Raw genomic sequence first — 90,114 nt, forward strand, 5'->3', positions numbered from 1 at the left:
TTTCCAACTGTTATCCCCCTCGACTGGGCAGATCCCTAGGCATTACTCACCCGTCCGCCGCTCGCCGCCTCAGGAGTAAACTCCCTTGCGCTGCCGCTCGACTTGCATGTGTTAGGCCTGCCGCCAGCGTTCAATCTGAGCCATGATCAAACTCTTCAATTAAAGTTTTGTTGCTTCCGTCTTGCGACTTCAGCGGCTCAATGAATTCTGATTTTTTGTTTCTAACTAAAGAAACAAACTGTACATATTRCTATGAACACTCATTGTTACATTGATTTAAATTTTTGACTGCCAACCCGAAGGTTAAGCAGTTTCGATTAACTCAACACCTGTGAGTGTCCACACAGATTTCTTGTTTTATCTTGTTAAAGAGCAACTCAATATTCGTAAGAGAACTTGAGTACCACACTGAGCGYCGAACGCTTCCAGTTGGCTAGGGCTGCGTATTCTACGCATTTCCCGTTTCGCGTCAAGGAGTATTTTACAACTTCTTGCTGCGCTTGAATTAAGTGCTTAAAAGCGACTCAATTCAACTTAACTCGTCAGCTGGCTTTCGCTGTCTGCCGTGTCAGTGGATGCGCATTATAGGGAGCAGGAGATTTTGTGCAAGGGCTTTTTGTAGGAAAATAACGATTAATGGTTTAGACGTTTACTTATCAAACGATACGTATAAAAAAGGGGCTAAAAAGCCCCTTTATCTCGATTAAGTCTGGCAATCTATATGAGTCACGCTCAGCTAGATCATCATAAATACTGTTATCTATGGACTAAAGAAACGAGATTCTTGCTCAACTTCGACTTCTTCACCGTCGATATGAGTTTTCACTTTTATCTCGATATTAGTAACTGAACGAGACAGCTCAACCGGATCGATACCCACACTAATAGGGAGAGTTAACACTTCACCACCCGCAATAGTGACCGAAGTTGGACCGTACCATTTATAGTTGTCTAATCCTTCGACACTCATAGTGTATTCGTGGGATTGCTCTGTCTTATTAAGAATCTTCAAGGTGAAGGTGTTTTCAATCAAACCTTGATTGTTCTCTCTATAGAGCTGGTTGCGGTCACGAATGATGTCCATACGCACAGGCGCTATGGTCGCACTGGAGTATATAAAGACTAATATCATCGCTACCAGTACCACGCCATAACCGACAAGTTTAGGTCGCAGCACTTTTTGCTTAATTCCTTCTAACTTGTTCTCGGTGGTATAACTGATAAGCCCTTTCTCATAACCCATACGATCCATGGTTTGATCGCAGGCATCGATACAAGCGCCGCAGTTAATACACTCATATTGCAGACCATTACGAATGTCGATTCCCGTAGGACATACCTGCACACACAAGTCACAGTCGATACAGTCACCAAGCCCTAGCTCTTTAGGGTCATCTTTGCGTGAGCGCGGACCACGGGTCTCACCACGTTTAGTATCGTAACCCACGATAAAAGTATTCTTATCGAACATGGCCGCTTGGAAACGAGCATAAGGGCACATGTGGATACACATGATTTCACGCATCCAACCCGCATTGCCGTATGTTGCAAGTGTAAAGAACACGACCCAGAAGTAGATACCGCCAGAAGCATTAAGCGTAAATACGTCGACATAGACTTCACGACTTGGCACAAAATAGGACACAAAGGTCATAGCCGTCATCAGTGAGAGCAATAGCCAGGCCGTATGTTTTGCCGTTTTACGCCAGAGTTTGTCAAAGCTCCATGGCATTTGATCTAACTTAATGCGTTTATTGCGTGCGCCTTCAAGTTTTTCCTCGAACCAGATGAACATAAAGGTCCATACTGTTTGGGGGCAAGTGTATCCACACCAAACACGGCCAAGATAGGTGGTCACAAAAAACAGAGCGAAGGCAGCGATCATAAACAACGCTGCAAGCAAGGTGAGATCCTGCGGCCAAATCGTTAAACCGAAGACGTGAAACTTTTGTTCGCCCAAGTTAAACCATACGGCTTGACGGTCGCCCCAAGGGATCCAAGGTAAAAGCAGGAAAAATAACATGGCGATCCAGCCCATGCGGCGACGTACGCTACTCCACAAACCGTCTATGGCTCGGACATAAATCCGATTACGAGGATTAAAGCGATCGGCTTTACTCGCATCTGGCTGGTGAATCTTAATTCGATTGGTTTTCGAATAGTCCTTGTTATTAGATTCTGAGTTCATCGTTACAGCCTTTTACTGCTTTAATATTGGACGAAAACTAGCTTATTATACCCATATTCTTAATGGTTATTCACTTATGTTGGACTAAAAGATGAAAGGTTGGATCATATTGGTGCTACTCGCGGGTGCTTTATATTACTTATACACAGAAACAGATAAATTAGATGTTCCTATTGCAAAGACTGAGGCTATGATCAAAGAAATAGAGAATAAAGTTGACTCTATGACAGGAACAAAAATTATTAAAATCGACCATAAACTGACTAAGGTAAGAACCGACATCATAGAACGTTTATCCACATTAGAACTCGAAGCCTTCAATCAAATTCCAATGACTCCCGAGTCTATTGCCGACTTTAAGGCTAACTATTGCGGTACTATGGCACCTCAACATCCAGTGTTTAGCAAAGATAATCAGCTTTATCTATGTGATCACCTTTAATCATTACAGACTCATAGGCAAACGGGATTTTGCTATATAGCGCTAAGGTTTAGATTTAGGTGATTGACCTTATATATGATTCCGCCTAGCCTTTGAGGCATTACAGCATAAAGGCCTATGAATCATGACCCAACAAGTATCAGATATTTTTGATCCCACCTTATGGGATGAAGTCAGTGGATTTCATTTCGACGATATTACTTACCACAGAGCCAAAGCGCACGGCACAGTACGCATTGCCATTAATCGCCCAGAGTGCCGCAACGCCTTCCGACCTAAAACCGTTGATGAGTTATTTATCGCACTCGACCATGCACGCCAATGGTCTGATGTAGGTTGCGTACTGCTTACGGGTAACGGTCCTTCGGCAAAAGATGGTGGCTGGGCGTTCTGTTCGGGTGGCGATCAACGTATTCGCGGCAAAGATGGCTATAAATATGAAGGCGCTGAAGAAGGCAAAGCCGATCAAGCCAGAATGGGCCGCTTACATATATTAGAAGTACAACGCCTTATCCGCTTTATGCCTAAAGTGGTCATCGCCGTTGTGCCGGGCTGGGCGGTGGGTGGCGGCCATAGTTTACACGTAGTGTGCGACTTAACCTTAGCCTCGAAAGAACACGCAATATTTAAACAAACCGATCCCGATGTTGCGAGCTTCGACTCAGGTTATGGCAGTGCTTATCTCGCCAAGATGATAGGTCAAAAACGTGCCCGCGAAATCTTCTTCTGCGGATTTAACTACAGCGCTGATGAAGCCTTCAACATGGGTATGGTTAATAAATCCGTTCCCCATGCAGAGCTAGAAACCGAAGCATTAATGTGGGCGAAAGAGATTAACTCTAAATCACCTACGGCTATGCGTATGCTTAAATACGGCTTCAACATGACTGATGATGGTATGGTCGGTCAGCAATTATTTGCCGGTGAAGCGACACGTTTAGCCTATGCGAGCGCCGAAGCACAGGAAGGACGCGATGCCTTCCTCGAAAAACGCGATCAAGATTTTTCAGCCTTCCCTTGGCACTACTAATTTTAGAATCGTATTAATTTACGTTTAAATGCTCAAAGCCCTCCATCGTGAGGGCTTTATGTTTTTTACAACGGATAAATAGATAAAACCGTTTAAACTAATCTGAAAACACAGCTTTTAATTTTAATGAGAATTGTTATCATCTAAGTATTCCCGCTGGGAGCCCATTTAGAGGACAAGATCATGACTAAGACACTTACTTTTGCCGTACTGCATTTTAGCGTCGCTTTTACCGTAACCTATTTATTAACCGGCAGTGTGATCGTCGGTGGCGCAGTGGCCTTAGTTGAACCTGCGATTAACACTGTGGTGTTTTACTTCCATGACAAAGTGTGGAAACGCATTGAGGCAAAAAAGCAGCACGAGCTAGATGCCATTCCAGCATAGAAAGCTAAGCCACCAGCATTTGCTATTGCTGTAAGTTAATTGTCATTTTGTCGTGAATCTAAATGAAAAAACCGCCAATAAAGGCGGTTTTCATTTAAATATCTCTATTTATTCTACTGTTACAGATTTTGCCAAGTTACGTGGTTGATCCACATCAGTACCTTTGATTAATGCAACATGGTACGACAATAGCTGTAAAGGAATAGTGTAGATCAGTGGCGCCATAAAGATGTCACAGTGTGGCACAGGGATCACTTTCATCGTGTCATCCGACTCAAACTCGGCATCCACATCGGCAAACACATACATTAAGCCGCCACGGGCACGCACTTCTTCAACATTCGATTTCAGTTTTTCGAGCAATTCATTGTTTGGCGCAACGACAATCACTGGCATATCGGCATCGATAAGCGCCAGTGGGCCGTGTTTTAATTCGCCAGAGGCATAAGCTTCAGCATGAATATAAGAAATCTCTTTCAGCTTTAACGCGCCTTCCATCGCAATCGGGTATTGATCGCCACGGCCAAGGAATAACGCATGGTGTTTATCGGCAAAATCTTCAGCCAGTTCAGCAATCGCAGCATCTAAACCTAAAGCTTGTTCCACTTTTGCTGGCATAGATTGTAGGCTTTGAGTAATTTGAGCCTGCATTTGATCAGACATACCATTGTGGCGACCGATCACCGCAGTCAACATTAACAAGCCAGCAAGTTGTACTGTGAAAGCTTTAGTCGATGCCACACCAATCTCGGCGCCCGCTTTCATCATGTAAGCCATGTCAGATTCGCGAACCAGTGATGAACCTGGCGCATTACAAATCGTCAACGTGGCTTTGTAACCCATTTCTTTCGCTAAACGCATGGCCGCTAAAGTATCGGCAGTTTCACCCGATTGTGAAATCGTCACCAACAGGCTATTTGGGAATAAGTGCGACTTGCGATAACGGAATTCAGAGGCAATTTCGACGTTACAAGACACGCCAGCCCAATCTTCTAACCAGTAACGTGCCGCCATGCCCGCATGGTAACTAGTACCACAGGCGATGATTTGCACATGTTTGATATCTTTTAAAAACTCAGCAGCGTTATCACCAAAAGCCGTGTCTAGCACTTGCTTATTAGCAATACGACCTTCAATTGTGCGCGTCAGTGCCAATGGCTGCTCGTAAATTTCTTTAAGCATATAGTGGCGATATTCGCCTTTGTCACCGGCATCGTGGGTAATTTCAGATTCTTTGACTTCACGCTCAACGGCATTACCGTTTAAGTCGAAAATACTCACGCTGCGACGGGTCACTTCGGCCACATCACCTTCTTCTAGGAAAGCAAATGAGCGAGTGACGGGTAATAAGGCGAGTTGATCTGAAGCGACAAAGTTTTCACCTAGACCAAAACCAATCACCAATGGACTACCAGAGCGAGCAACAACCATACGTTCACTATCACGACGGTCAATAACGACTGTGCCATAGGCGCCTTCGAGTTGTTTAACTGTGGCTTGTACAGCACCAAGTAGAGTGTTATGGGTTTTCAGCTCATGGTGCACTAAGTGACAAATCACTTCGGTATCGGTATCTGAACTAAAGTTGTAACCTAAACCTTTAAGCATTTCGCGCAGTTTATTGTGGTTTTCGATAATACCGTTGTGCACCACGGCAATATCACCTTCCGATAAATGCGGATGAGCATTACGCTCACTCGGCTCACCGTGAGTCGCCCAACGAGTGTGCGCGATACCGGTTCCGCCTGCTAATGGGTCAGTTTCAAGCGCAGCCGACAACTCTTGTACTTTGCCAACGCGGCGCGTACGGTTGAGTTCACCATTGTGAATAACGGCAACGCCTGCAGAGTCATATCCGCGATATTCTAAACGGCGTAAGCCTTCTACCAGAATTTCAGCCACATCCCTTTGCGCCACGGCGCCTACGATTCCACACATAGTCTTTACCTATAAATTAAAATGAAGTTGTTAAGCAATTTTGTCTATTGAGCATAGGGCGCTAGCATGACTCGCACGCCCTGATCTGAAATTTGTTTGAGCGCACTCTCGTCGATACGTGAGTCGGTGACCAACACACTGACCTTGGCCCACGGTAACTCTAAGTTAGGGATCCGCTTGCCAATTTTGTCTGAATCGACCATAACGATCACTTCGCGGGAAACTTCGGCCATCACTTTGCTTAGACCTGTTAACTCGTTAAAGGTGGTGGTCCCGCGTTCAAGATCGATACCATCGGCACCGATAAACAGTTGGTCGAAATTATATGAACGCAACACTTGCTCGGCGACTTGACCTTGAAAGGATTCAGAATGCGGGTCCCAAGTGCCACCGGTCATCAATAAGGTGGGCTCGTTTTCGAGTTCATGGATGGCATTAGCAAGGTGCAGGGCATTCGTCATGACTACCAGCCCACGTTTATCGTTCAGCTGTTCAATCAAGCCTGACGTCGTAGTGCCACTATCGATAATAATGCGATTGTGATCTTTAATCAGCTGCGCGGCGGTTTTCGCAATAGAAAGTTTATTAGGCGCTATCTTGGCAGAGAACAGTTGAGTGACTTCGTCTGGAATCGCCACGGCGCCACCGTAACGGCGCAATAATAAACCCGTTTTCTCAAGCGCGGCGAGATCCTTACGAATCGTCACTTCTGAGGTTTCAAAACGTAACGACAGTTCATCAACGCTCACTTCACCCTGTTCGTTCAATATGGTGATTATGCTGTGGCGACGCTGCTGTGTGTTTCGTTTATTCATAAAACCTTTCAGTTAAGTTTCGATTCGAAAGGTGCATTATAGTGAAACGAAACTTTTTTGCTAGTCATACGAAGCACTCTTTCGCATGATCGCGAATCATTTTAATTAATTTAAAATTGTGAACTTAAAAACCAACCAATAAAAAAGCAGTTTATCCTTTAGGGATGAACTGCTTTTAATGGATTTAAAACGTTATGAATTTTAGAACTTAGCTTCAACAGCAACACTGAAGTTACGATCTTGACCTATAGTCACCATCTTATCGCTGCCACCGTCTAAATATTCAGTATCGAAGAGGTTTCTGACGTTGGCACGTATGCTGACATCTTTACCCATGATATCCATAGTGTAAGCCGCACCTACATCAAAACGTACGTAACCATCTTTGGTGATGGTGTTATCAGCATCAGCAAAACGTTCACCCACATAAATAGCACCAAAGTTCATCGCAAAGTTGTCTGTCACTTCGTAACGGGTCCAGATATTGGCCGACCATTCAGGTGCATCAATAGGAGTTTTACCATCTAAGTTCTTGCCACCGATTTTGCCTGCACCGGTATTATATTCAGCATCTAAATACATCATAGAAGAAGTCATAAACCAGCTATCACCTAACTGGCCTTGGGCGCCAACTTCAAAGCCGCGATGATGCTGCTCACCACCTTGGGTAGTGATCGTTTTATCTCCTTCATTCGTTAATGGGATGTCTTGTACTGTGGTGACATTAGAAACCGTAATATCAAAAAGGGCTGCTGTTAGCAGTAGGCTATCATTAAATAACTCCCATTTAGTCCCTAGTTCATATTGAGTACCGTACTCAGGTTTCAGGTTATCTCCATGATTGACATCTTCAGAACTGGTTACCGAGCCTTGTGGTGTAAAGCTTTTTGAATAATTAACGTAAATGCTACCATTAGCCATTGGCGAGTAAATTACCCCAAACTTAGGCGACACGGCATAGCTGTTTTCACCTTCTCCGTCTTTCTTCTGTTCGTCGTAACGCACACCAGCAAGCAATTTCCATTGCTCATTAAGCGTCATCAAATCCTGTAAATAGAAACCGTAATACTTGTATTCGCTTGGGTTGCTTAGCTTACCTTGGTGATAATCAAGATCTTGCTGAATAATTGGTTGTCCAGGAATTACGGGCTGACTTTTGCCTTTCTGAATTTGCTGCTGATAGAAATAGTCTAAATAGTTAGCTCCAATAAGGAATTGATGCTCCATTCCTGCCAAAGAAAATTCACCCGTGAAATCGACATAGGCCGTTTTATGCTGCCAATCGTCATAACGATCAAACGGGTTTATGGTGTAACCATCTTTGTATGGATCTTCAGAGCCTTTATTTAAGCTTGGCGCAGAGTCTAAACGTTGGCGATTAAACTGCTGATCGTTATAACCAACTTTGACTTTCCAATCATCACTCATCTGCCAAGTTAGATCGGCACCTAAGTTAGAGACTGTGTTATCGGTAAAGGCCCAAGGTGCATCCCATACGGTTTTACGTTCGCCGATAACATTACCTTGTTTATCTAACCACCCACCCGCATCAATGCCCGCTTTATCTTGGGTATGATCGTACTTAACCGATAACAGAACATCATCACTGACATCAAATTCTAAGTTTAAGTAGCCCAACCAACGGTCACGCTCTTGGTTCTCATCGTTAGCGGAATACTCACGCCAGTATTTTGTGTCTTGCTTCACTAACACGCCGCGGTAACGAAGACTCTGAGCATCATTTAAGCTGCCGCCCGCATCTAGCTGAGCACGGGTCGAACCAAAACCATCAGTATCAAAACCTAAATCGAGCATTGAATCATAGGTCGGTTTCTTAGTGACCATATTCACTAAACCACCAGGGCCAGATTGGCCGTACAACATGCTCGAAGGACCTTTCAATACTTCGACTTGCTGTAAAGTTTCAATTGGTTGTACGTAGTGAGACCATTGTTGATGGCCATTGATAAGATAACCATTACCCGAATCGAGCTCGAAGCCGCGGATACTGAAGACTTGACGGTTCCAGCGTGTGGTTCCCGCTGTCACACTCGAATCATTAACTAATACTTCCGCTAGATTGGTTGCCAACTGTTCATCAGTCACAAAATCAGGGATAACATTAACTGACTGTGGAGTATCCATTAAGTCGATATCGCCACGCATGGCACCCGATGCACTACCGACTTTATAGTCGTTAAAAGTACGGCCAGTCACATTGATGCGCTCAATATTTTTATCGCTCGCCACTTCTGCAATAACCGGCATAGCCATTAATGCCGAGCCTACAGCTAAACCTATAACTGAATATTTAAATACCATTGCCAACACCTCAAATAGACCTTTCGTCTTAGAATTGCAGGCAATATAAATGAGAAGTGTTTTTATTTTCTCTTCTTTACTAAAATTTACAATTGAGTGTGATAGTGATCAAATTAACTTAAAAACCAACAATTTGCCCATACCACAAAAACATGAAGAAAATCTTAATTATTAAGCATTACTTAATAAAATGGCTTTTTAGTGCAACACATTGAACACAATAAAGATAAAAGCGGCACATGGCCGCTTTTTTGACATTAAGTTGAGTTTTAAAACTTACTTTTTAATTTTCACTGGACGTTGCCAACCAGTGAGGTGTTTTTGTTTAACACGAGTGATCACTAACTCATTCTCACCTACATCACGGGTAATCGTTGAACCGGCCCCTAAAGTTGCCCCTTTACCTATGGTCACTGGAGCCACCAACTGAGTGTCAGAGCCGACAAAGACGTTATCTTCGATAACAGTAAGATGCTTATTCGCGCCATCATAGTTGCAGGTAATAGTACCAGCACCAATGTTGACGCCATCACCAATGATGGCATCGCCTAAATAGGCTAAGTGCCCTGCTTTTGATCCCACGCCAATCACCGCTTTTTTCACTTCAACAAAGTTGCCTATATGTGCATCTTGCTTAAGCTCTGCGCCGGGACGTAAACGGGCAAATGGGCCGGCACTGGCAGCAACGCCAAGCGTAGCACCTTCTATAATAGAGTAAGGCTTGATCTCAGCATCATCGGCAATCTCGCAATCAATTAAAATCGCGCCTGCGCCAATAGTGACATTATTACCCAAGGTCACTTTGCCTTCGAATATCACATTAATATCGATCATCACATCCATACCAACAGTGACTTCACCACGGATATCGATACGGCTTGGGTCGCGAAGGTTCGCCCCCGCCAACATGAGCTTTTCGGCTTCACGAGCTTGGTAAGCACGTTCAAGTTGCGCTAATTGCATGCGATTATTGGCGCCTTCCACTTCAATGGCCGATTGTGGCTGAGCAGTATCAATAGCAACGCCATCAGCGTGCGCCATAGCAATAATATCCGTTAGATAATATTCACCTTGAGCATTATTGTTCGATAAACGGCTCAACCAAGTTTTAAGTTGTTTACCCGGAACCGCCATGATGCCGGTGTTAATTTCGTTGATCAGCAACTGTTCTGCAGTCGCATCTTTTTGCTCAATAATTCCAATGACTTTTCCTTGCTCACGGACAATACGGCCATAACCCATAGGATTCGCTAAATTCACTGTTAAAATAGCAACGCCATTTTCAGGACGGGCGGCGAGTAAGGCTTCGAGAGTTGATGTCTGGATCAACGGCACATCGCCATAAAGAATAAGTACTGTATCGCTGTCGGCGATATGTGGGCTAGCCTGTGCAACCGCATGACCTGTGCCTAATTGCTCGGCTTGCAATACCCAGTTAAGTTGTTGCTCACCCAAACAGGCTTGTAGCTTGTCAGCGCCATAACCATAGACTAACTGAATAGAGTCACTGCCAACTTTATTAGCGGTATCGATGACATGTTGCACCATGCTCTTATGGGCGATGGGATGTAATACCTTAGGAAGATCAGAGCGCATCCGTGTTCCCTTGCCAGCCGCTAAGATCACTACATTTAATGCCATTACCATATCCTTGAACAAATACCCAAGAGGGTGAAAAATTACGGTCGTATACCAATCACATTAAATATCTAATCAGTTCAGAGCCTCACAGGCATCTCAATCCAAGGCGCATTGACGCAGAAATGGTTATTCCCTTTTAAGTCAATGCAACACGGGAGTGGGATGCCTGTGAGGCTCCCAAAGGGCGGGTTTCAACGCGCTTCATACTGCGTTCAAGGCTTTCGACAGAGCACCACTATGCCTTCAAGCCTTCGCCTTGTCTAAAGCGCGTTGAACTCCCGCTGAATGAACAGATATTTAATACGATTGGTATTAGTGGCGCAATTTTAACGGAAAGCACATCGAAAAGCGAAGTAGATAGCGATGCTAATCAATCAAAGACATGCAAGAATGCCAATCTATCCCATTTTTAGACACAAAAAAGGCGACCCTATGGTCGCCTTTTTTCACAAACAATAACCTTATCTGGCAATGTTTTTCTTGATGGTTTCAACAACACGTAATTGAGCCATAGCCTTAGCTAACTCAACCATAGCCGCGTCATAATTGAAGTCAGCGCCAGCAGTTGCCATATGGGCTTCTGCACGACGCTTAGCTTCTAATGCCGCTTGCTCATCAATATCTTTGGCACGCATAACCACATCAGCCAATACGGAGACAGAAGAAGGCTGCACTTCCAGAATACCACCTGAAAGGTAAAACACTTCTTCACTGCCGTCTTGCTTGACGATGCGCGCCATGCCAGGTTTGATATAACTAAGCAAAGGAGCGTGGCCATGCATTATGCCCAACTCACCTTCAGAACCAGTCACTTGCAGCGAAGCTACGCGACCAGAGAAGATTTTGCTCTCTGCGCTTACAATATCAAGATGTACTGTCATGGCTGCCATCCCGTTCTCCTTAAAAAACTAAGTATTACTACCTAGTTATTTCTTTTTGTTCGCTTTCTCGATAACTTCATCGATTGAGCCAACCATGTAGAACGCTTGTTCTGGCAGGTGATCAAACTCACCGTTCAAAATACCCTTAAAGCCACGGATAGTGTCTTTCAGAGAAACGTACTTACCAGGAGATCCAGTAAAGACTTCTGCTACGAAGAAAGGCTGAGATAAGAAACGCTCAATCTTACGAGCACGGAATACGACAGTCTTGTCTTCATCAGACAATTCATCCATACCCAGAATCGCAATAATGTCTTTCAGCTCTTTGTAACGTTGCAGTACAGTTTGCACGCCGTTAGCAACGTCATAATGCTCTTGGCCAACAACCAATGGATCTAATTGACGTGAAGTCGAATCCAATGGGTCAACCGCAGGGTAAATACCCAGAGAAGCAATTTGACGTGACAGTACAACAGTCGCATCTAAGTGAGCGAAGGTTGTTGCTGGTGACGGATCGGTCAAGTCATCCGCAGGTACGTATACCGCTTGTACAGAGGTAATAGAACCCGTCTTAGTTGAAGTGATACGCTCTTGCAGAACGCCCATCTCTTCAGCCAATGTTGGTTGATAACCTACCGCAGAAGGCATACGACCTAACAGTGCAGATACTTCAGTACCGGCTAAGGTATAACGATAGATGTTGTCAACGAACAACAGTACGTCACGACCTTCGTCACGGAACTTCTCTGCCATAGTCAGACCAGACAGTGCAACACGCAAACGGTTACCTGGAGGCTCGTTCATCTGACCATAAACCATGGCCACTTTGTCGAGAACGCCAGAATCTTTCATCTCGTAGTAGAAGTCGTTACCTTCACGAGTACGTTCACCTACACCGGCGAATACAGAAAGACCCGAGTGGGCTTTAGCGATGTTGTTAATCAGTTCCATCATGTTAACTGTTTTACCAACACCCGCACCACCGAACAAACCGACTTTACCGCCCTTAGCGAATGGACAAACAAGGTCGATAACCTTGATGCCAGTCTCTAACAGTTCAGTAGAGCTTGATTGATCTTCGTATGAAGGAGCTGTACGGTGAATAACATAACGCTCTTCTTCACCGATTGGACCCGCTTCATCAATAGGCTCGCCTAATACGTTCATGATACGGCCAAGAGTGGCGGTACCAACTGGAACAGTAATAGGTGAACCTGAGTTTACTACTTCAAGACCACGACGCAGACCGTCAGAAGAACCCATAGCGATGGTACGAACTACACCACCACCTAGCTGTTGCTGAACTTCCAGCACCAAACCATTACACGGGCCTTCACCTACGATTTTCAGAGCGTCATATACTTGAGGTACGGCATCTTGTGGGAACTCTACGTCCACAACCGCGCCAATCACTTGGACAACAGTACCTGTGCTCATGATTAATCCTCTAAAACTTGTATTCGTTACCTAACCTAAACCGCAGAGGCACCAGAAACAATTTCCGACAGTTCCTGCGTAATAGCAGCCTGACGGGCCTTGTTATAGACCAGTTGCAAGTCGTTGATAAGCTCACCCGCGTTGTCTGTTGCCGACTTCATTGCCACCATACGGGCAGCTTGTTCAGAGGCAATGTTTTCAACAACACCTTGGTAAACCTGAGATTCTACATAACGGACCAATAAAGTATCCAAAAGTGCTTTTGGATCTGGCTCGTAGATATAATCCCAACGATGAGCAGTTTCATCATCTTCTGATTTAGGCAAAGGTAGCAGCTGCTCGATCACAGGAGTCTGCGTCATAGTATTCACAAATTTGTTAAATACCACGTACAGACGATCCAGCTTGCCTTCGTTGTAAGCTTCTAGCATGACACCGACTGTCCCGATCAAGTCAGCGAGCTTTGGAGCATCGCCTAAACCTGAAGCGTGAGCAGACACTTGTCCACCGAAGTTTTTGAAAAACTGCACACTACGTGCACCGATAGGGCAAAATTCAAATTCTGCACCTTGGGCTTTCCAGCTTTTCACGTCTGCAATAACCTTTTTGAAAAGGTTAACGTTCAGACCACCACAAAGGCCACGGTCGGTTGCTACAACAATGTAACCAACCCGCTTAGCCTCTCTCACCTCCAAATAGGGGTGTTTATACTCGAGAGAACCTTGCGCGACGTGACCGATCACCTTACGCATGCTTTCCGCATATGGACGGCTCGCAGCCATGCGTTCCTGCGCTCTGCGCATTTTGCTGGCTGCCACCATTTCCATGGCGGACGTGATCTTCTGAGTGTTTTTCACACTCGCGATCTTGGTTTTAATCTCTTTAGCGCCGGCCATCTCTACTCTCCAATCTGGACCTGAGGTGTCTTAAGACACCTCTATCATTGTTACCAGGTTTGGGTTGCTACGAACTTGTCGAGGCCAGCTTTTAATTCAGCTTCGATATCAGCGCTATAATCGCCAGTTTCGTTGATAAGCTTCATTAAAGGAGCATGCTCGCTGTTCATGAACGAGAGCAGAGCGGCTTCGAAATTACCGACCTTATTCAGCTCAACACTCTTCAGGTAACCTTTTTCAGCTGAGAAAATAGACACAGCTTGAGCGGCTACGCTCATAGGAGCATATTGCTTTTGCTTCATCAGTTCGGTAACACGCACACCATGCTCAAGCTGAGCACGTGTTGCATCGTCAAGATCAGATGCAAATTGCGAGAACGCAGCAAGCTCACGATACTGTGCTAGTGCGGTACGAATACCACCAGACAGTTTCTTGATGATCTTAGTCTGAGCCGCACCACCAACACGAGAAACAGAAATACCTGGGTTAACCGCTGGACGTAGGCCAGAGTTAAACAGATCGGTCTCAAGGAAGATCTGACCATCGGTAATAGAAATTACGTTGGTCGGTACGAATGCAGAAACGTCACCCGCTTGCGTTTCAATAATCGGCAGCGCGGTTAAAGAACCAGTTTTGCCAGTTACTGCACCTTTAGTGAACTTCTCTACATAAATCGCGTTAACGCGTGATGCACGCTCTAATAAACGTGAGTGTAGATAGAATACGTCACCTGGGTAAGCTTCACGGCCTGGTGGACGCTTGAGCAGTAACGAAATTTGACGATAAGCAACTGCTTGCTTAGACAAATCATCGTATACGATCAAAGAATCTTCACCGCGGTCACGGAAGTATTCACCCATAGAACAACCAGAATATGGCGCTAAGTATTGTAGAGCAGCGGCTTCAGAAGCAGTTGCAACAACAACGATAGTGTTAGCTAACGCACCGTGTTCTTCTAGCTTGCGCACTACGTTAGCGATAGTAGAAGCCTTTTGGCCAATCGCGACGTACACACATTTAATGCCAGAATTTTTCTGGTTGATAATTGCGTCGATCGCCATTGCTGTTTTACCAGTTTGACGGTCGCCAATGATCAATTCACGTTGACCACGACCGATAGGGATCATGGCATCAACGGCTTTGTAACCAGTTTGAACTGGTTGATCAACAGACTGACGTTCAATAACACCTGGTGCGATAACTTCAATTGGCGAGAAACCATCGTTATCGATAGGTCCTTTACCGTCAATTGGCTCACCTAGAGTGTTAACAACGCGGCCAAGAAGACCGCGGCCAACTGGAACTTCCAGAATACGGCCAGTCGTTTTCACTTTTACGCCTTCTGCTAAATCAGCATAAGGACCCATTACTACGGCACCGACAGAATCACGTTCAAGGTTCAACGCGATTGCAAAACGGTTACCAGGCAGTTCGATCATCTCACCTTGCATCACGTCGGCTAGGCCGTGGATGCGGATGATGCCGTCACTTACCGCAACGATAGTACCTTCGTTACGAGATTCGCTAACGACTTCGAACTGCTCGATCCGCTGCTTAATCAGATCGCTGATTTCAGTGGAATTCAGTTGCATGCTCAAACTCCCAATTACGACTGCAGCTTATCAGACAGACGCGATAACTTACCGCGGACCGAGCCATCGATGACTAGGTCTCCTGTCTTAATGATTACACCGGCGATGAGCGCGGCGTCAGTGCTACAATTCAGCTTAACTTTGCGTGCGAGACGTTTCTCTAAAGAAATACTAATCTGCTGTTGTTGTTCAGAGCTCAGCTCAGTTGCAGAAACCACATCGGCTTCTACTTCTTTTGCCCACTCATTACGGTATTCAGTAAATAACTGAGATACAGCAGGTAGCACCTTTAAGCGACCGTTTTCAGCCATTACCTTTATCAGGTTCTGACCTTGCACATTGACTTGCTCACCACACACACTAATAAAGAGTGCTGCGAGCTTAGTGCTGGCTAAAGAGCCAGCTAACAGTGGTTGCATGGTTTCGTTTTCACTCACCAATGCGGCAAACGTGAGCATTTCAGCCCAAGAATCCACTGTATCTTGTTCAATAGCAAAGTCAAAAGCTGCCTTTGCGTAAGGGCGAGCGATGGTGGTTAATTCAGCCATAACTCAACTCCCTTATCAAATTTCAGCGACTAGTTTATTAACTATGTCACTGTGGGCGGCTGGATCAATAGAACGCTCAAGGATCTTCTCAGCACCCATGATGGCAAGAGTAGCAACCTGCTTACGCAGATCCTCTTTGACGCGATTACGTTCAGCTTCAATTTCTGCTTTACCCTGAGCGATGATTTTAGCACGCTCAGCGTCTGCTTCGGTTTTGGCTTCTTCAACTATTTGAGCTTTACGCTTGTTAGCTTGCTCAATAATTTCATTAGCCGTTACCTTGGCTTCTTTTAGTTGGTCAGTCGCTTTCGCTTGTGCCAACTCCAGGTCTTTTACCGCACGATCAGCATCAGCTAGACCGTCAGCAATCCTTTTTTGGCGCTCTTCGATGGCATTCATCAAAGGGGGCCATACAAACTTCATGCAAAACCACACGAAGATGATAAAGGCGACCGTCTGACCGATTAGGGTAGCGTTGAAATTCACAACAGCCTCCTATTTAGAGTTAAGACAGAAGCGTTTTTTACAGCATTGCACCCAGTGGGTTGGTAAATAGCATAAATAATGCGATACCAACACCGATCATAGTTACGGCGTCAAGAAGACCCGCTACGATGAACATTTTAACTTGTAGCATAGGAGCCATTTCTGGTTGACGCGCTGCGCCTTCCAAGAACTTACCGCCTAATAAGCCGAAACCGATTGCAGTACCAAGAGCACCCATACCAATCAGCAGAGCAACAGCGATAGCTGTCATGCCTAAAATCGTTTCCATCTGTATCTCCAGTATCTAAATCTATATTAGTTGATGATTTAGTTTAAAATTTCTTCAGCAATCCTTAATGATCTTCATGCGCCATGCTTAAATAAACAATGGTCAACATCATGAAGATAAACGCCTGCAGCGTGATAACCAAAATGTGGAATATTAACCAGCCCAGTTGCAGAGTCACACCTAGGGTAGATAATAACAAGTTGGTACCATACATCAGCGCAATAAGGATGAAGATCAACTCACCTGCGTACAAGTTACCAAAGAGTCGCAATGCCAATGAAATTGGCTTAGCAATCAAAGTAACAGTCTCTAATAGGAGGTTGACGGGTATCATTGCCTTATGGTTAAAGGGCTGTAGTGTCAGTTCTTTAACAAACCCAGACACACCTTTGACCTTAATGCTGTAGAAAATAATCAGCACGAACACACCGATAGCTAAGCTAAAGGTAATGTTAACGTCAGTCGTCGGAACCGCTTTAAGATATGGAATACCCATTAAACTTGCTGCGTGAGGCAGCCAATCTACAGGGATCATATCCATGAAGTTCATCATGAATACCCATACAAAAATGGTCAGAGCTAAAGGTGCGATCAGAGCATTGCGACCATGAAAACTTTCTTTCACGCTGTTATTTACGAACTCAACGATCATCTCAACAAAACATTGCAGTTTGCCAGGAACACCGGAAGTCGCTTTTTTACCAACGCTGCGGAAAATCCACAGGAACAGAACACCAAGACCAACCGAAAAGAACAACGAATCAATGTGCCATGTCCAAAAGCCTTCACCAACACTTAAGTTGGTAAGGTGATGTTGGATATAGCCCTGCGGTGTTAACGCTTCACCAGTTGCAGCCATGATTCATCCCACTTAACTTTGCTTGAAGTATAAAGGAGCTGTCCAATGCACGATTAGCGTCAGCACATAACAAACAAAAAGCGGCATAAAAGCGACCTTAAGATTGATAAACACAAACGAAAACATTGCGATGGTTAACAGCAACTTTACCGCTTCCCCCCAGTAAAAAGTCTTTATGACTTTTGCAGCTGAACTTGCTCCCGTGTGGGAGAAAGCGAGGGTTGCGAATACAAAATTAGGGAGCACAGCGATTGAACCACCTGCTAATGCAGAATAGCCAAACTGAACTCCCCACACGGCGAAAAAGAGAATTGAAGCACCCCCAGCGACCGCCGCCTGCATCATCACCAATTTATAGGCTGACCACCGGCCACGACGCGCTAAAACCTTACTCAATTCATCCTCTCCGCATTCATACTTTTTGTTTCGATGACCGGATGACAAATACCCGTATTTATGTCGATGCACAAAAAGCTTGCGAAAGTATACCTTTTCACGCCTTCATTGCAACTTTGAGATAAGGAAAAACAACACTTTTAACGTGATCTCGCGCCAAACGAGTTAAAATGTAAGATTAGCATCTGTCACAAATTTACATTAAAAACTGTTAATCTACAGACATTAATGAATTTTACTAAGAATTCCGTCTAATTCAGCCAGATTCTGATAGTTAATTACAATTTTACCCGTGCCCTTACTGCTATGAGCGATCGAAACCTTGGCACCTAATCTTTCAATTAACTGCTGCTCTAAACGACAAACATCTTGATCTTTAGTCGTAGTTTCGGCTTGTTTAGGCGGATTTAAGGTTTGATTAATTAATCGTTCAGTTTCGCGAACGGTTAATTCCTTAGCGGCCACTAATCTCGCAAGATTTGTTTGTTCTTCTCCCTCAATTGCCAACAAAGCGCGAGCATGACCCATATCAATGTCGCCATACTCGAGTAGACGCTTAACAGGCTCATTTAGGCCGTTTAAACGTAACAAGTTAGATACACTCGCTCTGGATTTTCCCACAACATCGGCAACCTGTTGGTGAGTCAGTTCAAACTCTTGCATTAAACGTTGCAATGCAATGGCTTCTTCCATGGCATTTAAGTCTTCACGCTGGATGTTTTCAATCAAAGCAATAGCAACAGCGGCTTCATCAGGTACTTGCTTTACTATGCAGGGGATTTTATTCAAGCCAGCAAGTTGCGCAGCACGCCAACGACGTTCACCCGCAATGATCTCATACATGTTATTCGTCACTTGTCTCACAACGATAGGCTGAATAATGCCTTGATTGCGGATAGAGTGTGCCAGTTCTTCCAACGCTTCGGGGGACATGTCTTTACGAGGTTGATACTTACCTGGCTGTAATAAGTCTAAATCGAGATGGATAAGCTCTTCTTTTTTATCGACAACATCAGCTTCGTCAGTGTGCTTTTTACTGGCGGCATGGCTGTTACTCAGTAGGGCATCTAACCCTTTGCCTAATCCTCTTTTCTTTAACGTCATGGTGATCCTTTACGCTTGCTTAGCCTGAGTTTGTTGTTCTGAACGACGGATCATTTCACCCGCAAGCGCTAGATACGCCTTAGCGCCAGCACTCGATTTATCGTAATACATAGCAGGCGCTCCAAAACTTGGTGCTTCTGCCAGCCTCACATTACGTGGGATAACAGTACGGTAGACTTTGTCACCAAAATGCTGTTTTAGCTGATCGGACACATCATTAGATAAACGATTACGCGGATCATACATAGTACGTAAAATGCCTTCGATGCCAAGTCCAGGATTAACCATAGCAGCAAGCTTAGTGATGGTATCAATCAGTGCAGTTAAGCCTTCGAGGGCATAATATTCACACTGCATAGGCACGAGTACAGAGTCGGCCGCAGACATAGCGTTTACGGTCAACATGTTCAATGAAGGAGGGCAGTCGATAAAGATATAATCATATTGATCTTTGATCGGTGCGAGTGCGTTACGCAAACGGATCTCACGGGCAAAAAACTCCATCAATTTGATTTCTGCCGCAGTGACATCGCCATTACTGGCGATCAGATCATACTTACCCGCAGTGTTTTTAATGACGATCTCGTCGAAGGATTTTTCTTCAACCAATAATTCATAGGCTGTATTAGCTACGTCATACTTATCGACACCGCTCCCCATGGTGGCATTACCTTGAGGATCGAGATCGATCAATAATACTTTACGTTTTGTTGCTGCTAACGAAGCGGCGAGGTTAACGCAAGTAGTTGTTTTTCCTACGCCACCTTTCTGGTTAGCCACGGCAATCACTTTACCCACAATATCACCCTGTATGTAAATGCTGGTTTATTGCCCTTGCTTATAAATGATTTATTTATCACTTTTAAGCCTGTTATTCTTTGATTATCTTCAATAAATGTCTTTTTTCATCGAGTTTAGGCACCTTAAGCTCGATAACTTCTTTCACCACAAATCCACTTGGAATATGTTGCATCTCTTCATCATTCAACTGGCCTTTAAGTGCATAAAACTGTCCATGTTCGGCGGGGAGATGATGGCACCAAGTCAGCATATCTTGGATTGAGGCAAATGCACGACTTAATACGCCGTCGAATTTATCCTCCGGTTGATAAGCTTCTACGCGGCTTTCAACTGAGCTGATGTTATATATGCCTAATTCAAAAGACACTTGTTTTTGAAAACGAATACGTTTACCTAAGCTATCCAATAACACAAATTGTTTATCAGGATTCATAATCGCTAATGGGATCCCAGGTAAACCCGGTCCAGTGCCTACATCGATAAAACGTTCACCTTGCAGATGTTTTGAAACCACTAAACTGTCCATGATATGACGGATCAGCATAGCTTCGGGATCTCTCACCGATGTCAGGTTATAGGCTTTATTCCATTTGTTGAGCATACCAACAAAATCAATTAGTTGTTTTTTCTGCTCGACGGTTGCGGGCAAATTAATTTCGGCTAAATAAGCCTCTAACTGGGCAGATAACACTGAGCAACCTCAACAAAGATACGATTATGAACGCGAAGGCTATTATGAAGCCCGAAAACGATGAAGGGAAGCCTGAATGCTTCCCTTCTATGACCTAAGCTGCGATTAAGCTAGCTTTTACGCACTCTTACGTAATAAGCCACGCTTTTTGAGGTGAACTAACAAAATTGAAATAGCCGCAGGCGTAATACCAGAGATCCGTGAGGCTTGGCCTATGGTTTCTGGTTTGTGGTTATTTAACTTAGCAATCACTTCGTTCGACAAGCCCGGTACCTCTTTGTAATCGAGCGTCAAAGGTAAACCTGTGTTCTCATTACGCACAGCTTTGTTGATCTCTTCCTGCTGACGTTGAATATAACCAGAATACTTAACTTGGATCTGAACTTGCTCAGCCGCCTGTGGATCTTCAAGCCCTGGACCAAAACCTTCGATCTGCATCAACTTACTGTAATCCATTTCTGGACGACGCAGTAATTCTTCAAATGATGCTTCGCGAGAGATCGGCGTATTCAAGTGTGGGTTTAACGCATGGATCAAAGGTGAATTTGGATGTACCCATTGAGCGCGCAAACGTTGTAACTCAAGTTCGATCGATTCTAACTTCTCACTAAATGCCGCCCAGCGAGTGTCGTCAACTAAACCTAATTCGCGACCTTTTGCCGTTAAGCGAATATCAGCGTTATCTTCACGGAGTAACAAACGGTATTCGGCACGGCTAGTAAACATGCGATATGGTTCTTTGGTACCCAGAGTCGATAAATCATCAACTAGTACTCCAAGATAAGCTTCGTCACGGCGTGGACACCAGGCTTCTTTGCCTTGCACTTGCAGTGAGGCATTCATGCCCGCTAACAAGCCTTGAGCACCTGCTTCTTCATAACCTGTAGTGCCGTTTATTTGGCCAGCGAAGAATAAACCGTTGATCGCTTTGGTTTCTAATGAGTTTTTCAGATCTCTTGGATCGAAATAATCGTATTCGATCGCATAACCTGGACGCATGATTTCTGCGTTTTCCATGCCTTTGATCGAACGTACTAAATTCAACTGTACATCGAAAGGTAAGCTAGTAGAGATCCCGTTAGGATAGATCTCATTGGTATTTAAACCTTCTGGTTCGATGAAGATCTGATGCGAAGATTTATCCGCAAAACGGTGGATCTTGTCTTCAATCGATGGGCAATAACGTGGACCAATACCTTCGATGACGCCTGAATACATAGGGCTTCTGTCTAAACCACCACGAATAATTTCATGGGTTTTTTCATTGGTGTGAGTGATCCAGCAAGAAATTTGCTTTGGATGGTGACTGACATCGCCCATAAACGACATCACAGGCAATGGAGAATCGCCTTTCTGTTCAGCCATTTGAGAAAAATCAATCGTGTTTGCATCGATACGTGGTGGGGTACCTGTTTTTAAACGGCCGACTCGGATCGGTAATTCACGTAATCGATTTGCTAAAGCAATCGCTGGTGGATCGCCTGCACGGCCACCGCTGTAGTTTTCTAAGCCTATATGAATTTTGCCGCTTAAGAATGTACCTGTTGTTAATACAACAGCTGGAGATTCAAAGGCTAAACCCATTTGGGTAACTACACCAACTACTTGATGATTTTCAACAATTAAGTCATCTACGGCTTGTTGGAAAATACGTAAGTTAGGTTGGTTTTGTAATATATTTTGGATTTTTTGACGATACAGTGCACGGTCAGCTTGTGCACGTGTTGCTCGTACTGCTGGGCCTTTACTTGAATTTAAGGTTCTAAATTGGATCCCTGCATAATCGGTTGCGATTGCCATTGCACCACCTAAGGCGTCAATTTCTTTCACTAAATGGCCTTTGCCTATGCCACCGATCGCTGGATTACATGACATTTGTCCTAACGTATCGATATTGTGCGTTAGTAATAATGTTTTTGATCCCATTCTTGCTGCTGCCAACGCGGCTTCAGTTCCGGCATGACCACCACCAACAACAATAACATCAAACCGTTCATGAAAATGCATGCCACTACCTTCAATTGCTAAGAGACTCAGTACGAGCCGAGCATTTTAGCATTTGCTTCGTCTTAGGTGAATGATCATTTTACGCTGTTCGATCGAGATGATCCGGACTAATAGATCTTAAGATCTTTATATAGATCTTCTTATTATGTTTACTATTAGGATCGCGTTTTTCTGTGCATAACCCAAATTCATTATATAAATCATTAATTAGCGCGATCTTGATCCTGTGATCTGATCGCGATCTAATGTCATTAAACATGGGGATAGATCGCCTACTTATCCACAAGGCGGATCATTAAGCAGATCGGACTGTGAATAGTACAGAGGTTGATCAGATCTAAATAATAGCTTATCCACATGTTTATACTTTAAATAAGTAAATTGTGGATAAATAGGATCTAAACTGTACATAGATCGGGACCTTATCCAATAAGCGATCTTAAATGTCCTGTTGCCATTGTGCTAACCATGCAAGGGCTGGGTCTTCCGGCACAGGATCAAGCTGTACATCGATCTGGATCTTATCCACAAAGACTTTTGCATCGCAGTCTTGAATGGCCGAAATTAATTTTTCTGGGCCTTGGCAAAAGGTATCGTAACTTGAGTCACCAATTGCACATAAGGCAAAGTTTACTTGGCTGAGATCCGGTTTTTGCTCGGTAATTTCGTTGAAAAAAGGCTGAATATTATCTGGAAGATCACCAGCTCCATGAGTTGATGACACGATAATCCACAGTGCATGGGTGTCTATTTCGCACAATGTTGGGGTTAAATGAACTTGAACTTGGTGTCCTTGCTCCGTTAATTGGGCCATCATTTCGTCGGCAACATACTCTGCACTGCCCAATGTTGTACCAACGATTACTTCAATCTTTGCCATTATGATTTCTCAGTGTGTTGTTGTTTTTAAAACTAATTTCAATTAAATAGATAGCTGAATGGCTATTATTATGTTCATCATAAAGGAAATGTGGATAGGACCACAGAAGCAATATGTGATTTTTGCAGTTTTTGCATCCTTTATATAAGGTTGGTTTCGCTTACATGTTACCTTTAGCTTCTTGATACATAATTAATATATTTAAAAAGTTAATTTCATTTAAAATCAAATAATTATAATAGGATAATCCATGACAACACCCGTAAATGCGCCCCAGTGGCCACGGCAAATTCCTTACATCATAGCCAGTGAAGCTTGTGAACGTTTTAGCTTTTACGGTATGCGGAATATTCTTACCCCATTCTTGATGACAGCACTTTTGTTGTCTATTCCAGAAGAACTGCGCGGAACTATGGCTAAGGATGTGTTCCATTCCTTTGTCATTGGAGTGTACTTTTTCCCGTTACTCGGTGGTTGGATTGCCGATCGTTTTTTCGGTAAATACAATACTATCTTATGGTTAAGTTTAATTTACTGTGTTGGCCATGCGTTTCTCGCTATTTTTGAACACAGTATTCAAGGGTTTTATACGGGATTATTTTTAATTGCGCTCGGATCGGGTGGGATTAAGCCCTTGGTTTCTTCCTTTATGGGGGATCAATTTGATCAAACCAATAAAACATTGGCGCAGAAAGCGTTTGATCTGTTTTATTTTACGATTAACTTTGGCTCCTTCTTCGCCTCGTTATCGATGCCATTACTATTGAAATATTATGGTGCTGCGGTCGCATTTGGGATCCCTGGTATCTTAATGTTTATTGCAACTGTGTTCTTCTGGTTAGGCCGCAAACGTTATGTACATATGCCACCTGAACCGAAAAATCCCCATGGTTTTTTACCCGTTATTCGTACCGCATTGCTCACTAAAATCGCTGGTCAAGCCAACATAGGTTTAGTGTTAGCTTTAGCTGGGATAATTTCTGCAGCGTATGCTTTAGTGAATATTCCAACCTTAGGTATCGTTGCTGGTTTGTGTTGTGCGTTAGTGCTAGTAATGGGATTTGTTGGCGCAGGGGCTTCATTGCAACTCGAACGCGCTAGGGGGATCCATCCGGATATCGCCGTTGATGGGGTGCGTTCGGTGCTACGGATCTTAATCTTATTTGCGTTAGTGACTCCCTTTTGGTCTTTGTTCGATCAGAAAGCGTCCACTTGGATACTGCAAGCCAATGACATGTCTAAACCGGAATGGTTTGAACCCGCCATGATGCAAGCTTTAAACCCATTATTAGTTATGTTACTGATCCCATTTAATAACTTTGTGTTATATCCGGCGATTGAGCGTATGGGTATAAAGTTAACTGCCTTGCGTAAAATGGGGGCTGGGATTGCCATCACGGGCGTGAGTTGGATAGTCGTTGGTAGCATTCAATTGGTGATGGATGGCGGCTCGGCATTATCAATATTTTGGCAGATTGTGCCTTATGCTTTGCTCACCTTTGGTGAAGTATTAGTCTCTGCCACTGGGCTAGAGTTTGCTTATAGCCAAGCGCCTAAAGCCATGAAAGGCACTATCATGAGTTTTTGGACCTTATCGGTGACCGTCGGTAACTTATGGGTGTTACTGGCGAACGTCAGTGTGAAAAGTCCGGCTGTGACTGAGCAAATTGCCCAGACGGGGATCAGTATTACCGCATTTCAGATGTTTTTCTTTGCTGGTTTTGCCATCTTGGCGGCATTGATGTTTGCGCTTTATGCAAGATCCTATCAAATGCAAGATCATTACCGCCACGTCGAATCATGAGTTAGTCGATGAGTGGAAATATTCGGTTGTAGATAAAAAATTAGCCCATATTGTATGGGCTGATTTATCTGGAAATAATATTAAGGTTAGTTATTTTCCGATACAGAAACTAAAAATGTAAAAACACTCAAAGTGTTAGAAAGCTATTGGCGCACATGTGGAGTGCAACTCATTTGTCGGGTTTTGTCATGGAAGTATCTATTCTAGGGGATTCTCAATATTTTTAAAGTGGGATATCTGGGAAAGTGGGAAAAGAATATAAACTGCTATTGTTACCCATTTTGAAGTTTGCACTATCAGTACAAACTATTGATTTTTAATAATTATTTATCAAAATAGCTTGCGTTTTTCTGCCTCCATGCGAATCTTTATAAAGCAGGAGGTAATCATGAAAAAATACCCATCTTTATCATTAATCGCTTTATGTGTGTCCTTGTCTGGTTGCGTAACCGGACCCCGTCATTATGCTCAAGATGAATCTCGGGCTTTAAATCTAGCGCTAGCCGGGGGCATCTACGATTTGGATTTGAGAGATTCCCATGATGGTACCCACTCTTATAGTAAGGGGATGTTGGTTCCATTGCTTGATCTCGCCAGGCTAACGACTTCATTTGATGATCCTCTTAGGCGTCTTTCTGGTACGCAGACGTTCGCGTTTAACGCTACCGATATAATGATGACACCAGACAATCCCTCGGCTAGACCAAGTCTAATGGGATGGATGCCCGCATCTGCTGCTACTTCAGAATCTCAGGCTTATGAGAAATACGTGCATCTTGTCGACCAGGCTATCCAGCATGTGGCCGATGATATGGCGTTGAATGTCACTAAACTGAGTAATGTAGAAACGCCGGAAATTGATGGTCATCCCATGATTCTTTGGTCTGTTGAAAGTGCTGAGCATGGATGCGGTATTGGTCAATGTGTGGTTGCTTACAACATTACGACTCCTTATCTCTGGAAGAGCCCGCTCTACATTAAAGATGGTGAATCAGAAAGCTATAACATCGCTGCTAATCACCTGAAGAACTATTCTCGCTTTGTTTTCCGCCAGTCAGGCGCAAAAGACTTTCCAGTTGATGAGTTTTATAGAGCCGTCAGTGCTGCATTGCCATCGTGGATGGTGATCTATTACCCACCAAACCATGTGGTTAAGAATGGCCAATCTCTCCCATATCCAGTGTTGTATGAGCAAGGGGAACAACTGCTGTTTAAGGAGCCTGCATTATGAAAAGTGAATATCAGGAGCTAGACAATATTGTTTTGGCGATGGATGAAGTCCAAACGGACCCAGTAATTCTTACCTACCTGATTAGCCATATATTGACGAGAAATTCGGTGTTTCATCAGCCTAGAGTGGGATGTGTCAAATGCAAGATCACGGGAGAACTAGTCTATCCCCATAGCTGGATAGAGCTTCCTGGCGGTTGGATTGTTGATCTCAGACTAAATCAGGCTTTCAACACGTTAGACCGCTATCCGCAGGGCATTTTCGAGCCATCATCCTACCGGAACCTTCAGTATTTCGGTATGCCCCTTACCGTGCCTGAATATGAACCATCTGAACTCGATGAAATGACTGATTTTATGTTTTCCAAGTTATTCAGTGTGCAAGGACTGGATATTCGAGTGAGCGGAGGTTGTGATGACTGCATTTGAGTGGGGAATGCTTGGGCTATTCCTATTTTTTAGTTTGGTCACCTTCTGGTGTCTTTACAGCTATAGAGCCAACCAGAAATTGTCATGTCAAGGCAAAACTCAAGCCGAAGAGTGGAAGGGGAAACATGATTCAAAATCTCAAAAATGATTTAGTAAATATAATGTTGCTTGGTGTTCTGCTACTCGGATTGATGCTGGCTCAAGACTCTGGATGGGGATTATTGCTTGCAGGTTTGCCATTAGCTATTTGGTGTTTTAAAGCTTTCGCATTTATCCAACGCAGATGGTGGCTAGCCGTTCCTTTTTGGTGTGCACTGACTTATCTCTGTTGGCAAATGTCTTTGGCGCTTTGGATTGGATATATAGTGGTTGCATTTTTTAAATATCCAATTGATTTAAATAGTAATTATCCAATAAAGAATCGTAGAAAGGTGAAAAGTCGTAAGTACGATTCAGAGTTCTATGGTGATTACACCTCAATAGATATAGATAAACGTGGGCATTTAGGTACTGGTATTGGCATTCCTGATAGCTTTGATTACGACTACCGAAACCATATTGGGTTTAATGACTGATTTTTGGCCCTTAGCTGGTTCCTTTTGAGTACACATCAACGGAACTAGCCATCAGACTGGTTTTACAACTAACAGAACCACCTAAAGCAGACCAGAGATAAAGCACCACTTATAACAGACTGTGGAGATCAAGATGTTCATTCGAGCTTACCTTCGCGCATCAACCAAAGAACAAAATGCTGAACGGGCGCGAGAATCCCTTATCCAGTTTGCTGCTCAGCATGGCCAGCGAATCGCCGCTTTTTATATTGAGAATGTTTCTGGTGCAACGTTGCACCGACCTGAGTTGATGCGTTTGATTGCCGAGTCAGGCGAGGGTGACATTGTGCTAGTTGAACAGATCGACCGCCTGGCGCGGCTCAAGCAAAGTGATTGGGATACGTTGAAACAAAAGCTGGCCAGCAAACGCCTAGCTATTGTTTCACCGGAACTTCCCACCAGTTGGCTTGCTTTACAACAACATAGCGAAACTGACTTTACCGGCGCTATTTTACAGGCGGTTAATGCCATGATGTTGGATATGCTCGCCGCCGTTGCCCGCAAAGATTATGATGACCGGCGACGTCGTCAATCACAGGGGATTGCAAAAGCTAAATCCGATGGAAAATACAATGGACGTCAGCCAGACCTGAAACGGCATCAGCACATAGCTAGCCTATTGAATACTGGGCATAGCTATAGTGACATTCAGGATATGTTGGGGTGCTCTCGTCACTTGATTGCTACTATATCAAAGAATATCAGTAGTATAGAGCTGTAATTGAAAGACTTCCTGCCGTATCGTTTTGTCTTGATTACGGCAATTCAAAATCCTCACACTGATAATCTGTTCTCATTACCCTAAAAAATTACATTTCAACTCAAATAAGTTGAGAAAAATCATAATCGTGATAGGGTAAGCTGTAGTGACTACCCTAAGTTTTAATGGTTAAAAATCATACTTCAATCAATATGTTGTGATTGAACTTTTCAATGTAATAAAACGCAAATATGTGAATACTCTCGTGGAGAAAGCATGATCCGCTGTCACCTTGCCCGTTTAATGGGCGAACATAAAATGCGTATTAGCGATGTGATGCGAGAAACAGGCCTAAGCCGCACCACCATCACACTACTTTATAAGGAAACCGCGCTAAAAGTGGACCTAGACGCACTAGATAAGCTGTGTGATTTATTTAACTGCAACATACAAGAACTGCTAGAAAAATCGCCTGCGGAATCCGTAGGAAATGAGTAAACAATGACCCTAATTAACATCAAAGACCTCGAAGCACACCTTTGGCACGCAGCCCATATCATTACCGGGCCTATCGATGCTTCAGACTACAAAACCTATATTTTTCCGATCCTCTTTTTCAAACGTATCTGCGATGTGTACGACGAAGAATATCTCGAAGCAATGGAGCAAGTGGGTGACGCTGAGCTCGCCAAAGGCGATATGTTCCATCGCATCCAAATTCCTGAATATTGTCATTGGAGAGATGTATTTTCTGAGACCAAAGACATCGGCCAGACATTAAAAGATGCTTTTCGTGGTATCGAAATGGCTAATCCCAAACTACATGGAATCTTCGGTGATGCCAGTTGGACCAACAAAGAACGTTTATCTGATGAACTGCTTGCTACCTTGCTCAACCATTTCAACAAGGTAAATCTTGGTGTTGCGTCCGTTCGCAACGACGACATGGGCCGGGCATACGAATATCTGATTAAACGCTTTGCTGACAAGGCCAACAAAAAGGCGGGGGAGTTTTACACTCCTCGCACTATTGTTCGCTTGATGGTTAATATTCTTGATCCGCAAGCCGGTGAAGGCGTTTATGACCCTGCGTGTGGTACTGGTGGCATGCTGCTGGAAACCATCCACCACGTTAAAGAGAACGGCGGTGATCCACGCCTGCTAAAAATCAAAGGCCAGGAAAAGAATCTGACCACAGAAGCTATTGCTCGTATGAACCTCTTTCTGCACGGCCAGGAAGATTTTGACATTGTCCGTGGCGATACGCTGCGAGAACCTAAATTCCTCAAGCATGACCGTCTAGAAACCTTTGATTGTGTTATTGCCAACCCGCCATTTAGTTTGAAAGAGTGGGGATATGACAACTGGAGTGCTGACCCTTATGGCAGGGCTAAATATGGTTTAGCCCCAAAAACCAACGGCGATTTTGCTTGGGTGCAACATATGTTTGCATCTTTGAACGAGAGTGGTCGCATGGCGGTGGTATTGCCACACGGGGTGCTATTCCGTGGTGGTGCTGAAGGTAAAATTCGCGAGAATTTACTCAAAGAAAACCGAATTGTCGCTGTCATCGGCGTTGCTTCTAACCTGTTTTATGGCACCGGTATTCCGGCTTGTATTTTAGTGCTGCGCAAACAAAGGCCTTTAGCTCACCAAGATCACGTGCTGATCATCAATGCTGAAGAGATTTTTACCAAAGGCCGGGCACAAAATACCTTGTCAGAAACCCAAGCGGACGACATTTATGAGATTTATCGGCAGATGCGCACCAAAGGCCCTGAAGCTGATGACATCGAAGGTGTTGCGCGTTGGGTTCCCCATAGTGAAATTGAAGAAAACGACTTCAATTTAAATATTGCACGTTATGTACAAAAACCGCTTGAAGAAGAAACCATCACAGTGGAAGAGGCGCTAAAAGACTTCCAGCAAAAGCTGGTCGCATTAGAGCAAGCAGAGAATGAACTAGAGGCCCTGCTTATCCAAGAAGGGTTTGAGATATGAGCGCATTAAATAAGAAAAAATTAGAGGATTTACTCTGGGGCGCGGCCGAGCTATTACGCGGCCAAATCGACGCCTCAGACTACAAGCAGTACATCTTTCCGCTGCTATTTTATAAGCGCCTATCGGATGTGTATTTGGAAGAATACACCGAAGCATTGGAGATCCATGAAGGCGATTCTGAATACGCAGCTATGCCGATGTTCCACCGTTTTGATATTCCTAAAGAAGCCAGTTGGGAAAAGGTGCGCCACACCAGCAAGAACATTGGAGAGGCCATTCAAAACGCACTGCGTTTAATTGAAGCCAACAACCCGCGTTTACATGGCGTGTTTGGTGATGCCCAGTGGACCAATAAAGAGCGTCTACCTGATTATCTGCTATCTGATCTTATTGAGCATTTCAGTAAAATCCCGCTGGGGATTAAATCGGTTGCTCAGGATGATCTGGGTGAGGCCTACGAATACCTAATCAAAAAATTCGCCGACGATTCTGGCCACACCGCCGCCGAGTTTTATACCAACCGTACCGTCGTGCATTTAATGACACGCATTATGGGTTTAAAACCCGGTGAATCGGCTTACGACCCAACCTGCGGCACCGGCGGTATGCTGCTTAATGCGGTAATGGATCTCCGTTCTCAAGGTAAAGAGTGGCGTTCTGTACATTTACACGGTCAAGAGGTTAACCTGCTTACCTCCGCTATAGCCCGTATGAACATGTTCCTGCACGACATTGAAGAGTTCGATGTGCTGCGCGGCGATACCCTGGCTGAGCCTAAGTTTATTGAAAACGATCAGCTTAAGCAGTTTGATGTGATATTCGCTAACCCTCCATATTCGATTAAAAAGTGGAACCGCGATAAGTTTGCCGCCGACCCATACGGCCGCAACCTCTATGGCGTACCGCCGCAAGGCTGCGCCGACTATGCGTTTTACACCCACATCATCAAAAGTCTGAAACCTGACACTGGCCGCGCCGCTATGCTCTGGCCACATGGCGTGTTGTTTCGCGATTCTGAGCAAAGCATTCGTAAACAAGTGATTGAGTCGGACATTATCGAAGCGGTGATTGGCCTTGGGCCAAACCTGTTTTACAACTCGCCGATGGAATCCTGCGTGGTGGTGCTTAATTGCAATAAACCGTCTGAGCGCAAAAACAAGGTGTTGTTTATCAATGGCGTGGAACACGTTACCCGCGAGCGTGCCCACAGTCGCTTGTCTGATGAGGATTTGGCCGTACTGTGCGAGGCGTACTTTGAACCCAATAAGCAAAGCGATATTACCGCGTTGGTCGATATTGATACCCTTAAAGAGAACCTCTACAACCTATCGATACCTCTCTATGTGCAGGCACAAAATGATGGCGAAGTGCACAATATTGAACATGCCATCGAGGCATGGAAAGTTAGCCGTGTGCAATTGAAAAAACAGACCAATAAGTTATTCAAAAGCCTAAAAGAGCTTGGTTTTGAAGTTAACGGTGGAGAAGTGCAGCAATGAGTGATAAGCAAACCGTTAAATTTGGTGATATTTGCCGCGAAGTAAAACTCACCACCAAAGACCCAATAGCCGATGGCTATGAGCGTTACATTGGTTTAGAGCACTTGGATTTTGGCTCACTCAAAATAAAACGCTGGGGAATGATTGCCGAAGACAACCCAAGCTTTACCCGTGTGTTTAAAAAAGGGCATATCCTGTTTGGCAAACGCCGTCCTTACTTGAAAAAGGCTGCTATTGCTGAGTTTGATGGGATTTGTTCGGGTGACATTATAGTGTTAGAGGGCAAGGCTAGTAGTACCACTGAAAGGCTCCTTCCATTCTTGGTTCAATCAAACGATTTTTGGAATCATGCAATATCCACATCAAGTGGATCGTTATCCCCAAGAACAAAGTTTAAAGAATTACAAAAATTTGATGTTTTAGCTTTGGATAAAAAGGAAGCTCTTGTTGATATTTTTGAGAATTCAGAGTTTGCCTTGGGGTTAGCTATCGATGCTTTGGAAACTGCTGAGCGACTAATATATCGAATGCGTTCAGAGTTTTTTAGTGTAGAAGGAAGAAAAATAAGGCTATCTGATATTGCAGATGTGATTATGGGGCAGTCTCCAAAAGGAGCTAACTGCTTCGCAAATCCAAGTGATTCAATGTTGCCATTACTAAACGGGCCTACAGAGTTTGGAGAAGTGAGCCCTACTCCTGTTCAATACACGAATCAAATAACTCGTGAAGCTCCTATTGGGAGCGTGTTGTTTTGCGTTCGTGGAAGTACGACAGGGAGAATGAATATAGCGGATCAAAAATATTGTATTGGCCGTGGTCTAGCCGCTATTTCCTCGCGAAAGCCCTATATAAACCAGAGGTATATTTATCATATTTTAGAATACTTAAAAGATGCTATTTTTGAGCAAGCAAAAGGGGCCGGCTCTACGTTTCCCAATATTTCTGGAATTGATTTAAAAAAGTGGGAGCTGCCGGAGTTAACACCTGAGAAAGTTGCTAGGGTGACCGCCGTTTTGGAAAATCAAAACCAAACAATAATAGAGATTAAACAGCGGGTAAAAGCTATAAGAGCGGTGCAAAGTTGCTTGCTGAATATGGACTAACTTTTGGAAATTGTCATGTTTAACGAACAAACCGTCACAGAAAATGGAATGATCGACCGCTTAAAAGGGTTAAGCGGTGTAAAGTGGACTTACTGCCACGGTGAGAGCCTGCCGAAAAAAGCGCAGGATATCTTTGTCGATGAATGGCTCAAAGACGCGTTGTGTTCGTTAAACCCCGATATCGCCAAACAGCCGGATTATGCCGATGAGGTGATTTATAAGCTGCGTGGTGTGGTACTGGAAGCGCGCCACACTGGTTTGGTAAAAGCCAATGAGAATTTTCATGAATGGTTAATGGCCGAGAAGACCTTGCCGTTCGGCGAAAATGGCGACCATATCACTATCAACCTGATTGATTTCGACAATCTCAGTAACAACCGCTTTGTGGTGGCGCGGCAGGTGCACTATATCGCGGCAACCGAAGTTTATTTTGATCTTGTGCTCTATGTGAACGGTATCCCTCTTGTGGTAGGGGAAGTTAAAAGTGCCACTCGCCCGAGTGTGACCTGGCAAGATGGCGCAGCTGATTTTATGGGCGGTGAAAAGCACTACTGGCACAACGTTGAACCTTACTTTGTGCCTAACTTGCTTTGTTTTGCCAGTGAAGGCAAAACCTTTGCCTACGGTGCTATCAACGCCCGGGTAAAAGACTGGGGGCCTTGGCACAATACCGACCTGCGCGATGACATTTTGCCCGGCTTGGCATCGGTACTGGATAGCTGTGAGGGCTTGCTAAACCCACAAACCTTATTGCAGCTGCTGGAATCTTTCGCACTGTTTTCAACCGTTAAAACTGGTAAAAACACCCCACCCAAGCGCATTAAAATTCTGCCGCGTTACCCACAGTTTGAAGCGGCGAAACAGATTGTCGAGCGTGTGCGCAAAGGCTACCCCAAAAAAGGTCTGATCTGGCATTTCCAAGGTTCCGGTAAATCCTTATTGATGCTCTACGCTGCCAAAATGTTGCGTGGTGACAATACGCTTAAAAACCCCACCGTATTGATTGTGGTTGACCGGCGTGATCTAGACACGCAAATTAGCGAAACCTTTGGTGGTGCCGACGTTAAAAATCTTATCAAGGTACAAAGCTGCAAAAAGCTCGGCCAACACATCGAGCAAGACAGCCGTGGCATTTTAATTACCACCATCTTTAAGTTTAAAGATGTTGAGATCGACGACAGTAACCCTAACGGCCTCAACAATCGCGATAATATTATTGTGTTGGTGGACGAAGCCCACCGCACGCAGGAAGGTGGTTTGGGGGATAAGATGCGCTGGGCGCTGCCGCAAGCGCACTTTTATGGGTTAACCGGTACGCCTATTTCAGGCATTGACCGTAACACATTTAAGCTATTCGGCGCCGAGGAAGACCCCGGTCGCTATATGAATCGCTACTGCTATAAACAGTCGATCCGCGATGGTGCCACCAACCCGGTTAAGTTCGAACCCCGTTTAGCTGAGTTGCGGGTAGATAGGGATGCTATTAACGAAGAATTCGAAAATCTTGCCAAAGAAAACAACTTGGACGACGAAGAAAAGGCTGCGCTCTCAAAACGCGCCGGTAAGTTAGCGGTAATGCTAAAAGCCCCGAAACGCATGGCCGCAGTAAGTTCCGATATAGCCAAGCACTTTACCGACCACGTGAAGCCTAAAAAGATGAAAGGCATGGTGGTGGTATACGACCGCGATGCCTGCGTGCAAATGTACTACTTGCTGGGTGAAAAGCTCGGCTTTGATGCCGTTGAAGTGGTGATGAACGTTGACCAAGCACCGGTAAAAGTCGAAGAAGGCGGTAAAAAAGACAAGCTCAACAAAGATTGGCGCAAATGGCATGACGAGTTGGAATTGCCAATTCAGCAGTTGGACTTTGAACGTTGGCAGCAGATTGACGCCGAAGAGCAAACCCAGAAAGATTTGATAGAAAGTTTTAAAGATCCAAAACACCCGTTACAACTGATTATTGTCACGGCGAAGTTGCTTACAGGTTTTGATGCGCCAATTTGTTACTGCATGTACTTAGATAAACCACTGCGCGATCACACCCTGTTACAGGCTATGTGCCGCACTAACCGTCTGTACGAAACGGACGAAGTGCGTAAAGATATGGGCTTGATCATCGATTACCTCGGCGTGTTTGAAAACCTACGCACTGCGTTAGCCTACAACCCTGAAGAAATTGACGGCGTGGTGGAGGGCATTGAGGCTTTTAAAGAGTTATTACCGGCCCAGCTAGAGAAGTGTTTATCCTTCTTCCCTGGCGTTGACCGTACCCTAGAAGGCTTCGAAGGCATCATGGCGGCGCAAGAATGCTTGCCAACCAATGCAACACGTGATGAGTTTGCCGCGAGCTTTGGCGTATTAGCCAAACTTTGGTCGGCCATTAACCCTGACATCTTCTTAACTCCGTACCGCAAAGACTATAAGTGGTTGGCCCAGATTTATGAATCGGTGCGGCCTGTCGGCCAAACAGGGGCGTTAGTGTGGGCTGCGCTTGGTCCTGAAACTATCAAGATGATCCACGAGCATACCGACATCAATCGCATTCGCGACGATATCGACGAGCTGATCATGGATGAGCACGCCATTTTTACGCTAACGGATAAAGAACAAGAGCAGCGCGCGAAGCGCCTCGAAATTGACTTGATGGGCCGCCTGCGTGGCAGCAACGACCCGAAGTTTGTTGAGTTAGGTGAACGCTTAGAAAAACTGCGCCAAGACTACGAAGCCGGTGTCATCAAAGCCATCGACTGGTTAAAAGGCCTGTTAGATGCAGCTAAAGACACGGTTCAAGCTGAGCGCGAAACCGGAGACCATGTTGTCACCGAAGAAGACAACAAACAGGCCTTAACCAAGCTTTTCTTGGAAACTCGCCCTGAAACCACGCCCAAGTTAATCGGTGATGTAGTTGAGAAAATCGACAAAATCGTCAACGCTACTCGTTTTGAAGGTTGGCAAAACTCTAACAGTGGTCCTAGAGAGATTCAAAAAGCGCTGTTGTTAACGTTGGCTCAGTTTGGTTTGGGCAAAGACAAAGAGTTGTTCCAAAAGGCTTACGGGTACATAGAAGAGCATTATTGATGCGGTATTTTAGTGATTATCGCAACACTATGATGTAAGAAGGCTAATTGTATGACTGATAACATTCCCCAAGCCCCTCAAGGCGAGTTTGTTTTATTCACCAGTGTTGACGGTCAAACTCGCGTCGAGTGTCGTTTTGAATCAGACACCTTGTGGCTTTCTCAGGCTGCAATGGCTGAGCTGTATCAAGTTAGCTCTCAAGCGATCACCCAACACGTAAAAGCTGTCTATTCTGAAGAAGAGCTTGAGCAAATTTCAACTTGTAAGGATTACTTACAAGTTCAACTGGAAGGCGGCAGAGAAGTAAGGCGAAGCATTCGTCACTACAGTCTTCCGGTTATTCTTGCGGTAGGATACCGAGTTCGCTCAACACGTGGCACCCAGTTTCGGCAATGGGCAACCAGAATGTTGCAAGAGTACCTGATCAAAGGCTTCGTCATGGATGACGAGCGCCTGAAAAATCCGCCCGTTGGCTATTCTGCTGTGCCAGATTACTTTGATGAAATGCTGGAACGCATTCGTGATATCCGCGCCAGTGAGCGTCGCGTTTATCTGCGGGTGAAAGAAATCTTTACCATGGCTGCTGATTACGAGCCATCTAACCAAGAGACCAACCGCTTCTTTCAAACCATCCAGAACAAGTTGCATTATGCCTGTACGCAAATGACTGCCGCTGAGCTTATCGCCAACCGAGTCGACGCCAGTAAACCGGATATGGGCCTAACCAGCTATAAAGGTGATGAAGTACGCAAGACAGACGTCACCATTGCCAAGAATTATATGCATGAAGACGAAATCAAAGAGCTCAATCGTATCGTCAATATGTGGCTCGATTTTGCCGAAGACCAAGCATTACGCCGTAAGCAGGTATTCTTGCAGGACTGGGCCGATAAGCTTGATCAGTTCTTGAGTTTTAACGATAGAGATGTATTAAACGGTGCAGGAAAAATCTCCAAGAAAGACGCTGATGACAAAGCGAAATTGGAGTTTGACCGTTTTGCCCAGCAGCGCCGCCGTTTAAAAGAAGCCGAAGGCGCGCGGGCTAATATTGCAGCACTCAAAGCCATACTCAAAAAAGACAAATAGCCGCTATCACACAGCCCTGATCTCTAATGAGTTAAGGGCTGTGTTTTAAGATCATAATTATAAAGGATTATCCATCTTAAAATCATCGATATCGCCTGCCATTTTGAATAGATTGGTGTCATTCCAACGGCACAGTTGTCTAACCCGCATTAGATTTGAGTTGGCTCTGCGGATGATGGCAAAAGCGTCCTCAACTGCCTCAATTACAGGTTTTTCCCAGTCTTGAGCTAGCGAAAAGGTTGATCGTAGATAGCGATATTGATCGCCACGAGACAAATAATGGCTGATGATGTTATAGCCCTCAGTTCCCTTTTTGCGCGTGAATTCGTTATAGAACCAATACATTTCAAATTTTCGATCGCGAAGTCGCACTCTACAGCCGTAATGTCCGGGGTAGCCGGGAGTATTTTTGCCGCGGTGAGCCTTGTTGTGCTGCCAATACAACTCAGCAACCCGTTGTGCAATGTAGTAATAGCGCAATTGTTCTAGCTCAACAGACTTATGTATGTAATTCAGATATTGCTGCGATGTTGAACGGGTGAAAAGCATTGCCTCGTCGTGATCTATCTTCTTGTCATCGCTTGAGACAAAAGTATTCCAAGCAGCAATTTGTTTATTCAAAACTGTAAATGGGTCTGTCATTGGATGATCCTCTGTGTTGTTGATACAGAGTCAGTCTATTGTCGTGTGACCTAATCCATCGCCTGCCTTCATGCCCTTTTTGGGCACCTAGGTCTTTTGTTATGGCGACTTAGCCAGAAGACCTAGCCAATTCCTATCCAGATAATTATCTAATGGGGGACCTGGACAGGTTTATTCCATACAACTGCTATCTTCCTCAAAAGACCTAATCCAAACGATTCCACTTTTTATGGGGGACCTAGCTTTGTTTAGTGTAAATCGTCAGGTCTCTAAGCTTTCACATGTGAAAGTTTTTTCACTGGCGCACAAATTGATACGGTAATGTCGAGCAACTCATTGGTGGCTTAGCTTTTTGCTGCTCAGAGGCTGTTTTTTATCTATATATTGAATAAATGTCATTAAATATCAGCGTGTTGAAATTTATTATTGAAGTTCCCCAAAAGGGCAGTTCCAGCGGTCTGCTTAGTAACTGATTTTTAGGATGATGCTGCATGAAGGTTCAATAATTTTCAGGAGGCATTATGAATCAAGTTATACCCACCACTGACGAAAGACTACTCACATATCGAGAGGTGTGTTCTCTCACTCAAATATCACCAGCAACACTGCGACGTTATGTTCAAAGTGGAAAATTTCCTTCACCAATCAAACTCAATGATCATGGCCGATCAGTCCGTTTCCGACACAGCGAGGTATTGGCTTGGATGCAATGTTTGTAGGAGGAAAAATGCAGCTTGAACTACGTAATAATGGTTTATTCCGCATACAGGATGGTGAAGAACGGAAAATTTCCGATCCAATTTGCGTTCTTTTTAGAGTGCGTAGTGATGACCGAATTCGGAGTAGTGGCGTGTTGTGCGAGTGGCTCAATCTGGATGGCTGTTCTGTCCAGGAGGTATTTTTGATGAAGATATTGAATGGTAGCCAGTCTATGTTAATTCGAGAGCGGTTATTAGACAGCGGTTTTTGGATAGAAACTGGCATCGATACGTGGAAACTGATTCAACAATATTTAGTTCAAGAATCGCGCAAAGCGAGTACTGCAACCATAGTGGAAAGGACTGGTTGGCATCGTGAGGTATTTGTTACGCCCAGTTGGATTTCTGGTAGGAGTGATGAACCGTATCTATATCTATCTCCGCGTGTTGCCCCAAATTTTCAGCAAAAAGGATCTTTGGACGATTGGCGACAAGAAGTCGGGCGTTTTTGTCGTGGTAACCCATATTTAATTTTCGCTATTGGCTGTGCCCTTACAGGACCACTGTTAAAACCCGCCGGTTTGGAGAATGGCGGTATTCATATTGTTTCCAATTCTGCTGATGGTAAAACCGCACTTCTCCAAGTGTGTGCAAGTGTCTGTGGTGGTTCTGACTTCATGAAAAGTTGGAGTGGCACTGCCAATGGTATTGCTGCTGTCGCAAGTGAACATCACGACCTAGTTTTACCGCTTGATGAAATTGGCATGGCCAAAGCGGAAGATATCGATACCTGTTTGTATCAAATTTTTAATGGTGCTGGGAAATTGCGGGCAGATAAAACCGGCAAGCTTGCTGAATCTGAGCATTGGCGTGTGCTGGTATTAAGTTCAGGTGAAAAGTGGCTCTCAGAGATATTTGAAAGTTTGGGTCGTAGCCCGATGGCCGGGCAAGAAGTTCGTTTGATTGAACTTCCGGTAATTGGTCAGCATGGGGTGCTGAATGATCTTCACAGCTTTTCCACACCTCAAAAGGCCATTGATCATCTGAAGTCTGCAAGTGCGAGAACGTACGGATCATTGCTGAGATCATTCATCGAATTGATCACGACTGATGTAGTGGATCTTAATCAATACGTGCCAAAGGAATTACAGCGCATTGTTGATAGCTGGCTACTGCCGGATTCATCCTCACAGGTGCAGCGAGTCACCCGGCGTTTTGCGCTGATTTTAGTGGCCTTGCAGCTTGCCTCTCGTAACTTTCTGGTTAATTGGAGTGAGGACGAATCAGAGCAAGCAGTGCACAGCTTATATCGGGTTTGGTTGGGAAGTCGCGGTCATTTAATGAATCTTGAGGAATATAGCTTACTACAAAAGATTGGCGGTGTTCTCGCTAAGTGGGACAAACGACTTGCTAAAGAAGGCGATGTATATAGGCCAACAAGCATAGGATATCGACGGTTTATCGATGGTGAGGAGCTTTGGCTCATCCACAAAGATGAATTTTTGAAAGGCTTAAATTTGCCAACTCATTATATGCGTGATGTTGAGCTGCTCTTCCGCCGTCAATGTCTTGAAAGTAATGAACGCAGCCGTGGTACCTATAAGCTAAAGATGAGCGGTCGCTACTATCGTTTTTTTGCCCTTTGGCCTGACAGGGTGAGGCAAGCAATGCTGAAGATGGAGCAAGTCGATGATGAATAATTCAAATATCCCACTTTCCCACTTTTCCCTGTTTGATTCTGAGGTAGGAGTATCAACATGACTGAAAAAGAGATGCTTCAGCGCATGCTGATGGATATGTCATTGCTTAAAAAACTGATTACCGATCATATCAAAAACGAGCAACGTCCTGACACAACAAAGGAAATCCTCACAGTTGAGGAATGTGCTGAGCTGACGGGGTTAAAGAAAAGCACTTTGTACCGGCTGACCCATGAACGCAAGATCCCATTCTTCAAACCTAATGGTAATCGGGTGTTCTTCAGGCGAGCAGATATCTTGGCTTGGTTGCAGAGTAATCGTGTGGCGTCTTCTGATGAGATTGATAAAGCCGCTGCTGATCATCTAGTTGCTAACCGAAAATTGTATGGCCGGAGATATTAGGTTGATGCTTAACTTTTTGAAAATAAATAGGAATGGTTATATACGTTACATGTCACGTTCTTTAACTGTGACATGTAACGGTTACTCGTCGAATTGACAGCTCAGGCTTTAATGACTAGGTCTTAATGTGCGTGCGAATGCGCTTTTAAAAACACATCATTAGCTAGGGACGGTCAATATGTCTGTTAAACATACCCCAACCGGTGTAGTACACAGCGGTGCTAAAGGCGGCACCACTGGCGGCGGCACTGATACGAAGAAAAATGCCGATCACTGGGTTAATTCCCACGAGAAAATCACATGTGATAAGAACGGCTGTAAAAACTAACGATCTTATTTGGTTGATTTGGAGGGCACTGTCGAGGTGCCCTTTTGTTTATAAAGATGTCGTCGTTTGGTCGTAATAATGCTCTTAGTCTGATGACTCATCGAAGATATCTGGAAAGGTCCGCATGGCCTCTGTGCGCCGGGTTTCCAGAATATCTGCGTAGATTTCTGTCGTTCTGAGTTCGCTGTGGCCAAGCAATCTGGAAAGGGAATAGATGTCTAGCCCTCGGGCAAGTTGGTTTACTGCAAAGGTGTGGCGGCCTGCATGAAAGGTCACGTGTTTGGTGATCCCGGCACGTACAGCCCACTGCACTAGCGCGACGTTGCTATAGCTGTCGTAACGTAAGCCCTTAAAAACCCGTTCTGTCGGTTTTCCCCTGTTTTCCAAGTTGAGCAAACGTACTGCTGAATCCGGTAAGTCGAGATATTGCAGGCCATTGCCTGAGTTTTTGAGCTTTATCTGGGAAAAGATTATTCGGTAGTGCCCTTGAGCAAATAGTTCAATTTCACTCCACACCAGTTTATGAATGTCTGACCAGCGTAGACCCGTAGTGCAGGAGAACAGAAATGCTCTCCGTAGTACATCGTAACGGCATTCTGCCTTGGTAAGGGCCTTTACCTCATCCAGAGTGAGATAAGTGCGCTGTGTCCTCTCTGCTTTGATGGATTTGACTTGTTCAACAGGGTTATCTCTGATGATTCGGTCTCGTTGCGCTTGGTTGAGTGCTGCCCGAATTTTATTGAAGTAGCTACAGGCGGTATTCCTGGAGAGGCCGGTATCTGATTTTGTCATTGCCTCATGCTGTAGGTAATGGCGGAACCCTTCCAAGAAGTATTTATCTACCTGTTCAAAAGTGAGTTCTGCGTGGCGGTGATAACGGTGGAGATGGATGCCCGCAGAAACCCAAATTGAGTAGTTGGATTTGCTACCGGATGCTTTACTCGCTGTAATTTGGTCGAAGTAGTCAAAGAAGCTGGCATTGAGTTTTGTGCGGTCATCTAAGCCGTGTTTGGCTGATTCCATTTCCAGTAGACGCTTGGCTCGAATGGCCTCAGCTTTTTGCAATGTGGTTTTATTGTGCTCGCGCTCAACTGCGTTTTTTGGCTTGTTGTAGAGGAACAGATTCAGCGGCTCGTAAGAGCGCTTTTGAGCCCTTGAACCGTCTTCCGAGGTCTTTGAGCCGTAATAGTACACAAGCCTGATGGGGCGCAGGCCATTCTTATCTGGTTCTCGCTTTTGTATATTGATTTTCATAGGTTTTTCTCATCTTGTGCTCCGCATGTGCTCCAGAATTTATCTTCGGAGCACATGCGGAGCAAGAATCGACAAAACCCTTCAAATCACTTCCCACCAAGTAAAACAAAATTATTTTAAAATCATAATGTTGTTTTGATTTGGTTTGATACGTTTTACTATTTTACTTCCCGATACAGAAAGAGCTAAAAATTTTGCCTAAGAGATCATCTGAGGTGAAGCGGCCAGTGATTTCTGATAGTGCTAATTGGCACATGCGTAACTCTTCTGCCAGCAGCTCTCCTGCTAGATAAACTTCTAATTGTTCTTTACCCAATTGCAGATGGCTTGCGGCGAGTTCTAGGGCTTCTAAGTGACGACGCCGGGCGATAAAGCCACCTTCGAGGTTACTCTGGTAGCCCATGAGTGATTTTAAATGCTGCTTTAACTGTTCAACACCTAAGCCCGTTTTAGCCGAGATCCGGTAAACACTATAACCTTGTTCCTCTGTCATCATTAAGTCTTCGCCAGTAAGATCGGCTTTATTGCGGATCACTGTTACACCTAAATTTGAGGGCAGGCGATCGATAAAGTCAGGCCAAATATCATGGGGATTAACGGCGGCAGTGGTGGTGCCATCCACCATAAATAACACCCGATCGGCACTGTTTATTTCATTCCACGCGCGTTCTATACCAATTTGTTCAACGGTATCTGTCGTATCACGTAGGCCTGCGGTATCTATAATGTGCAGCGGCATGCCATCTAAGTGGATGTGCTCACGTAATACATCCCGTGTTGTACCAGCAATTTCGGTAACAATAGCCGATTCTTTACCGGCTAAGGCGTTTAATAAGCTGGATTTTCCGGCGTTAGGACGACCCGCGATCACGACTTTCATGCCTTCGCGGATGATAGAACCTTGTTTAGCACTGGCTTGCACTAGGTCAAGTTTGTCGATGATTTTGTAGAGTGCATTGGCAATTTTGCCATCACTTAAAAAGTCGACTTCTTCATCGGGGAAATCAATCGCAGCTTCTACATATAAACGTAGGTTAGTGACTTGATCCACCAGCTCATGGACTTCCTTAGAAAATTCACCCTGGAGTGATTGCAGCGCGCTTTTAGCCGCTTGCTCACTGGTGGCATCGATAAGATCGGCAATCGCTTCGGCTTGGGTTAAGTCTAGCTTGTCGTTCATAAAGGCTTGTTCGCTGAACTCACCGGGTTTGGCTATTCGAATACCACCGACTTCCATTACACGTTTGATCAGCATGTCTAGAACGATTTGGCCGCCGTGGCCTTGAAGCTCTAATACATCTTCGCCAGTAAAGGAATTGGGGCCTTTAAAAAACAGCGCTATGCCTTGGTCGATTACTTGGCCTGTTGCACTTTTAAAGTCGCAATAATCGGCATATCTCGTTTTAGGAAGATGACCCAATACGGCCATAGCGACATCACTGGCCTTGTTGCCTGAAATTCGGATGATGCCAACGCCGCCACGTCCGGGCGCGGTGGCTTGAGCCACGATAGTGTCAGTTGTCACGGAAATACCCACCAAACTAATATCTATCAAATCATGTAAAGGAAAAGGCGGCTAATTAAGCCGCCTTTAGTATTATTTTCACTTTATGCTTTGCTAAAGGTAGGGCTTATTTTAAGCCTTTTTTCTCAAGACCTGCATAAATAATCTTCTGCTGCGTGATGGCAACTATGTTACCTACTAACCAGTACAGTACTAGACCTGATGGGAACCACAGGAAGAATACGGTAAAGATTACTGGCATCCATTGCATCATTTTCACTTGCATTGGATCCATTGTCGGCGCAATTGGTTGCATCTTCTGCATTACAAACATAGAGACGCCCATCAGCAGCGGCAGTATGTAGTAAGGATCTTGTACCGATAAATCGTGGATCCACAGCATAAATGGTGCATGACGTAATTCGAAGCTTTCTAGCAATACCCAGTATAAGGCAATGAAGATTGGCATCTGTAAAATAATAGGTAAACAGCCACCCATAGGGTTAACTTTTTCTTTCTTATACAGTTCCATCATGGCTTGACCCATCTTTTGACGGTCATCACCAAAGCGTTCTTTCAAATCTGTTAGCTTAGGTTGCAGATTACGCATCTTCGCCATTGAGGTGTACTGCGCCTTTGTCAGCGGGAACAGTAAACCACGAACGGTTAATGTTATCAGAATAATTGCCACACCCCAGTTACCGACGAATGATTGATAGAACATCAATAGCCAGTGAATAGGAACCGCTAACCACCATAAGAAACCGTAATCAACCACTAGATTTAAGGTTTCAGAAATCGCTGACAGTGCTGCTTGATCCTTAGGACCAACATAGAACTGTGAGCTAATTTCTTGGCTGGCACCAGGTGCAATATCGTATACCGCGCCGCGGAAACCAATATTAGCTAAACCGCCAGCACTGACACTAGAAAAAATGGTGTTGCTGTCAGTTGCGGGTGGCACCCAAGCTGAAACGAAATAGTGTTGTAACATGGCTGCCCAACCGCCTAAAGTGGCTTGGTTCAGGTTACTTTTGGCCATGTCGTCAAAGTTGTATTTTTCATAGCGCACATCATTCGTTGAGAACGCACCACCACGATAGGTAGGCATCATCATGCTGCTTTCAGATGGCTTGATCGTTTGTTTAATCTGACCATACATCTGAACTTGCAGTGGTGCTGCTGAAGTGTTGTTGATTTTATAGTCAACATCTATGTTGAACTTACCGCGATGGAATACGAACACTTTAGTGTAAGTCACACCATTGTCAGCGATATAAGTTAACGGTACTTCTAAGGTATCTTGGCCTTCGGCTAAGGTATATTCAGTTGCCGTTGTGCTAAATGCGGCACGGCCTTTTGCGCTGCTATCAATACCATCGCGACCAATTAGGCCACTTTGAGCGATATAAGTGAAATCATTCGTTTGCTCAAGCAATACGAATGGTTGATCTTTCTCTAGTTCTTTTTTGTGCGAAACTAACGCAGCAAAAACGATGTCACCACCCACTGGATTGATCTGAATGTCTAACTGATCTGTTTTTACCGTAATCAGTTTGCTGTTTGCAGTAACTGCTGCAGCAGGAACACCTGTATCAGCTTCTGGAACATCGGCACTGTGCGAGCTTGCCGCGTTCGCCACTAAGGACGATTCGGTTGCAACGGGTTTAGGAGCTTTGTCTGCTTGCCACTGTTGCCACAGCAAAAAGCTGACAAACAGTAGTCCTATGAGCAATATATTGCGTTGAGATTCCATAGCCTATTTATTACACCTATCATTTTTAGGGGGGACGGGATCACTACCGCCGGGATGTAAAGGGTGACATTTTAATATGCGTTTCAATGCAAACCAACAACCTTTCGCGGTTCCATGCACTTTTATTGCTTCAATAGCGTAGTGAGAGCAGGTGGGATTGAAACGGCATCGAGGGCCCAGTATAGGGCTTATGAATACTTGATAGCCACGAATTAACGTGGTCGCTAGCCATTGTAGCGGCGACTGAGTTTGCGCCATAGCTTTTCTATCAATTTGTTGATTTCAGCGTTTTCCATTTCCATCACGCCATTTCTGACAAGCACAACAATATCAAGATGAGGAATGTCGTGTTGATTCAAGCGAAAACTATCTCTGATCACGCGCTTAATACGGTTACGTTGATTGGCGCGTTTTACATAGCGTTTAGCAACAGTAAGGCCCATACGCGGATGTTGTTCCGTGTTAGGAATAGCGAGCAAGGTAATTTCAGCAGAAGATGCTTTGATGGGATTGGAAAATACAGATTTAAATTGCGCGGGAGTTAACAAACGTAACTCCCGCGAAAAGGTATAGCTAGTCAACTAGTTACCCACTTATTAAGCAGATAAACGAGCGCGACCTTTCGCACGACGACGTGCAAGCACCTTACGGCCGCCTACAGTAGCCATACGAGCGCGGAAGCCGTGAGAACGCTTGCGCTTCAGGTTGCTAGGTTGAAAAGTACGTTTACTCATGATGGCAATCCGTCTTTGTTATTAGTGAACATATCCTTATCTCTAGGATAGAGGTAAGGGCAAAAAAGAGGCCGAATTGTAATCACAATACTTAGTCACGTCAACAACGAAAGTAAGTAAGTGCTTTATTTCTGCCAGCGTATCCTTAGATCAACCCCCAGAATACACCATAAGATGTGGATAACTCTGTGTACGGACACTACATGTAGTAGTGCAGGGGATCTTCGAGCCGATCGAAGGGGCGCCATTATAGATCAATGTGGATCGCTTAATAAAGCAGGATTTGCGGTTAGTGCTGAATAAAAGGATCGTTTTGGATCTTTGATGATCGAGGATATCCACATAGAATGATCTCGCTGGGGATAAATATTTTTTAAGGATAGCGATCCTTGAGATCTCGCTATAGAATACACCTCTTTTTTGATGATCTTTTGGGGATAACTAAGTGGCTGTTTCACTTTGGCAACAATGTATCGGACGACTGCAAGATGAGCTTTCTGCTCAGCAGTTCAGTATGTGGATCAGACCGTTACAAGCCGAAATGGATGGAGATACTCTGGTGCTTTATGCGCCCAACCGCTTCGTGCTTGATTGGGTCAGAGATAAGTACATCAATATCATTAATCAGTTCTTTACTGAGCAAATGGGTAGCGACGCGCCTAAATTGCGTTTCGATATAGGTAGTCGTCCTTCGGCGAAAAAGCCTAGTGTTCCAGCACCGATTGCGCCAACTCGTGTAGCGAATACCCAAACTAAAGCGACGGTAGGCACGACGTTTAATGTCCAAGCCGAGCCTATGGCGAACGCGAATCACCGCAGTAACATTAATCCGAGCTACCAGTTTGATAACTTCGTAGAAGGTAAGTCTAACCAATTAGGTAAGGCTGCGGCGTTACAAGTGGCTGAAAATCCGGGTGGTGCTTATAACCCACTATTTTTATATGGCGGAACAGGTCTAGGTAAGACTCACTTGTTGCACGCTGTCGGTAACGGGATCATTAAAAATAATCCTAATGCCAAAGTGGTTTACATGCATTCCGAGCGTTTTGTCCAGGACATGGTTAAAGCGCTGCAAAACAATGCGATCGAAGAATTTAAACGTTACTACCGTAGCGTCGATGCCTTGTTTATTGATGATATTCAATTTTTTGCCAATAAAGACAGATCCCAAGAAGAATTCTTTCATACCTTCAATGCGTTACTTGAAGGGAATCACCAAATTATTTTGACTTCAGATCGTTATCCAAAAGAGATCGACGGTGTTGAAGACAGATTGAAATCGCGTTTCGGTTGGGGTTTAACTGTGGCTATTGAGCCACCAGAGTTAGAGACCCGCGTAGCGATCTTGATGCGTAAAGCTCAAGAGAGCGGCATTAACTTGCCCGATGAAGTGGCTTTCTTTATTGCTAAGCGTTTACGTTCAAACGTACGCGAGCTAGAAGGGGCATTAAACCGTGTTATCGCCAACGCTAACTTCACGGGTCGGCCAATTACTATTGATTTTGTTCGTGAAGCCTTACGTGACCTCTTGGCACTTCAAGAAAAATTAGTCACTATAGACAATATTCAGAAAACCGTAGCTGAATACTACAAGATCAAGATGGCTGATATGTTGTCTAAGCGTCGTTCACGCAGTGTCGCGCGCCCAAGGCAAGTGGCAATGGCGTTATCCAAAGAATTAACTAACCAAAGCTTGCCGGAAATTGGTGATGCTTTTGGTGGTAGAGATCACACCACAGTGTTGCATGCCTGTCGTAAGATTGCTCAGCTACGGGAAGAGAGCCACGACATTAAAGAAGATTATGCTAATTTGATTAGAACCTTATCTTCTTAAAACAAGGAATTTGGACACGATGAAATTCTCAATTGATAGGGATGCCCTATTAAAGCCGTTGCAATTGGTGTGTGGTGCGGTAGAAAGACGCCATAACTTGCCCATTTTGTCTAACCTCCTTGTAGAAGTAAGTGGTCACTCACTTAAGCTGACTGGTACAGATTTAGAAGTCGAACTCGTGGGCCAAGCTGTGGTTCACGGTGATATCGAAGAAGGTCGTACTACGGTTCCAGCGAAGAAACTGCTCGATATTGTTAAGTCTTTGCCAGAACAAAGCGAACTGAAAGTCGAACAACAAGATAATAAATGGTTGCTGCGCTCAGGCCGTAGCCGTTTTTCCTTAGCGACTTTGCCCGCAGAAGAATACCCTAACGTTGAAGCCTTCCAAGCTGAGATTGAATTTAGCTTGAAGCAGGGCGTGTTGAAGTCAATTATCGACTCGACGCAGTTTTCGATGGCTAACCAAGATGTACGCTATTACCTCAACGGATTATTGTTTGAAACAGAAGGTAATGTTTTGCGTGCGATAGCGACCGACGGTCATCGTTTAGCCTTAAGTCATCGTACGATTGAAGCACAATTACCGGAAAAACAAGTCATTGTGCCCCGTAAAGGCGTAATTGAAATGGCGCGCTTATTGGAGTCTGACGATCTCGATATCACCATTGCTATTGGTGATAATGCTATTCGTGCTACTACGGCTAACACAGTATTTACCAGTAAATTAGTCGATGGTCGCTTCCCTGATTATCGCCGTGTATTGCCAAAGGGCGGTGATAAAATTGTGATTGCGAGTCGTAATCACCTGAAGCAAGCGCTGACGCGGGCTTCTATTTTATCCAATGAAAAATTCCGTGGTGTGCGTATTCAACTCGAAAATGGTCTGCTCAAGATCACCGCTAATAACCCTGAACAGGAAGAAGCGGAAGAAATCATCGATGTGGAATACAACAATCAGGCCCTAGAAATTGGTTTTAACGTCAGTTACTTACTGGACGTGCTCAACAACCTTAAGTCCGATGATGTGCGTATCACACTCATTGATGGTAACTCCAGCGCCCTAATCGAAAACCATTTGGAAGAAGATTCCATGTATGTGGTTATGCCGATGCGCTTATAAACCATCGATTTTTACGTTACCCGTGTCTGTACCTCTGTCTTTGATGTCTATGCCGCTTAACGGCGGCACAGTGTTTAATGCACAGCATTGGCCATTCCTTCACTCATTTACCGATAGTCTTAGCCTGTGGCAGCGATTGAGTTGCTCGTTAAGTGCTATGAATCCTTGCCTACGCCGTTTACGCGGCTTAATGAGTAATGCATGAGCCTGACCCGTCTCAATATCGAAGCGTTTCGCAACATTCAGTCCGCACAGTTAATCCCAGCATCTGGGATTAACGTGATTTATGGTCAAAATGGCAGCGGAAAAACCAGTATTTTAGAAGCCATTTATTTCCTCGGTATGGGGCGCTCGTTTCGCAGTCATTTATCCCAACGAGTGATTAATCACGATGACGATAAATTAACGCTCTTTGCGACTTTAAATTTAGCGCGCGGTGACAGTAAAATTGGTTTACGCCGATTTCGCAATGGTGAGACGGAAGTGAAAATCGACGGCGAAAAAGTCAAACGTCTGTCGACCTTAGCCGAAGCTTTACCTATTCAAGTGATCACACCTGAAAGCTTTTCTTTACTGTTTGAAGGCCCAAAATCCCGTCGACAATTTATCGATTGGGGCGCATTTCATGCTGACCCACAGTTTTATGGCGCTTGGACGAATGTTCGTCGCGTTCTTAAGCAAAGAAATCAATTGCTTAGAAACGGTTCGGCTTACAGTCATATTCAATTTTGGGATCAAGAGTTTGTGCGCTATGCCGAGCAGGTCACCGAAATACGAAACCATTATGTAGACTCGTTAAATGAGCTACTTAAGGGTATAATCGGGGAGTTTTTACCGAGTGTAGATGTGAAGGTTTCATTTACGCGCGGCTGGGATAGTAAAACGGATTTTGCAGAACTACTCGAAAACCAATATTCCAGAGATTTGGCCACAGGTCATACCGTCAGCGGTCCCCATAAAGCTGACCTTAGACTTCGTGTAGGCACTTTGCCGGCGCAGGATGCCCTGTCCCGTGGTCAATTGAAATTATTAGTCTGTGCACTGCGTATTGCACAGGGAAAGTTGCTCAAACAACAAATAGATAAAAACAGTATTTATCTTGTGGACGATCTTCCGTCCGAGTTGGATGCACAGCATAGGCAGCTATTGCTTAAGCAGTTAACGGATACCGGAGCACAAGTTTTTGTGACCGCCATTGATCCTGCTGCAATAGTCGATTCGTTACACACGCCTCCCAGTAGGATGTTTCATGTGGAACAGGGACGTGTAACGGTAATTGAATAACCATTGAGAGAATAATATGTCAGAGAATAGTTACGATTCTTCGAGTATTAAGGTCCTTAAGGGCCTTGATGCAGTACGTAAGAGACCTGGGATGTATATTGGTGACACCGACGACGGTACGGGTCTACATCATATGGTGTTCGAAGTAGTCGATAACTCTATCGATGAAGCCTTAGCCGGCCACTGTAGCGATATTACGATTACTATCCATGTAGATGGTTCGGTTTCTGTTAAGGATGACGGCCGTGGTATTCCGGTCTCTATCCATGAGGAAGAAGGCGTATCGGCGGCAGAAGTTATTATGACGGTATTGCATGCCGGCGGTAAGTTCGACGATAACTCCTATAAAGTGTCTGGCGGTCTCCACGGCGTGGGTGTATCGGTTGTAAACGCTTTATCTAAAAAGCTGCAAATGACCATTCGTCGTGCTGGCAAAGTATACGAGCAGTTTTATACTCACGGTGTGCCTGATGCGCCGATCAAAGAGATTGGTGATGCAACCAAAACCGGTACTGAAATCCGTTTTTGGCCAAGTGAAGATACCTTCAGCGATGTTGAGTTTCACTTTGAAATTCTGGCAAAGCGTGTGCGTGAACTGTCTTTCCTTAACTCAGGCGTGGGTATTCGTCTGGTTGATGAACGCGACAATAAAAATGAATTTTTCAAATACGAAGGCGGGATTAGCGCATTCGTCGATTACCTGAACCGTAATAAAACGCCAGTCAACAAAGATGTATTCCACTTTATGCAAGAACGTGAAGATGGCATTACCGTTGAAGTGGCTATGCAGTGGAATGACGGTTATCAGGAAAATATTTTCTGTTTTACCAACAACATCCCACAGCGTGATGGTGGTACTCACTTAGTCGGTTTCCGTAGTGCGTTGACACGTAACCTCAACAGCTACATGGAAAACGAAGGTTATAACAAGAAAGGCAAAACCAGCGCGACTGGCGACGATGCCCGCGAAGGCTTGACTGCCGTTATCTCTGTTAAAGTGCCAGATCCAAAGTTCAGCTCGCAAACCAAAGACAAACTGGTTTCTAGTGAAGTGAAAACCGCGGTTGAACAAACCATGGGTGAGAAGCTGAACGATTATCTGCTGGAAAACCCAGCTGATGCGAAGTTGATCGTCGGTAAGATTGTCGATGCTGCCCGTGCCCGTGAAGCGGCGCGTAAAGCTCGTGAAATGACCCGTCGTAAAGGCGCACTCGATTTAGGTGGTTTGCCAGGTAAGCTGGCCGATTGCCAAGAAAAAGATCCTGGTCTTTCAGAAATTTACATAGTGGAAGGTGACTCTGCTGGCGGTAGTGCTAAGCAGGGACGTAACCGTAAGAACCAAGCGATTTTGCCACTGAAAGGTAAAATTCTAAACGTTGAGAAGGCCCGCTTCGATAAGATGTTGTCTTCTCAAGAAGTGGCCACACTGATCACGGCACTTGGCTGTGGTATTGGTCGCGACGAATATAACCCAGATAAAACCCGTTATCACAACATCATCATCATGACGGATGCTGACGTCGACGGCTCGCACATTCGTACTTTGCTGTTGACCTTCTTCTTCCGTCAAATGCCTGAATTGATTGAACGTGGTTATGTGTATATTGCTCAACCGCCTTTATTTAAAGTGAAAAAGGGCAAGCAAGAACAGTATTTGAAAGATGAGCCAGCATTGACTCAATACCTCACGACTCAAGCATTGGATGGCACTGTTGTGTATCCAACGCAAGGTGCGATTGGTATGTCAGGTGAGCCGTTAGAGCGTTTAGTGACTCAGTATCGTGAAGTGGAAGCCATTGTGGCCCGTTTAGAGCAGCGCTATCCAACGCACATTACTAACCGTATGCTTTACCACCCAATGATCACCAACGATATGTTGGCCGATGAAGGCAAGATGAAAGAGTGGATCGATGCCTTTATCCATGAGCTGGTGGAAATGGAAAACAGCGGTGTACTGTATTCTGCTGAGCCGATTCTCGATCCTGAGCGTAAAGTGTATCTGCCTAAGATCACCATTCGTAAGCACGGTATCGATACTAACTATCTGTTTACTTATGACTTCTTCCAATCAAGCGATTATCAACGTATCGGTAAGTTAGGTGCGGCGTTAGATGGCATGATTGAAGAAGGCGGCTATGTACAACGCGGCGATCGTGTTAAAGAAGTCGGCAGCTTCCTCGAAGCGCTAGATTGGACGATTTCTGAAGCCAAACGCGGCTTATACATTCAACGTTATAAAGGATTGGGTGAGATGAACCCTGAGCAATTGTGGGAAACTACAATGGATCCTGAATCACGCCGTATGTTGCAAGTCACGATCGATGATGCTGTGGGTGCCGATCAGTTGTTCACTTGTTTGATGGGTGATCAAGTTGAACCTCGTCGTGAGTTCATCGAAGCGAACGCATTGAACGTGGCTAACTTAGACGTTTAATGCTAGATGTATAATATTAGACGTGTAATGCGTGTTAAGACTCGCGTTAGTACTTGAATGATTAAGGGAAAGCCAAGGCTTTCCCTTTTTTATCTCTATGATTTATCTCTTTATCGATCAATACCCGCTTCATCCGCTGCAACAATTTCAGTCTCTGCTTTAGCCGCATTAATCCACGCCTGCATTTCCGGACAGCTGATCACATGCTGCATATAGGCACGGCTTGCCTGCGAGACTTCAATATCGTAGGTAAGAAAACGCATAACCACAGGGGCAAACATCATGTCGGCAATCGACCATTGGCCAAATAACCAAGTACCTTCCGCATGTGATGGGGCAAACTCGGCCATTTGTGCTGACCAAATCGCATCGATGCGCTCAATGTCTTTGCGGACCGCATCAGTGAGCTCAACATAGCGCCTCGCGCGTATGTTCATTGGTAGAGCGTTACGCACGGCATTAAAGCCTGAATGCATTTCACTGGCAATCGATCTGGCCTTGGCTTTTTGTTTAGGATCTTGCGGCCATGCGCTACCTGCAAGATAGGTGTCGTTGAGATATTCGCAAATCGAAAGTGAATCCCATACCGTAATGTCACCATCGACTAATGTCGGTACTTTTAAAGTCGGCGAAATGGCTTTGAGTTGCTGATAGAAGCTGTCGGTATCGAGTTGCAGTAATACTTCGTTGAACTGCACGCCAGATTTTGCGGCCATAAACCAAGCCCGCAGTGACCAGCTAGAGTAGTTTTTATTGCCAATATAAAGATCCATTGTTTGTCCTTGAGTGAAATGCCGAGTGTTTCTGCAAAGCTACTATATGGACTCATTTCACCTATGACTAATGAATATTTTACCCTTTCTACATCCGCTAATACGCGTCATTTCTCTTGAGCTTACGAGTCACTTTTATTGAATTTAAACGACCCACAGCATTGAGATAATTTAACCATATCTTAATTACTTTGCTCGATGGATTCTGTCGAGATAAAGGCTAATTGGCGAGATAAATGGATGTGGCAGCGAGTGATTTACCCCGTAAGTGCACTGATTTTATGCTATCGGCGGTGGCAAACGCCGATGAGGCAAATAAGTTATTGAATATGTGTAAGGCCTGTCATGGCGAGTCCGGTGTGAGTCGTTTTGAGCATATTCCTAATATCGGATGGCAAAACTCAGAATACCTATTGAAGCAACTGCGAGCCTTTAAGGCGGGGAATCGCCAAGATCCCACTATGACTAAAGTCGCCCAACTCTTGACTGAGGCTGATATGCAGCTGATGGCGGATTACTTTTACCTCGGAAAGGATAAATAACATGGATCTTAATCGTCGGGTTTTTATTAAAGGTGCGGTAGCGACGTCTGTGTTATCAGCTTTACCCGTTAAGTGGGTATTTGCCGAACAGCTTCCCGCAGCCGTCACTCCTCTGGATATATCAGCATTAACTTGGACTAAGGCAGATGACTTACCGAGTTATTTCAAAGTGTTAAACACTCATCCACTGAATGCGTTTCCGCCGGAGCATAAGCTCGCTCCTGCCGTGACGCCTGCAGATGCCTCGTTTATCCGTTGGAATGGCATAGTGCCTGACTTTAAGGCGTTAGATGCTAAAACTTGGACTTTTCAAGTGGATGGTGAGTCTGTAATCACCCCAAAAACCTACACAATTGATGAACTTAAGCGTCGCTTTAAGCATTACACATTGCAGTTGCTGATTGAATGTGGCGGTAATAGTCGCTCTGGCTTTTTTCCTAGTACTAAGGGTAATCAGTGGAATAATGCCGGCGTATTTTGCTCCGAGTGGACAGGTGTCTTAGTGAGTGATGTGCTTAAGGATTGCGGTATTAAATCTGATGCTGTTTACACAGGCCATCACGGTGTTGATCGGCATTTGAGCGGCAAAGGTGAGGCGATTTCACGCGGCGTACCAATAAAGGCGGCGCTTGAAGAGCTTGGGCTTATTGCATGGTCGATGAATGGTGAGGACATTCCTTATCTACATGGATATCCCTTACGTATTGTGTTTGGTGGACGGCCGGGCTCCGTTTCGCAAAAAGCGGCGACGGGGATCAGTGTGCGTAATAAAGTTCATGATGGACATAAAATGGAAGCACCAGCGTATCAACTCCCTAAATATCCGATAGCGCCAGGTGAGTCTGTTGATGATAAAGACTATAAAATCATTGAAGAAATGATAGTGAAGTCATTGATCACTCAACCCCAATCTGGAACCGAATTAGCTGTGGGTCAAAAGATGACTATCGCAGGTCATGCTTGGGCGGGATTGCGGGAAGTGGTTAAGGTGGAAGTCAGTTACGATTATGGCACCCGTTGGTTTGCCGCTGAATTAGAAAAACCTAAAAACATAACAGCATGGCAGCAATGGAAGATTGAATTGCAATTACCGTCGCAGGGTTATTATGAAATCTGGGCCAAAGCGACCGATAGTGAAGGTGATAGTCAGCCTGTCGTACAACCGCAATGGAATCCTAAGGGATATATGTTTAACGACTGCCACCGTATTGCCGTTAGGGTGGTGTGATGAAGTCGCATATCAATAAACTGATATTGCTTGGGCTAGTGGCATCCAGTATTTCGCTAGCCGCTGAGTATCCAGTGGACCCTAAATCGGGTTTGATCATGGCTCCTGGCTGGGAGTTAGTGAACTATCAATGTAATGCCTGCCATACCAGTATGATAGTCGTGCAAAACCACGGCGATAAAGCCTTTTGGAAAGAGACTTTGCAGTGGATGATAGACACTCAGGGTTTATGGGACTTGTCGGATACTTGGGAGCCCACCTTGAGTTATCTAAGCACTCATTATGGGCAGGCTGAAATGGATATGACGATCTTCAGACGTCTACCTTTAGAACCGAACCTGCAGCCTGTGCTAGTTAACCCTTTCCCTAAGGAACCAAAATGAAAGCGATTATCATAAGTTTGATTGCGCTATGTGGCTTATCCACAGAGGTTAATGGAGAGGTTTATCAAGCAGATATAGAGCGAGGTCAGGCATTGGCTACAGCACAGTGTGAGTCATGCCATGGCAATGCGGTGATCGCTATGGCCAAGCAATTCCCAAACTTAAAGGGACAAAAATTAGCTTATCTTAATAAACAGCTCGTCGATTTTAAAACCGGTTTACGACTCGAACCTTTGATGCAATCACAAGTCAGCGCGTTAAGCTCTGAGCAATTACAAGATGTGGCGCTGTTTTATAGCCAGCAAGTTACACCGAACCTAAGTGCGAATTAGCACGAGCATAGTGTGTTATTTGAATTAAACCGATATAGGGTTTAGTAGGGAATACGGGGTGATATTTTGTAGATTTGATTATGCAGTGGTTCGTTAACCTAGGCTACGTTGTAGTCGGTAGAAGTAGTCATGCCATTCCGCTTGCGCCGTTGCCGCTTGTTCATCGTCAACCAATTCGAATTTAACTGTCTGCCCTGGGCGAGTTTGGGCAAGCTTCCAAAGATCGGCTTCAATAATTACGGCTATTTGCGGATGACTGCTGGTGGTCTGCGCATCGGCAAGTAACACGAGTGGTTGCCCTGAAGCGGAGACTTGAACCACTCCGGGGGTGACTGTGTGTGATTGTACAGGGAATGGCTTCGCCAATGTTAACGTATCACCTTTGAGTATTGCACTCGCACGATCACTTTCAGCTGAAAGTTGCCACTGTGTTTGCCAGAATATTTGCTGAGATTTCAACGAGAAGGCTTGGGTGTGCTTTGTTGCGAGTGCGCGAATATGCCCATTCCAACTTTTTTGAATTGCGCCAACTTGCCTTCTTAGTGGATGAGCGGAACCTAAGGTCAGGTTATCGCCAGCTTCTAATGCGCGGCCATGAAATCCACCGATACCTGAGGTTAAATCAGTTGCAGCAGAATCCATCACTAACGGCACTTTAACGCCGCCGTCAACCGCAACATAGGCACGCATGCCTTTATTTCCCCCTCTAAGACTGAGTTTTTGTCCTGCCTTAATGGAGTAGCGCCAGCCGCAAACTATGGGTTTATTGTCTATGCGGGCATCGAAATCGGCACCCGTTAAGGCAATCCAAGCATCGCGTTTAAACAAAAAAATCGATTGTCCGAAGGTCAATTCCAGTACGGGTGTATTGTCTGGATTTGAGAGTAGGCGGTTTGCTAAACACAGTGCAGGTCTATCTAAGGCACCAGCTTGGGTTACGCCTAAATGTCGATATCCCATGCGTCCGATATCTTGAACTGTGGTTAGTGCACCCGCTTTTATTACCTCGATCATCAAATTTTCCGTTGTTAGCTCGCGAGTAGATTGTTAATCAATTAAAGGGAGACAAAATATGTATCCCTTTAGGAATGGTAGGCGTATTGTCAGTTAAATGATGCTGAAATGTAAGTTTTTTGAGGTTTCAACTTGTAACCAAGATTGTCTTTGTAAAAGCAGTAATGGTGGGATAGAAGAAGTCCGAAATGAATTGAATATGTTACACTTAAGCTAAGTATTAGCCTGTCTACAATGTCTTAATACACGGCTTGAGCTGATCAAAATGGATTTATGATGGGCAATATTTAACTGACTTTTTAACAATTATTTATAATGACAGGTTGATGCTTCTTGATTAAATCACTTTTTAATAAACTCTTTAATATTCGCGATACGGCGACCGTTGAGAGACCCAAAAGTTTTTCAACGACGGACTTAGGTAAGTCGCTTGAACCTGCGCGAAAGCCTGCTAAACCTCTCGAAGACATTAGCGTGGTATCTGTCGATTTATCTGCACTCTTTTATAGTTTGTTATTTCCGACACGGGTTAAGGACACTGGCGGTGTAGCGAATAATCTTGAACGTAGAGTCATGGCGGAGATAGAGCAGGCCTTGGCATCGCCACAAGTGATCGCCGAGAAAGTGTTAAAGCTGCCGTCAAAGGTATTGGAATTAGATCGTAAGCTGGCCGATCCTCAGTTTGATATTAAGGATCTATTAGCGCTTATTGAGCGAGATCCTTTATTGAGTGTGGAGGTGCTTAAGCTGTGTAATTCTCCCGCGTTTAAACGTAGCGATAGGGATATCACCAGTTTACAGCAGGCTTTGGTACAGCTTGGCCGCGAACAGTTGAGAAAATTTGTCACTACTTGTTTAGTGCGTGAAATGTTGGATATTAAACCAATCTATTTCCGTCGTTTTGGGGCTGAAATTTGGCGCCATTCGATGCAGGTTGCTTTTCTTGCCAGTGAGTTAAGCGATGAAGATCAAGATACGGCTTTTTTATTGGGCTTATTACACGATGTCGGCAAGTTGGCCATTTTTAAAATGCTTCTCGATGCATTTGTACAGGCAGAGCCGGGAGAACAGCCTAATTCTGGATTATTTAGACAAGTGATGACGACGAAATCGTTAACCTTGAGTTCATTGCTTGCTAAGTATTGGCAGTTACCCAATACCTTTGAAACAGAATTAGACAAGCTCGCCAGTGTAAACTCGCGCCCGCAAGCGGGGCTCGCCGCTGTGGTGTGGCGGGCGAATGTGATTAGCGAGATTTCTATGCTGCATCAAGCAGGGCAATTGTCCCCTGAGATACTGGCGAATTTACTGCAGCAAGTTAACTTAGATCAAACTCAATTTGATGGCTTACATCAAAAACTGACGCAGTTTTGATTGGGCAATTTAATACGTTTGGTATAAGAAATCAGGACAATAAAAAACGCGCTATGAAGCGCGTTTTTTATAAAGCGATAATTTTATAAACCTTAGTATCGTTATTGCAGTAGTGATATATCTGCTACGTGCAGGAACTGCTCGCGTAGATTATTCAACAATGCTAAACGATTGTTTTTCAAAGCTTCATCATCCGCCATAACCATTACATCTTCGAAGAACTGATCCACGCTTTCACGTAGGGCAGCTAACAAAGTTAAGGCCTGTTGGTAATCTGCATTGGCAAACAAAGGTGCCAACTGTGGTTGCAGCTCGTTCAACTTGGCCGCCAATGCTTGCTCTGCGGCTTCGGTCAACAAACTTGCATTGATGGTTGTTGGTAAAGCGCCTTCAATCTTAGCCAGAATGTTGGATACCCGTTTGTTCGCTGCTGCAAGTGCGCCAGAAGCTTCTAGGCTTCTAAAGTGTGATACCGCATTGATACGACTATCAAAATCAGCTGGGCGTGTTGGGCGACGTGCTAGCACGGCTAAGATCACATCAACACCAATGCCTTTATCTTGATACCAAGCGCGGAAGCGAGCCATTAAGAACTCTAACACTTCGTCGCTTGCATTGGCGTTGCTTAAGTTAGTACCGTGGAGCTCCTGAGCTTTAGCAATCAGCGTTACTAAGTCCAGTGGCAGTTTGTTCTCTACGATAATACGCAGCACACCAATGGCGGCACGGCGTAGGGCAAAGGGATCGGCTGCGCCTTTTGGTGCTTGGCCAATACCAAAGATACCGACTAAAGTATCGAGCTTATCTGCTAATGCGACTGCGCAAGATACGCCAGCACTAGGCACTGTATCGCCAGAGAACTTAGGCTTGTATTGCTCTTCCATTGCAACCGCAACGGCTTCGGTTTCACCATCGAGGCGGGCGTAGTGCATGCCCATAGTGCCTTGAGTGTCGGTAAACTCCATCACCATATTGGTCATCAAATCGGTTTTAGATAACAAACCTGCACGGGCTGCATCAACCGCATTCGCGCCAGTTTGTCCGGCAATAAAGGCGGCTAGGGCAGAAATACGATTCACTTTGTCTTTTAAGGTACCGAGCTGCTGTTGGAACAGGACGGTTTCTAGGCTAGGTAAACGCGATTCCAGCGTGTGTTTTTTATCGGTATTAAAAAAGAACTCGGCGTCGGCAAGACGTGGGCGAACGACTTTCTCGTTACCTGAGATAATTTGCGCGGGATCTTTAGATTCTATATTGGCCACAAAGATAAAGTTTGGCAGTAACTTGCCTGCATTATCAAAGACTGGGAAGTATTTTTGGTCGCCTTTCATGGTATAGACCAAAGCTTCAGACGGTACACTTAAGAATTTTTCTTCGAAGCTAGCGGTCAATACCACAGGCCATTCAACCAAAGAGGTGACCTCTTCAAGCAGGCTATCTTCGATATCGGCTGTGCCACCAATCTTAGCGGCAGCTTTTTCGGCATCGGCTTTAATTAACGCTTTACGGCTTTCGTAATCGGCGATGACTTTGCCTTTTTCTTTTAGGTCGGCAAGGTAGTGATCTGCATGGGCTAATTCAAACTGCTTGAGTCCCATAAAGCGGTGACCGCGAACAGTGCGTGCCGATTTGATACCCAGCAATTCACCTTCAATCAACTCACTGCCTAACAACATAGTCGCGGTGTGCACAGGGCGAATAAATTGGGTTTTATTATTGCCCCAGCGCATTGGCTTAGGAATGGGCAATTTATCGAGTGCACGTTGAGCCATAGCAGCGATCAAACTTTTGGTTTCGACGCCTTCAACTTTGGCGTTATGGACTAACCATTCGCCTTTATCTGTAACTAAACGTTCGGCTTGTTCAACAGTAATACCATTACCACGTGCCCAACCTTCAGCGGCTTTCGTCGGTTTGCCTTCAGCATCAAATGCTGAACTCACGGCGGGGCCGCGTTTTTCAACCACTTTGTCAGCTTGTGCAAGGGCAAGTTCAGTGACGTTAATTGCCAGACGACGTGGCGCTGCGTACCAAACGGCTGAGCTGAACGCTAAATCGGCTTTGGTGAGTTCTTCAGTAAAGTTAGCTAAAAAGGATTCAGCCAGTTTACGTAGTGACTTAGGTGGTAATTCTTCCGTGCCTAACTCTATGAGTAAGTTTTCAAAATTCATGTTTTTACCTCTACTTACACATTGGGAAGCCAAGCGCTTCGCGTGCCTGATAATAAGATTCAGCGACCGCTTTCGCCATAGTACGAACGCGTAAGATGTAGCGTTGGCGCTCGGTAACTGAAATGGCATGGCGGGCATCGAGCAGGTTGAAGGCGTGTGAGGCTTTCATCACTTGCTCGTATGCGGGCAGAGGTAAAGGTTTTTCTAGCGACAATAAATGCTGACACATTTTTTCGCACTGATCGAACAGGGTGAACATAAAGTCCACATCGGCGTGCTCGAAGTTATAGGTCGATTGCTCGACTTCATTTTGATGGAACACATCACCATAGGTGATGCGGCCCAGTGGACCATCGGTCCATACGAGATCATAAACACTATCTACGCCTTGGATATACATGGCCAGACGCTCTAGGCCATAGGTGATTTCACCTGTGACTGGGCTGCATTCGATGCCGCCAACCTGTTGGAAGTACGTAAACTGAGTCACTTCCATACCATTAAGCCAAACTTCCCAGCCTAAGCCCCAAGCACCTAGTGTTGGTGATTCCCAGTTATCTTCCACAAAGCGGATATCGTGGATTTGAGTATCAATACCCAGTGCTTGCAGTGAGCCTAAATACAGCTCTTGAATATTGTCAGGAGAAGGCTTCAACACGACTTGGAATTGGTAGTAGTGCTGCAGACGGTTAGGGTTTTCACCGTAACGACCATCCGTAGGGCGGCGCGATGGCTGCACATAGGCACTGCTCATAGGTTCAGGCCCTAAAGAACGTAGGAAAGTTTGTGGGTGGAATGTACCCGCGCCGACTTCCATATCTAAAGGTTGAACAATTGCACAGCCTTGCTGTGCCCAATATTCCTGCAGGGTGAGAATGAAACCCTGAAATGTTTTTACGTCGTGTTTTGTCGTCATGTCTACTTGTCTACTGCCGTCAGCCTGAATAGAAAATGGGTTCGATTATACCTTGTAGATATCTGCTTATGTAGGTTATTTTTTACCTTCTTAATTAAAACAATAAGGTTATATACCATGGAAGAGATCCGCTGTGGCTGGGTAAGTGATGATCCCTTGTATCGTGAGTATCACGACAAAGTGTGGGGGCGACCTGTTTATGATCCAAAGGAGCTGTTTGCTAAGTTGTGTTTAGATGGTCAACAGGCCGGATTATCTTGGATAACTATCCTGAAGAAGCAACAAAATTATGAACAGGCCTTTGCTAATTTTGAACCTGAGATTATTGCGACTTTTGATGAGGCGAAAGTGGAGGAGCTCATGTTGAATCCCGGTATAGTGCGCAACCGCTTGAAGGTGAATTCTATCATCAAGAATGCCAAAGGTTATTTAGCCTATACTGCCGATGGGAAGGATTTCTCTGCATTTTTATGGAGTTTTGTGGGCGGTAAACCCATAGTTAATCAGATTAGGGCAATGTCGCAGGTTTCGGCACAAACACCAGAATCTGAAGCCATGTCAAAAGCGTTGAAGAAACTCGGATTCAATTTTGTCGGCCCAACCATTTGTTATGCCTTTATGCAGGCGGTGGGTATGGTGAACGATCATCTTGTCGAGTGTGTTGCTTATCAGGCCTGTGTCGATTCCTGTGCTGAGCATAGCCACTAGAATCATTAATCGTTGGGCTGACTGATATTAAAGAAAACTCTTGTAGAGTATCCAAATACAAAAAAGCATGTTCCACGTGGAACATGCTTTTTGAGCTTCGCTGGAACTCATCTTGTTAAACTTAAACGGTCTCAACAGGAAAGCTATTCTCCTAGACTTGAAAGTTGCCCTTAGAGTTTCTCAAAGAAAAACGGCTTACGCTGTTCTTTATCCCCATTAAGTTCCTTCATAGTCTCTGCATCAAATAACTTACCATTGACCATAGTATGAGTGACTCTGTCGGTGACGCGAATGTCGGCTAATGGATCACCATCAATAACGATCAAGTCTGCGAGCTTACCTTCTTTGATAGAACCGAGTTGCTGCTCCATGCTAAAGGTCGTCGCTGGATTAATGGTGGCCGTTTTCAACACTTCCATATTGCTCATGCCGCCTTGGGCAAACATCCACATTTCCCAATGTGCCGCTAAACCTTCACGTTGACCGTGGGCGCCAATATTTGGGTGAACCCCTAACTTATTGAGCTCGTTAGCAACCTTAGCAACATTGAAATGATTGTAGTGGCTCTCTGGTGCATGGGGGCGTCGCATTGATCTTGCTTGTAAAATATCGGCTGGCACATACATGGATAGGCGTGGATGTGCCCACACATCGGTTTTATCATACCAGTAGTTTTCACCAGAAATACCACCATAGGCAACCACTAAGGTTGGCGTGTAACCAACTTGAGTCTGGCTCCAAAACTGTTTGATATCGTTATAGATTGAACCAACGGGGAGTGAGTGCTCAATCGTAGTATGTCCATCGGCGACCATGCTTAAATTATGTTGCAGCAAGCTGCCACCTTCAGGCACGACCATCATTTCGAGTTCACGTGCTGCGGCTATGACTTGCTGTCTCTGATTGCGGCGCGGTTGGTTATAGCTTTTTACGCTAAAGGCTCCAACTTTTTTCAGGCGTTCAAGATGGAATTTGGCATCATCTAGTGAGTCTATGTGCGATGTGTAGCCAGGCGCATTGGCACCATAAAGTATGGTGCCGGTGGAGAATATTCGTGGGCCAACAATATTACCTGCTTTTTGTTGCTCAGATGCGGCAAAGATTTCTGTGGTGTCATTCGATGGATCGTGAATCGTAGTCACGCCTAAAGATAATCCAGAGTAGAGCGCCCAGTTCTGTTGTGGCACGATTTCATCATCCGCTTGCGGTCCATGGGCGTGGGCATCGAATAGTCCTGGCATAATGGATTTGCCTTTGATGTCGATGATCTGCGCATCCTTAGGAATCGCAACATTGGCATCGCCTACGGCGACAATATGATTGTCTTTGACTATGACCACACCATTATCAATCACTTGGTCATTTTCCATCGTAATCACTTTACCACCGACAAACGCGATTGTTCCACGTGGAACATCGGCCTTTTCGGTAAAGCCTAAATCGATAATGCTTGGTTGTGCCTTTTCATCTTTGTTGCGATATTGAGTGTCAACCTTGGCTTGGTACAACTCGGGGCCAAGAGTCCAATATAGTTGGTCGCTTTTACTGTTCCAACTGATACTTTCACCCGCACGGGCACTCAATTGGCTTACGGGTAGATTGCTGGCATTGGGGCCAATCTCAACTGTCTCGCTGTGTTTAGCAAAAGGTGTTACCCAAACCTTGAATCGTTCAGCAAAGGCGAGTTGCTCACCATCGGGTGAAACCCTAAATTCAGTTGCATGTTTGCTGCTGTAATGAACCCGTTTATCGAAGCCGTCTAAGTTGATGGATGATAACTGCGGCGTTTCATCTTCGCTGCTATTCATAAAAAAGACGCGATCGGCATTAGCACCGAATTGAGCTTGATAGCCATCGGCACTGATCTTGCTATTTTGTTTACCTTTAATATCGACTTTATATAGCCCAGGTTCCTGCGACCAAGTTCTTGGTGTGAGGTTACCGCCTTGAGTTTTACGATACACTACGAGTTCACCATTGGGTGAAAAGGTGGGTTCGACATACTTTCCTGGCTCAGATGTTAGCTGCTTAGGTTTGCTACCTTTGGCGCTGATCACTTGCACTGTGCCTTGGTCTTGGTCATTCCAAGTGGTGAAAACAATATTTTTACCATCGCGCGACCATTGGGGATAAAGTTCTGCAATATTTTTGTCTAGCTCAGTCAAGCGTGACATTCTGCCATCGGGTAAGGATTTTAACCAAATTTTACCCAGTGCTTCGAAGGCGACTTTGCTACCATCCGGTGAGACCTGCGCCATACGTAGCATTTTTACATCGAAAACGTCTTTATCGATATCTTGCTTAAAGCGCACCGAGGGCTGTACGGCTAACTCAGTTTTTACACTAAAGGGGATATCTGTGAGTGTTTTATTGGCAACATTCAGACGATTAATTTTTCCCTTAGCCCAGAAGAAAATATCCTTGTTATCTTGTGTCCATGCCATTGTTGGATAGACGCCATGAATGGCCCAAGTCTCCTGCATATCACGGTCAAGTTCGCCAAACAGCTTAGTTGTTTCTCCCGACTTAAGGTCGAGTAGGTAGAGTGATGACTGGAAATCATCGCGCTTAATATAGGCGAGCTTAGTACCGTCTGGGCTCGGCGTTGGCCGAATCGCTCCACCCGTGCCTTCGATTAATACCTCAATCTCACCAGTTTGAGTATCGTAGCGTTTTATTTTGTAGATACCGTTGACCGAATCCTTTGAGTAATGGAATGTTTTACCCGGCGTGTCATCCTGACTAAAGTAGATATAGCGACCATCGGGTGAATACGCGGGTTCACCTAAATCTTTCTCATCATTAGGACGTTCGGTTAGTTTGACGCCTTCACCACCCGCAACGTGGTATAGCCACACTTCGCCCGCACCCAAACTACGACTGGCGGTAAAGTGCTTACGGGCAACCAAATACTGGGAGTCTGGGCTCCAAGCTGGACTGTTTAGTAGCCTGAAGGTTTCTTGGGTGACTGTTCTTGGGTTGTTGCCATCAGCATCCATAATCCAAATGTTATCACCACCATCACCATCGGACGTAAAAGCAATGTGCTTGCCATCAGGGCTATAGACGGGCTGCATCTGCCAAGCTATGCCTTGGGCTAATGGCTTAGCTTCACCGCCTGTTACTGGAATTTGGTAGATGTCACCGAGTAAGTCGAAGACGATATACTTGCCATCTGGACTGACACTTAAGTTCATCCAAGTGCCTTCATTAACATCAACTTTGACTTGCACTAAGGGAGCATTCGCTGGAGCGTTAACATTCCAAGTCGATTCTTTCGTTTCTGTGGCGTTAACTGCAAGGGTATTCATCCCAAGAGTGAGGGCAATATAAAGCGGGGTAAGTTTAGAGTTCAACATGTCACTTCCTGTTATCGTTCTTATGGGCTACATGAGCGGTATTAATCACAAGATAAAGTTTTGTTAATACTTGGTGTAGTTATCGCATAAATAGATAGGAAGGAAAACGTAAATACTGTTTCAATTGATGTTCGAGCTAGAAAGCTGATATTTATATTAGGATTGGGACAACAGAAATAGAACCAAGTTATTTGGTTCTATTTATAGAGGAATATGGATAACTAGCTGAGATAAGTGATTGGATTAGCGAGGAAAGAAAATTGCTATCTCATCACCTAGGTGGATCATGGCATCATTTAATACCCTGCATGTAACACCTCCTCGCCAATCTGGGGTGAGTGCGGCTTCTAAACCGACATGTGCAATTTCCATTTTTTTACAGGGATCGGTCTCACCTGTAATTTCAAGTAGTAACTCACCAATTTGTAAATGTTTACCAACATCTGCACTGCTAAATACCAGACCATCAACGAGCAGATTTACTCTGCGAGTCGTCCAAGGCAATTCTGCCTCAATAGCACGACAGGCTTGTTGCCATTGTAGTTTGGAAAGCACAGTGACTTGGCGTTTGCCAGGACGACCAAATACATCTTTCTCTACACCATTTAACTGGGTGACATTGGCACAGAGAACCTCATTCATTGGGCCGCGCTTTACAGTTTTATAGGCAATTGCCAGCAGTTTTGGCATAGTTCCTCACATCCTTTTTAATGATTAAGTCGCTAAAACGATACGACTTAAAGTCCTTTTTTGATCAAATATTGGTATGGCGTCTGAGCCGTTTCGCTGGCGATAAGCGTGTGATCCATAAACTCACAGAAGCTTGGAATATCGCGTGTCGTTGCAGGGTCATCGGCAATGATCAGCAGTGTCTCGCCTGCAGCCATTTGTCTTACCGTTTTACGCACCATCATTACAGGTTCAGGGCAACGTAAGCCAAGTGCATCGAGTCTATGCTGTGCGGTTGAGAAAGCGTCGTTCATATTACCTCTACTGAACGGTTAAGCAGAATTAGCTAATGTTACTCCAGCCCCCATGATAAACCAAGTTGGCGGTCGCAATTTGTGATGTGGTTTGATTGGTGTGCTTTTTGTCGTTAGCAAGGCTAGAGATAAAATGTTCCACGTGGAACAAACTTATGGCTTATGGTAATTAACATTACTCAACGGCTTTATCTGCAGCGCTTTGAGATTGAGAGATTGGATGGATAACAGCTGTACTATTCTCTGGTGCTAAATCATTTGCAGCTGCCATAGTTTGTTGCTGCAATTTGGACGCCCGTTTGTAGCTATACATTTTTTGATCGGCTTTATGAATTAAGCTATTGGCTTCTTCATATTCATAGGGGCCAGTATCTGTAATGCCAAAGCTTAAGGAAATATTGTTTAGACTGAGTTTTATTTTTTGATTAAACCGAGTTATGAAATTCTCTCGAGCTTGTTCCTCACGACAGTTAGGCATGATGATACAGAATTCATCTCCACCATATCGAAAGCAATGATCTTCAGCACGAGTGGTTTCTTTAATCGCTTTTGCGACGGCACAAAGTACTTCATCACCTGATCTATGGCCTTGAGTGTCATTAAATAATTTAAAATCATCTACATCTAAGTAGATGACACATACGGGCTCGGCGCGTCTTTGGGCTGCTCTGAGTATGCGAGTTGCGGTTTCTTGTAAGTGCCTTACGTTGAGTAAACCTGTTAAGGGATCGGTTTGCGAGAGTTCTTCTAACTGCTGTGTTCGCTCTTTGACTTTGCTTTCCATGCTTTGGGCATATTTTTCGGCTTTATCCTTAGCGTTCTCAATCTCGGAGACTAAGCTGCGAATATAAGTATCGAATACTAGTGTGACATCAAACAGCACGAGTTTATCAATTGCGGCTCGAATACGTTCGGCTTGACGTACATCTTGTACTGAACTGTTGATCACTGCATAGATCAACTCCTTGAGTGTGTGTACTGCAGACAGGTAAAGTTTGGGCTCAACACCTATACGTTTATGGACTAAACCAATCCGCAGGCGATTGTTTACGTACTCAAGATCATAAACACCATTAAATAAATCAAGCACATATCTTCTCTGTGCGGTACGTAGGCGGGCAAGGGTGTCTGAGTCTCCAATCAAGAGCGCAATTTCTGACACACTGGTTTGTAAGCCGTAAAAGTCATCGACAATTTTATCGATGTTTTCTTCAATGATGGGCTTAAAGGATTGCAGGGCCTTTACGTCTGCCCCTGTAAAAGAGAAGAGCGCCTTACGAGACTCGATCTCCAGCTCAGTGATCCGCATTTGTTCGAAAAGGGTCTGTTCCGTTTGTAGCATCTGGCATTCCTCTGGTAAAACAACGAATTGCATCCTTGCACTACAATGCCTAGATTTGGCTGATGATTGCTTGCCTGTTGTCGTCCACAATAGCCAGTAATGCCCTTGTAGTTAAGTCGATAACGGACTGATTTTCAAATGAACAGCAGAAAAAATGAGAAATATTAATATTTACGATGGCAGAAGATTTGGCATAAAAAAGCCGGAACAAGTTCCGGCTTTGATGATTATTTGATTAACGAATTAAACGCGTTCGAACACGGTGGCGATACCTTGGCCTAAACCTATACACATGGTCGCTAAACCTAAGGTCGCGTCTTTGTCTTCCATCAAGTTGATCAGCGTCGTAGAGATACGTGCACCTGAACAACCCAGTGGGTGACCTAGTGCAATCGCGCCGCCGTTGAGGTTGATTTTGTCGTCAACCACATCCGCTAAGCCTAAATCTTTTACACAAGGTAAAGACTGAGCTGCAAACGCTTCGTTCAGTTCAATCACATCTAAATCGGCAACTGTGATACCAGCACGAGCCAGCGCTTTTTGCGTGGCTGGCACTGGGCCGTAACCCATGATAGCCGCATCACAACCCGCAACCGCCATAGAGCGAATGCGTGCACGAATTGGTAAGCCAAGTGCGCGCGCTTTAGATTCTTCCATGATCAACATGGCTGAAGCGCCATCAGACAGTGCAGAAGAAGTACCCGCAGTGACAGTACCGTTTACTGGATCAAATACGGGACGCAGTGCAGCCAGAGATTCCATTGTGGTTTCTGGGCGGATCACTTCGTCTTGCAGTACTTTAATTAAGGCACCGTTAGCATCGTGACCTTCAATGCCATAGATTTCCTTGGCAAAACGGCCTTCAATCGTCGCAGCATAAGCACGTTGATGAGAACGTACTGCAAAAGCATCTTGCTGTTCACGGGTAATACCGTGCAGTTTACCCAGCATTTCAGCAGTTAACCCCATCATGCCAGAGGCTTTTGCCACGTTGTTAGCAAGACCAGGGTGGAAGTCGACACCATGGCTCATCGGCACGTGGCCCATGTGTTCTACGCCACCAATAATAAAGGTGTCGCCCATGCCAGTCATAATCGCCCGCGCAGCTTGATGGATAGCATCCATTGACGAACCACATAGGCGGTTAACCGTCACAGCGCCAGCGGTCTTTGGAATGCCGGCTAATAGTGAAGCATTACGGGCAATGTTGAAGCCTTGCTCTAGGGTTTGTTGCACACAACCCCAAATCACGTCTTCAATTAGGTTTGGGTCGAGTTGCGGATTACGCAGCAACAGACCTTTCATCAATTCGGCAGACAGAGTTTCTGCACGTACATTACGAAATACGCCAGCCTTTGAGCGGCCCATCGGAGTACGGATGCAGTCTACGATAACAGCTTGTTTCATGATTAAATTCCTTTCCCGCTAATTAGGCTTGGTAGTAGCTACCGTTATTGGCTGCTAATGTACGCATCGCATCTGTGACTTGATACAGACCGCCCAAGTGAGCATATTTGTCTGCTAAGGCCACAAAGTTTGCGACACCCATGGTATCCAAGTAACGGAACACGCCGCCTCTGAATGGTGGGAAACCTAAGCCATAAACCAGGCCCATATCCGCTTCGGCAGGTGATGCGACAATACCTTCTTCTAAACAGCGCACGGTTTCGATGATCATAGGGATCATAGTACGGGCAATAATGTCATCGGCTTCAAAGGCTTTTAAGTCGCCAAAGGCAGCTTTCAATAGGCCGTAGCTCGTAGGATCGACATCTTTCTTCGGTTTGCCACGGCTATCGACTGAATAGACATAGAAACCTTTGCCATTTTTCTGGCCAAGGCGCTTGTTCTCAAACATCACATCAATCGCATCAGTGCCTGATTTACCCATTCGATCAGGGAAACCTTCAGCCATAACGGCTTGGGCGTGATGACCTGTGTCTAAACCCACTACGTCGAGCAGGTAAGCAGGGCCCATTGGCCAACCGAATTGTTTTTCCATCACTTTGTCGATTGCAGCAAAGTCGCCACCTTCGGCAAGTAAGCCGTTAAAGCCTGCAAAGTAAGGGAAGAGTACGCGGTTAACGAAGAAGCCTGGGCAATCGTTAACCACGATTGGGGTCTTGCCCATTTTGCTGGCGTAAGCCACAACAGAGGCGATGGTTTCTTCAGAGCTGTGCTCACCACGGATAACTTCGACCAACGGCATTTTGTGCACTGGGTTGAAGAAATGCATACCGCAGAAACGCTCAGGTTTCTTCATGCTCTTAGCGAGCAAGTTGATTGAAATCGTTGAGGTGTTTGACGCGATAATTGCATCTTCACTCACATAGCCTTCAACTTCGGCTAAAACCTGTGCTTTAATTTTTGGATGTTCAACAACGGCTTCAACGACGACATCACTGTGTTTGATCGCAGCATAATCTAATGAAGGCGTGATGTTGTTCAGCACTTTGGCCATTTTTTCTGGCGTTGAACGACCACGAGCAACTTGGGCAGACAGCAGTTTGGCGGCTTCATTGAGGCCTAAATCTAATGCTGGCTGGGCAATGTCTTTCATGACAATCGGTGTGCCTTTGCTGGCGCTTTGGTAGGCGATACCGCCGCCCATAATGCCAGCACCTAATACGGCAGCGTTTTTCACTTCTTTGGCTAATTTACCCGCTTTTTTCGCTTTGCCTTTAACGAATTGATCATTAAGGAAGATACCGATAAGCGCTTTAGCAACGTCAGTTTTAGCCAGTTTGATAAAGGCTTGATGCTCGATTTGCAGTGCTTCGGTGCGGCCTTTAGTCGATGCTTGCTCAATCACGCTTACTGCGGCCATTGGTGCAGGGTAGTGTTTACCCGCAACCGCAAACACCATGCCTTTGGCTGTGGTGAATGACATCATAGCTTCAAGTTTTGGCAGTGTTAGTGCAGACAGCTTGCGGTTACGACGCGCTTGCCAATCCAACTTTTCAGCAACAGCATCTTTGAGCATTTGAATCGCAGCCGCTTCTAATGCTTCTGGCGCAACCACAGCATCCACAGCACCGACTTTCAGTGCATCTTCAGCGCGTTGGTCGTTACCTGTGGTGATCCATTCAAGTGCGTTATCTGCACCAATCACACGTGGCAGACGAACTGTGCCGCCAAAGCCTGGGATGATGCCGAGTTTAGTTTCAGGTAAACCGATTTTGGCTGTGGTATCTGCGATACGAAAATCCGTTGCCAGAATGGTTTCACAGCCGCCACCTAAGGCAAAGCCTTTGATTGCAGATGCTGTTGGGAAAGGTAAGTCTTCGAGTTTGTTGAAGACAGCGTTGGCTTGTTCAACCCAAGAGAGCAGTACGGCGTCATCTTGTGCGAATAGGCCTAAAAATTCGGTAATGTCGGCACCCACAATAAAGGTATCTTTACTTGAGGTCAGCACTAACGCTTTGATATTGGAATTTTGCTTGATGCTGTCTAATGCGGCATCGAGCGAAGCGAGGGTTTCTCTGTCGAATTTGTTCACCGAACCGGGTGCGTTAAAGCACAGCTTGGCAATATTATCCTCGAGTAACTCAACTTGAATTGTAGGACTTTGGTAGATCATTGCTTGCTTCCTTTTGGCTTAAAAGTGATACCCACCATTATGTGTTGGTGCTAGTACGACTCTCTATCTCACAGCAGCTTCGGCCATCATTTGACCAGTTGTATGCCAGTGTGCTTCGAAATTCGATAAATTACAACACCCAATTTAAACGACTGTTTAATTTCTTGTCGGCTAGAGTGATTTTTCACCTTTGTGATACACTGCACAGAGTGTAGAACACCTAGGGTGCGTTAAATCACTTTGCGAATAAATAGGTCTTTGTGGCTGTTTTCCTTAGACGTTTAAACGCTGCAGCCATGCTAGGGTTGAATAGAATTATTAAAAATAATCATGATGTTATCGCTTTAATGTTCTTTATTGAGCAGCCATGTATTTTAGATTGAGTGACAGTTTAACGTTTTGATTGAATCTGTTGTTCATAATCAGATTAAGATTATGTGGGCAAATTTGGCTCATAATATTAACTTTTATTCATTGCAGGAGATGACAAATGGATCAGTTGGCTCATCACTATCGTGCCCATATTGCCGAGTTAAACCGCCGAGTCGCAGAGATTTTGTCTCGAGAAGCCTTGTCTGGTTTAGTGATCCATTCGGGTCAGCCGCATCGGATGTTTTTGGATGATATCAATTATCCCTTTAAAGCAAACCCGCACTTCAAGGCATGGTTGCCAGTGTTGGATAATCCGAATTGCTGGTTAGTCGTCAATGGTCGCGATAAGCCGCAGCTGATTTTTTATCGTCCTGTGGATTTTTGGCACAAAGTATCCGATGTGCCGGATATGTTCTGGACCGAGCATTTTGATATTAAGCTGTTAACTAAGGCCGATAAGGTCGCTGAACTGTTGCCCAAAGACACTGTTAATTGGGCTTATTTGGGCGAGCATTTAGATGTAGCCGAAGTGCTGGGTTTTACCAGTCGCAATCCTGATGCTGTGATGAGCTATTTGCATTACCACAGAACCACTAAAACTGAATATGAGCTGGAATGTATGCGCCGCGCCAACCAAATTGCGGTGCAGGGACATTTGGCTGCTAAAAATGCGTTTTATAACGGTGCGAGTGAGTTCGAGATCCAACAGCATTATTTATCTGCCGTGGGCCAGAGCGAAAATGAAGTGCCCTACGGCAATATTATCGCTCTTAATCAAAATGCGGCGATTTTGCATTACACCGCGCTTGAGCATCAAAGCCCTGCGAAACGTTTGTCTTTTCTTATTGATGCGGGCGCGAGTTACTTTGGCTATGCGTCTGATATCACTAGAACCTATGCATTTGAGAAGAATCGTTTCGATGAGTTGATCGCTGCGATGAATAAGGCGCAGCTGGAGCTTATCGACATGATGCGCCCTGGCGTTCGTTATCCTGATTTACACTTAGCGACTCACGCTAAAGTCGCGCAAATGCTATTGGATTTTGATTTAGCCACGGGTGATGCCCAAGGTTTGGTTGATCAAGGCATTACCAGTGCTTTCTTCCCCCATGGTTTAGGCCACATGTTAGGTTTACAAGTACATGATGTGGGTGGCTTCTCCCACGATGAGCGCGGTACCCATATCGCGGCACCCGAGGCCCATCCATTCCTACGTTGCACCCGCATTTTAGCGCCAAACCAAGTGCTGACCATGGAACCTGGATTATACATCATAGATACTTTGCTCAATGAGCTTAAACAAGATAGTCGTGGCCAACAGATTAACTGGCAAACGATTGATGAGTTAAGGCCTTTTGGCGGTATTCGTATCGAAGATAACGTCATAGTGCATCAAGATAGAAACGAGAATATGACCCGTGAGCTCGGCTTAGCCGATTGATGTTTGAAAATAGATTAGGGCGAATTCGTGCTCGAAAGTTATAACGTTCCCTGTGATGAAATCGTCATTGAAGAAGAGATAAAGCATAGTCGCTTTATCTCTTTTCTCTTTCATTGCGATAGTGTCGATAAATTAAAGTTAGTACTTACTGACATCAAGCGTGACTATCCCGGCGCAAGCCACTATTGCTCAGCTTTTGTTGCTGGCGCACCGGATGATAGCGTCTTGATTGGTTCGAGTGATGACGGTGAGCCTGCTGGCAGTGCAGGTCGCCCTATGTTAGCTGTGTTGCAAGGGGCACATATTGGCGAAGTTGGCGCCGTTGTCGTGCGTTACTATGGCGGTACTAAGTTAGGCGTAGGTGGACTCGTTCGGGCTTATACGTCGGGCTTAAGGCAAGGCTTGATTCAATTACCGACGCGACTCAAACAGTTACGGTATCCCGCCAAGTTGCATTGTGATTATGCGCAGCTGCGCGATGTCGAGCATCTATTACAGCAAGTGGATGCCGTGATCATCGATAAGCAATTTGCCGCAGCGGTCGATATTGTGTTTGAGATAGGGCGAGAGCAACAGGTATGGCTTTGTGAGTCGCTGGCGACACTGAGTCAAGGAAGTTTGAGGCCCGAGTTTGATCTGTGATGCCTGCGTAAATTATGCCAAAATAGCCCAAATGCTGAAAATACCTTTACAGCCAATGGAATAATTGAACTCGCGTAATGCAATATAAAACCATAATTAGAATCATAGGCCTGCTGATTGGTTTATTTTCAATCACTATGCTGCCACCAGCACTGATCGCTGTTTGGTATAACGATGGCGGCGGCACGGCGTTTATGCAGGCATTTTTTGTTAGCCTATTTATTGGTTTTTGGCTCTGGTATCCGAACCGCCACTGCAAAGAAGAATTGCGTACGCGAGAGGGCTTCCTGATTGTCGTGCTGTTCTGGACTGTACTGGGTTCTATTGGTGCCTTGCCGTTTATCTTTTCGAGTCAGCCAGACTTAAGCTGGACAGACAGCTTCTTTGAATCTTTTTCTGCGTTAACCACCACCGGAGCCACTGTCATTGTCGGGCTCGATTTTTTACCTAAGGCCATTTTGTTTTACCGCCATATGCTGCAATGGCTTGGCGGCATGGGGATTATTGTGCTCGCTGTGGCTATTTTACCTGTGCTCGGAGTGGGAGGAATGCAGCTTTATCGCGCAGAAATTCCGGGGCCAGTGAAAGACAGTAAGATGACCCCGCGGATAGCCGAAACCGCTAAAGCACTGTGGTATATCTATTTACTGCTAACGATTTCCTGCGCGACGGCTTATTGGTGGGCGGGCATGAGTATTTTTGACGCCATTTGTCATTCATTTTCGACCATAGCCATCGGAGGTTTTTCGACCCACGATGCCAGTATGGGCTATTTCGATAGTCCTACTATTAATCTTATTTGTGTGTTCTTTTTAATTGTTTCTGCGGTTAACTTTAGCGTGCATTTTGCGGCATTCTCACGACGTGGGATTAACGTTAGAGTCTATTTTAAAGATGCTGAATTTAAGATGCTGGTGGCGATTCAACTTATTCTCACAGCGATTTGTTTCTTCACGCTTTATCGTTCTGGTATTTATGATTCGCCAGAAGAAACCTTAGATCATGCTTTATTTCAGGCTGTCTCAGTTGCCACTACGGCTGGATTTGGCACTGATAGCTTCCATCTGTGGCCATTATTTTTACCCATACTATTAATGTTTTCGAGTTTTATCGGTGGTTGTGGTGGCTCAACTGCGGGTGGGATTAAGGTCATTCGAGTAATTTTACTGCTGCTACAGGGTTCACGTGAATTGAAACGACTTGTTCACCCTAAGGCAATGTTTTCGATTAGGATTGGCTCTAAAGCCTTACCCGACCGTGTGGTTGATGCTGTTTGGGGATTCTTTTCTGCCTATGCGCTGGTGTTTGTGATTTGTATGCTTGCACTCATGGCGATGGGATTAGATGATATTACGGCTTTTAGTGCTACGGCGGCATGCTTAAACAACTTAGGCCCAGGTTTAGGTGAGGTAGCGAGCAATTATGCCAGTATTGGTGATGGAGCCAAGTGGGTATTGGTCGTGGCTATGCTGTTTGGTCGCCTCGAAGTATTTACCTTACTGATTTTGTTTACGCCAACTTTTTGGAAGAATTAATCATGCAGACGTTAATAATCTATTCGACGATAGATGGCCAAACATTGGCAATTTGCCAAAAAATGAAGTCGATTTCTGAACAGGCGGGAGAGCAGGTTTCGCTCGCCACATTAGAGCAGGCGGAAGCGTTGAGCTTAGTGGATTTTGATAAAGTGCTGATTGGTGCCAGTATTCGCTATGGTAAGCATAGACCAGAGCTTTATCAGTATGTGAATCGCCACCATGCTGTGCTAGATACTAAGATTAATGGTTTTTTTACCGTTAACGTAGTGGCGCGCAAACCCTTAAAAAATACGCCTGAAACCAATCCTTATATGCAAAAGTTTCTCAAGCTTTCACTGTGGCAACCCCAGCTGTTAGAAGTGTTTGCGGGCAAGATTGATTACCCTAAATACGGTTTCTTCGACCGGACCATGATACGTTTTATCATGTGGTTGACTAAAGGGCCAACGGATATCACTGGCACTTTTGAGTTTACCGATTGGGTAAAAGTCGATGCCTTCGGTCACCGTTTTAGCCAACATTAAAAACCATTAAGCCCTAATCACTTGCAAGAGGTTAGGGCTTAAATTTAGGCTAATTTTGCAGTGTTAGGCCGCGCAGTAGCGGCTATGCAGAATTGAAATCACTTGGGTGACTTGCTCGTTCTTGAGTTTATAGTAAACAATCTGCGAGCTCTTACGGGTATCCACGAGATCTTCTGCGCGTAATACGGCTAAATGCTGGGATAGGGCCGACTGGCTTAATGGCACTGTGGCGTTGAGCTCGGTTACGCTCAACTCTTTGTCTAGTAATAGACATAAAATCATTAGGCGATAAGGGTTCGCTATGGCCTTGAGCCATTTAGCCGCACTTTCCGCATTAGTTACCATTGCATCTACATCTATATCATTTTGCATAAGGTCACTCACTTTATCGCTTTTGATTAGATAATTCTAATTGAACACATGTGTTTACGCAATCATACTGCTCGGCAATGCAGATCTCAATTTTTGCATCTCAGAATATGAGATACGACTGATTTGTGATCCTATCAGAGGTTTATTTAACGTAACCTTGCCACAATGGTGGTATTACTCAGTGGATCGGAAATTGCCTATGACACGCGTCCTCGTACTTTATTTTACCCGTGGTGGCCATACGGCCAAGATTGCCAGTGCAATTGCCGAGCAATTAAGGTTTCGTGACGCTAAGGTTGACCTCATCGATATCAACAGTGCTGCTGCGACTTGTATTAATTGGCCTGATTATGATGTCGTTGCCTTAGGTGCCTGCGTGCTTTATGGCACCTATGATAAGAGCGTATTTCAATTTATTGAGCAGCATGCACAGGCTCTGGGCGCATTGCCAAACAGTTTTTTCTGCGTCAATGTTGTGGCGAGAAATCCTGAAAAACGTATCCCTGCAAATAATAAATATCTGCAAAAGTTCATTGCGTTATCTCCATGGACGCCTGCTGATCTTAAAATTATTGCGGGCAAAGTGGATTATCCTTCATGGCCTTGGTATGACAGATTGGCGATTCAGTTGATTATGAAGATGACTAAAGGCCCAACTGATCCTAAGTCAGTTATCGATTATACCGACTGGGCAGATGTGAAAGTCTATGCTGATCATCTGTTGGAATTAGCTGACGTTACTGCAACTGCTTAATAAAAAAGGCGCTTAACAAGTTAAGCGCCTTTTTAGTATTCAATCTCTACTGAATTAGTACTTCCAGAAACTCGGGTGGAACAACACCGCCACGGTTAAGATTTCTAAACGACCGAGGAGCATGCCGAGTGACAACGCCCATTTAGCGACATCGGGTAGCGTTGAGAAGTTACCTACAGGGCCAATAATCGGGCCTAAACCAGGGCCAACGTTAGTGACTGCCGTAATCGCGCCCGTGAAACTGGTCATAGGATCGAGACCCGTGAGCACTAAAATCACTGACAAGCCTACAATCACCATCACAAACAGCAGTACGAAAGTGATCAGAGAGCGCACGATATCATCACTGATGATGCGGTTGTTGTAACGTTCCCTAAAGATACCGTTTGGATGACATTGCTGTTTCAATTGCTCGCGCATAATGGCCCCAGCAATTTGAAAACGGAAGATCTTAATCCCGCCCGAAGTGGAGCCAGAGCAACTACCGACAAACATTAAAAACAGGAAGGCGATATTGGCAAAGGCGCCCCAAGCACCGTAGTCCGTTAAGCCATAACCTGTAGTGGTGACTACCGATACCACGTTAAAGCTGGATAAACGCAGTGCATCTAGAAGCTCAATGTCGCGGGTTTGCCACAGCCAGAAGCCAATAGAACAAGATACAAAGGTGAGGAAAAATAAGAAGCCTTTGACCTGAGCATCGTTCCAAATCCGTAGATCCCTTTGCTGTATGGTTTGTACAAACATGAGAAGTGGCAAACCACCTGCTGCCATAAAGAAAATCCCAACCCAGTGTGCAGAGTTGGAGAACGCCGCCATTGAGCTATCTGAGGTCGAGTAGCCACCAGTCGAGAGGGTGGTCATTGCATGATTGATGGCCTGAAACCAAGTCATTCCCGCCAGATGATAGGCAACACAGCAGATACTCGTTAGTAAAATATATATAAAAAATAAATACTTAGCCATACTTTGGGTGCGAGGTACTGCTTTATCGCTCCAATCGGATGATTCAGTGCGGAATAGCCGCATCCCGCCGACGTTTAAGAAGGGTAGAATCGCCACCGCCATTACGATAAAACCAATCCCACCTAGCCATTGCAATAAAGAGCGCCAGATTAAGATACTGTGATCCATAGTATCCAACCCTGAGAGTACAGTAGAACCTGTGGTCGTGATGCCGGACATGGTTTCAAAGAAGGCGTCGGTATAACCAATACCGTGATAAAGGGTAAATGGCATGGCCGCGAATAGGCTTACGATCAACCACGTTAGGCTGGTTAGCAGGAACATATCGCGGATATTGAGGTTAATGCTTTTGCTTTGGCCATTGTGTAAACACAGGCTTGAGCTAATGCCTGTGACTAATGCCGACACCATAAAAGAGCCCACAGTTTCCTCACCTTTGTATGCGGCGAGGAGCAGTGGGATCAGCATGAAAGCTGTCAGCATGGACAAAAACAGCCCTAAAATAAACAATAGCGGTCTAAAGTTCAGCATAAGTTGGCTTACTAAGGTTCTTAGAAGAAGAAAGCACTTGGTTGGAAAAGCTTCTCGACTTCGCCGACAAACTTTTTATTCACTAAGAACAAGATCACGTGATCCCCTTGCTCTATCACGGTTTTGTCGTGGGCCATCAGCACTTCATCATTGCGGACAATGGCACCAATCGTTGTCCCCGGTGGCAACTTAATATCACCAATGGCTTTGCCAACGACTTTAGAAGTACTGGCATCTCCGTGGGCAATGGCTTCAATTGCCTCGGCCGCCCCACGACGTAGAGAGTAAACGTTACAGATATCACCCTGACGAATATGAGTTAATAGTGCCGAAATCGTCGCTTGTTGTGGTGAGATAGCAATATCGATGTTGGCTTCTTGCACTATATCCACATAGGCTTCGCGTTGAATAAGCACCATGACCTTTTTCGCGCCCATACGTTTTGCTAGCAGGGCGGACATAATATTGGCTTCGTCGTCATTGGTGACCGCAATAAATACGTCGGTTTGGTCTATGTGTTCTTCGAGCAGTAATTCTTGATCTGAGGCATCACCGCAGAACACTGTGGTATTTTCCAGCTGCTCCGATAAGGCTTCTGCACGTTCTAATTTATGCTCAATCAGTTTGACCGAGTGGGTGCGCTCAAGGCGTTTTGCTAAGCCTAGGCCTATGTTACCGCCACCGGCGATCATAATGTTGCGGTAGGAGTTATCGAGCTTTTGCATTTCGCTCATGACAGCGCGAATATGGCGACTGTCTGCAACGAAGAAGACTTCATCATCGGCTTCGATAATGGTCGTTCCGCGAGGCATAATAGCGCGGCCTTGGCGGAAGATCGCCGCGACCCGGGTATCAATATTGGGCATGTGTTCGCGAAGTGCCGCTAATGCATTCCCCACCAGAGGGCCGCCGTAATAGGCTCGAACAGCCACTAGGCTCAACCGGCCTTCAGCAAATTCAAGTACTTGCAATGCGCCTGGATATTCTACGAGTCGCTGGATGTAAGCGGTTACTAACTGTTCAGGGGCGATTAATTCATCGATCACGAAGCCGCCACGGGGACGACCATCGCTATTTTTGGTTTCACTGTCGATAAAGAGTTTATCGCGCATCGCCAAATAGGGTTCTGAGCGGATACGGGCAATTTTAGTCGGCGTACCAAAGAGGGTATAGGCAATCTGGCAGGCAGCCATATTGCATTCATCACTATTGGTTACGGCGATAAGCATGTCGGCATCTTCTGCGCCCGCTTCTCTGAGCACATCAGGGTGAGCGGCATGGCCCGCTACGACACGAAGGTCATATTTATCTTGCAGGGCGCGTAATCTGGATTTGTCATAATCGACAATGGTGATGTCATTGTTCTCACCCACCAAATTTTCGGCCAAGGTTCCCCCAACTTGACCTGCACCTAATATGATAATTTTCATGGCCTTGCTTACTTCCTAATCAGTCGCTTTCAATAAACGGGCATAATAAAACCCATCCATATTGTCTTGTCCTGGCGTGATTTGCCAACCTATATCCTGTGGCGAATTTTGCTGGGCAAGTGTGTCTAGCTTAGCATCTACCGTTCTATCTAAAAACGCACTGATCTGGTCGCGGTTTTCCTGCGGTAAAATCGAACAAGTGGCATAAAGAAGCGTGCCACCGGGTTTTAGCCACTTCCAGCAATGATCGAGAATTTGCTGTTGTAGTTCAGCCAACTCTTCGATGTCATGGTTTTTTCGCAACCATTTAATATCGGGATGGCGGCGGATCACTCCTGTGGCTGAGCAAGGCGCGTCCAGTAAGATACGATCAAATTGTCCGCCTTGCCACCATGAGTCTATGTTGGCCGCATCACCATGGATAAGCTCCGCTTTTAATGATAAGCGGTCAAGGTTCTGTTGCACACGCTCAAGGCGTTTGGCATCAAAATCAACAGCCACTAATTTGATACTCGGCTCAAGTTCGAGTAAGTGACAACTTTTGCCACCGGGTGCCGCGCAGGCATCGAGTATTAATTCATTCGCTTGCGGGGCTAATAAGGTCGCCGCCCATTGTGCCGCGCCATCTTGCACTGATGCTGCACCTTCATGAAAGTGTGGCAGTGTGGCGACATCCTTTGGATGCACTAGGAGAATGGCATCGGCACTGCTGCCTTCGCTCGCTTCAATGTCGATTTCGGCTAGGGCTGCGAGGTATTCGGCACGGCTCTGGGATAAGCGATTGTTACGCAGCCACATGGGCGGGCGTTCATGGCTTTGTTGAATGATGTCTTGCCACTGCTCGGGATAGGCTTCTTTTAAGCGCTTAATTAACCAAGCGGGTGTGTTATAGCTTAAGGTATCTGATTCTGTGTTTAGCGGCGATAGCTGGCGCTGAATATTGCGCAGTACACCATTAACCACTTTGACCATGCCTTCAAATTTTAATTGGCGACAGGCTTCGGCGGTTTCTGAAATTGCGGCGTGGCTTGGAATACGAGTGAAGTACAGTTGATAGCAACCTACGATCAGGAGCTGGTGGATAATCCTTTGTTTGCCTTTAAGTGGTTTCGCTAGGCATTCACTGATGCGTTTTTCTATTTGCGGCAGAGTGCGCATCACGCCATAGCAGATCTCGGCAAGTAGGGCTTTATCTTTGCCGCTGGCAAGATGTTTTTGTTGATCAGGCAATGCCACTGACAGTGACACGCCTTTTTCTAATACTTCGAAGATGGCTTTCGCAGCTAGCGCGCGCAAGTTCATGATTATTGTGCCTCGTTTGCGAGGCGAGTATTCGGGCTAAACCATTCACCTCGAGCATTGAGAATATCGGCAACATTGAGTGGCTTTTTCCCCGGAAGCTGCATACTCAGCAGGGTTAACACACCATCAGCGGTGGCGACGTCTATGCCTTTTTTGCTGGCGCTGATAATAGTACCTGGAGCGGCTGTGCTGGTGATTTCGCTGACTTGAGTTTGCCACACTTTTATAGTGTTACCTTGGTGCTCAAAGTAACTCACAGGCCAAGGATTAAAGGCGCGGACTTCTTGCCAGAGTTGTTTGGCAGATTTATTCCAATCGAGTCTGGCTTCTTCTTTACTGAGTTTTTCTGCGTAGTTCGCTAAGGCTTCATCTTGTTTTTCAGCGGCTAAGGTGCCATTTGCCAAACCTTCGAGTGCTTGCAATAGGGCAACGGGACCTTGTTCTGCCAGTTTCTCGTAAAGGCTGGCTGACGTGTCGTTATCTTCGATTGGCAGATAGGTTTTAAGCAGCATATCACCAGTATCTAAACCCACATCCATCTGCATAACGGTTACGCCAGTTTCTTTGTCGCCGGCCCAAAGTGCGCGTTGGATCGGTGCGGCACCACGCCAGCGTGGCAAAATAGAACCATGAACGTTAATACAACCTAAACGCGGTGTATCTAACACGACTTTTGGCAAGATCAGGCCGTAGGCGACGACCACCATGATATCGGCGTTGAGTGCGGCAAGTTCTTGTTGCGCGGGTTCTTTACGTAATGAGCCGGGTTGAAACACTGCAATACTATTGGCGATAGCGAGTTCTTTTACTGGGCTGGCGGTCAGTTTCTTGCCGCGGCCAGCGGGTCTATCGGGCTGAGTGTAAACGCCAATCACATTGTGGTGTGAGTTTAAAAGTGCTTGTAAGTGGCGAGCGGCAAAATCCGGTGTTCCGGCAAAGATGATGTTGAGTGGTTTCAAATCTGATCCTATGCTTCTTTGGCGTCCAATCGGGCCGCTTTTTCAAGTTTTTGTTTGATCCGCTGACGTTTTAGCGGCGACAAATAATCGACAAACAATTTGCCTTTGAGGTGATCCATTTCGTGTTGAATACAAATGGCAAATAACTCATCGGCCTCAACTATAAATTCGTTACCGTGCCTGTCTAAGGCTTTTACCGTGACAAATTCGGCGCGATCGACTTTGGCGTAAATCCCCGGAACCGACAGGCAACCTTCTTCATTGCAGAAGTCACCGCTGCTGGCGATAATTTCGGGGTTGATAAACACTTTGGGTCGTTCGACTTCATCCTGTAAGTCCATGACAATAATTTGTTTATGGTAATCAACTTGGGTCGCGGCCAGACCGATACCTTTTTCTTGGTACATGGTTTCGAACATATCATCAATTTGAGTCTGCAGCTCGGCATTAAACTCTGTGATGGGTGTGGCTTGTGTTCGTAATCTTTCGTCAGGGAATTGTAATACTTTTAATAGTGTCATACATAAACTCTTAACAAGTCTGTCAAATCTCTGCCAGTTAGTTATACTGACTGATGCTAATGAGTTAATTTTAATCTTTAGTGCCTACCAATAACAGTAAAAGCTCAAACTAAGAGTTAAACAACATGGAAATACCCATGAAACGGTTAATTTTACTCGCGTTAATGACATTCAATTGCACGTTTGTTGCCGCAGATACCCTGACGCTTAAGGCGGGGCATCCTGAGTCATATGTAGTGAAAAAGGGCGATACTCTTTGGGATATCTCCGCCGCGTTTCTGAATGACCCATGGAAATGGCCGAGTCTTTGGGATGTAAACCCACAGATTGCTAACCCCCACCTTATTTACCCTGGCGATCAACTCACTCTGGTATTTATTGATGGTCAGCCCCGCCTTGTGCGTAATGGTGCTACTGTCGATAGTGCTAAACCCCATGTAAAAAAGAGTCCAGAGGGACGTGTCATTGCTAAGAGTAATGCTATTCCAGCCGTTGATTTAGCCTTGATTGAACAATATTTAGTGCAGAATCGGGTCGTCGAGACTCACTGGCTTACTGAGCAACCTATGGTGCTGGCAGGTGAAAGTCCATCGCGTCACCATATTGTGGGTGATGTGATTTATATTGATGCTGAACTGCCAATAAACCAAAAATATGGTATTTACGAACGTGGTCGCGAGTTTTTCAATAAAGAGTCAGGCGAAGCGTTAGGACAAGAAGCCATTTTGTCGTCTACTGGGCAAGTGATTGAGTCTGGTAAGGTTTCAAAAATTAAGTTGCTAACGAGCTTTCGCGAAACTAAAGCAGGCTTCAGAGTATTGCCGATGGAAAGTGATTCCTTGATGTCAGCTTACTTTACTCCTAAACCTGCGGAATTAAAGATACCAGCTTTAGTGTTAGCAACAGAATCAAATTTGCGTGAAGCGGGTAAGTTGAATGTCGTGTACTTAGATAAAGGCACTCAGGATGGCGTCGAGCCTGGGGTGGTATTTTCTATTTACCGTGATGGTGAGGTTATTGTTATCAACAATGATGGTATGCCGGTTCCTGCAATTGAACGTACTGCCTATGATAACCTAATGGCGTCAGTCTCTTCGGATCGTGCAGTTAAGATGCCGGATGTTTATCATGGTAAGTTGTTAGTGTTTAAAGTGTTTGATAAGGCGAGCTTAGGTTTGATTGTCTCCACCGAGCGGCCTGTTCGTGTCGACGATAAGTTAATCGCCCCAGAATCTTTAGCCTTAAGAGGTCTATAATCTCTGAAAATTTGGTCGATTGGTTAGTTGTTTGTGCTGTATCTGGGCTAGGACCCGCTCGGATCCAACAATTATTAACGCACATGGAAGTGGACGACCTCAGACAAAGGTTAGAGCATGAGAGACAAGCGCTACCTTTATCTGATCATCTGCTCCATAGCCTTGTTATTGATTATCAAAAAGTGGATGTCGCCCTCGAATGGCAACAGCAAGCCGCCGATCATCATCTGCTTTGCTTCTCTGATCCGCTTTATCCACCATTATTAAAACAACTCTCAGATCCGCCCGCCGTCCTGTTCGTTAAAGGTTGCTTAGAGGCGTTAGCCCTTCCTTATCTTGCGATTGTTGGCAGTCGTAATGCTTCTCCTGGCGGATTGCAGGTCGCTTATCAACTGGCTGCTGAGATGTCCTCAATGGGATTTGGTATCTGTAGTGGCATGGCGATGGGGATTGATGGGGCAGCCCATAAAGCCTGTGTTGACCATCAAGGGTGCACTATTGCCGTACTAGGTACGGGCATAGAGATCATTTATCCACGAAAACATCGACAGCTTTATCATGATATTCAGCGGCAAGGCTGTATACTTAGCGAGTTTTGGCCTGATACTGGTCCCTTTGCGGGTAATTTTCCGAAACGAAATCGCATTATTAGCGGTCTATCTTTAGGTACTCTTGTGGTTGAAGCCTGTCGCAAAAGCGGCTCTTTAATCACTGCTAGGTTGGCGATGGAACAAGGGCGTGAGGTGTTTGCCGTTCCGGGCTCAATCTTAGGTGGTTACCATCAAGGCTGTCATGATTTATTACGTGATGGAGCAAAGCTTGTGGAAACCGCTGCCGATATAGTGGAAGAGTTGGCAAGTTTAACCGCTTTCCACCTTGAAGAATTGAAGTTATGCCACCATATACAGCAAGACGAGATTTGTAATTTGCCATTTTCGTCTCTGTTAGCTAGTGTAGGTTATGAAACTACATCAATTGATGCAGTCGTTGAACATAGTGGAAAAACGATAGATCTGGTGTTAGAACAAATGCTTGAACTTGAGTTGCAAGGTTGGGTAATAGCAGTACCCGGTGGTTACGTCAGAGTAAAGAGGAGCTAGCCATGTTTGATATCCTCATGTATCTATTTGAAAACTATGTTCACAGTGAAGTTGAACTACTAGTTGATGAAGACGAGTTAACCAAGGAACTCACTCGTGCCGGATTTCATCAATCCGAGATTTTAAAAGCGTTAACTTGGTTAGAGCGCTTAGCTGAATTACAAGAAGGGAATAAACCTTATCTTTGTAATCACGATCAGCATTCGTTTCGTATCTATACAAAGGACGAAATGGACAAGCTGGATGTAGAATCCCGCGGTTTCTTGTTGTTTTTAGAGCAAGTTAAAGTGCTGAATGTCGAAACCCGTGAAATGGTGATCGATAGAGTTATGGAGTTGGATGAACCAACCCTGATTTTAGAAGATCTCAAATGGGTTATCTTAATGGTGCTGTTTAATGCTCCTGGCCATGAGTCCGCTTATGAGCAAATGGAAGATTTAATCTTCGAACAGCCCGAAGGCCGACTGCATTCTTAATTGTTGTGAAAGATGAATTATGAGAGAAAGGAGGCTAAGACCTCCTTTTTTGATGCCATAAATTCCTTGATGGCACTGCGCTTGATATCCTAATGCGCTACGACAGGTGGTGAATGATTATGTCTAAGATTGATGAACAATTATTTAGTGCCCACGAACACGCACTGGAAAAAGAATACGAACTTTGCCCTGAATGTGGCAGCGAGTTATCGGTCAAACACAGTAAGCACGGCGGTTTTATTGGCTGTAATAATTACCCTAGCTGTAATTACACTCGACCCTTAGTGCAGCACGAATCCATTGAAACTCAAGTGATTGAAGGTTCTGTATGCCCTGAATGCGGTCACGAACTGGCGGTAAAGTCTGGGCGTTTTGGGATCTTTATTGGGTGTACTCAATATCCTAGCTGCACGCATATTGAAAAACAGGATCAAGCGAGTGATAAGCCTGACATTCCCTGCCCTGAATGCAAAGCGGGTAAGCTTGAGCACAGAACGAGTCGCTTCGGAAAGAGTTTTTATGCTTGCAGTGCTTACCCTAAGTGCAAGTTTATTGTGAATTATCCTCCGGTTGCTGAAGCTTGCCCGAGTTGTGGTTTTGGGATCTTAGTTGAGCGTAAAGGTGCGGCTGGGATGCGTTTAGAATGCCCGCAAAAAAGCTGTAAATACAAAAGACCACTTTAGTTTATTGTGTGGCCTGCATCTTAATATTTGGCCGATGAAAGTGGCTTGCGTATAATCCTCGGTTGACCGCTGATGGGGCGGTCAGTATTCGAATTTATCCAATAATTTGATTGTTGAAATCGACAATACTCAAAAGGTGATCCTAAGATGTTGCAGCTGCACCCATCTGACATAAAAGATATTGTGCTTAACGGTGGTGTTATCGCTTATCCAACCGAGGCCGTTTATGGCCTAGGTTGCGACCCAGATAATGACACTGCTATCCAAAAGTTATTGGCTGTAAAACAGCGCCCATGGCAAAAGGGACTGATCTTAGTCGCCAGTGATTTTCAGCAGCTTTTGGCTTATGTTGATGAGTCGCAATTAACGGTTGAGCAGCTCGAGTTTGCATTTTCCAAGTGGCCGGGGCCTTTTACCTTTGTCATGCCAATCAAAGCGCAGGTTTCAAAATACCTCTGTGGTGAATTTGACTCTATCGCAGTGCGAGTGTCGGCCCATGCTGGAGTACAAGCCCTGTGCCGCGCACTTAATAAACCTTTAGTGTCGACCAGCGCTAACCTTGCAGGTGAAGATCCCGCATTAACTGCCGCTGAAATCCTCGCCGATTTTACCGGTAAAATCGATGCACTGGTATTAGGCGAACTCGGCGAACAACGTCAGCCCTCGACCATTATCGATGCGCGAAGCGGTAAGATTTTACGAAATGGACAATGAGCAAACCAATAATAAGGATAACAAGATGAGTGTGCCTGATGTTGCAGTGGTAAAAGCGTTTTTAATCGATCTACAAAACCGAATTTGTGCTGGTTTACAGGCGCTGGATGGCCAAGCCACGTTCGCCGCCGATTCATGGACTCGCGCCGAAGGCGGTGGTGGTACGAGCCGAGTATTAACCCAAGGTGCAGTGTTCGAGCAAGCTGGGGTTAACTTTTCCCATGTGACTGGCGCTGCTATGCCTGCGTCGGCTACGGCGCATCGCCCTGAGTTAGCGGGCCGTAGTTTTGAAGCTATGGGCGTTTCTTTAGTTATTCATCCTAATAATCCTTATATCCCAACGACTCATGCCAATGTGCGTTTCTTTATCGCTCAAAAAGAGGGTGCCGATCCCGTGTGGTGGTTTGGTGGTGGCTTTGATTTAACGCCTTATTATCCTTTCGAGGAAGATGTGCGCGAGTGGCACCAGACTTCTAAGGATATTTGCGCGCCTTTCGGGGATGAGGTTTATCCCAAGTATAAGAAATGGTGCGATGAGTATTTCTTCCTACCGCATCGTAATGAAACCCGCGGCGTGGGTGGATTGTTTTTCGATGACTTGAATCAAGCAGGATTCGAGCAAAGCTTTAGCTTTATGCAAGCTGTAGGTAATGGCTTCTTAACGGCCTATGCGCCGATTGTCGAGCGTCGTAAAGAGACTGAATTCGGTGAGCGTGAGCGTCAGTTCCAACTCTATCGTCGTGGTCGTTATGTTGAGTTCAACTTAGTCTACGACAGAGGCACTTTGTTTGGCCTACAGACGGGCGGCCGTACCGAGTCTATCTTAATGTCGATGCCGCCATTAGTGCGTTGGCAATATGCTTATACGCCAGAGGCGGGAAGCCCTGAGGCAGATTTGTACGATAACTACCTCAAACCCCGCGACTGGCTTTAGCCATTAATCTTATAAAGTGGATACAGCATCCACTTTATTGATTACGCATATGATCGGCCAGAGTTGAAATCGCCTCATAAATGGCGGCTCGATGCTCTGGCTTATTAATGTGTTCTTCAATCGCAAATTTCATACAAAACAGCCATTGATCCCGCATCGCCTCATCGACGGCGAAATGCATGTGCCGTGCTCGCAATGCGGGATGACCATATTTCTGCTGATAGAGCTGTGGCCCGCCGAGCCAACCACTTAAAAATTCGAACAACTTCTGCTCTGATTCCGCAATTGGCGCTCTATGAATGGCAAGCAGTGTTGTCGTTTCTGCGGAGCTTGCCATCTTCTGATAAAAACATTTGGTGATAGCGCGGATCACTTTTTCGCCACCGATTAAGTCGTAAGCGTTAGATTGGCTCGGATCGCGATCATCCTGCGGTGGAGTGTGTTTGCTAAAAATCTTTTTAAGCCAGTTCATTGGAATAGTCGTTCACTAAAATAGAGAGTATTGAGCCGATGGCGCATTATAGCGTGAAACCCAACGTGAAATTTAGTTGAACATAATTCGTCTTGCCTAGGCTCAAAAGCGCGGTAGACTGCAAAGCCATTAAACCTAAAATTTAATATCGCTATGACAGACAGATACGCAGTGTTTGGCAATCCAATTAGCCACAGTAAATCGCCGTTCATTCATGGACAATTTGCCGCGCCCACCCAAGAGTTATTAACCTATGAAGCCATTCTTGCTCCGGTCGATGGTTTTGAAGCCTCACTGACGGCGTTTTTCAATGCGGGCGGCAAGGGCGCGAATGTGACAGTGCCTTTTAAGGAGCAAGCTTTTGCGCTGTGTGACAGTCTCAGCCCAGAGGCCAAGCTTGCTGGCGCGGTAAACACCTTAAGTTTATTGGCCGATGGCACTATTCGCGGTGATAACACCGATGGTTTAGGGCTGGTGGCCGATCTCATCGCTAACTTAGGCAGCCTGCAAGATAAGCGCGTGTTACTTATTGGTGCTGGTGGTGCGGCGCGCGGTTGTATTCTGCCGTTATTAAATGCGGGAATTGCGCAGATGATCATCAGTAATCGCACTCACACTAAGGCACAGCTTCTGGTCGATATCTTTACTTCGGTGGATAACGGTGCTTTCGCAAATAGAGTCACCGCCGTAGAAATGAATGAGCTTGTGGGCGAGTTCGATGTCATCATCAATTCAACCTCGGCGAGTCTTGCGGGCGAGTTGCCACCTTTGCCAGCACATATCATCACCACCCAAACCGTTTGTTATGACATGATGTATGGCGCCTCGGTCACCGCGTTTAACCAATGGGCGCTATCTCAAGGTGCAGCTAAGGTTATTGATGGGCTCGGCATGTTAGTCGGACAAGCGGCTAAGAGTTTTACCCTATGGCGAGGTATCGAGCCCGACACTCAAGTGGTATTAAATCTTTTGAGGGATAAACTAATGGCCGAGCCTAAGTAGGAAGCATGAATCAAAGTATTCTTTTTCCCGAACTGCAATATTGGGACGACGCCCACAAGCGAGTCTGCTTTATCGCGCAGTCACAGGGGATGAACATTAAGTGCTATATCAGTGTGAATAAGTTAGCCGAGCTGAATGATTTCTCTGAACAGCCGAGTGCCTATGAAGCTGCTGCTATGCTGGCATTGTTTGATGCGGTGAGATTTGATGCCGAAGAAATGGCGGAAGATTTAATTGAAGCCGAAGAGTTTGATGAGTTTGGGGCAGTACACTTAGGCTAAACTTATCGAACTCAGATAGTTTTCTGTGTAGTGGTCAAGTAAAATTGGCCACGGTTTTAGAGTCATTCCAATATAAACGTTCTGACTCATTTGGCGTTAACCCACCATTATATTGATGGGGTCTGGTCTCACTGTAGTATCCAGTGATGTAATTTGTGATCTCTTTATCTGCTTCTGTAAAATTCCCATAACCACTAGCGGGTATCCACTCAGATTTCAAACTTCTAAAGAAACGCTCCATTGGTGCGTTATCCCAACAATTCCCGCGGCGACTC

General features: G+C 45.1%; 87 protein-coding genes and 1 rRNA gene. 43 read left to right on the forward strand and 45 right to left on the reverse strand.

Annotation, left to right across the window (positions count from 1 at the left end; translation table 11 throughout):
- Both L5M10_RS08555 and ccoG read right to left on the reverse strand, forming a co-directional pair.
- Positions 1-162, reverse strand: a 16S ribosomal RNA gene (locus tag L5M10_RS08555); the annotation flags it as partial.
- Positions 163-760: 598 nt separating this feature from the next.
- Positions 761-2,188: a cytochrome c oxidase accessory protein CcoG gene (gene ccoG, locus L5M10_RS08560; protein ID WP_263180487.1), complete on the reverse strand. Its 1,428-nt coding sequence runs from the start codon at positions 2,186-2,188 to the stop codon at positions 761-763.
- Positions 2,189-2,279: 91 nt separating this feature from the next.
- Between ccoG and L5M10_RS08565 the strand changes: the two genes are divergently transcribed.
- The 3 genes from L5M10_RS08565 to L5M10_RS08575 all read left to right on the forward strand — a co-directional run bounded on the left by L5M10_RS08565 (position 2,280) and on the right by L5M10_RS08575 (position 4,047).
- Positions 2,280-2,630, forward strand: a complete 351-nt coding sequence (locus tag L5M10_RS08565) for a hypothetical protein (RefSeq protein WP_263196925.1) — start codon at positions 2,280-2,282, stop codon at positions 2,628-2,630.
- A 124-nt stretch (positions 2,631-2,754) separates the two neighbouring features.
- The gene (locus tag L5M10_RS08570) at positions 2,755-3,660 is read left to right on the forward strand and encodes a 1,4-dihydroxy-2-naphthoyl-CoA synthase (RefSeq protein ID WP_198573704.1); all 906 of its coding nucleotides are present in this window, start codon (positions 2,755-2,757) and stop codon (positions 3,658-3,660) included.
- 183 nt (positions 3,661-3,843) lie between these two features.
- Complete coding sequence (locus tag L5M10_RS08575; RefSeq protein WP_006079349.1) at positions 3,844-4,047, forward strand: DUF2061 domain-containing protein; 204 nt, start codon at positions 3,844-3,846, stop codon at positions 4,045-4,047.
- Between the two features lie 108 nt (positions 4,048-4,155).
- On the opposite strand, the gene glmS is transcribed toward L5M10_RS08575, so the two are convergent.
- The 4 genes from glmS to glmU form a co-directional block, all read right to left on the reverse strand.
- A complete protein-coding gene (gene glmS / locus L5M10_RS08580; RefSeq protein ID WP_105250786.1) occupies positions 4,156-5,985 on the reverse strand; it encodes a glutamine--fructose-6-phosphate transaminase (isomerizing) in 1,830 nt (609 codons plus the stop codon).
- A gap of 44 nt (positions 5,986-6,029) precedes the next feature.
- Positions 6,030-6,800: a DeoR/GlpR family DNA-binding transcription regulator gene (locus tag L5M10_RS08585; protein ID WP_263255175.1), complete on the reverse strand. Its 771-nt coding sequence runs from the start codon at positions 6,798-6,800 to the stop codon at positions 6,030-6,032.
- A 201-nt stretch (positions 6,801-7,001) separates the two neighbouring features.
- Positions 7,002-9,122, reverse strand: a complete 2,121-nt coding sequence (locus L5M10_RS08590; protein WP_263196929.1) for a TonB-dependent receptor — start codon at positions 9,120-9,122, stop codon at positions 7,002-7,004.
- A gap of 276 nt (positions 9,123-9,398) precedes the next feature.
- The gene (glmU, locus tag L5M10_RS08595; RefSeq protein ID WP_263196930.1) at positions 9,399-10,763 is read right to left on the reverse strand and encodes a bifunctional UDP-N-acetylglucosamine diphosphorylase/glucosamine-1-phosphate N-acetyltransferase GlmU; all 1,365 of its coding nucleotides are present in this window, start codon (positions 10,761-10,763) and stop codon (positions 9,399-9,401) included.
- Positions 10,764-10,966: 203 nt separating this feature from the next.
- On the opposite strand from glmU, the gene L5M10_RS08600 reads away from it, so the two are divergent.
- Positions 10,967-11,176 carry a hypothetical protein gene (locus L5M10_RS08600; RefSeq protein ID WP_263164836.1) on the forward strand — a complete coding sequence of 70 codons (210 nt, stop codon included), beginning with the start codon at positions 10,967-10,969 and terminating at the stop codon, positions 11,174-11,176.
- Positions 11,177-11,224: 48 nt separating this feature from the next.
- On the opposite strand, the gene L5M10_RS08605 is transcribed toward L5M10_RS08600, so the two are convergent.
- The 14 genes from L5M10_RS08605 to mioC form a co-directional block, all read right to left on the reverse strand.
- Entirely contained in the window at positions 11,225-11,653 is a 429-nt protein-coding gene (locus L5M10_RS08605) for a F0F1 ATP synthase subunit epsilon (RefSeq protein WP_105250790.1), read from the reverse strand.
- 36 nt (positions 11,654-11,689) lie between these two features.
- A complete protein-coding gene (atpD, locus tag L5M10_RS08610; protein ID WP_105250791.1) occupies positions 11,690-13,081 on the reverse strand; it encodes a F0F1 ATP synthase subunit beta in 1,392 nt (463 codons plus the stop codon).
- A gap of 35 nt (positions 13,082-13,116) precedes the next feature.
- The gene (atpG, locus tag L5M10_RS08615) at positions 13,117-13,977 is read right to left on the reverse strand and encodes a F0F1 ATP synthase subunit gamma (protein ID WP_006084762.1); all 861 of its coding nucleotides are present in this window, start codon (positions 13,975-13,977) and stop codon (positions 13,117-13,119) included.
- A gap of 50 nt (positions 13,978-14,027) precedes the next feature.
- On the reverse strand, positions 14,028-15,569 hold the full coding sequence (gene atpA / locus L5M10_RS08620; protein WP_105250792.1) for a F0F1 ATP synthase subunit alpha: 1,542 nt from the start codon (positions 15,567-15,569) through the stop codon (positions 14,028-14,030).
- Positions 15,570-15,583: 14 nt separating this feature from the next.
- Positions 15,584-16,117, reverse strand: coding sequence for a F0F1 ATP synthase subunit delta (gene atpH, locus L5M10_RS08625; RefSeq protein ID WP_263196932.1), 534 nt, complete (start codon positions 16,115-16,117; stop codon positions 15,584-15,586).
- 15 nt (positions 16,118-16,132) lie between these two features.
- Positions 16,133-16,603 carry a F0F1 ATP synthase subunit B gene (gene atpF, locus L5M10_RS08630; RefSeq protein WP_006083841.1) on the reverse strand — a complete coding sequence of 157 codons (471 nt, stop codon included), beginning with the start codon at positions 16,601-16,603 and terminating at the stop codon, positions 16,133-16,135.
- 37 nt (positions 16,604-16,640) lie between these two features.
- Positions 16,641-16,892, reverse strand: coding sequence for a F0F1 ATP synthase subunit C (gene atpE, locus L5M10_RS08635; protein ID WP_006083840.1), 252 nt, complete (start codon positions 16,890-16,892; stop codon positions 16,641-16,643).
- A 64-nt stretch (positions 16,893-16,956) separates the two neighbouring features.
- Positions 16,957-17,751 carry a F0F1 ATP synthase subunit A gene (gene atpB, locus L5M10_RS08640; RefSeq protein ID WP_107950087.1) on the reverse strand — a complete coding sequence of 265 codons (795 nt, stop codon included), beginning with the start codon at positions 17,749-17,751 and terminating at the stop codon, positions 16,957-16,959.
- Between the two features lie 12 nt (positions 17,752-17,763).
- Positions 17,764-18,147 (reverse strand): ATP synthase subunit I, encoded by a 384-nt coding sequence (locus tag L5M10_RS08645; protein ID WP_105250794.1) that lies wholly within the window; start codon positions 18,145-18,147, stop codon positions 17,764-17,766.
- A 225-nt stretch (positions 18,148-18,372) separates the two neighbouring features.
- Complete coding sequence (locus tag L5M10_RS08650) at positions 18,373-19,251, reverse strand: ParB/RepB/Spo0J family partition protein (RefSeq protein WP_131524523.1); 879 nt, start codon at positions 19,249-19,251, stop codon at positions 18,373-18,375.
- A gap of 9 nt (positions 19,252-19,260) precedes the next feature.
- Entirely contained in the window at positions 19,261-20,049 is a 789-nt protein-coding gene (locus L5M10_RS08655) for a ParA family protein (protein ID WP_105250796.1), read from the reverse strand.
- Between the two features lie 73 nt (positions 20,050-20,122).
- Complete coding sequence (rsmG, locus tag L5M10_RS08660; protein ID WP_263174232.1) at positions 20,123-20,743, reverse strand: 16S rRNA (guanine(527)-N(7))-methyltransferase RsmG; 621 nt, start codon at positions 20,741-20,743, stop codon at positions 20,123-20,125.
- A gap of 117 nt (positions 20,744-20,860) precedes the next feature.
- Entirely contained in the window at positions 20,861-22,750 is a 1,890-nt protein-coding gene (gene mnmG / locus L5M10_RS08665) for a tRNA uridine-5-carboxymethylaminomethyl(34) synthesis enzyme MnmG (RefSeq protein WP_113941417.1), read from the reverse strand.
- A 439-nt stretch (positions 22,751-23,189) separates the two neighbouring features.
- Positions 23,190-23,630 (reverse strand): FMN-binding protein MioC, encoded by a 441-nt coding sequence (gene mioC, locus L5M10_RS08670; protein ID WP_263196933.1) that lies wholly within the window; start codon positions 23,628-23,630, stop codon positions 23,190-23,192.
- 250 nt (positions 23,631-23,880) lie between these two features.
- Here mioC and L5M10_RS08675 point away from each other — a divergent pair, with 250 nt between their 5' ends.
- From L5M10_RS08675 to L5M10_RS08725, 11 genes are all read left to right on the forward strand, one after another.
- Positions 23,881-25,434 carry an oligopeptide:H+ symporter gene (locus tag L5M10_RS08675; protein ID WP_263164823.1) on the forward strand — a complete coding sequence of 518 codons (1,554 nt, stop codon included), beginning with the start codon at positions 23,881-23,883 and terminating at the stop codon, positions 25,432-25,434.
- A gap of 388 nt (positions 25,435-25,822) precedes the next feature.
- Positions 25,823-26,665 carry a hypothetical protein gene (locus L5M10_RS08680; protein WP_263237469.1) on the forward strand — a complete coding sequence of 281 codons (843 nt, stop codon included), beginning with the start codon at positions 25,823-25,825 and terminating at the stop codon, positions 26,663-26,665.
- The gene (locus L5M10_RS08685; RefSeq protein WP_263237468.1) at positions 26,662-27,093 is read left to right on the forward strand and encodes a hypothetical protein; all 432 of its coding nucleotides are present in this window, start codon (positions 26,662-26,664) and stop codon (positions 27,091-27,093) included. The genes L5M10_RS08680 and L5M10_RS08685 overlap by 4 nt, the downstream gene beginning before the upstream one ends.
- A 125-nt stretch (positions 27,094-27,218) precedes the next feature.
- A complete protein-coding gene (locus L5M10_RS08690; protein ID WP_263237466.1) occupies positions 27,219-27,668 on the forward strand; it encodes a hypothetical protein in 450 nt (149 codons plus the stop codon).
- A gap of 133 nt (positions 27,669-27,801) precedes the next feature.
- Positions 27,802-28,428, forward strand: coding sequence for a recombinase family protein (locus L5M10_RS08695; RefSeq protein ID WP_259484064.1), 627 nt, complete (start codon positions 27,802-27,804; stop codon positions 28,426-28,428).
- Positions 28,429-28,683: 255 nt separating this feature from the next.
- Complete coding sequence (locus L5M10_RS08700) at positions 28,684-28,905, forward strand: helix-turn-helix domain-containing protein (protein WP_115164826.1); 222 nt, start codon at positions 28,684-28,686, stop codon at positions 28,903-28,905.
- A 3-nt stretch (positions 28,906-28,908) separates the two neighbouring features.
- Entirely contained in the window at positions 28,909-30,408 is a 1,500-nt protein-coding gene (locus tag L5M10_RS08705) for a class I SAM-dependent DNA methyltransferase (protein WP_248952847.1), read from the forward strand.
- The gene (locus L5M10_RS08710) at positions 30,405-31,907 is read left to right on the forward strand and encodes a class I SAM-dependent DNA methyltransferase (RefSeq protein WP_248952846.1); all 1,503 of its coding nucleotides are present in this window, start codon (positions 30,405-30,407) and stop codon (positions 31,905-31,907) included. The genes L5M10_RS08705 and L5M10_RS08710 overlap by 4 nt, the downstream gene beginning before the upstream one ends.
- The gene (locus tag L5M10_RS08715) at positions 31,904-33,010 is read left to right on the forward strand and encodes a restriction endonuclease subunit S (protein WP_263237463.1); all 1,107 of its coding nucleotides are present in this window, start codon (positions 31,904-31,906) and stop codon (positions 33,008-33,010) included. The genes L5M10_RS08710 and L5M10_RS08715 overlap by 4 nt, the downstream gene beginning before the upstream one ends.
- A 15-nt stretch (positions 33,011-33,025) precedes the next feature.
- Entirely contained in the window at positions 33,026-36,088 is a 3,063-nt protein-coding gene (locus L5M10_RS08720; protein ID WP_263237462.1) for a type I restriction endonuclease subunit R, read from the forward strand.
- A gap of 51 nt (positions 36,089-36,139) precedes the next feature.
- Positions 36,140-37,174 (forward strand): virulence RhuM family protein, encoded by a 1,035-nt coding sequence (locus L5M10_RS08725; RefSeq protein WP_126493401.1) that lies wholly within the window; start codon positions 36,140-36,142, stop codon positions 37,172-37,174.
- Between the two features lie 57 nt (positions 37,175-37,231).
- On the opposite strand, the gene mobI is transcribed toward L5M10_RS08725, so the two are convergent.
- Positions 37,232-37,816 (reverse strand): conjugative transfer protein MobI(A/C), encoded by a 585-nt coding sequence (gene mobI, locus L5M10_RS08730; RefSeq protein WP_023205119.1) that lies wholly within the window; start codon positions 37,814-37,816, stop codon positions 37,232-37,234.
- A 521-nt stretch (positions 37,817-38,337) separates the two neighbouring features.
- Here mobI and L5M10_RS08735 point away from each other — a divergent pair.
- From L5M10_RS08735 to L5M10_RS08750, 4 genes are all read left to right on the forward strand, one after another.
- Positions 38,338-38,535, forward strand: coding sequence for a helix-turn-helix transcriptional regulator (locus tag L5M10_RS08735; RefSeq protein WP_024146390.1), 198 nt, complete (start codon positions 38,338-38,340; stop codon positions 38,533-38,535).
- 8 nt (positions 38,536-38,543) lie between these two features.
- Positions 38,544-40,214, forward strand: a complete 1,671-nt coding sequence (locus L5M10_RS08740; RefSeq protein WP_023205120.1) for a DUF927 domain-containing protein — start codon at positions 38,544-38,546, stop codon at positions 40,212-40,214.
- A gap of 57 nt (positions 40,215-40,271) precedes the next feature.
- A complete protein-coding gene (locus L5M10_RS08745) occupies positions 40,272-40,616 on the forward strand; it encodes a helix-turn-helix transcriptional regulator (RefSeq protein ID WP_000136520.1) in 345 nt (114 codons plus the stop codon).
- Between the two features lie 178 nt (positions 40,617-40,794).
- Positions 40,795-40,944 carry a hypothetical protein gene (locus tag L5M10_RS08750; RefSeq protein WP_023205121.1) on the forward strand — a complete coding sequence of 50 codons (150 nt, stop codon included), beginning with the start codon at positions 40,795-40,797 and terminating at the stop codon, positions 40,942-40,944.
- Positions 40,945-41,028: 84 nt separating this feature from the next.
- Here the strand turns inward: L5M10_RS08750 and L5M10_RS08755 are convergent, their stop codons facing one another.
- The 6 genes from L5M10_RS08755 to rpmH form a co-directional block, all read right to left on the reverse strand.
- Entirely contained in the window at positions 41,029-42,198 is a 1,170-nt protein-coding gene (locus L5M10_RS08755; protein ID WP_052939453.1) for a site-specific integrase, read from the reverse strand.
- Positions 42,199-42,361: 163 nt separating this feature from the next.
- Entirely contained in the window at positions 42,362-43,723 is a 1,362-nt protein-coding gene (mnmE, locus tag L5M10_RS08760; RefSeq protein ID WP_263164821.1) for a tRNA uridine-5-carboxymethylaminomethyl(34) synthesis GTPase MnmE, read from the reverse strand.
- 106 nt (positions 43,724-43,829) lie between these two features.
- Positions 43,830-45,458, reverse strand: coding sequence for a membrane protein insertase YidC (gene yidC / locus L5M10_RS08765; RefSeq protein WP_105250801.1), 1,629 nt, complete (start codon positions 45,456-45,458; stop codon positions 43,830-43,832).
- Positions 45,459-45,461: 3 nt separating this feature from the next.
- Entirely contained in the window at positions 45,462-45,716 is a 255-nt protein-coding gene (gene yidD / locus L5M10_RS08770) for a membrane protein insertion efficiency factor YidD (RefSeq protein WP_006083829.1), read from the reverse strand.
- Complete coding sequence (gene rnpA / locus L5M10_RS08775; RefSeq protein WP_105250802.1) at positions 45,683-46,039, reverse strand: ribonuclease P protein component; 357 nt, start codon at positions 46,037-46,039, stop codon at positions 45,683-45,685. The genes yidD and rnpA overlap by 34 nt, the downstream gene beginning before the upstream one ends.
- 15 nt (positions 46,040-46,054) lie before the next feature.
- On the reverse strand, positions 46,055-46,192 hold the full coding sequence (gene rpmH, locus L5M10_RS08780) for a 50S ribosomal protein L34 (protein WP_006083827.1): 138 nt from the start codon (positions 46,190-46,192) through the stop codon (positions 46,055-46,057).
- Positions 46,193-46,637: 445 nt separating this feature from the next.
- Between rpmH and dnaA the strand changes: the two genes are divergently transcribed.
- Genes dnaA through gyrB form a run of 5 tightly spaced genes read left to right on the forward strand, consistent with a single transcriptional unit; the run spans position 46,638 to position 52,864 of the window.
- A complete protein-coding gene (dnaA, locus tag L5M10_RS08785) occupies positions 46,638-48,026 on the forward strand; it encodes a chromosomal replication initiator protein DnaA (protein WP_006083826.1) in 1,389 nt (462 codons plus the stop codon).
- Positions 48,027-48,045: 19 nt separating this feature from the next.
- Positions 48,046-49,146, forward strand: coding sequence for a DNA polymerase III subunit beta (gene dnaN / locus L5M10_RS08790; RefSeq protein ID WP_105250803.1), 1,101 nt, complete (start codon positions 48,046-48,048; stop codon positions 49,144-49,146).
- Positions 49,121-49,351 carry a hypothetical protein gene (locus L5M10_RS08795; RefSeq protein WP_147250508.1) on the forward strand — a complete coding sequence of 77 codons (231 nt, stop codon included), beginning with the start codon at positions 49,121-49,123 and terminating at the stop codon, positions 49,349-49,351. The genes dnaN and L5M10_RS08795 overlap by 26 nt, the downstream gene beginning before the upstream one ends.
- The gene (gene recF, locus L5M10_RS08800; protein ID WP_219255772.1) at positions 49,348-50,430 is read left to right on the forward strand and encodes a DNA replication/repair protein RecF; all 1,083 of its coding nucleotides are present in this window, start codon (positions 49,348-49,350) and stop codon (positions 50,428-50,430) included. Before L5M10_RS08795 ends, recF begins: the two co-directional genes overlap by 4 nt.
- A gap of 16 nt (positions 50,431-50,446) precedes the next feature.
- Complete coding sequence (gyrB, locus tag L5M10_RS08805; RefSeq protein ID WP_105250805.1) at positions 50,447-52,864, forward strand: DNA topoisomerase (ATP-hydrolyzing) subunit B; 2,418 nt, start codon at positions 50,447-50,449, stop codon at positions 52,862-52,864.
- Positions 52,865-52,974: 110 nt separating this feature from the next.
- Here the strand turns inward: gyrB and L5M10_RS08810 are convergent, their stop codons facing one another.
- Positions 52,975-53,637, reverse strand: coding sequence for a glutathione S-transferase family protein (locus tag L5M10_RS08810; protein WP_105250806.1), 663 nt, complete (start codon positions 53,635-53,637; stop codon positions 52,975-52,977).
- 236 nt (positions 53,638-53,873) lie between these two features.
- Between L5M10_RS08810 and L5M10_RS08815 the strand changes: the two genes are divergently transcribed.
- Genes L5M10_RS08815 through L5M10_RS08830 form a run of 4 tightly spaced genes read left to right on the forward strand, consistent with a single transcriptional unit; the run spans position 53,874 to position 56,122 of the window.
- Positions 53,874-54,179 carry a c-type cytochrome gene (locus L5M10_RS08815; RefSeq protein ID WP_263196934.1) on the forward strand — a complete coding sequence of 102 codons (306 nt, stop codon included), beginning with the start codon at positions 53,874-53,876 and terminating at the stop codon, positions 54,177-54,179.
- A gap of 1 nt (position 54,180) precedes the next feature.
- The gene (locus L5M10_RS08820) at positions 54,181-55,407 is read left to right on the forward strand and encodes a sulfite oxidase (protein WP_263196936.1); all 1,227 of its coding nucleotides are present in this window, start codon (positions 54,181-54,183) and stop codon (positions 55,405-55,407) included.
- Positions 55,407-55,790, forward strand: coding sequence for a cytochrome C (locus tag L5M10_RS08825; protein WP_263148671.1), 384 nt, complete (start codon positions 55,407-55,409; stop codon positions 55,788-55,790). Before L5M10_RS08820 ends, L5M10_RS08825 begins: the two co-directional genes overlap by 1 nt.
- Entirely contained in the window at positions 55,787-56,122 is a 336-nt protein-coding gene (locus L5M10_RS08830; protein ID WP_263164815.1) for a c-type cytochrome, read from the forward strand. The genes L5M10_RS08825 and L5M10_RS08830 overlap by 4 nt, the downstream gene beginning before the upstream one ends.
- Positions 56,123-56,215: 93 nt before the next feature.
- On the opposite strand, the gene L5M10_RS08835 is transcribed toward L5M10_RS08830, so the two are convergent.
- Complete coding sequence (locus tag L5M10_RS08835) at positions 56,216-57,136, reverse strand: biotin-dependent carboxyltransferase family protein (protein WP_263164813.1); 921 nt, start codon at positions 57,134-57,136, stop codon at positions 56,216-56,218.
- A gap of 333 nt (positions 57,137-57,469) precedes the next feature.
- On the opposite strand from L5M10_RS08835, the gene L5M10_RS08840 reads away from it, so the two are divergent.
- Positions 57,470-58,510, forward strand: a complete 1,041-nt coding sequence (locus L5M10_RS08840; RefSeq protein ID WP_263148668.1) for an HDOD domain-containing protein — start codon at positions 57,470-57,472, stop codon at positions 58,508-58,510.
- A 101-nt stretch (positions 58,511-58,611) separates the two neighbouring features.
- Here the strand turns inward: L5M10_RS08840 and glyS are convergent, their stop codons facing one another.
- Complete coding sequence (gene glyS, locus L5M10_RS08845) at positions 58,612-60,681, reverse strand: glycine--tRNA ligase subunit beta (protein ID WP_263196937.1); 2,070 nt, start codon at positions 60,679-60,681, stop codon at positions 58,612-58,614.
- A 10-nt stretch (positions 60,682-60,691) separates the two neighbouring features.
- Positions 60,692-61,597 (reverse strand): glycine--tRNA ligase subunit alpha, encoded by a 906-nt coding sequence (glyQ, locus tag L5M10_RS08850; RefSeq protein ID WP_219235734.1) that lies wholly within the window; start codon positions 61,595-61,597, stop codon positions 60,692-60,694.
- 117 nt (positions 61,598-61,714) lie between these two features.
- Here glyQ and L5M10_RS08855 point away from each other — a divergent pair, with 117 nt between their 5' ends.
- Positions 61,715-62,305 carry a DNA-3-methyladenine glycosylase I gene (locus L5M10_RS08855; RefSeq protein ID WP_263164809.1) on the forward strand — a complete coding sequence of 197 codons (591 nt, stop codon included), beginning with the start codon at positions 61,715-61,717 and terminating at the stop codon, positions 62,303-62,305.
- 170 nt (positions 62,306-62,475) lie between these two features.
- Here the strand turns inward: L5M10_RS08855 and L5M10_RS08860 are convergent, their stop codons facing one another.
- The 6 genes from L5M10_RS08860 to fadB all read right to left on the reverse strand — a co-directional run bounded on the left by L5M10_RS08860 (position 62,476) and on the right by fadB (position 71,569).
- A complete protein-coding gene (locus L5M10_RS08860; protein ID WP_263164808.1) occupies positions 62,476-65,664 on the reverse strand; it encodes an amidohydrolase family protein in 3,189 nt (1,062 codons plus the stop codon).
- Positions 65,665-65,907: 243 nt separating this feature from the next.
- Positions 65,908-66,354: an MOSC domain-containing protein gene (locus L5M10_RS08865; RefSeq protein WP_263164807.1), complete on the reverse strand. Its 447-nt coding sequence runs from the start codon at positions 66,352-66,354 to the stop codon at positions 65,908-65,910.
- 47 nt (positions 66,355-66,401) lie between these two features.
- Positions 66,402-66,647 carry a sulfurtransferase TusA gene (gene tusA / locus L5M10_RS08870; protein ID WP_105250817.1) on the reverse strand — a complete coding sequence of 82 codons (246 nt, stop codon included), beginning with the start codon at positions 66,645-66,647 and terminating at the stop codon, positions 66,402-66,404.
- A gap of 175 nt (positions 66,648-66,822) precedes the next feature.
- Positions 66,823-67,989, reverse strand: coding sequence for a diguanylate cyclase domain-containing protein (locus L5M10_RS08875; protein ID WP_131524506.1), 1,167 nt, complete (start codon positions 67,987-67,989; stop codon positions 66,823-66,825).
- A gap of 243 nt (positions 67,990-68,232) precedes the next feature.
- The gene (fadA, locus tag L5M10_RS08880) at positions 68,233-69,396 is read right to left on the reverse strand and encodes an acetyl-CoA C-acyltransferase FadA (protein WP_014609502.1); all 1,164 of its coding nucleotides are present in this window, start codon (positions 69,394-69,396) and stop codon (positions 68,233-68,235) included.
- 22 nt (positions 69,397-69,418) lie between these two features.
- Positions 69,419-71,569 carry a fatty acid oxidation complex subunit alpha FadB gene (fadB, locus tag L5M10_RS08885; RefSeq protein WP_263196939.1) on the reverse strand — a complete coding sequence of 717 codons (2,151 nt, stop codon included), beginning with the start codon at positions 71,567-71,569 and terminating at the stop codon, positions 69,419-69,421.
- A 490-nt stretch (positions 71,570-72,059) separates the two neighbouring features.
- On the opposite strand from fadB, the gene pepQ reads away from it, so the two are divergent.
- The 4 genes from pepQ to hemG (L5M10_RS08905) all read left to right on the forward strand — a co-directional run bounded on the left by pepQ (position 72,060) and on the right by hemG (L5M10_RS08905) (position 76,086).
- Positions 72,060-73,382 carry a Xaa-Pro dipeptidase gene (pepQ, locus tag L5M10_RS08890; RefSeq protein ID WP_131524504.1) on the forward strand — a complete coding sequence of 441 codons (1,323 nt, stop codon included), beginning with the start codon at positions 72,060-72,062 and terminating at the stop codon, positions 73,380-73,382.
- A 27-nt stretch (positions 73,383-73,409) separates the two neighbouring features.
- Positions 73,410-74,024 (forward strand): YigZ family protein, encoded by a 615-nt coding sequence (locus tag L5M10_RS08895; RefSeq protein ID WP_263164804.1) that lies wholly within the window; start codon positions 73,410-73,412, stop codon positions 74,022-74,024.
- Between the two features lie 77 nt (positions 74,025-74,101).
- Positions 74,102-75,559, forward strand: a complete 1,458-nt coding sequence (locus tag L5M10_RS08900) for a TrkH family potassium uptake protein (RefSeq protein WP_105250821.1) — start codon at positions 74,102-74,104, stop codon at positions 75,557-75,559.
- 2 nt (positions 75,560-75,561) lie between these two features.
- On the forward strand, positions 75,562-76,086 hold the full coding sequence (gene hemG / locus L5M10_RS08905; RefSeq protein WP_263164802.1) for a menaquinone-dependent protoporphyrinogen IX dehydrogenase: 525 nt from the start codon (positions 75,562-75,564) through the stop codon (positions 76,084-76,086).
- Between the two features lie 63 nt (positions 76,087-76,149).
- Here the strand turns inward: hemG (L5M10_RS08905) and L5M10_RS08910 are convergent, their stop codons facing one another.
- Positions 76,150-76,458, reverse strand: coding sequence for an ArsR/SmtB family transcription factor (locus L5M10_RS08910; RefSeq protein ID WP_105250823.1), 309 nt, complete (start codon positions 76,456-76,458; stop codon positions 76,150-76,152).
- A 199-nt stretch (positions 76,459-76,657) separates the two neighbouring features.
- Here L5M10_RS08910 and hemG (L5M10_RS08915) point away from each other — a divergent pair, with 199 nt between their 5' ends.
- Positions 76,658-77,212 carry a menaquinone-dependent protoporphyrinogen IX dehydrogenase gene (gene hemG, locus L5M10_RS08915; RefSeq protein WP_105250824.1) on the forward strand — a complete coding sequence of 185 codons (555 nt, stop codon included), beginning with the start codon at positions 76,658-76,660 and terminating at the stop codon, positions 77,210-77,212.
- Between the two features lie 54 nt (positions 77,213-77,266).
- Here hemG (L5M10_RS08915) and L5M10_RS08920 read toward each other — a convergent pair whose 3' ends face one another.
- Genes L5M10_RS08920 through def form a run of 5 tightly spaced genes read right to left on the reverse strand, consistent with a single transcriptional unit; the run spans position 77,267 to position 82,921 of the window.
- On the reverse strand, positions 77,267-78,709 hold the full coding sequence (locus L5M10_RS08920; protein WP_113941395.1) for a TrkH family potassium uptake protein: 1,443 nt from the start codon (positions 78,707-78,709) through the stop codon (positions 77,267-77,269).
- Positions 78,710-78,729: 20 nt separating this feature from the next.
- A complete protein-coding gene (gene trkA, locus L5M10_RS08925) occupies positions 78,730-80,139 on the reverse strand; it encodes a Trk system potassium transporter TrkA (protein WP_105250826.1) in 1,410 nt (469 codons plus the stop codon).
- Between the two features lie 15 nt (positions 80,140-80,154).
- Positions 80,155-81,441 carry a 16S rRNA (cytosine(967)-C(5))-methyltransferase RsmB gene (gene rsmB, locus L5M10_RS08930; RefSeq protein ID WP_263196941.1) on the reverse strand — a complete coding sequence of 429 codons (1,287 nt, stop codon included), beginning with the start codon at positions 81,439-81,441 and terminating at the stop codon, positions 80,155-80,157.
- Positions 81,442-81,443: 2 nt separating this feature from the next.
- Entirely contained in the window at positions 81,444-82,400 is a 957-nt protein-coding gene (gene fmt / locus L5M10_RS08935; RefSeq protein WP_263142849.1) for a methionyl-tRNA formyltransferase, read from the reverse strand.
- Positions 82,401-82,408: 8 nt separating this feature from the next.
- Complete coding sequence (gene def / locus L5M10_RS08940) at positions 82,409-82,921, reverse strand: peptide deformylase (RefSeq protein WP_263196942.1); 513 nt, start codon at positions 82,919-82,921, stop codon at positions 82,409-82,411.
- A 125-nt stretch (positions 82,922-83,046) separates the two neighbouring features.
- Between def and L5M10_RS08945 the strand changes: the two genes are divergently transcribed.
- The 6 genes from L5M10_RS08945 to hemF all read left to right on the forward strand — a co-directional run bounded on the left by L5M10_RS08945 (position 83,047) and on the right by hemF (position 88,084).
- Positions 83,047-84,177: a LysM peptidoglycan-binding domain-containing protein gene (locus tag L5M10_RS08945; protein ID WP_105250830.1), complete on the forward strand. Its 1,131-nt coding sequence runs from the start codon at positions 83,047-83,049 to the stop codon at positions 84,175-84,177.
- Between the two features lie 83 nt (positions 84,178-84,260).
- Positions 84,261-85,277, forward strand: a complete 1,017-nt coding sequence (gene dprA / locus L5M10_RS08950; protein WP_263196944.1) for a DNA-processing protein DprA — start codon at positions 84,261-84,263, stop codon at positions 85,275-85,277.
- Between the two features lie 2 nt (positions 85,278-85,279).
- The gene (locus tag L5M10_RS08955) at positions 85,280-85,753 is read left to right on the forward strand and encodes a DUF494 family protein (RefSeq protein WP_263196945.1); all 474 of its coding nucleotides are present in this window, start codon (positions 85,280-85,282) and stop codon (positions 85,751-85,753) included.
- A gap of 119 nt (positions 85,754-85,872) precedes the next feature.
- A complete protein-coding gene (locus L5M10_RS08960) occupies positions 85,873-86,436 on the forward strand; it encodes a type I DNA topoisomerase (protein WP_105253028.1) in 564 nt (187 codons plus the stop codon).
- A 147-nt stretch (positions 86,437-86,583) separates the two neighbouring features.
- On the forward strand, positions 86,584-87,150 hold the full coding sequence (locus L5M10_RS08965; protein WP_263183826.1) for an L-threonylcarbamoyladenylate synthase: 567 nt from the start codon (positions 86,584-86,586) through the stop codon (positions 87,148-87,150).
- Between the two features lie 25 nt (positions 87,151-87,175).
- Positions 87,176-88,084, forward strand: a complete 909-nt coding sequence (hemF, locus tag L5M10_RS08970) for an oxygen-dependent coproporphyrinogen oxidase (protein WP_263196947.1) — start codon at positions 87,176-87,178, stop codon at positions 88,082-88,084.
- Between the two features lie 34 nt (positions 88,085-88,118).
- Here hemF and L5M10_RS08975 read toward each other — a convergent pair whose 3' ends face one another.
- Positions 88,119-88,556: a group II truncated hemoglobin gene (locus L5M10_RS08975; protein ID WP_263196949.1), complete on the reverse strand. Its 438-nt coding sequence runs from the start codon at positions 88,554-88,556 to the stop codon at positions 88,119-88,121.
- Positions 88,557-88,709: 153 nt separating this feature from the next.
- On the opposite strand from L5M10_RS08975, the gene aroE reads away from it, so the two are divergent.
- Positions 88,710-89,558 (forward strand): shikimate dehydrogenase, encoded by an 849-nt coding sequence (gene aroE / locus L5M10_RS08980; protein WP_263196951.1) that lies wholly within the window; start codon positions 88,710-88,712, stop codon positions 89,556-89,558.
- 5 nt (positions 89,559-89,563) lie between these two features.
- Positions 89,564-89,839 carry a DUF1488 domain-containing protein gene (locus L5M10_RS08985; RefSeq protein ID WP_263196952.1) on the forward strand — a complete coding sequence of 92 codons (276 nt, stop codon included), beginning with the start codon at positions 89,564-89,566 and terminating at the stop codon, positions 89,837-89,839.
- A gap of 34 nt (positions 89,840-89,873) precedes the next feature.
- Here the strand turns inward: L5M10_RS08985 and L5M10_RS08990 are convergent.
- The coding region (locus tag L5M10_RS08990) for an integrase core domain-containing protein (protein ID WP_263147013.1) at positions 89,874-90,114 on the reverse strand (241 nt) is incomplete at its 5' end.

Source organism: Shewanella sp. SM32, from assembly GCF_025654235.1.
Classification (GTDB): Bacteria; Pseudomonadota; Gammaproteobacteria; order Enterobacterales; family Shewanellaceae; genus Shewanella; species Shewanella oncorhynchi.

Excerpts from the sequence above, each read along its gene's own strand:
- pepQ (WP_131524504.1), top strand. The coding sequence starts at position 72,060 with ATGGATCAGTTGGCTCATCACTATCGTGCCCATATTGCCGAGTTAAAC.
- L5M10_RS08575 (WP_006079349.1), top strand. The coding sequence starts at position 3,844 with ATGACTAAGACACTTACTTTTGCCGTACTGCATTTTAGCGTCGCTTTT.
- L5M10_RS08750 (WP_023205121.1), top strand. The coding sequence starts at position 40,795 with ATGTCTGTTAAACATACCCCAACCGGTGTAGTACACAGCGGTGCTAAA.
- L5M10_RS08820 (WP_263196936.1), top strand. The coding sequence starts at position 54,181 with ATGGATCTTAATCGTCGGGTTTTTATTAAAGGTGCGGTAGCGACGTCT.
- L5M10_RS08745 (WP_000136520.1), top strand. The coding sequence starts at position 40,272 with ATGACTGAAAAAGAGATGCTTCAGCGCATGCTGATGGATATGTCATTG.
- L5M10_RS08685 (WP_263237468.1), top strand. The coding sequence starts at position 26,662 with ATGAAAAGTGAATATCAGGAGCTAGACAATATTGTTTTGGCGATGGAT.
- L5M10_RS08650 (WP_131524523.1), bottom strand. The coding sequence starts at position 19,251 with ATGACGTTAAAGAAAAGAGGATTAGGCAAAGGGTTAGATGCCCTACTG.
- glyS (WP_263196937.1), bottom strand. The coding sequence starts at position 60,681 with ATGAATTTTGAAAACTTACTCATAGAGTTAGGCACGGAAGAATTACCA.
- L5M10_RS08705 (WP_248952847.1), top strand. The coding sequence starts at position 28,909 with ATGACCCTAATTAACATCAAAGACCTCGAAGCACACCTTTGGCACGCA.
- L5M10_RS08710 (WP_248952846.1), top strand. The coding sequence starts at position 30,405 with ATGAGCGCATTAAATAAGAAAAAATTAGAGGATTTACTCTGGGGCGCG.
- L5M10_RS08830 (WP_263164815.1), top strand. The coding sequence starts at position 55,787 with ATGAAAGCGATTATCATAAGTTTGATTGCGCTATGTGGCTTATCCACA.
- atpB (WP_107950087.1), bottom strand. The coding sequence starts at position 17,751 with ATGGCTGCAACTGGTGAAGCGTTAACACCGCAGGGCTATATCCAACAT.
- glmU (WP_263196930.1), bottom strand. The coding sequence starts at position 10,763 with ATGGCATTAAATGTAGTGATCTTAGCGGCTGGCAAGGGAACACGGATG.
- mioC (WP_263196933.1), bottom strand. The coding sequence starts at position 23,630 with ATGGCAAAGATTGAAGTAATCGTTGGTACAACATTGGGCAGTGCAGAG.
- hemG (WP_263164802.1), top strand. The coding sequence starts at position 75,562 with ATGCAGACGTTAATAATCTATTCGACGATAGATGGCCAAACATTGGCA.
- atpE (WP_006083840.1), bottom strand. The coding sequence starts at position 16,892 with ATGGAAACGATTTTAGGCATGACAGCTATCGCTGTTGCTCTGCTGATT.
- L5M10_RS08815 (WP_263196934.1), top strand. The coding sequence starts at position 53,874 with ATGGATGTGGCAGCGAGTGATTTACCCCGTAAGTGCACTGATTTTATG.
- L5M10_RS08900 (WP_105250821.1), top strand. The coding sequence starts at position 74,102 with ATGCAATATAAAACCATAATTAGAATCATAGGCCTGCTGATTGGTTTA.
- dprA (WP_263196944.1), top strand. The coding sequence starts at position 84,261 with ATGGAAGTGGACGACCTCAGACAAAGGTTAGAGCATGAGAGACAAGCG.
- gyrB (WP_105250805.1), top strand. The coding sequence starts at position 50,447 with ATGTCAGAGAATAGTTACGATTCTTCGAGTATTAAGGTCCTTAAGGGC.
- L5M10_RS08725 (WP_126493401.1), top strand. The coding sequence starts at position 36,140 with ATGACTGATAACATTCCCCAAGCCCCTCAAGGCGAGTTTGTTTTATTC.
- L5M10_RS08810 (WP_105250806.1), bottom strand. The coding sequence starts at position 53,637 with ATGGATCTTTATATTGGCAATAAAAACTACTCTAGCTGGTCACTGCGG.
- L5M10_RS08695 (WP_259484064.1), top strand. The coding sequence starts at position 27,802 with ATGTTCATTCGAGCTTACCTTCGCGCATCAACCAAAGAACAAAATGCT.
- yidC (WP_105250801.1), bottom strand. The coding sequence starts at position 45,458 with ATGGAATCTCAACGCAATATATTGCTCATAGGACTACTGTTTGTCAGC.
- mnmG (WP_113941417.1), bottom strand. The coding sequence starts at position 22,750 with ATGCATTTTCATGAACGGTTTGATGTTATTGTTGTTGGTGGTGGTCAT.
- atpG (WP_006084762.1), bottom strand. The coding sequence starts at position 13,977 with ATGGCCGGCGCTAAAGAGATTAAAACCAAGATCGCGAGTGTGAAAAAC.
- L5M10_RS08605 (WP_105250790.1), bottom strand. The coding sequence starts at position 11,653 with ATGGCAGCCATGACAGTACATCTTGATATTGTAAGCGCAGAGAGCAAA.
- L5M10_RS08720 (WP_263237462.1), top strand. The coding sequence starts at position 33,026 with ATGTTTAACGAACAAACCGTCACAGAAAATGGAATGATCGACCGCTTA.
- rsmB (WP_263196941.1), bottom strand. The coding sequence starts at position 81,441 with ATGAACTTGCGCGCGCTAGCTGCGAAAGCCATCTTCGAAGTATTAGAA.
- L5M10_RS08860 (WP_263164808.1), bottom strand. The coding sequence starts at position 65,664 with ATGTTGAACTCTAAACTTACCCCGCTTTATATTGCCCTCACTCTTGGG.
- L5M10_RS08945 (WP_105250830.1), top strand. The coding sequence starts at position 83,047 with ATGGAAATACCCATGAAACGGTTAATTTTACTCGCGTTAATGACATTC.
- L5M10_RS08975 (WP_263196949.1), bottom strand. The coding sequence starts at position 88,556 with ATGAACTGGCTTAAAAAGATTTTTAGCAAACACACTCCACCGCAGGAT.
- hemF (WP_263196947.1), top strand. The coding sequence starts at position 87,176 with ATGAGTGTGCCTGATGTTGCAGTGGTAAAAGCGTTTTTAATCGATCTA.
- L5M10_RS08835 (WP_263164813.1), bottom strand. The coding sequence starts at position 57,136 with ATGATCGAGGTAATAAAAGCGGGTGCACTAACCACAGTTCAAGATATC.
- L5M10_RS08965 (WP_263183826.1), top strand. The coding sequence starts at position 86,584 with ATGTTGCAGCTGCACCCATCTGACATAAAAGATATTGTGCTTAACGGT.
- L5M10_RS08855 (WP_263164809.1), top strand. The coding sequence starts at position 61,715 with ATGGAAGAGATCCGCTGTGGCTGGGTAAGTGATGATCCCTTGTATCGT.
- L5M10_RS08590 (WP_263196929.1), bottom strand. The coding sequence starts at position 9,122 with ATGGTATTTAAATATTCAGTTATAGGTTTAGCTGTAGGCTCGGCATTA.
- atpD (WP_105250791.1), bottom strand. The coding sequence starts at position 13,081 with ATGAGCACAGGTACTGTTGTCCAAGTGATTGGCGCGGTTGTGGACGTA.
- L5M10_RS08700 (WP_115164826.1), top strand. The coding sequence starts at position 28,684 with ATGATCCGCTGTCACCTTGCCCGTTTAATGGGCGAACATAAAATGCGT.
- fadB (WP_263196939.1), bottom strand. The coding sequence starts at position 71,569 with ATGATCTACCAAAGTCCTACAATTCAAGTTGAGTTACTCGAGGATAAT.
- L5M10_RS08570 (WP_198573704.1), top strand. The coding sequence starts at position 2,755 with ATGACCCAACAAGTATCAGATATTTTTGATCCCACCTTATGGGATGAA.
- glmS (WP_105250786.1), bottom strand. The coding sequence starts at position 5,985 with ATGTGTGGAATCGTAGGCGCCGTGGCGCAAAGGGATGTGGCTGAAATT.
- L5M10_RS08690 (WP_263237466.1), top strand. The coding sequence starts at position 27,219 with ATGATTCAAAATCTCAAAAATGATTTAGTAAATATAATGTTGCTTGGT.
- tusA (WP_105250817.1), bottom strand. The coding sequence starts at position 66,647 with ATGAACGACGCTTTCTCAACCGCACAGCATAGACTCGATGCACTTGGC.
- fadA (WP_014609502.1), bottom strand. The coding sequence starts at position 69,396 with ATGAAACAAGCTGTTATCGTAGACTGCATCCGTACTCCGATGGGCCGC.
- rpmH (WP_006083827.1), bottom strand. The coding sequence starts at position 46,192 with ATGAGTAAACGTACTTTTCAACCTAGCAACCTGAAGCGCAAGCGTTCT.
- L5M10_RS08985 (WP_263196952.1), top strand. The coding sequence starts at position 89,564 with ATGAATCAAAGTATTCTTTTTCCCGAACTGCAATATTGGGACGACGCC.
- yidD (WP_006083829.1), bottom strand. The coding sequence starts at position 45,716 with ATGGCGCAAACTCAGTCGCCGCTACAATGGCTAGCGACCACGTTAATT.
- def (WP_263196942.1), bottom strand. The coding sequence starts at position 82,921 with ATGACACTATTAAAAGTATTACAATTCCCTGACGAAAGATTACGAACA.
- mobI (WP_023205119.1), bottom strand. The coding sequence starts at position 37,816 with ATGACAGACCCATTTACAGTTTTGAATAAACAAATTGCTGCTTGGAAT.
- glyQ (WP_219235734.1), bottom strand. The coding sequence starts at position 61,597 with ATGACGACAAAACACGACGTAAAAACATTTCAGGGTTTCATTCTCACC.
- hemG (WP_105250824.1), top strand. The coding sequence starts at position 76,658 with ATGACACGCGTCCTCGTACTTTATTTTACCCGTGGTGGCCATACGGCC.
- aroE (WP_263196951.1), top strand. The coding sequence starts at position 88,710 with ATGACAGACAGATACGCAGTGTTTGGCAATCCAATTAGCCACAGTAAA.
- trkA (WP_105250826.1), bottom strand. The coding sequence starts at position 80,139 with ATGAAAATTATCATATTAGGTGCAGGTCAAGTTGGGGGAACCTTGGCC.
- L5M10_RS08585 (WP_263255175.1), bottom strand. The coding sequence starts at position 6,800 with ATGAATAAACGAAACACACAGCAGCGTCGCCACAGCATAATCACCATA.
- L5M10_RS08825 (WP_263148671.1), top strand. The coding sequence starts at position 55,407 with ATGAAGTCGCATATCAATAAACTGATATTGCTTGGGCTAGTGGCATCC.
- L5M10_RS08920 (WP_113941395.1), bottom strand. The coding sequence starts at position 78,709 with ATGCTGAACTTTAGACCGCTATTGTTTATTTTAGGGCTGTTTTTGTCC.
- L5M10_RS08755 (WP_052939453.1), bottom strand. The coding sequence starts at position 42,198 with ATGAAAATCAATATACAAAAGCGAGAACCAGATAAGAATGGCCTGCGC.
- L5M10_RS08875 (WP_131524506.1), bottom strand. The coding sequence starts at position 67,989 with ATGCTACAAACGGAACAGACCCTTTTCGAACAAATGCGGATCACTGAG.
- L5M10_RS08675 (WP_263164823.1), top strand. The coding sequence starts at position 23,881 with ATGACAACACCCGTAAATGCGCCCCAGTGGCCACGGCAAATTCCTTAC.
- atpH (WP_263196932.1), bottom strand. The coding sequence starts at position 16,117 with ATGGCTGAATTAACCACCATCGCTCGCCCTTACGCAAAGGCAGCTTTT.
- ccoG (WP_263180487.1), bottom strand. The coding sequence starts at position 2,188 with ATGAACTCAGAATCTAATAACAAGGACTATTCGAAAACCAATCGAATT.
- recF (WP_219255772.1), top strand. The coding sequence starts at position 49,348 with ATGAGCCTGACCCGTCTCAATATCGAAGCGTTTCGCAACATTCAGTCC.
- L5M10_RS08680 (WP_263237469.1), top strand. The coding sequence starts at position 25,823 with ATGAAAAAATACCCATCTTTATCATTAATCGCTTTATGTGTGTCCTTG.
- L5M10_RS08740 (WP_023205120.1), top strand. The coding sequence starts at position 38,544 with ATGCAGCTTGAACTACGTAATAATGGTTTATTCCGCATACAGGATGGT.
- L5M10_RS08735 (WP_024146390.1), top strand. The coding sequence starts at position 38,338 with ATGAATCAAGTTATACCCACCACTGACGAAAGACTACTCACATATCGA.
- dnaN (WP_105250803.1), top strand. The coding sequence starts at position 48,046 with ATGAAATTCTCAATTGATAGGGATGCCCTATTAAAGCCGTTGCAATTG.
- atpA (WP_105250792.1), bottom strand. The coding sequence starts at position 15,569 with ATGCAACTGAATTCCACTGAAATCAGCGATCTGATTAAGCAGCGGATC.
- L5M10_RS08715 (WP_263237463.1), top strand. The coding sequence starts at position 31,904 with ATGAGTGATAAGCAAACCGTTAAATTTGGTGATATTTGCCGCGAAGTA.
- L5M10_RS08910 (WP_105250823.1), bottom strand. The coding sequence starts at position 76,458 with ATGCAAAATGATATAGATGTAGATGCAATGGTAACTAATGCGGAAAGT.
- L5M10_RS08960 (WP_105253028.1), top strand. The coding sequence starts at position 85,873 with ATGTCTAAGATTGATGAACAATTATTTAGTGCCCACGAACACGCACTG.
- L5M10_RS08955 (WP_263196945.1), top strand. The coding sequence starts at position 85,280 with ATGTTTGATATCCTCATGTATCTATTTGAAAACTATGTTCACAGTGAA.
- L5M10_RS08865 (WP_263164807.1), bottom strand. The coding sequence starts at position 66,354 with ATGCCAAAACTGCTGGCAATTGCCTATAAAACTGTAAAGCGCGGCCCA.
- L5M10_RS08565 (WP_263196925.1), top strand. The coding sequence starts at position 2,280 with ATGAAAGGTTGGATCATATTGGTGCTACTCGCGGGTGCTTTATATTAC.
- L5M10_RS08795 (WP_147250508.1), top strand. The coding sequence starts at position 49,121 with ATGTGGTTATGCCGATGCGCTTATAAACCATCGATTTTTACGTTACCC.